The organism is Azohydromonas caseinilytica (assembly GCF_012927045.1).
GTDB lineage: Bacteria > Pseudomonadota > Gammaproteobacteria > Burkholderiales > Burkholderiaceae_C > Azohydromonas > Azohydromonas caseinilytica.
In genome coordinates this window covers 56,969-168,005 of sequence record NZ_JABBFW010000010.1, presented here as the reverse complement: position 1 = coordinate 168,005, position 111,037 = coordinate 56,969, and the positions used below count along the sequence as shown (strand labels likewise).

Below are 111,037 nucleotides of genomic sequence, written 5' to 3'. Positions count from 1 at the left end.
CCGGCGTACACGTCGTTGGCGCCCAGCACGTCGGCAAACAGCACGGCGTCGAAGCAGCCGCGCTCCAGCAGCCGGGCCAGCTCCAGCCAGTGCCCGGCCTGGGCGTAGCGCTGCGAGCCGTCGCGTTCATGCCGCCACAGCCCGGGCGCCTGGTGCGAGGCCGCGTTCATCTGGAAAGCGGTGAAGCGGATGCGGCGCGCCATGGTCGTCATCGGCGTAGGCCGCGGTGACGCGGATCGATGGCGCAACGCGGACAGACCGGGGTGCGGTCGGACATCGGGTACTGCCGGGGAAGACTGCGAAAGGAGGTCGTGAAGGGCTGTTGGGCGACTCTAGGCAGGTCGCAAGGACCCGGCAAGGAAGGATTTGTTCGAGCCATAGACGCTTACGGCATGGCTCATGCCGGCTGCTCTCCGCGCTTGAAGGGGTTGCGCTCGCGCAACTCGTCCACGTAGTCCTGCATTCCGGTGCCCTCGCGCGCCAGGAAGTCGGCCACCGCACCGGCGAAGCGCGGGTCGGCCAGCCAGTGGGCGGATTGCGTGCGCACCGGCAGCAGGCCGCGCGCCATCTTGTGCTCGCCCTGCGCGCCACCCTCGAAGGCCAGGTAGCCGTTGGCGATGCACCAGCGCAGCGGCTGGTAGTAACAGGCGTCGAAATGCAGGCAGGGTACGAACTCCACGCTGCCCCAGTAGCGGCCGTAGGCGCGGCGGCGCTCCGGATCGAGCGCGACCAGCGAGGCCGCCACGGGGGCGCCGTCGCGCCGCGCCACGAACATCAGCCAGTGGCGCGTCATGGTGCGGGCCATCTCATGGAAGAACGCGCGCTCCAGGTAGGGCATGGAGCCGTGCGCCTGGTAAGTCAGCGTGTAGCAGCGGTAGAAGAAATCCCACAGCGCCTCGCTGATGGCGGCGCCCTCGTGCACGGTGAACTGCACGCCGGCCTCGGCCACGCGGCGCTGCTCCTGCACGATTTTCTTGCGCTTGTCGCGGTGCAGGCTCTGCAGGAAGGCTTCGAAGCTGGGCCAAGGTGCCTCGGCCGGCTGCGTCCAGTGGAACTGCACGCTCTCGCGCAGCATCCAGCCCGCACGCTCCAGCGCCGCGGCATCCTGCCCGTCCATGAACAGCAGGTGCGCCGAGGACAGCTTCTGCTGCCGCGCCAGCGCCACGATCGCTTGCGCCAGCAGCGCGCGCACCGCGTCGTCCCGCGCCAGCAGCCGCGTGCCCGGCACGGGCGTGAAGGGCACGGCGCCCAGCAGCTTCGGGTAATAACGCAGGCCATGGCGGCGGTAAGCATCGGCCCAGGCCCAGTCGAAGACGTATTCGCCGTAGGAATGGCTCTTCAAATAGAGAGCGCAGCCGCCGGCGAGCTCGCCATCCCCGGTTTCCACGGTCATGAAGCAGGGCGCCCAGCCGGTGCCGCGCACGGCGGAGCCGGAGCGGTGCAGCGCCAGCAGGTAGGCCGACTGCAGGAACGGCGTGGGCGCGGCCTGCCGGGCCAGCAGCGCGTCCCAGGCGGCGGCGTCGAGCTGCTCGGGGTCCTCGATCAGGCGGATCGCCAGGCCGTCCGGGGCCGGACGGGCGGAAAGGTGGATCGGATTGCGGTCGCGGTGGGAAGCCATGGCCGGATTCAACCGCAGGGCCGGCCATCGTGCCGACGGCCGTGCCAGTGTCCCGACGAAACCCGCGCGGGCCGGCAGCGGCCGGGCCGTTACAGCGCGACCGCGACGCTGGCCGCTCCGGCCAGCACCAGGCTGGCACCCCAGACGGCGTCGAGGTCGATCCAGCTGCGCGCCAACGCCTTCAGGCCCAGCCACCGGTACACCGCCCAGGCCGCCACCAGGCCGGTGGCGAACATGGCGCCGGTGTGGACGGCGGCGACGCCGGCCACGGCCAGCCCTGCCGCAGGCAGGCCGGCGGACGCCGCCGGCATGCACAGGCCCAGTGCGAAGGGCAGCAGCATCAGCCCGGCGCCATGCGCGGTGGCCATCAGGAAGGACCACAGCACCAGCTGCGTCGGCCGCACGCGGGCCAGGAAGCGCGGGTGGCGGCGGTCGATCAGGCGCCAGGCGCCGTAGGCCACCACCAGCAGGCCGGCGCCGATGCGGATCTCCCGCTGCCAGGCCAGCAGGGTGCCCAGCGCGACAAAGGGCAGCAGCACCACGGCCATGGCCAGCAGGTGCCCGGCCGCCAGCGGCAGCAGCGTGCCCGGCAGCGCCGCGGCGCGGCGCGCCATCAGGCCGTTGGCCACCGCCAGCGGCCAGCCCATGCCCGGATTGAGCCCGTGCCAGGCGCCCAGCGCCGCGACTGTCAACCACAGCGCGGTGCTTTCGGGGCTGTTCAAGCGTTCGGGTAGCAGAAGGAATCCGTCGAGCAGTCGCCGCCTTCGAGCCGGATCTGGTGCGCGCCGTAGTCGGGGCCGAAATCGACGAAGAAGCGCTCATCCAAGGTAAGACCGCCGTCGGCGCCCGCGTGGCCCATCACCATCGCGCCGGGCACGCCGCCGGCGTAGAACTGGGTGTCCCAGCGGCTGTAGAGCCCGTTGGTGAAATAGACGCGCCGGCCGTCGCGGCTGACCTCGACCATCTGCGGCGCACCGGCGAAGCGGCGGCCACTGGGGTGGGGCGTGGAGCGGCCCAGGCCGCCGACGCGCACGCTGCCGGCGAGCCTGGGGTTCATCGGATCGGTGACGTCGTACTGGCGCAGCTCGCCCGTGCCCCAGCAGGCGACGTAGAGAAAGCGGTCGTCCAGCGACAGGTCGATGTCGCTGACCAGCGGCGGCGCGGCGCCAAAGCCCTGCAACAGCGGCGGCAGCCCGGCCGGGTCGGCCGGCTCCGGCGGGATGGTGGCCGTCTTGCGGGCATGGAAGCGGCCGTCTTCGCGCCACCAGGTCCAGATCGAGGCTTCCAGGTTGGTGGTGTCTATGACCACGCCGACGAAGCCGTACTCGCGCGCCGGGTCGTGCGCCGGGCGCACTTCCAGCGGCATCTGGTGCTGGGCGCCGAGGTCGATGGTCTGGGTGTGCCGGCGCCCGCGCAGATCCCAGAAGTGCAGCCGGTGGCCGTAGCGGTTGGCGAGCAGGTCCTGGGCCACCAGGCCGTTCTCGAACTGCGGCGGCAGGCCCCACTCGGAACTCACCATCCAGTCGCGCGGCAGGTTCCACCAGAAGTCGTAGTGCAGCTGCTGCGGGCCGCGCTCGATCTCCCAGCGCCCGCGCAATTCGAAACTCTCGCAGTCGAGGATGAAGATGCCTGGCGGGCCCTCGGTGCCGTCGGCGCCGGCGCCGCCCAGGGTGCTGATGTAGACGCCCTCGGGCCCGCAATGCACCGTGTGCGGCCGCGAGTAGCCCGTCTTCCTGAACACCTCCTCGGGCTCGATCACCTTGGCGATGGTGGGCCGGCGCGGGTCGGGCTGGGTGTCGATGATGTAGAGGCGCGAGGAGCGGATGCCCGGGACGACCAAGTAGCGCCGCTGCAGGAAGGCATGGCCCGACAGCGGCGACAGCGCCGAGGAGCAGGCGTTCCAGCCGAAGTGGTGGAACTCGTCGCCCGTGTAGGGCATGTCCAGCCGGTACAGCAGGCTGCCGTAGCCGGCGGAGTCCGGATCGACGTCGATCACGGCGATGGCGTCGGGCCGGCTGGCATCGGGCGAGAGCAGCGCGGTGTAGGCAATGCGCTCGCGGGGCGCCTCCATCGCCAGCCGGGGCGAGGGGTGGAAGGTCGGATCGGGGCGCAGCGTTTCGAGCATGGCGGACCTCCTGGCTGTCTGGCCGGAAAGGCCATATTCCGCCGCCGCGCTGCGCTGTCAATCCGCGCCGGAACGCACCAGCTCATGCGCGCACCGTGCTTGCGCAAGTCAGCCCCGCGCGCTGCGCCGGGTGAATGCTTTTCCGGGCCTCAAAGACGGCGGCCGGCGCTGCGAAGCGCCGGCCGCCGTGCCTGGGGTCACTCTTATTGATCAGTCGCGCGCCGCTGCCAGCGTCTTGTTCAGCCGCAGTGCCAGCAGTGTGCAAATCGTGCCGGAGAGCAGGTAGAAGCTGACCGCGAGCAGCCCGAAGCGGTTGGACAGGCCCAGTGCCACCAGCGGCGCGAAGGCGGCGCCGATGAGCCAGGCCACATCGGAGGTCAGCGCCGCGCCGGTGTAGCGGAAGTGGGGCAGGAAATTGGAAGTGACCGAGCCTGACGACTGCCCGTAGGACAGGCCCAGCAGCACGAAGCCCATCAGCACGAAGGCCGCCTGGCCCACGACGCCGCCGTCCAGCAGCCAGGGCACGGTGAAGCCGAAGACGCCGATGAGCGCGGCCAGGATGCCCAGCGTGCTGCGCCGGCCGATGCGGTTGGCGATCAGGCCCGAGAGCGGCATCGCGACGCCGGCCAGCAGCGCGCCCACGATCTGCACCTGCAGGAAGTCGCCGATGGACTCCTGCGTGCGCAGCATGATCCAGGACAGCGGGAACACCGTGACGATGTGGAACAGCGCGAAGCTCGCCAGCGCGGCGAAGGCGCCGATGAAGATGTTGGTGCCCTGGCCCTGGCCGGTGCCCACCAGGTCGCGCACGCGGCTGGGCTCCAGCTCATGCGCCTGCAGCGCGCTCTCGTACTCGTGCGTCACCACCAGGCGCAGCCGCGCGAAGGTGGCCACCACGTTGATGGCGAAGGCCACGTAGAAGGGGAAGCGCCAGCCCCATTCCACGAAATCCTCCTGGGACAGGTTGTTCCAGAGGTAGGCGAAGAGGCTGGCGGCGATCAGGAAGCCCAGCGGCGCGCCCAGCTGCCCCAGCATCGCGTACCAGCCGCGGCGGTTGGCCGGCGCGTTGATGGCCAGCAGCGAGGGCAGCCCGTCCCAGGTGGCGCCCAGCGCAATGCCCTGGATGATGCGGAACAGCGTCAGCAGCACCACCGCCGCGAAGCCCAGCCGCTCGAAGTCGGGCAGGAAGGCCATGCCCGCGGTGGCGGTGCCCAGCAGCAGCATGGCGGTCATGAGCTTGGCGCTGCGCCCGAAGCGGCGCTGGATGGCCATGCCCAGCAGCGTGCCCAGCGGGCGCACCACGAAGGCCAGCGCAAACACCGTGAAGGCGTAGAGCGTGCCCACCAGCCGGTTCTCGGCGAAGGGAAAGTACACCGACGGGAAGGCCAGCACGCAGGCCAGGCCGAACACGAAGAAGTCGAAGTACTCCGACGCTCGCCCCACCACCACCCCGACGGCGATGTCGCCCGGCGCCACGCCGGACTCGTCAGGGACCGCGTTGCCGGGCTTGCCGCTGAAGCCTTGCGGCGGGAGCGGCGGTTGCTGGGGCCGCAACAGCGGATTCATGGATGGGCTGGAAGGATGTGACATGGCGCAAGGAGTGATGACCGTGCTGGGACAATATGTCCAATCGTTGACTCACATCAAGCAGGCTACATTCCCGCGCGTTGCGCGCATGCCTTCGCGCCGCCTGCCTGGAAGTTCCGAATGAGCACCCAACGTTCCCACCGTACCCCCTGGTTGCGCGCCGCGCTGCCGCTGCTAACCCTGATGCTGGCCGGCTGCGACATGGTGGTGATGAACCCCTCGGGCGACATTGCCGCGCAGCAAGCCGATCTGGTGCGCACCGCCACGTACCTGATGCTGCTGATCATCGTGCCGGTGATCCTGCTGACACTGCTGTTCGCGTGGCGCTACCGCGCCTCCAACACCGACGCGCCCTACACGCCCGACTGGGACCACTCCACCCGGCTGGAGCTGGTGATCTGGGGCGCGCCGCTGCTGATCATCATCGCGCTGGGAGCCGTGACCTGGATCAGCACCCACAAGCTCGACCCGTTCCGCCCGCTGGAGCGCATCGACGCGCAGCGCCCGCTGCCCGCCGATGTCAAGCCGCTGGTGGTGCAAGTGGTGGCGCTGGACTGGAAGTGGCTGTTCCTCTACCCGGAAGAAGGCATTGCCACCGTCAACGAGCTGGCCGCGCCGGTGGACCGCCCGATCCGCTTCCACATCACCGCCTCCACGGTGATGAACACCTTCTACGTGCCGGCGCTGGCCGGGATGATCTACGCCATGCCGGGCATGGAAAGCCAGCTGCATGCCGTGATCAACAAGCCCGGCGAGTACCAAGGCCTGTCGGCCAACTACAGCGGCGACGGCTTCTCGCACATGCGCTTCAAGTTCCACGGCCTGTCGGACGCGGACTTCCAGGCCTGGGTGCAGCGCAACCGCACCGAGGGCCAGGGCCAGGCGCTCAGCCGCGAGGCCTACCTGAAGCTGGAGCAGCCCAGCGAGCGCGAGCCGGTGCGCCGCTTCGCGCAGGTCGATCCCAAGCTGTTCGAGGCCATCGTCGGCCGCTGCGTGGACAGCTCCAAGATGTGCATGCACCAGATGATGGCCATCGACGCCGCCGGCGGCGGCGGCAAGGGCGGCATCGACGGTCTGACCAGCCGCTCGTGGCGCGGCACCGAGCGCACCACCGTGGCGGCGCTGTGCACGCCCAACAACATTTACGGCGATGCCGATGATTCGCGTGCGGCCGTCGTGCAGCGCTGACGCGGCGCGCAACCGGACGCAGACGCTTCCAGTTTTTCCGGGAAGACCCAGATGACTCCTGATCCACGAGAACCCGCCGGGCTGCTCCTAGGCCGCCTGGGCTGGGATGACATTCCGCTCCACGAGCCCATCCTGCTCGCCACCTTCGGCGCCGTCGCCCTCGGCGGTTTGGCCTTGCTGTTGCTGCTCTCGCGCTACCGGCTGTGGGGCCCGCTGTGGCGCGACTGGATCACCAGCATCGACCACAAGAAGATCGGGATCATGTACATGATCCTGGGCCTGATCATGCTGCTGCGCGGCTTCGCCGACGCGCTGATGATGCGCACGCACCAGGCGCTGTCGTTCGGCGAGAACATGGGCTACCTGCCGCCGCACCACTATGACCAGGTGTTCACGGCGCACGGTGTGATCATGATCTTCTTCGTGGCCATGCCGCTGGTCACGGGCTTCATGAACTACGTGGTGCCGCTGCAGATCGGCGCGCGCGACGTGGCCTTTCCGTTCCTGAACAACTTCAGCTTCTGGATGACCGCCGGCGGCGCGGTGCTGATCATGATCTCGCTGTTCGTGGGCGAGTTCGCGCGCACGGGCTGGCTGGCCTATCCGCCGCTGTCGGGCCTGGAGGGCAGTCCAGGCGTCGGGGTGGACTACTACATCTGGGCCTTGCAGGTGGCCGGGGTGGGGACCACCTTGTCGGGCATCAACCTGGTCGCCACCATCGTGAAGATGCGCGCGCCGGGCATGTCGCTGATGAAGATGCCCATCTTCACCTGGACCTCGCTGTGCACCAACGTGCTGATCGTGGTGGCCTTCCCGGTGCTCACCGCGACGCTGGTGCTGCTGGGCCTGGACCGCTACGCCGGCACCAACTTCTTCACGAACGATCTGGGCGGCAACCCCATGATGTACGTGAACCTGATCTGGATCTGGGGCCACCCCGAGGTCTACATCCTGGTGCTGCCGGCGTTCGGCATCTTCTCCGAGGTGACCGCCACTTTCTGCCGCAAGAAGCTCTTCGGCTACGCCTCGATGGTGTACGCCACGGTCGTGATCACGGTGCTGTCGTACCTGGTGTGGCTGCACCACTTCTTCACGATGGGCTCGGGCGCCAGCGTGAACTCGTTCTTCGGCATCACCACGATGATCATCTCGATCCCCACCGGGGCGAAGATCTTCAACTGGCTGTTCACGATGTACCGTGGCCGCATCAAGTTCGAGCTGCCGATGCTGTGGACCGTGGCTTTCATGGTCACCTTCGTGATCGGCGGCATGACGGGCGTGCTGCTGGCGGTGCCGCCGGCGGACTTCGTGCTGCACAACAGCCTGTTCCTGATCGCGCACTTCCACAACGTCATCATCGGCGGCGTGCTGTTCGGCCTGTTTGCCGCCATCAACTACTGGTTCCCGAAGATGACGGGCTACAAGCTCGATCCGTACTGGGGCAAGTGGTCGTTCTGGCTGTGGGCCATCGGTTTCTGGGTGGCGTTCATCCCGCCCTATATCCTGGGCCTGATGGGCGTGACGCGGCGCATGAGCCATTTCGACGATCCGTCGCAGCAGCCCTGGTTCATGATCTCGGCCTTCGGCACGCTGATGATCGCCGGGGGTATCGGTGCCTTCCTGCTGCAGCTGGTGATGACCTACGTCAAGCGCGAGCAGCTGCGCGACGTCACGGGCGACCCCTGGGACGCCCGCACGCTGGAGTGGTCCACCTCCTCGCCGCCGCCGGCCTACAACTTCGCCTTCACGCCGGTGGTGCATGACCAGGATGCCTGGTACGACATGAAGCAGCGCGGCTTCCGCCGCCCGGTGGACGGGTTCAAGCCCATCCACATGCCGGCCAACACCGGCGCGGGCTTCGTGATCTCGATGCTGGCCACGGCGCTGGGCTTCGCGCTGATCTGGCACATGTGGCTGTTCGTGGGCGTGTTCTTCGTCGCCACCGTGGTGGCCACGATCGTGCACACCTTCAACTACAAGCGCGATTTCTACATTCCCGCCGACGAAGTGACCCGCACCGAGGAGGGCCGCACGCGCGCCCTGAAGGCGGCCAGCGCGACGGCCTGAGGCACGGGACCCAGAACAACCATGCAAAGCCACACTTCCACGCTGGCACCGCCGCATGGCGGCGGTGCGCCCACCGCGGTCGGCACCGACCAGGCGCCGCGCTTCTACGACGACGGCACCCACCATCCGGAGCAGGGCACCCTGCTCGGCTTCTGGATGTACCTGATGAGCGACAGCCTCATCTTCGCGGTGCTGTTCATCGTCTACGCGGTCCAGGGGCGCGCCTACGCCGCCGGCCCCTCCGGGGCCGACCTGTTCGACCTGCCGCTGGTGGCGGTGAACACGGCGCTGCTGCTGCTGTCCTCCATCACCTACGGCTTCGCGATGATCTCGATGCAGCACCAGCGCAAGGCCGGGGTGCTGAAGTGGCTGGCCATCACGGGGCTGCTGGGCCTGGGCTTCCTGGGCATCGAGCTCTACGAGTTCCAGCACCTCATCCATGAAGGGGCCGGGCCGCAGCGCAGCGCCTTCCTGTCCTCCTTCTTCACGCTGGTGGGCACGCACGGGCTGCACGTCACCTTCGGCACCATCTGGCTGGTGACGCTGATGGTGCAGGTCAGCAAGCACGGCCTCATCGCCGAGAACCGCCGCCGCCTCATCTGCCTGTCCATGTTCTGGCACTTCCTGGACGTGATCTGGATCGGCGTCTTCACCTTCGTTTACCTGATGGGAGTGCTGCCGTGAGCCAAGCCCACACCCAACCGCACGACGACCTGGGCCACGACCACGTGCACGACCATGGCCATGACAACCATGGCGACGACTACCACGCCACGGTGCAGGACTACGTCAAGGGCTTCGTGCTCGCGGCCATCCTCACCGCCATCCCGTTCTGGCTGGTGATGGGCAAGGTCATCGAATCCTCGACCACCACCTCGCTGGTGATCCTGGGCTTCGCCGCGGTGCAGATCGTGGTGCACATGGTCTATTTCCTGCACCTGAACTCGAAGTCCCAGGGCGGCTGGAACATGCTGTCGCTGATCTTCACGGCGGTGCTGCTGATCATCATGCTGATCGGTTCGATCTGGGTGATGTTCCACCTGAACACCAACCTGATGGACATGCCGAGGCACGAGACCACGCAGAACCCCTGACGTGGCGCAGGCCGACATCGACCTCTCTCCTCGTGGGCCGCGCGGACGCGGCGCCCTGGCGGCGCTGCTGTCCGGCGCGGCCCTGCTGTTTGCGCTGTTCCTGGCGCTGGGCCTGTGGCAGGTGCAGCGCCTGGGCTGGAAGCAGGAGCTCATCGCCCGCGTCGAGCAGCGCCTGCAGGCCGCGCCGGTGCCCGCGCCGGAGCCGGCCGCCTGGCCGACGCTGGAGCGCGGCACCGACGAGTACCGCCGCGTGGTGGCGCGCGGCCGCTTCGCCCACGAGCTGGAGACGCTGGTCCAGGCCAGCACCGAGCTGGGCACCGGCTACTGGGTGCTGACGCCGCTGCTCACCGACGGCGGCTTCTGGCTGCTGGTCAACCGCGGCTTCGTGCCACTGGAGCGCCGCGCGCGCGAGGCGCGCGGCGACGAGCCGCAGGGCGTGCAGGAGGTCAGCGGCCTGCTGCGCATCACCGAGCCCAAGGGCAGCCTGCTGCAGGGCAACGACCCGGCGGCCGGGCGCTGGTACTCGCGCGACGTCGCCGCCATTGCCGCCGCGCGCGGGCTGGGCGGCGGGCAGCGGCCGGGCCCGGTGGCGCCGTACTTCATCGACGCCGCCGCGGCCGATGCGGCGTCTCCCGCCGCCTCCCGCAGTCCCGCCCGGGCCGAGCCTGTCGAGGCCCCGCCGCCCGGCCGCACGGCCAGTCCGGCGCGGACGGCCGAGGTCTGGCCGCGGCCGGGGCTGACCGTGGTGCGCTTCACCAACAACCACCTGTCCTACGCGCTGACCTGGTTCGCGCTGGCCGCCATGGTGGCCGCCGCCACCGTCTACGTGCTGCGCGACGAGCGGCGGCTGCGCGCACGGGTCCGGGCCGGCGCGGCTTCGCTCCATGGCGGCGACTGAGGCGGACGCGCTGCCGGCTGCGGCCGACGCGCGCCAGCCCGAGCACCTGGCCGGGCGCAAGAACCTGGTGCAGCTGGTGCAGCTGCGCTGGCTGGCCGTGGGCGGCCAGCTGCTCACCATCCTGACCGTGCGCTACGTGCTGGGCATCCGGCTGCCGCTGGCCGAGATGCTGGCGCTGCTGGGCGCATTGGCGCTGTTCAACGTGGTGTGCGCGGTGCGCGGGCGCACCGCGCGCGGCGTGAGCGACGCCGAGCTCTTCGCCGGGCTGCTGGTGGACGTCACGGTGCTGTCGGGCCAGCTGTTCTACAGCGGCGGCATCACCAATCCCTTCATCTTCCTGTTCCTGCTGCAGGTGGTGGTGGCGGCGGTGCTGCTGGGCCCGCGCCCGAGCTGGGCCATGGTCGCGCTCACCAGCGGCTGCTTCATCGCGCTGACGCAATGGCACCGCCCGCTGGATCTGCCCGGCCTGGCGCAGACGCAGTCGGTGCACTACCTGGGCGGGCTGCTGCTGTGCTTCGCGCTGGTGGCCTCGCTGCTGGTGCTGTTCATCGGCCGCATCGGGCGCAACCTGCGCCAGCGCGACGAGCGCCTGGCCAACCTGCGCCAGCGCGCGGCGGAGGAGGAGCACATCGTGCGCATCGGGCTGCTGGCCTCCGGCGCCGCGCACGAGCTGGGCACGCCGCTGGCGACGCTGTCGGTGATCCTGGGCGACTGGTCGCGCATGGCGGTGTTCGCGGCGGAGCCCGAGCTGCGCGAGGAGATCGACGAGATGCAGATCCAGCTGCAGCGCTGCAAGAGCATCGTCAGCGGCATCCTGATGGCCGCCGGCGAGGCGCGCGGCGAGGCGCCGGTCGAAACCACGCTGCACGCCTTCCTGGACGAGCTGGTGGCGCAGTGGCTGCGCACCCGCCCGGCGCCGGGGCTGCGCTACCGGCGCGACGAGCTGCCGGACCTGCCCATCGTTTCCGACACCGCGCTCAAGCAGATGATCGGCAACGTGCTGGACAACGCGCTGGAGGCCGCGCCCGATGCCGAGCCCACGCTGCGGGTGGAGGCCGAGGACGACGAGCTGGTGCTGCGCGTGCAGGACCGGGGCCCGGGTTTCGCGCCGGAGATGCTGGCGCAGCTGGGCAAGCCCTACCAGTCCAGCAAGGGCCGCCCCGGCGGCGGCCTGGGGCTGTTTCTCTCCATCAACGTCGCGCGCACGCTGGGCGGGCGGCTGCAGGCGCGCAACCGAGACGGCGGCGGTGCCGAGGTCATCATCCGGCTGCCGCTCGCCGCGCTGACCTTGCAGGAACAATCCACCTATGGAGACTGAACGCCAGCTGCTCATCGTCGAGGACGATGCCACCTTCGCCCGCACCCTGTGCCGATCCTTCGAACGCCGCGGCTACCAGGTGCAGCGCGCGGCCAGCCTGGCCGATGTGCAGAAGCTTTTGGAGGGCTGGCGCCCGGGCTACGCGGTGGTCGATCTGAAGCTGTCCGGTGGCGCGTCGGGCCTGGCCTGTGTGCAGTTCCTGCACGAGCACGACCCGGAGCTGGTGATCGTGGTGCTCACCGGCTTCGCCAGCATCGCCACCGCCGTGGAGGCCATCAAGCTCGGCGCGCGCCACTACCTGGCCAAGCCCGCCAACACCGACGACATCGAGGCCGCCTTCGGCCGCGCCCAGGGCAATGCTGAGGTGGAGCTCACCGCCCGCGCCACCTCGCTCAAGACGCTGGAGTGGGAGCGCATCCACGAGACGCTGGCCGACACCGGCTTCAACATCTCCGAGACCGCGCGCCGCCTGGGCCTGCACCGGCGCACGCTTTCGCGCAAGCTGGAGAAGCAGCGGGTCAAGTAGCGCCGCGGGCGGCCCCGGTGAGCCGCCGGGTCGCGGGCCGGCGCCTCGGTGGCGCAGCACAATCCCCGGGCGGGACCAGCCCGGGGCTTGGTTCCGCCTCTTCAGCTCCGTCACCACGAAAGGACTTCTCATGCCGCTGTACCGCCTGGGCGACAAGGCCCCCCAAGTCGATCCGACCGCCTACGTGGCGCCCGACGCCACGCTGGTGGGCGACGTGCGGCTGGGGCCGCAGGCCAGCGTCTGGTTCCAGGCCGTGGCGCGCGGCGACAACGAGCCCATCCGCATCGGCGCGCAGTCCAACGTGCAGGAGGGCGCCGTGCTGCATGCCGACCCGGGCTACCCGCTGACCATCGGCGAGCGCGTGACGGTGGGCCACCAGGCCATGGTGCATGGCTGCACCATCGGCGAGGGCTCGCTCATCGGCATCCAGGCCGTGGTGCTCAATGGCGCCAGGATCGGCAAGCACTGCCTGGTGGGCGCCGGCGCCATCGTCACCGAAGGCAAGGAGTTTCCGGACCGCTGCCTGATCCTGGGCGCGCCGGCCCGCGTGGTGCGCCATCTCGGCGACGAGGACGTGGAGCGCCTGGAGCGCGCCGCCGCCGGCTACGTCGAGCGCGCCGGCCTGTTCGCCACGCAGCTGGAGCGCGTGGGCTGAGCCCACTCCTTGCTCGTTAGTAAAGGTATTCCGTTCGTCCTGATGCTTCGATACCTCAGCACAGGGCGCGCCCTGCGGGCGCGTCGAAGGATGAACGGCCCCTGCTGTGCGGTCGCTGTCCGAGCCTTGCGGATTCGCCCTTCGATACCTCAGGGCGAACGGGTTCTTGGGCTCAGGAAGTTTGTGAACTGCGTATCAGCTGAAGCTTGCTATGTGCACCTTCGCCCTTTTCATGGCTGAGCACCTGGCGCGCAGCGTGCGCGGCCTGCCCGGCGCGCCGCCGGGTGCCGGGCTTGCCCGCTGAAACTTCACCCGTTCACTGAAAAAGCCGAAGGAGCAAGACCATGGCCGATCTGTTCGACAACCCGATGGGCCTGATGGGCTTCGAGTTCGTGGAGTTCGCCTCGCCCACGCCGGGCCTGCTGGAGCCGCTGTTCGAGAAGCTGGGCTTCACGCTGGTGGCGCGGCACCGTTCCAAGGACGTGCTGCTGTACCGCCAGGGCGACATCAACTTCATCGTCAACAACGAGCCGCACAGCATCGCCTCGTACTTCGCCGCCGAGCATGGCCCTTCCGCCTGCGGCCTGGCGTTTCGCGTGCGCGACTCGCACAAGGCCTATGCCCGCGCGCTGGAGCTGGGCGCCCAGCCCGTCGAAATTCCCACCGGCCCGATGGAGCTGCGGCTGCCGGCGATCAAGGGCATCGGCGGCGCGCCGCTGTACCTGATCGACCGCTTCGAGGACGGCAAGAGCATCTACGACATCGACTTCGAGTTCCTGCCCGGCGTGGAGCGCCGCCCCGCGGGCCATGGCTTCAAGCTCATCGACCACCTCACGCACAACGTCTACCGCGGGCGCATGGCGTACTGGGCCGGCTTCTACGAGAAGCTCTTCAACTTCCGCGAGATCCGCTACTTCGACATCCAGGGCGAGTACACGGGGCTGACCTCCAAGGCCATGACGGCGCCGGACGGGCTCATCCGCATCCCGCTCAACGAGGAATCCAAGCAAGGGTCGGGACAGATCGAGGAGTTCCTGATGGCCTTCAACGGCGAGGGCATCCAGCACGTGGCGCTCTTGACCGACGACATCTTCCGCAGCGTGGACGCGCTGCAGCTGGCGGGCATCCCGGTGATGACGGCGCCCAACGACGTGTACTACGAGATGCTGCAGGAGCGGCTACCGGGCCACGGCGAGGACGTCAATGAGCTGAAGGCGCGCGGCATCCTGCTCGACGGCAGCACGCAGGGCGGGCAAAAGCGGCTGCTGCTGCAGATCTTTTCGCAGGCGCTGTTCGGGCCGGTGTTCTTTGAGTTCATCCAGCGCAAGGGCGACGAGGGCTTCGGCGAGGGCAATTTCAAGGCGCTGTTCGAGTCGATGGAGCGGGATCAGATCCGGCGTGGGGTGCTGGCCGCGCAAGAGTGAGGCACCCGGCCGGGCTGACGCAGGTCAGCCGGCCCGGGGTGGCCTGCCGCTAAGGTGGCATGCCTCGGGCGGCGGGAATCCCTGTTGCCCGCGAGTGGGCTCACTTCGCCATGCCGCGCTTCCATAACTCCGCTCTGGCGGGCTACGTCGTCGCTGTCGTGGTCGTGCTGGCGCTGGCCATCACGAGCTGGGACTTCACGCAGCGCACCCGCGATGCGCAGGCTTTCGTCAGCCATACCCACGAGGTGTTGGCCAACGTGGCGGCGGCCGAGGCCGCGCTGTGGCGGGCTGAGGCGGCGCAGCGGGCCTTTCTCGTCACCACCGCCAAGCCGTTCCTGGAGGAGCGCGAGCAGGCACTGGAGCTGGTGCGCCGGCATGTGGGCATGCTGGAAGTGCTCACCGCGGACAACCCCGTGCAGCAGCGTCGCATCGCCGAGCTGCGGCCGCTGTTGCAGCAGCGCATCGCGGTGTTCCAGCACACGGAGGATCTGGCCGAGTTCGGCGGCACGCTCGACCGGCCGCAGCGTCTGGAGGCCGGGCTGGAGGTGATCGCCCGCATCCGCCCCGTGTTCACCGCGCTGGTCAGCGAGGAGCACCGGCTGCTGGCGCTGCGCGAGGTCGCGGAGCGCGACCGCCTGCAGGAGGCACGGCGCGTGTTCGCCTTGATGGTGCTGGCCATCCTGGCCTCGGTGCCGCTGGTGGGGTGGCAGCTGCGGCGCGAGCTGCAGGCGCGCACCCGTGCCGAGGCCGAGGCGGCCCAGGAGCGGCGCTACAGCGAGCTGCACGCGCGGGCGCTGATGCTCTACATCAGCGCCCAGGACCAGGGCACGGCGGTGGACGGCACGCTGGAGCTGCTGGCCGCGCAACCGATGTTCCGCGCCGCGGCGCTGTTCACGCGCACGCACGGCTGGCAGGTGCTGGCGTCGCGCGGCATGCCGCCGGACGTGGCGGCCGTGACGCTCGGCGAGGAAGGGCCGGCCGGCGTGGCCGCGCGCGAGGCGCGCCTGGTGAGCGTGGCCGCGGACGACCCGGCCCTGGCCCCCGTGGCCGACTGGCTGGCCCGGCAGGGCCAGGGCCTGCTGCTGTGCCCGGTGGTGTGCCGCGCCCGCACGCTGGGCCTGCTGGCCCTGGTCCCGGCCGAGCCGATGTCGCAGCGCGAACGCGATTTCGTCGAGCAGCTCGGCGCGCAATGGGGCATTGCCCTGTTCAACCTGCGCCAGTACCGCGAGCTCGGCGAGCTCGCCGCGCGCCTGCGCGAACAGGGGCATGAGCTGCGGCAGGCCAACGAGGCCCTGAAGGCGGCGGATCGCAGCAAGAGCGAGTTCCTGGCCAACATGTCGCACGAGCTGCGCACGCCGCTCAACGCCGTCATCGGCTTCGCCGAGGTGCTGGGCGACGGTCTCCTCGGCGATCTCAGCGACGAGCAGCGCGAGGTCGTGGGCGAGATCTCCACCAGCGGCAAGCACCTGCTGGCGCTGATCAACGAGGTGCTGGACATCGCCAAGATCGAGGCCGGCCAGATGCAGCTGGAGCTGGAGCCCTTGCGGCCGGCCGAGCTCGCCACCAGCGGCATGTCGATGCTGCGCGAGCGCGCGTTGCGGCAGGGGGTGCAACTGCACACCGAGGTGGCGCCGGAGCTGGACATGCTGCTGGCGGACCCGCGCAAGGCCCGGCAGATCGTGTTCAACCTGCTGTCCAACGCCGTGAAGTTCACCCCCGCGGGCGGGCTGGTGCGGCTGCGCCTGTGGCGCGTGCCCCGAGAACGCCTGGCGCAGGCCCAGGCCGACGAGCACACCCGCGTCATCGCGCCGGTGCCGCTGGATCACGAGCAATACCTGGAGATTGCCGTGAGCGACAGCGGCATCGGCATCGCGCCGGAGAACCTGCCGCAACTGTTCCAGCCCTTCATGCAGATCGACTCGGCGCTGGGCCGCCAGTACGCGGGCACCGGACTGGGCCTGTCGATGGTGCTGAGCCTCTCGCAGTTGCACGGCGGCGGGCTGCAGGTGCACAGCCGCCCGCAGGAAGGCTCCACCTTCACCGTGTGGCTGCCCTGGCGCCCGGTCGGGCCCGAGACGGCCACCCAGCCACCGGCGGCGCAGGGGCCGCCCAGCGTCTGAGCGCGATCCGGCCGGGCACGGGCCCGCGAACTGCTGCACGGGCCGTGGCAGGGCGGCGGGAGCCAGACTGCATCGCTCCGTGATACTGAACTGCGAGCCACCTGCGGCCACTGCACCCATGACCGAGACCCCTTCCGCCGTGCTGATCGTTGACGACACGGCCGCCAACCGGCGGCTGTACGAGGTGTCGCTGCGCGGCATGAGCGTGGAGACGGTGCCGGCCGGTAGTGCCGAGGAGGCGCTGGCGCGTTGCGCCGAGCGCGAGTTCGCGCTGATCCTGCTCGACGTGCACCTGGGCGCCACCAGCGGCTTCGACCTGGCGCGGCAGCTGCGCGAGGCGACGCCGCCGGTGCTCACGCCCATCGTGTTCGTGTCGGCGGTCTACACGCACGATGCCGACATCTTCAAGGGCTACCAGCTGGGGGCGGTGGACTACATCCTCTCGCCCGTGGTGCCGCAGATCCTGCGCGCCAAGGTGCGGGTCTTCGTCGACCTGCACCGCCTGCACCGCCAGGCGCGCGCCCAGGCCCGGGCCGTGGAACAGGCCTACGCCGAGCTGCACGAGGCGCACCGTGACCTGGAGCGCTTCAGCTTCTCGGTGTCGCACGACCTGCGCACGCCGCTGGGCCACATCCTCGGTTTCGGCCAGCTGCTGCAGCAGCGCTGCGGCCCGGTGCTGGACGAGCAGGGCCAGGCATGGCTGCGCCAGCTCCTGGACGCCGGCCGCAACATGACGGTGCTGATCGACGACATGCTGCTGCTGGCGCGGCTGTCGCACGAGGAGCTGCACCTGGCCGACGTGGACGTCTCGGCCCTGGCCGCGGAGCTGGCGGCCTCGCTGGCGGCGGGGCAGCCGCAGCGGCGCGTGCGCTGGGACATCGCGCCGGGGCTGCGCGCTCGCTGCGACGCGCGGCTGCTGCGGCTGGCGCTGTCCAACCTACTGTCCAACGCGCTCAAGTACAGCGCGCTGCAGCCCGAGGCCGTGATCGGGCTGCACCAGGTGGACGCCGTGCCCACCTTCCGCGTCAGCGACAACGGCGCGGGCTTCGACGTGGTGGCGGCGGGCGAGCGGCTGTTCCAGCCCTTCCAGCGCTTCCACGGCCAGCAGTTCGAAGGCAGCGGCGTGGGGCTGTCGGTGGTGCAGCAGGTGGTGCACAAGCATGGCGGCCGGCTGTGGGCCGAGTCGGCGCCGGGGCAGGGCGCGCGCTTCTTCTTCACGCTGCCGGTGCGTGCGGAAGGCGAAGGGGCCCGCCCGTGAGCCGCGTGCTCATCGTCGAGGACAACCCGCAGAACCTGAAGCTGGCGCGGCTGGTGCTGGCCAAGGCCGGCTTCGAGGTGCTGGAGGCCACCGACGGCGAGCAGGGCGTGCGCATGGCGCGCGAGCAGCGGCCGGACCTGGTGCTGATGGACGTGCAGATGCCCGGCCTGGACGGCCTGCAGGCCATCGAGCTGCTGCGCGCGGACCCGGCCACCGCGGCGCTGAAGATCGTGGTGCTGAGCGCGCTGGCCATGAAGGGCGACCGCGAGCGCATCCTGTGCAGCGGCTGCGACGCCTACGTCGCCAAGCCCTTCGACTACAAGGAGCTGGTGGCCACCGTCAGCCGCGTGCTGGCGGGCTGAGCTGCGTGGCTCAAGACGCCGGCGTCACGGCCATGCATGGCGCCTCAGTCGCGCGGCGCGTCTTCCGCGGTCGTGTCCGCATCGGCCGGCCATGGGTCTGAGCGTCGCGACGCCGCCTGCGCCTGCCGCGCCTGCAGCAGCTCGGCTTCGAGCTGCTTGCGCGCGGTGACGTCGGTGCGCAGGGCCAGGTAGCGCTGCGGCTCGCCGGCATCGCCGGGGAAGGGCAGCATGGTCGTGTCCAGCCAGTGCAGGCTGCCGTCCTTGGCCCGGTAGCGCAGCTCGCCCTTCCACACGCCGCCCGAGCGCAGCGTGTGCCTCATCGCCTGGTGGAAGCCGGCGGAATGGGCGCCGGCGTCGAGCGTGCGCAGGTTCTGCCCGATGAGCTCGGCCGGGGCGTACTGCGACAGCGCGCAGAAGCGCTGGTTGACGCGCAGCACCGTGCCGTCGAGGTCCGACAGGTCCATGGCCACGTGCTCGTCGAGGGCGTGCTCCAGGGCCTCGCGCTTCTCCAGCGAGCGCTGCAGCGTCCGCGCCAGCCGCCACTGCTCGCGCTCCAGGCGCGCGTTGCGCCAGCCGGCCCCGGCCACCAGCAGCACCAGCGCGACGGCGATGGCGCCGTGCTGCATCGCCTCGGCGCGCCACACGGCCAGCACCGGCTCCGCGGGCAGGCCCACCAGCGCCACCACCGGGTAGCGCGCGTCGCGCACGAAGCTGTAGAGGCGCTCGACGCCGTCCACCGGCGACGGCGCGGTAAAGACGCCACCCGCCCGCGCGAACGGCACCTTCCCCGCGAAGGCGGAGTGCAGGCTGGCGCCCACGGCGTCCTCCACGTGGGGCCGGCGTGCCAGCAGCATGGCTTCGGGGTTGAGCAGCTCCAGCACCGCGCCCGAGGGTAGGCGCAGGCGGTTGAGCTGCCCCGTGAGCGCGTCCAGGCGCAGTGTCACGGTCGCCACGCCGGCGAAGCCGCCGTCGGGCGCCTGCAGCCGGCGCGACACGGGCAGCACCCACGCGCCGCCCAGGCGCGGCGCCCGAAAGGGCGCGCCCACGCGCAGCATGTCGGCGCTCGCGTCGCGCTGCGTCTCGAAGAAGTCCAGGCCCCGCGCCGACACCGGTTCGCCCGGGGCGCCGGACCCTGCGCTCAGCGGGCCCTCCGCCCCGTAGACGGCGATGCCGTGCAGCGCGGGCTGTGCGCGGGCCCGCGCCCGCAGCGCGTCGCGCAGGGTGGCCGGGGTGAGGACGGCGCCCGTTTCTGCGGGAACGGGCTCCCGGGGCAGCAGGTCCATGACCAGCTCGGCCTGGCGGATCGCCTCCAGGCTCTGCTGCAGCGCCGCCGTGGCCAGGTGCGCGCCCTCGCTTTCCAGCCGGGCCAAGGCCGCGTCGCGCGCCTGCCATTCGAGCGCCACGGTGGCGCCCAGCAGCACCACGCAGGCCAGCGCGGCGGCGGCGTAGGGACGGGCAGCCTTCCAGAAGGACAGGGGCTGGGCGGACACGCGGTCAGGATGAAGCGGCATCGAAAACGCCCGGGCGCAGACGGCCCGGGTGAGTCACCAGGCCCTGTCTACTCGGCTGGCGACAGCGCTTCTGGAGCTGTCAAGACCGCTGCCTCGTGAATAAGTCACGACTGGCGGGCCTGGCGCCCGCCTTCAATGCACCCGTGCAGTCCCGGGTAAGTCCTGACAAAACTTTGCCGTAGCTTGCCTACATTGCTTGCATACAAGGTTGAGCACAAGGCTGTGCCGCTTGTCGCTGGAGAAACTCATGCCCCGTTTCCTTCGCTCCCTGTTCGGCCAGGTCGTCCTGGCGCTGCTCGTCGGCGTGTTGCTGGGCCTGCTGGTGCCCGACATCGCCCTGAAGCTCAAACCGCTGGGTGACGGCTTCATCAAGCTCATCAAGATGGTCATCCCGCTGCTGGTGTTCTGCGTGGTGGTGCACGGCATCGCCGGCGCGGGCGACCTCAAGCGCGTGGGCCGCGTCGGCGTGAAGGCGCTGGTCTATTTCGAGGTGGTCACCACCATCGCGCTGGCGCTGGGCCTGGTGCTGGCCTTCGTGTTCCAGCCCGGCGTGGGCATGAACGTGGACCCGAAGGCGCTGGATGCTTCCGCGCTGAGCGGTTACGCCGAGAACGCCAGCAAGCTGGAGAGCGGCGGCACGGTCGAGTTCCTGATGAAGCTGATCCCCGGCACGGTGGTGGGCGCCTTCGCCACGGGTGACGTGCTGCAGGTGCTGCTGTTCGCGGTGCTGTTCGGCTGCGCGCTGTCGATGCTGGGCCCGCGCGGCGCGGTGGTGGCGGAGTTCGTGGACGCGCTCTCGCACGTGCTGTTCAAGATCATGGGCATCCTGATCCGCCTGGCGCCGCTGGGCGTGCTGGGCGCCATCGCCTTCACGGTGGGCAAGTACGGCATCGGCTCGCTCAAGCAGCTCGGCATGCTGGTGGCGCTGTTCTACATGGCGGTGATCCTGTTCGTGGTCGGCATCCTGGGCGGCATCCTGCGCCTGGCCGGCTTCAACATCTTCAAGCTGCTGCGCTACCTGCGCGAGGAGCTGGCCGTGGTGCTGGCCACCACCTCCAGCGACAGCGTGCTGCCGCAGATCATGGCCAAGCTGCGCCGCATGGGCGTGCGCGACTCGACGGTGGGCCTGGTCATTCCCACCGGCTACTCCTTCAACCTGGACGCCTTCTCGATCTACATCACGCTGGCGGCGGTGTTCATCGCGCAGGCCACCAACACGCCCATAGGCATGGCGGACCTGCTGACGATCCTGGCCATCTCGCTGGTCACTTCCAAGGGCGCGCATGGCGTGCCGGGCTCGGCCATCGTGGTGCTGGCGGCCACGCTGCACGCGGTGCCGGCGATTCCCGCCATCGGGCTGGTGCTGGTGCTGTCGGTGGACTGGTTCATGGGCATCGCGCGTGCCCTGGGCAACCTCATCGGCAACTGCGTGGCCACGGTGGTCGTGGCGGCCTGGGAGGGCGACATCGACCGCGAGCGCGCCCATGCCGTGCTCGACGGCCGCGCACCGGTCGAGGAGGACCTGGGCGATGTCGAGGAGGTGCCGCAACCGGCCGCCGCGCCGACGCTGGCCCGCACCGGCGGCGCCCATGCCTGAGCATGCGGGCCCGGTGGGGGCCCGGACACGAACCGATACAGTCACCTCCATGCCCAGCCAGACCGAGATTGCCCAACGCGTCGTCGAATCCATCCTGGCCCAGCGCCTGCAGCCGGGCGAACGCCTGGGCGAGCAGGAGCTGGCGGACCTGTTCGGCGTGAGCCGCACCCTGGTGCGCGAGGCGCTGATGCAGTTGCAGGCGCGCGGCTTCGTCGAGGTGCGCAGCCGCAAGGGCTGGTACGTGGTGGAGCCCTCGACCGAGGAGGCGCGCGACGCCTTCGCGGCGCGGCGCGCGGTGGAGTCGGGGCTGCTGGCGCAGGCGGGCCAGCGCTTCGGCAGCGAGGGCCGGCCGCTGCAGTCGGCGGTGAAGCGCCTGCGCCAGCACCTGGCGCAGGAGCGCGCCGCCATCGAGCAGTCCGACCCGGCCACGCGCGCCTTCATGCTGGCGGACTTCCATGTCTGCCTGGCCGAATGCCTGGGCCACCGGGTGCTGGCCGACATGCTGCGCGACCTCACGGCGCGCACCACGCTGGTGGCGACGCTCTACCAGTCCACTCACGATGCGGAGGAGTCCTGCGAGGACCATGCGCGCATCGTCGAGGCCATCGAGCAGGGCAACTTCGAAGGGGCCACCGCGCTGATGCTGGCGCACATCGGCAACGTGGAGGACGCGCTGGGCCAGTCCACCGCCACGGCCGACGCCCGGGAGCGGCTGCGCGCCTCGCTGGCGCCGCTGGCGCCGCCGCGGGCGGCCTGACGATCAGGCCCGGCGCCGCCGCGCCGCGGCACCGACCAGGCCCAATCCGCACAGCAGCAGCGCGCCGGAGCCGGGCTCCGGCACCGGGGACTGCAGTGGGAACTGCGCCATGCGCAGGCGCGATCCGAAGCCCGGCAGATCGACGGTTTCGCCCCGCACGAACACGTCGAAGTCCAGGAAGCCGGAGTTGGCCTCGGCCGTGTCGTTGGTGAAGGCGAAGCGCATGCGCTGGCTCACGGCCTGCCGCAGCCCGGTGTCGGGATTCACGCCCGCGGACAGCCGGTAGCTCTCGACCCGGAACGGTGCCGAGGTGAAGCGGGCCTCCACGCGGGCCTCGGCGAACTCCTGGAACGTGGCGGGTCCGGTGAGCGTCCTGGCAGCGGCCACCTGCGCGTTGCCGAAGAACTGCAGCGCCGTGTAGGGCGTGAGCTCGAAGTGCAGGCGCTCGTCGCTGCTGGCGATGGCCATGCCGGTGAACAGCCGGGTCCGCGGCGTGTCGGCGTCGTTGCGCAGCGAGCCCTTGGTCACCAGGGTGAAGCGCGAGGCGGGTGTGCCGAAGCGGCCGCTCATGCGCGTCGTGGCGCTGGCGCCGGGAATATCGGCGCGGGCGGTCAGAGGCTTGAACGCCGTATGGCCGTTGCCCGCCAACTCGTCGGCATAGAGATTGAGGTCGCCCGTCTCCTCGGACGCCACCGCCCATGACGAGGAAATGTTTCCGATGAATTGGGGCCGCGTGGTGAAAAGCACGCCCGGCGCCATGCCGTCGTCGGGCCGCAAATCCACCAGCCGGAAACCGAAATTCCCCACGCGCGCGGTGGCGGATATGTCGGCCATGGCTGTTCCAGGCAGCGCCAATACCAAGGCGGCTGCGGTCGTGCTCAGTAATGTCTGCATGGCCACACTCCTGACAAATCGAGACGTATCAGCTGGCCGGGCTGCCGACGGCGCACCGGCGTCGTACCGCGACACCCACCGTCAGGCCCAGGCCACACAGCATGAGCAGCGGCGTGCCGGGCTCGGGAACGGGCAGGAAGGACTGGCCCTCGGTATTGAATTCTCCCGTCAGACGGATATTCGCCATGGCGTTGCCCAGGTTGGAAAAGGACAGCGTGGCCGCTGAAACCTCGCTTCGGGTATCGACCTGGCCGGGCAACAAATTGATGCCCAGGGTGGTGAAATCGAGCCCCAAGCCGCTGGCCATGTCGGTCAGCGCCAGGCTCGCGCCAATGATGCTGTCCTCGACCCGCTTGCCGCGCCGTCCCAGCGTCTGCTGCGCCGACACGGCCAGCACCCCGGTCCACACCACCTGGGTCGCCGGCGTCAGGCTCATTTCGAAGCGGAATGCCGGCGAGCTGAAGGTGTAGAAATAGCCGGCGAACAACGGGTCGGTCCGGGAGTGCCGGGCCTGGGCCCGCAGGAAGGTGTTGAAGCCGTGGTCCGTCACCGATCCGTACAGGCCGACGTCTATCCCGGTCTGGGACATTTGCAGATGGCGGAATATGGGACTGGACGGGTCGTACAAGCCGCGCTTCTGAATGGTTTCCCCGGTCATCCGGTTATCGCGCCCCTGGGCCGGCCCTTCGCGCACGACATTGAGCGTGGTGTAGTTCCGGCTGGAAAAAGACAGGGCGGGATCGATGCCGTCCGAGGGGTCCAGATCGATGAGGCTGTAGCCGAATTCGGACAGCCGGGCGCTCACCGACACATCCGCCCATGCCGCCGGGCCTGACGCCAGTGCCAGAGCCGCAGCCACCATGCCCGCCAGCCTGAAATGCATGACACTCTCCAGTAAATGCCGATGTCCATGGGTGGGCTGCAGTTTACGCCGGGCTTATTAAATTGCTTGAGAATTCAATTCCCCAATTCCGGGCGGAGGGGGGAAATAATTGGCTATGGTTGTTTCGTGGGTCATACAGTATTTTGTCAGTAAGGTATTTGGGGCGTGATGGCGCGCATATTTCAATATATTGGCCATTCATCGCCTTTGGACTCGGTTGCGGTGTGAGGCGTGGGCGCGCACGGCCCGGGACCGCGGCGGGCCGGTCGCGGCGGACATGCGCTAATGCGGGCCCATGAGCGCTCCCATCGACGAAGACATCACCTTCCGCAAGCTGGCCGTGCTGCTGGCCTTCATGGAGACCGGCAACCTGGCGCGTGCCGCGGAGCGGCTGCAGACCAGCAGCGTGAGCGTGCACCGCGCGCTGCATTCGCTGGAGGCGGGGCTGCGCTGCACGCTGTTCCGGCACGAGGGCCGCAACCTGCTGCCCACGCCGGCCGCGCGCGTGCTGGCCGAGACGGCGCAGGAGGTGCTGCGCCGCATGGGCGAGGGCATCCGCGCCACGCGCGAGGCCGCGGGCTACGGCTCGGACCGCATCCGCATCGGCTCGCTGTTCTCGCTCACCAGCCGCACGGTGCCGACCATGGTGGTTGCGCTCAAGCAGCGCCGCCCCGAATTGCAGACCGAGCTGGTGCTGGGCTCCAACGTGGACCTGCTGCAGAAGCTGCGCGAGGGCGCCATCGACGCGGCGCTGATGGGCCAGCCCGACCACGCTCCGGACCTGGAGATGGAGCCGCTGTTCGAGGACGACATCTTCTTCGCCGCGCCGGTGGGCTCGCGCTACGCCGACATGCCGGCGGTGGACCTGGGCGCCTGCGCCGAGGAGCGCTTCGTCAGCCTCAGCGAGGGCTTCGTCACCTTCACCGGCTTCGTCGAGGCTTTTCGCATTGCCGGCTACACGCCCAACGTGGTCATGAAGACCGGCGACATCTTCTCGCTCATGAACCTGGTGCACGGCGGCGTGGGCTACACGCTGCTGCCCGGACGCGTGCGGCGCGCGCTGCCCGCTGGCGTGCAGCTGGTGCCGCTGCAGGAGCGCTACCGCATCCGCCAGACCATCGCGCTGCACTTCCTGCGCACCCGCGAGCGCGACCCCAACCTGCTGGCGCTGCTGGCCGTGTGCCGCGCCGGCAAGGCCGACCTGAGCTGAGCGCGGTCGGCCGCGCGCCGCACTGTTTCCCGATCGTTACGGCCGGCGTAACGATCGCGCCGGCAGCTTCATTGATTGTGCGGGGTGTGGCTCGTACCTTTGTCGACACAAGAGCCCAGCGGCACAGCCGCGACCAACCGGAGACAAAGCTTATGAACCTGCACTGGCTGTCCATCGCCCCGCTGGGCGCGATGTTCGTGGTGGCCACCGCGCTGCCGATCAACATGGGCGTGCTCGCCTTCGTCGGGGCCTTCCTGGTCGGCACGCTGGTGGCCGGCCTGAACGCCAAGGCCATCCTGGGCGGCTTCCCGGCCGACCTGTTCCTGACGCTGGCCGGCATCACCTACCTGTTCGCCCTGGCGCAGAACAACGGCACCATCGACTGGCTGGTGGGCCTGGCGGTGCGCGCGGTGCGCGGGCGCCTGGCCGCCATCCCGTGGATCATGTTCCTCATCGCCGCGGGCCTGACGGCGGTGGGTGCGGTCAGCCCGGCGGCGGTGGCGATCATCGCCCCCATCGCCCTGGGCTTTGCCGCCCGGCACGGCATCAATCCGCTGATGATGGGCCTCATGGTCATTCACGGCGCGCAGGCCGGCGGCTTCTCGCCCATCAGCATCTATGGCGGCATCACCAACAAGATCGTGGCCAAGGCCGGCCTGCCGCTGAGCGAGATGGCCACCATGCTGGCGAGCTTCGGCATCAACTTCGCCGTGGCGCTGGGCCTGTTCCTGCTCATGGGCGGCCCGAAGCTGATGCGCAAGCAACCAGCACAGTTCACCAACTCGCTGCTGGACCAGATTCCGCAAGTGACGCACGCCCAGTCCGGCGCGCAGGTCTTCGGCGACGCCGAAGCCGAGGCTGTCACCGAGGTGCAGCGCGTCGCGCAGGGCGACTCCACATTGATCAAGGAGGACGGCACGCCCCAGGCCACCGGCGCGCGCATCTACCAGGTCATCACCGCGCTGGGCCTGGTGGCGCTGGCGGTGCTGACGCTGGTCTACAAGCTCGACATCGGCTTCGTCTCCATCAGCATCGGCCTGCTGCTGAGCCTGCTGCAGCCCAACCTGCAGAAAGCGGCGCTGGGGCAGGTGTCGTGGCCCGAGATCATGCTGATCGTGGGCGTGAGCACCTACGTGGCCGTGATGGAGAAGATGGGCACCATCGCCTGGGTCGGCGACAGCGTGGCGGCATTCAGCTCGCCGCTGATGGCCGCGCTGCTGCTGTGCGTGGTGGGCGCGGTGATCTCCGCCTTCGCTTCCTCCACCGCGGTGCTGGGCTCGCTCATTCCGCTGGCGGTGCCCTTCCTGCAGGGCGACGGCGGCGTCGGGGCCATCGGCTTCATCGCCGCCATGGCGGTGTCCTCGACCATCGTGGACGTCAGCCCCTTCTCCACCAACGGCGCGCTGGTGCTGGCCAACGCCAAGGGGGTGGACCGTGACGCCTTCTTCCGCAAGCTGCTGGTCTACGGCGCCGCCGTCACCGTGATCGCGCCGGTCGTCGTGTGGCTGCTCTTCGTGGTGCTGTGACCGCCGCGCGCCGCTCCTTTCCACTCCTCAACCCAGGCTCATGCCGATGACCACCACCTCATGGACCACCCGGGCGGACAACCGGGCCGCGCGCCTGGCGCGCGCCGCCCAGGCCCTCGGCCCGCGGCTGCGCGGCAAGCTCGCCGTCACCGACGCCATCACCGGGCTGCTCGAAGCCGTGATCGAGCCCCGCGACCGCGTCTGCCTCGAAGGCAACAACCAGAAGCAGGCCGACTTCCTGGCCCAGGCGCTGGTGCAGCTGGACCCGGCGCGCGTGCACGGCCTGCACATGGTGCAGTCGGTGCTGGCGCTGCCCGAGCACCTGGACGTGTTCGAGAACGGCATCGCCGCCAAGCTGGACTTCAGCTTCTCCGGCCCGCAAGGGGCGCGGCTGGCCAAGCTCGTCTCGGCCGGGCGCATCGAGATCGGCGCGATCCACACCTACCTGGAGCTGTTCTCGCGCTACTTCGTGGACCTCACGCCCAAGGTGGCGCTGGTGGCGGCGCAGGCGGCCGACGCGCAGGGCAATCTCTACACCGGGCCCAACACCGAGGACACGCCCGCCATCGTCGAGGCCACGGCCTTCTCGGGCGGCATCGTCATCGCGCAGGTCAATGAGCTGGTGGACGGTGCCACCACCACGCTGCCGCGCATCGACATCCCGGCCGACTGGGTCAGCTTCGTGGTCAAGGCGCCGCGGCCCAACTTCATCGAGCCGCTGTTCACGCGCGACCCGGCGCAGATCAGCGAGATCCAGGTGCTGATGGCGATGATGGCCCTCAAGGGCATCTATGCCGAGTACGGCGTGCAGCGCCTCAACCACGGCATCGGCTTCGACACCGCGGCCATCGAGCTGCTGCTGCCCACCTACGGCGAGGCGCTGGGGCTCAAGGGCAAGATCTGCAAGCACTGGGCCTTGAATCCGCACCCGGCGCTGATCCCGGCCATCGAGGCCGGCTGGGTGGAGTCGATCCACTCCTTCGGTTCCGAGCTGGGCATGGAGGACTACATCCGTGCCCGCTCCGACGTGTTCTTCACCGGGCCCGATGGCTCGCTCAGAAGCAACCGTGCCTTCTGCCAGGCCGCGGGCCACTACGCCTGCGACCTGTTCATTGGCTCCACGCTGCAGATCGACCTGGACGGCAACAGCTCCACCGCCACGCTGGGCCGCATTGCCGGCTTCGGCGGCGCGCCCAACATGGGCGCCGATGCGCGCGGGCGCCGGCACGTGAGCCCGGCCTGGCTACGCGCCGGGCGCGAGGCCCGCGCCGGCCGCGGCGGCGCCGCCGGCACGCCGCGCGGCCAGAAGCTGGTCGTGCAGATGGTCGAAACTTTCAGAGAGCACATGCAGCCCGCCTTCGTCGAGACGCTCGATGCCTGGCAGCTGGCGGAGCAGGCGGGCATGGAGCTGCCGCCGATCATGATCTACGGCGAGGACGTGACCCACATCCTCACCGAGGAGGGCATCGCCAACTTGCTCTTGTGCCGCAGCGACGAGGAGCGGGCGCAGGCCATCCGCGGCGTGGCGGGCTACACCGCCGTCGGCCTGGGCCGCGACAAGCGCATGGTGGAGAACCTGCGCGACCGCGGCGTGATCCGCCGCCCGCAGGACCTGGGCATCGACCCGCGCGACGCCACCCGCAACCTGCTCGCCGCGCGCTCCATGCGCGACCTGGTGCGCGCCTCGGGCGGCCTCTACCAGCCGCCGAAGCGCTTCCGCAACTGGTGAACCGGAGGACCGATTCATGAGCCTTCACGCAGGCATCGAAAGCCTGGATTTCAGCTACCAGGGCCAGCGCATTGCCGGCCCATTCGCGCCGGTGCTGGTCGGCGTCGTCGGTTCCGGCAACCTGGAGGTGATGCTCGAACCCGCCGGCGGCGACGCGTGCAGCGTGCACGTCGAAACCTCCGCGCGCGGCTTCGGCCCGATCTGGCAGGCCGTGCTCGACGATTTCCACGCCCGCCACCCGCTGGCCGGGGTGCGCATCTCCATCAACGACATGGGCGCGACGCCCGCGGTGGTGAGCCTGCGGCTCGACCAGGCCGTGGCCGAGCTGCCCCAGGGGAGTCAACCATGATCAGTTACGCCGAATGCCCGGCGCGCGAGCGCCTGGCGCGTCTGTTCGACGCAGGCAGCTTTCACGAGTGGCTGCCGCCGGCCGAGCGGGTGAGCAGCCCGCACCTGGCGCAGCTGGGCGTGCCCAAGTCCTTCGACGACGGCGTGGCGGTGGGCCGTGCGCGGCTGGACGGCCGGCCGGTGTTCGTCGCGGCGCAGGAGGGCGGCTTCATGGGCGGCGGCGTGGGCGAGGTGCATGGCGCCAAGCTGGTCGGCATGCTGCGGCGCGCGCTGCGCGACCGGCCCGACGCGGTGCTGCTGCTGGCCGATTCCGGCGGCGTGCGGCTGCACGAGGCCAATGCCGGTCTGATCGCGGTGTCGGAGGTGATGCGCGCCGTGCTGGACGTGCGCGCCGCCGGCATCCCGGTGATCGTGCTCATCGGCAGCGCCAACGGCTGCTTCGGCGGCATGGGCATCGTGGCGCGCTGCACCGACTTCGTGGTGATGAGCGACGTGGGCCGCCTGGCGATGTCGGGGCCGGAAGTGATCGAGGCCTCGCACGGCGTGGAGGAGTTCGATGCCCGCGACCGCGCCCTGGTGTGGCGCACCACCGGCGGCAAGCACCGCTGGCTCAGCGGCGACTGCGACCTGCTGGTGGAGGACGACGTGGCCGCCTTCCGCGCCGCCGCCCTCGCCGCGCTGGACCAGCGCCGGCCGATGACGCTGGAGGCGCTGGAAGCCGAGCATGCGTTGCTGAGCGAGCGTTTGAACCGGCTGCCCGAAGGGCTGGACGGGGACGAGGAAGCCATCACACTGTGGCGGAGCCTTGGCATTGCCGAGCCGGCGCGCGTGCCGGATCTGGACGTGGATGGCGTGCGCGCGCTGCGCGCGGCCTGAAGGAGGAACACCCATGGACTGGAACACGCTGGCGACGCGCCTGTTCGGCGAGGGCCACGGCATCGCCGCCGAAGGCGACTTCCTACAGGGCACGGTGAGCTTCGACGGCACGCCGCTGACGGTGGTGGGCACCACGAACCACGCGCCCATCGGCGTCAAGGTGGCGCTGGCCCAGGCGCGCGTGGTGCTGGACACGATGGCGCAGCACCCGGGGCGGCCGATCCTCTTGTTGATTGACACGCAGGGCCAGCAGCTGCGCCGGCGCGACGAGCTGCTGGGCATCAACCGCGCCATGGCGCATCTGGGCATGTGCATCGACCAGGCGCGCCGGCGCGGGCACCGCGTCATCGGGCTGGTGTATGACCAGGCGCTGTCGGGCGGCTTCATCACCTCGGGGCTGATCGCCGACGCCTGCTACGCGCTGCCGGAAGCCGAGATCCGCGTCATGCGCATCCCGGCCATGGCGCGCGTGACCAAGCTGGCGCCGGAGCTGCTGGAAGCGCTGTCCCAATCGAACCCGGTGTTCGCGCCGGGCGTGGCGAACTACGTGGCCATGGGCGGCGTGCGCGCGCTGTGGGAGGGTGACCTGGCCGCCGCGCTGCGCGAGGCGCTGGCGCACACGCCCACCGAGGACCGGCGCGCCCTGGACGGCGCCGAGCGCGGCGGCCGGCGCCTGGCGGCGCCGGTGGCGCAGCGGGTGCTGGACGCGGCCTGAAGGAGTGAGCATGCCGCCGCTGCGACGTCATCAATTGGCCTACCTGTCAGCCTCGGGCTGGCGCGAGGTGCTGGAAGCCGAGGGCATTGACTTCCAAGGCGCCAGCCGCGAAGCGCCAAGCCTGTCAGCTTCCCCTCGCCCGGGAAGCGGGAGAGGGGCAGGGGTGAGAGCGGCGGAGCGGGAGAGGGGAGCGTGGCGCCTTGGCGTTCAGGAACCGCAGGACGAGCAGGCTGTTTCCTGCTTTCTTCATTGGGCGGAGCACAAGCTGCCCCTGGTCGTCACCCGCCAGCCGCTGCCGGCCGACGGCGCCGACCCGCTCATCACCCTGGGCCTGTCGGCCCCGCCCGCCTGGGGCCGGCGCCTGCTGAGCCTGCAGGTGCCGCCGCAGGCCATCGGCTGGTTCGGCGAGTTCCCCGAACTGGCAGAGACGCTGGCGCAGTTGCCGCGCAGCGCCCGGCCCGTGCTGCAGGTGCTGGCGGACGGCCTGGCGGCGCAGGGCCTGCGTGCCCACGCCTACGGCAGCAGCGGCTGGCAGCGAATCACGGGACAGCGTTACCTGCACGCGCGCTCCGACCTGGATCTGTGGCTGCCGGTGGACGGCGCGGACGTGGCCGACGCCGCCGTCGCGCTGCTGCAGCGCCATGTGCCGGCGCACCTGCGCATCGATGGCGAGTTGGTCTTCCCCGACGGCGCCGCCGTGGCCTGGCGCGAGTGGGACGCCTGGCGCGCCGGGCGCAGCCGGGCGGTGCTGGTGAAGCGGCTGCACGGCGTGTCCATGGAGCAGGCGCTGCCCGGGGTGTCGGCGCCGCTGCCATGGGCGTGCGCGGCATGAGCGCGGCCACGCTGCGCGCCGCCATCGCGGCCCCGGCGCCGGCGTGGGGGCTGTCCGCTGCCCAGATCGGCCGCGCCGCCACGCTGGCGCTGCACGACGAGCTGGCGCTGGCGCCCAAGCCGGGGCTGGTCTCCTTCGTGGACAGCGGCAGCCACGACGACATGGACGCGCACACCTTCATGCGCAGCCTGTTTTCGTTGCGCCGCTATTTCGTGCGCATGGCCGAGCTGGGCGCGGCGCAGGTGCCCTTCGCCGAGCTGGAGCGCAGCGGCATCGCCGCCGAGGCGCGCATGCTGGCTGCCACCGGCGGCATCAACACGCACCGGGGCGCGATCTTCGTGCTGGGCCTGCTGTGCGCTGCCACCGGCGCGGCGCAGGCGCTGGACGGCCGCCGCGATGCCGATGCGGTGCGCGAGCATCTGCGCCGGCATTGGGGCGGGGCGCTGGACGCGCGCAGCCAGCGCGCGCCCACGCTGCCCGGCGGCATCGCCGCGCGCCGGCACGGGCTGCGCAGCGCCTCGCAGGAGGCGGCGCTGGGTTTCCCGGTGCTGTTCGAGACGGCGCTGCCGGCCTGGGACGACGCGCGGCGGCGCGGGCTGAGCGCGCAGCAGGTGCGGCTGGACTGCTTTTTCTCGATCCTGGCCGTGCTGGACGACAGCAACCTGGCGCACCGCGGCGGGCTGGAAGGGCTGCACTTCGCGCGCCGGGCGGCGCGGGCGTTCATCGAACAGGGCGGCGCCGGGCAGCCGGGAGCGCCGGCGGCGGCGTGGTCCCTGCATCGCGACTTCGTCGCGCGGCACCTGTCGCCCGGCGGCTGTGCCGACCTGCTGGCCGCGGCCTGCTTCCTGCGGCGGGTGGCGCGGGAGCCTTGACATGAGGTTCGCGCTGGTCTTTGCCGGCCAGGGCATGCAGCACGCCGGCATGCTGCCCTGGCTGGCGCGCGGCGACGGCGTGCGCGCGGTGGAGCAGCAGCTGGGCGAGGACTGGCGCGAGCGCCTGGCCGACCCGGCCTGGGCCGGCCGCAACGCGAACGCGCAGGTGCTGCTCACTGGCCTGGGCCTCGCGGCCTGGACGCAGCTCGCACCGCTGCTGCCGCCGCCCGCGATGGTGGCCGGCTACAGCGTGGGCGAGATGGCGGCCTTCTGCGCGGCGGGGGTATACGACGTCCCCACGGCATTGAGCTTGGCTCAGCAGCGCGCGGCCTGCATGGACGCCGCCGCCGCGCGCGAGGCCACCGGTCTGCTGGGCGTCACCGGCCTGGCGCCCGCGGGGGTGGCGGCGCTGTGCGCGCGCTTCGACCTGGAGGTGGCGATCCGCAACGGCTACGACAGCGTGGTGCTGGGCGGCCGGCGCTCCGCGCTGGAGGCTGCTTTGCAGGACGCGGAGCGGCAGGGCGCGCGCTGCACGCCGCTGAACGTGGCCCTGGCGTCGCACACGCGCTGGATGCGCGAGGCGGCCGAGGCTTTCGAACGGGCGCTGGCGCCGGTGGCGCTGTCCCGCCCGCGCGTACCGCTGCTGAGCAACGCGCTGGGGCGGGTGCGCGATGCGGCGCAGGCGCGCCAGGCGCTGGTCGAGCAGATCGCCCGCACGGTGCAGTGGGAAGACTGCATGGAGGCCCTCGCCGCGCAGCGCGTGGACGCGGTGCTGGAAATCGGCCCGGGCCAGGCGCTGGCCAAGATGTGGCAGCAGCGCTGCCCGGACATCCCGGCGCGCTCGGCGGACGAGTTCCGCAGCGCGGCGGCGGTGGCGAAATGGGTGCTGGCCCAGGGCGACTGAGCAACCGCCCGGCCGGCAGCGGGCGTGCCGGGCCTCAAGCGCCGAAACGGTCCGGCCGGCCCATGTTCCAGTGGCCACCGCGGTGGGGGCGCAGGCCGACCAGCACCGGGGCTTGCGGCAGCCTGGTCCTCGTGTCCCCGGGCTGATCGTGACGAAATACATAGTTCTCTAAACGTACTGAGCAAGTTTTCGTTGTTCCATCTCAAGCCGGGCCCGGAAATGTCGAAGCCGGCATTCCGGCTACTGAATCAACCAACCCCATGCCTGTCGCAGGCTGGGGCTGCCCCGCGACATGATCGACTTCCGCAACTTGAACATCGGTACCCGCCTGGCGCTCAGCTTCGCGGGCATCGTCTCCCTGATCGCGCTGCTGGCTGTAACGGCCTTCATGCAGCTGTCCTCGGCGCGGCATGACACGCAGGAGCTGACCGGGGCACAGTCCGAGCGGCTGCGCCTGGCCACCGAGTGGCGCGAGAACATCCTGGTCAACTCGCAGCGCACGCTGGCCATCGTCTACAGCGCCGACAAGAGCCTGACGGCACGCTTCGCCGACGAGATGAAGGCGCTCACAGCGCGGACCACCGAAATCCAGAAGCGCTACACCGAGATCGAAACCGAGGCCCAGGCCGTGGCGCTGATGGAGCAGATGGGCCAGGTGCGCAAGCAGTACCTGCAGCAGCGCGAAGCGTTGGTCAACAACCCGCCGCAGGACCCGGCGGCGCTGGAGCGGGCCACCGCGGAGTTCAAGGCGACCGTGCAGGCCTACATCGCGGCGGCGACGCGGCTGTTCGAGCATGAGCAGTCGCGCAGCACCGCCATGGGCGCGGCGATGACGGCCGAACTGGGCGCGATCCAGTTCAAGCTCGTCGCCACAGCTGTCACCTGCGCGGTGCTGGCCGCCGTGCTGGGCTGGCTGCTGGCGCGCGGCATCGTGCGGCCGCTGGCGGCGGCGCAGGCCTCGGCCGAGCGCATCGCCGGCGGCGACCTCAGCGTGCAGGTGGAAGCGGGCCGGCAGGATGAGGTCGGGCGGCTGCTGCAGGCCATCGCGCGCATGCAGGACGCGCTGCGCCACCTGGTGGGCGACATCCGCGCCTCGGTGGAGAACATCGGCGTGGCCAGCGCCGAGGTGGCCGCAGGCAACCAGGACCTGAGCGCCCGCACCGAGCAGGCCTCGGCCAGCCTGCAGCAGACCGCCGCCTCGGTCGAGCAGATCTCCAGCACCATCCGCCAGAGCTCGGACTCCGCCACCGAGGCCGACCGGCTGGCGCGCCAGGCCTCCGCGGTGGCCGGCGAAGGCGGCCAGGCGGTGCTGCGCGTGGTCTCGACCATGGACGCCATCAGCCAGAGCTCGCAGCGCATCGGCGACATCGTGGGCGTGATCGACGGCATCGCCTTCCAGACCAACATCCTGGCGCTCAATGCGGCAGTGGAAGCGGCCCGTGCCGGCGAGCAGGGCCGCGGCTTCGCCGTGGTGGCCGGCGAGGTGCGGGCGCTGGCGCAGCGCAGCGCCTCGGCGGCCAAGGAGATCAAGGACCTGATCGCCGACAGCCTGCGGCGCGTCGAGGCCGGTGCGCAGGAGGCGCGCGCGGCCGGGCGCACCATCGAGGGCGTGGTCGGGCGCGTGCAGGACGTGTCGGGCATCGTCAGCCGCATCACCGCCGCGGCCAACGAGCAGGCCCGGGGCATTGACGAGGTCAACCTGGCCGTGTCGCAGCTCGACACCGTGACGCAGCAGAACGCGGCGCTGGTGGAGGAGTCCGCCGCCGCGGCGGCCAGCCTCAAGGACCAGACGCAGCACCTGACGCGCTCCGTGCAGCGCTTCCGCCTGGCCTGAGGCCGGGGCGGCTGCACTATGCTGGGCGCCCCGTGCCGCCCGAGCGCGTCGCCGCGTGCAGCCTGCCATGTCCCTGACCCAGCCGAGCTTCTGCGTCTCCCGGGCTGATACCGGCCTGATGGCCCGGCTCATGGCGCAGGTGGACTGGGCCGCCACGCCGCTGGGCCCGCGCGCGGCCTGGCCGCGCGAGCTGGCCTGCATGGTCGACGTGATGCTGCGCTCGCGCCAGCCCATGGCGCTGGCCTGGGGCCCGCGGCGCATCTTTCTCTACAACGACGCCCACATTCCGCTGTGCGCTGGCCGCCATCCGGCCGCGCTGGGCGCGCCGCTGCACCGGGTGTGGGGGCCCGCCTGGCCGGCGCTGGCGCCCAGCGTCGAGGCGGCCTGGCGCGGCGAGGCGCAGTGGCACGAGGACGTTCCCATCGAGCCGGCCGGTGGTGAGGGCACCGGCCCGCGTTGGCTCAGCTTCTCGACCACGCCGCTGCAGGACGACACCGGCGCCGTTGCCGGGGTGCTGTTCACGGTGATGGACACCACCGTCCGGATGCGGCGCGCGCGGGAGCATGCGCTCGAGCGGCAGCAACTGCTGGAAACCTTCCGGCATGCGCCGGGCTTCATGGCGGTGCTGCGCGGGCCCGCGCATGTGCTGGAGTTCGTCAACGAGACGCAGATGCGCCTGTTCCTGCGCGACGAGTCCATCGTCGGCCTGCCGGTGCGCGAGGCCTTCCCGGAGCTCGAAGGCCAGGGCCTGGTCGAGCTGCTGGACCAGGTCTACCGCAGCGGTGAGCGCCATGTTGCGCACAACATGCCCGTGGCGCTGAAGGCGGCCGAGGACGCGCCGGCGCTGCAGCTGCGGCTGGACTTCGTGATCGCGCCGATCCGCGACGCCGCCGGCGCAGTGACGGGCCTGTTCTGCACGGGGCACGACGTCACCGAGATCCTGGACGCGCAGCATGTGCTGGTGCAGGCCGAGGAGCAGCTGCGGCTGGCCACCGACGCGGCGGAGGTGGGCTTCTGGGACGTCGATCCGTCCAGCGGCGCCGTGCAGTGGCCGTCGCGCGTGCGGGCGATGTTCGGCATCCCGGCGCAGGCGCCGGTGACCATGGCCGACTTCTACGCCGGCCTGCACCCCGAGGACCGCGAGCGCGTGCGCGAGGCCTTCGAGGCCGCCTGTGATCCCGCGCGGCGGCTGCTCTACGACGAGGAGTTCCGCACCGTCGGGCGCGACGACGGCGTCGTGCGCTGGGTGGCGGCCAAGGGGCGGGCGCTGTTCTCGCGCCGCGGGCGCTGCACCCGGGTGCTGGGCACGGCCATCGACATCACCGGGCGCAAGCAGCTGGAGCAGGCGCTGCTGGACTCGCGCGGCCAGCTGCAGCGCATCCTGGAGAGCATCACCGACGGTCTGGCCGTGTTCGACCGGCAGTGGCGCTACGTCTATCTCAACGAGCGCGGGGCCCGCATGCTGGGCGTGCGCGCCGCCGAGGTGGCGGGCCGCTGCCTGTGGGCGCAGTTCCCGCAGGCCCGCGCCACGCGCTTCGGCCAGGAGTTCCTGCGCGCCGTGGACACGGGCGAGCCGGCGCACTTCGAGGCCTTCTATGCCGAGCCGCTGAACCGGTGGCTGGAGTGCCATGGCTATCCCTGGGCCGACGGGCTGTCGGTGTTCTTCCGTGACGTGACGGACCGGCACCGGGCCGAGGCGGCGCTGCGGGCCAGCGAGTACCGGCTGCGCCGCGTCTTCGAGCTCAACCCCATCGGCCTGGTCACCGGCGACGCGCGCGGACGGCTGCACGACGCCAACGATGCCTTCCTGCGCATCGTCGGCTGCACGCGCGATGACCTGCTCGGCGGCCGCGTGCGCTGGGACACGCTCACGCCGCCGGAGCACCTGGAGGCCGACCGGCGCGCCATCGAGGAGGTGGCGCGCCACGGCGTCTCCTCGGTGTACGAGAAGGAATACCAGCGCGCCGACGGCAGCCGCGTGCGGGTCATGCTGGCGGTGTGCAGTTTCGACGAGGTCGAGGAGCTGCTGGCCTTCGTGATCGACATCACCGAACGCAAGCAGGCCGAGGAGGCGCTGCGCCAGCTCGATCGCCGCAAGGACGAGTTCCTGGCCATGCTGGCGCACGAGCTGCGCAACCCGCTGGCGCCGCTGCGCAACGCGGCGCAGCTGCTGGCCGTGCCGGCGCTGCGCGCCGACCAGCTGCGCTGGGTGCAGCGCCTCATCGAGCGCCAGGTCGGGCACATGGCGCGGCTGCTGGACGACCTGCTGGACCTGGCGCGCATCACGCAGGGCAAGCTGCGGCTGATGAAGGAGCCGGTGTCGCTGGGCGCCATCGTGGAATCGGCGGTGGAGGCGGCGCGGCCGCTGATCGACCAGAAGCGGCACACGCTCGTGATCGAGCTGGACGCGGCCGCGCAGGGCGAGCTGGTGCTGCAGGCCGACCCGGTGCGGCTGTCGCAGGTGCTCTCCAATTTGCTGACCAATGCCGCCAAGTACACCGACGCGGGCGGGCGCGTCGAGCTTACGGCGCGTCAGCAGGGTGCCGAGCTGGAGCTGTGCGTGCGCGACAACGGCATCGGGCTGCCGCCGCAGGCGCGCACACGCATTTTCGAGATGTTCGGCCAGCTCGAATCCGGCGCGGGCCGGGCCGATGGCGGCCTGGGCATCGGGCTGGCGCTGGTGCGCGGCATCGTCGAGCTGCACGGCGGACAGGTGAGCGTGGACAGCGCCGGCGCGGGGCGGGGCACCTGCTTCACGGTGCGGCTGCCGCTGGCCGAGACGCCGGCGCCGGCGCAGCCCGAGCCGCTGGCCGAGGCCCCGCGCACCGGGCTCAAGGTGCTGGTGGCCGACGACAACGAGGACGCGGCGCAGACCCTGGGGCTGCTGCTCTCGTTCCGCGGCTGCGAGACGCAGGTGGCCACTTCCGGACGGGCAGCGCTGGAGACGGCGGCGCAGTGGCGGCCGCAGGTGGCGGTGCTGGACATCGGCATGCCCGACCTGGACGGCCACGCCGTGGCGCGCGCGCTGCGCGAGCGCCCCGGTGGCGAAACGCTGCTGCTGATCGCGCTCACCGGCTGGGGCCAGGACGCGGACCGCCGCAAGTCCGAGGTGGCGGGCTTCGACCACCATCTCACCAAGCCGGTGGACATCAACGAGCTGCTGGCGCTGATGGCGGTGCGACAGGCCGGGTAAGGCAGGCCTTGCGGGCGCGGTTCGGACGTCCCGCCGCCGGCCGGGGTGACCGGGGCATGGGCCGTCGTTGAGAAATCAATCAAGCCCATGCGGTTGCATGAGCGCCGGTGCGTTGTTGTCCCTGTCCCACTACTGCGCAGAGGGACAGTGTCCGTGGGCCTGGAGAGGAGTACCCTGTACAAGTTCGGCGCCGTGCGCGTACGGACAAGGCGGATGCGGCCCCTAGACCCGGCGCTTCCTTCGATCGACCCGTTCGATCCCACCTCTGCGGTCCGCCGGACCGGGAAGGGCAAGCGCATGGAACCGTTCGGCGAATCGGCGCTCGAGCGCGAAGGCGCCCGGGCCGCGGCCCATGGGGCGGACTGGCGAGCCAACCCCTTCCTGCAGCGCAACAACATGCCTCAGGCCAGCGGCGAGTCGCTGGCCGACTGGTCGCGCCGGCATGATGCCTGGCAAAGAGGTTTCGAAGGCTACTTCCAGCATGCCGCGGACCCCGCGCGGCGGGGCAGGTAGTCCATGGCCGCCCGTTCACCCACGGCGCCTGCGCTGCTCGTGCACGGTGCTGCCGCAACGAGGACCAGGAGTTCCTGACATGAAAAAACCCGTCCACCCGCCGCCCTCGTCGCGGCACCAGGTCCTGCTCGACGGCTTGCCGGTGACGGCCAAGCTGCTCCATCAAAGACAGGCCAGCGACATTCCCGAGGGCTATGTCGAGGACTACCTGGCGCTGGACTGGCTCGAATGGCACGGCGGCACGCTGCGCCTGACGATCACCGGGCAGAACATCTGCCGGTATGCCGCCTCGCGTCACGCCGGCGACGCGCGGGGCTGAGCAAATCTTCCCGCCAGCCGCAAGCGTTGCTTACACAGGCGGCATCGGCTGCGCGGCATGCCTGGGCCGGGCGCGCTGCACGAGGCGGCCAGGCCTGATCCGCTCATGAGGCGTCCGCCGGCGTGGTCAGCAACTGGCTGGTGCGCTGCACGTCGCGCTCGAAGGCGGCAATGGAGTGTTCGGAAATCGGTGCATGCAGCAGCACCGTGCGCGCCATCTCCGCGTAACGCTCGAAGGTTTCCGACAGCTCTGCCCGGGCTTGCGCGGGCATCACCTGCAGCAGCGCGGTGATCAGGGCGTCGAGCGCCACCAGGCTGCCCTTGAGCTCACAGATCTTTTCGGTGGCTTCCTGCAAGTCCTTCATCGTCGCTCCTCAAAGTGAAAAGCCGCGACCCCGGGGCCGCGGCTCGCTCGCCGGTGGAGGCCGCGCCGTACGGGCGCGCCGCCATCAGGCCGGGCGAATGTTCGACGCCTGCGGGCCCTTCTGGCCCTGCGTCACTTCGAACTGCACGCGCTGGCTCTGGCCGAGCGCGCGAAAACCGCTGCCGCTCTGAATCCGGCTGAAATGGGCGAACAGGTCCTTGCCGTCGCCATCAGGCGTGATGAAGCCGAAGCCCTTGCCGTCGTCGAACCACTTCGCGGTGCCGGTCTGTGTCGTCATGTCGAATCTCTCCAGGTTTCGTGCGCCACACACGCGGCACAGGCAGAGAAGTCAAGAAAATCGTCGAGAGACTCGACCGGACCGGCCGGCGGTGCCGACGGCAAACAGAGCAGACCTGGTGGAGACGGTCTTGGGAACCTGTGTCCACACCATAACACCATGGCGCATGGACTCATGCGGACCGAGCCCTTGCCGGTGAGGCCGGCGCACCGGCGCCGCCATGCCGCCCCGGAGAAGGCAATTGGCTGCGCGCTCAACCGGGCTGCGCGCTTGCGCCGGCCGGGAAGCGCGACGGCGGTAGGGGGCAATGCCAGGGCGGCAAAGACCTGGCACGAGAGCTGCTACATTAATGTGCTGGCCCGCGTGATGCGGCCCACTCCTGAAAGCCTGTACGTGACCGACGCAGGCTTGCTCGTCCCTTCTCTTCGGTCTCGAACCGGACGCCGCCCTTGTGGGCTGCCGTCTATCCTGGTCCTGCGCAAGGGCCGATGACCTGGCCTCGTGCTGTACGCAAGGCTCCACCGCTGCCGGTGGGCGCGTGCGCAGGGCCTATTGAAAGTTTTTCCATAGACACCTTCACCACTGTCGGCAAATACCGTGTCTCGCCGCTGACCAAGCAGCGCCACGACGGCCGCTACACGGCTTCCGTCTCGATCCGCAGCGGTCGGGGCAGCGCCACGCACGACCGCGTGCTGCGCCTGACACCCGTCTTCGACACCGCCCAGGCGGCCCTTCACCACGCCACCTCCGAGGGACTGGCCTGGGTGGATGACCGCACAACCTCCCTCCAGAAAGCGTGATGCCATGGCCAAGGAAGAGCTCATTTCCATGAACGGAGTCGTGCGCGAGGTGCTGCCCGATTCGCGCTTTCGCGTGTCGCTGGAGAACGGGCATGAGCTCGTCGCCTACACGGCCGGGCGCATGAAGAAGCACCACATCCGCATCCTGGCCGGCGACAACGTCTCGCTGGAGCTCTCGCCCTACGACCTCAGCAAGGGCCGCATCACCTTCCGCCACCTGGAGCGCCGCGGCCCGCCGCCGCCGGCTCGCAACAACCGAGGGCCCGCCCGATGAGCAAGGACACCGACCAGGCCACCGTCGTGCAGGGCGACGGCCTGCGCTACAAGCGCAAAGCCGCGGGCTCGCCCTTCGGTTCGGGCTGCGCCACGGGCCTGCACCAGGCCTCAATGTCCTGCTTCAAGTGCGGCACGCACCGGCCCCGCAGCGAGCTGCAGACCAAGCGGCTGCTGGGCAAGAACCAGCAAGTGTGCGCCGGGGGCTGCACACCGCGCTGAGAGGGGCGCCGGCCCAACGGGCCCGGCATGGGCCGCGCCGGTCCGGGCCGCCCTGGCAGGGCTAGCTGAACCGGGCCGGCCGCTTCTCCAGCCGCGCGCGGATGCCTTCGCTCTTGTCGGCGGTGGCGAACAGCAGCTGGAAGGACTTGCGCTCGAACTGCAGTCCCTGCTCCAGCGGCAGGTTCATGCCTTCGATCACCGCCTCCTTGATGAACCGCAGCGCCTGCTGAGGGCCCGCGGCCAGCTTCGCAGCCAGCGCCAGCGCGTGCGCCTCCACCTCCGCATCGGGCAGCACCTCGCTGGCCAGGCCCATGGCCAGGGCCTCGCCGGCGCTGACGGCTTCGCCCGAAAGCAGCAGCCGCATGGCGCGGAACTTCCCGACCGCGCGCGCGAGGCGCTGCGTGGCGCCGCCGCCGGGCATGAGCCCGATCAGCACCTCGGGCTGGCCGAAGCGCGCGCCCTGGCCGGCGACGAGGATGTCGGCGTGCATCGCCAGCTCGCAGCCGCCGCCCAGCGCATGGCCGCGCACGGCGGCGATCACCGGCTTGCGGCAGCGCGAGATCGCCCCCCACAGCCGGTCCATGTGGCGGCCCACGATCTCCATGGGCATGGCGTCCACGTACTCGTGGAGGTCCGCGCCGGCGCAGAAGGCGCGCTCCCCGCCGGCCAGCACGATCACCTTCACGCCCTCGTCCACCTCCAGCGCCTCGAAGGCCGCGGCCAGCGCGCGGCGCAGCGCCAGGTTCAGCGCATTGAGCACGGCCGGGCGGTGCAGGCGCAGCAGCGCGACGCCGGGCGCGGGACGCTCCTGCAGCAGGATGTCGTCGGCCGCCATGGCTCAGCCCTGCCCGAAGCGCGGCGGGCGCTTCTCGAAGAAGGCGGCCACGGCCTCGGCATGGTCGGCCGTGTGGTGCGCCAGGCCCTGGAAGCGGCCGGCGGCATCCAGCGCCTCGTCCAGCGTGCCGGTGCGCGCCTGCAGCAGCAGCTGCTTGGTCCAGCGCAGCGCCTGCGGCGCGTTGGCGGCGATGCGGTTGGCCAACGCCATGGCCTCGTCCAGCAGTGCTTCCGGCGCCACCACCTTCGACACCAGCCCGATGCGCAGCGCCTCCTCGGCGTCGATGGCGTCGCCCGTCAGCGCCAGCTCCGCGGCCTTGGAGGCCCCGACCACGCGCGGCAGCAGCCAGCAGCCGCCGTCGCCCGGCACGATGCCGACCTTGACGAAGCTCTCGGCGAAGCGCGCCGCGGTCGAGGCGATGCGGATGTCGCACATGCAGGCCAGGTCGTTGCCGGCGCCGATGGCCGCTCCGTTGACCGCCGCAATGACGGGCAACTGCAGCCGCTGGAAGGCGCGCGGGATGCGCTGGATGCCGTTGCGGTAGTTCTGCGCGATCTGCTCCGGGCTGCCGGCGAACATGCCGCTGCGGTCGCGCATCTTGGCCACGTCGCCGCCGGAGCAGAAGGCGCTGCCGGCGCCGGTGAGCACGGCGGCGCGCAGGCTGAGATCGGCATTGAGCTGTTCGAACAGGCTCTCGAAGGCCGCGTACATCGCCTCGCCGTCGAGGGCATTGCGCGTGGCGGGGCGATTCAGGGTCAGCAGCGCCACGGCGCCGCGCCGCTCGAAGAGGATGGGTTGATCGTCTTGCATGATGAACAGGTCTGAGCCCCGGCGCGGCGGTGGCCGGCCGGTCGATGGGTGGAGGCGCCGTCCCGCAGGGTCAGCGCGCCGCAGCAGGGCGCCGCGGCGGATGCGATGGTGGCACCAATCCCGGCCTTACAGCCCCAGCACGCGCTCGGCGTTGCCGTGCATGACCTTCTCCATCACGGTGTCGGCGTAGCCCAGCTCGGACCACTCGCGCAGGATGCGCTCGTAGGGGAGGCTGGGGTAGTCGCTGCCGAACATGATCTTGTCCTGCAGCCGGCCGCGGATGTCCACCTTCAGGCTGCCGGGGAAGTGCTTGGGCGCCCAGCCCGACATCTCCCAGTACACGTTGCCCTTGTGCAGCGCCACGGCGGTGGTCTCCTCGACCCAGGGCCAGCCGGGATGGGCCATGATGATCTTGAGATGGGGGAAGTCGGCTGCGAGGTCATCGATCGCGCCCGGGTGCGCATGGCGGATGCGCGCGCCGTTGCCGCCGGGCATGCCCGCGCCCATGCCGGTGGTGCCCACGTCGATCATCACCGCCGCGCCCAGCGCATCGATCTCCTCGAACAGCGGGTAGAAGCGCCGGTCGTTGACGGCGAAGTGCTGCATGATCGGGTGGAAGTGGAAGCCGATGAAGCCCAGCTCCCGCACGGCCTTGCGCACCTGCCGGATCGCGATCTCTCCCTTGGCCGGCTCCACCGCGCCCCAGCACTGCAGGATGCGATCCGGGTGCCGCTGCCACATGCCGTGCACGTACTCGTTGCTGCAGGGTGGCGTGGCGACGGTGGTCTCCAGGTCCAGCGCCACCAGGCAGGCCTGCACGCCGGCGCCTTCGAACTCCCTGATGACCTCGTCCTCGCTCTTGGCAACCCAGTCGCGCTTCCAGTAGCGCGCCAGCTCGGCCGGGTAGGGGCCCTGGGCGTCGATCCAGGTCTGGGTACCGGGGTAGCAGTGCAGGTCGATGATGCGCATGGGTGTCTCCGTGATGTCTGTGTTTGGGGATGCCGGCGCAACCAGTGCGCCAGCTTCATGAGCGATGTCTTGCAGAATCAAGCGGCTTGGGCGGCGCCGGCCTCCCGCGCCACCTTGACAGCCACCATCTCCCCCAGCGCCTTCTTCGACACCTTGCCGAAGGTGGACACCGGAAAGTCGGGCAGCAGTTCCAGCCGCTCGGGCAGCTTGAACTTGGCGATCTCGTGGGTAAGCAGGAAGCTGACCAGCTCGGCCAGGCTGAGCGAGGCGCCGCGCTTGGGAATCACGCAGGCGCACATCCTTTCGCCCAGCGCGGCATCGGGCATGGGCACGCAGGCCACGTTCTGCACCGCCGGGTGCATGAGGATCAGGTTCTCCACTTCCTCGGCGCTGATCTTCTCGCCGCCGCGGTTGATGAGGTCCTTCTTGCGCCCTTCGACGATGTAGTTGCCACTGGCATGCTTGCGCATCAGGTCGCCGGAGCGATAGAAGCCGTCGGCCGTGAACTGGCGCGCGTTGTACTCGGGCACGCCCCAGTAGCCGCGCAGCGTGTAGGGGCCGCGGCAGGCCAGCTCGCCCACTTCGCCGTCGGGCACCTCGCGCCCCTCGTCGTCGATGAGTTTCACCTCGTCGTCCGGGCACACCGGCCGGCCGCAGGTTTCCAGCAGCACCTCCTCGGGATCGCCGCGGCGCACGAACATCAGCACGCCCTCGCTCATGCCGAAGTTCTCCTGCACGAAGGCCTTTTGGAACAGCTGCCGTGTCCTCAATCTCACCTCGGGCTGCATGCGCTGCCCGCCGCTCTGGATCTGCTGCACGGAGCTCAAATCGAAGTCGCCGATGGCCGGATCGTTGATGAGCCGGACCAGCAGCGCCGGCACCACTTTCAGATGCGTCACGCCGTGCTTCTGCATCAGCGCGAACATCTCCGCCGGCCGCGTGTTGGCATGCAGCACCACGGTGGCGCCCTTGAACATGAAGCCCTGGATGCCCGGGCAGGCCAGCGGCAGGTTGTGCGCGATGGGCAGCACCAGCAGCAGCACCGATTCGGCGTCCACGCCCGCCACGTCGGCGGCGACCTTGGAGTTGTAGGCGTAGTCGTTGTTGGTGCGCGGAATCAGCTTCGGGATGCCGGTGGTGCCGCCCGAGAGCTGGAAGATGCACGGGTCGCAGGGATCGATGTCCAGCGCGCGCAGCGCCTGCCTGTCGCGCGTGGCCGGCCGCTCGATCAAGTCGGTCAACGAATGCTCGCCCGGACCGGGTTGGCCGAGTACCAGCCGCAATTGCAGGCAGGGGTTGGCTGCCTGCACGCGGTCGATCACCGGGCCAAACCGGAAATCGCCCACGGCTTCCGGGTACACGCAGCAGCGCGCCTGGGCCAGTTGCGTGAACTGGCTGATCTCGGCGAAGCGGTGCGTCACCAGCGCGGCGATGGGAATGGCGCCGATCTTCTGCAGCGCGAAGTACAGGATCACGAACTCCGCCACGTTGGGCAGCGTGGGCACCACGCGGTCGCGCGGCTGCAGGCCCAGGTCCAGCAGGTTGAGCGCCAGGTTGTCGCTCAGGGCGTCCACGTCCGCGTAGCTGTAGCGGCGCTCGCCGTCGATGAGCGCGGTGCGCGGCGCGTACTTCTCGAAGACGGCGGCGAACTCCTGCGCCAGCGAGCGGTCCTGCCAGTAGCCGCGCTCGCGGTAGCGCTGCGCCAGCTCGGCCGGGAACGGCACGAATCCTTCGATCATGGCAGCCTCCCGCTTCAGGTCGAGCTGGTGAAGCCGCCGTCGATGACGACCACCTCGCCGGTGACGAAGCGGTTCGCGGTCAGCAGGTTCAGCATGGTCTCGGCCACGTCGTCGGCGGTGACGCAGCGGCGCAGCGGCGTGAGCTTGGCGCGCTTGCCCATGAGCTCGTCGTACTTGTCGCCCAGCATGCGCTGCATCCAGTCGCCTTCCATCCAGCCCGGCGCGACGGCGTTGACGCGAATGTCGGGCCCCAGGTTCCAGGCCAGCGTCTTGGTGAGGTTGACCACCGCCGCCTTGCTCGCCGCATAGGGCAGCGGCTGCGGGCCCGGGCGCAGGCCGACGATGCTGGCGGTGTTGACGACGGCCGGCTCGGTGCCCTTCCTCAGCAGCGGCACCGCGGCGCGCGTGACCTGGAAGGTGCCGCGCACGTTGACGGCGAAGGTGCGGTCCCACTCCGCCATGTCCAGGCTCTCCAGGTCCTTGACCTTCCAGGCCGCGGTGGTGCCGGCGTTGTTGACCAGCGCATCCAGCCTGCCGAAAGCCTCGCCGACCTGCTGCATCGTGGTACGCACCGCCGCGTCGTCGCTGACGTCGCACTGCAGCAGCAGCGTGCGGGCGCCCAGCTTCTCGGCTTCGGCGGCCGTGGCCTGCGCCGCCTTGGCACTGGAGCCGTAGACGATGCCCACGTCGAAGCCCGCGCGCGCCAGGGCCAGCACCGCGCTGCGGCCGATGCCCGTGGCGCCGCCGGTGACCAGCGCCTTCTTCCTGTCCGTCTTCATGTCTTGTCTCCTCGGTGGTGGACGGGTCCACTCTAGGCATCGGGGGGTGCTTCAGAAGATGGCAAGATCGGCCGCCTGATAACGCCATGGCATCCCCATGCAGACCCCATGAAGATCGAGCAGTTGCTGGGCATGGTGACCATCGTCGAGCAGGGCAGCCTGCGCGCGGCGGCGCGGCATCTGGGGCTGGACCAGCCGGCGCTGACCAAGAGCATCCGCGCGCTGGAGCGCGAGCTGGGCGTGGTGCTGTTCGAGCGCGACCCGCGCGGCATGGTGCTCACCGCCTCAGGGCGGCTGCTCTACCAGCGCGCCAGCTTGGTGGTCAACGAGCTGCGCCGCGCCCGGGATGAACTGCAGCAGGCGGCGGGTGGCGGCGAGGGAACGTTGACGGCGGGCTTGTCGATCATGCCGCACGTGGGCCTGCTGCCTCACGTGCTGCCGGAGTTCAAGCGCCGCTACCCGCTTGTGAAACTGAAGCTGATCGAGGGGCTGTTTCCGGACCTGGAAGGTCGCTTGCGCAACGGGGCGCTGGATTTCTTCATCGGCGCCTCGCCGCGCCAGCCGCCGGCGCCGGGGCTGGTGTCCACGCTGCTGTTCGAGAACACGCGCGTGGTGGTGGGTCGCAAGGGGCATCCGCTGGCGCGGGCCGGCTCACTGGCCGAACTACAGGATGCGGAATGGGCCACGCCCTCGCTGGACTACAACGCCGAGGAGGACCTCAACGGCGTCTTCGCCAGCCACGGGCTGCAGCCGCCGCGCGTGATGCTGCAGGCGGCCTCGGCCCTGTCGCTGATGGTGGCGCTGTCCAGCACGGATCTGCTGGCTTTCCTGCCGCGGCAATGGAGCGAGTTCGCGCTGGCGCGCGAGGCGCTGCAGGCCATCCCCATCCGCGAGCGCATCCCGGCGCCGGCCATCGTGATGATCCGCCGCCCGGACCTGCCGCTGATGCCGGCGGCGGAGTATTTCAGCGACCTGCTGCTGCGCTTCGCGCCACGGGATGAGCAGCGCTGAGATCGGCCGGGTCAGAGTGCCTCGATGCGCGGCCCCTCAGCGGGGCCGAACCAGGCTTTCCTGAACGCACCGCGCGTGGCCTGCTCGGCCTTGTTGTCGCCCTTGGCCCGATAGACCTGCGCCAGTCCCGCCAGCGCCCAGCCGTTGTTGCGTACGCGGCCCAGCGAGTCACGCAGCATCTGCTCGGCCTCGTCGAGCTTGCCCTGGCGCAGCAGCACCGCGCCCAGCGACTGGCGCACCGGGTAGTACCAGTACGCGGGCTCCATGTACTGCAGCTTGTCCTCGATGGCGATGGCCTGCCGGTAGGCCCGGGCGGCGCCGTCCAGGTCGCCCTGCGCATCGGCGAGCCGCCCGGCCGCCACGTGGCGCGCGGTCTCGATCACGGCCTTGGCCGGCACGCCCCAGGCTTCGAAGGGAGCGAAATCGGCGCTGCCCGCCAGCTTGTCGAGGGCCTCGATCTCGCGCTGCGCCGCAGCCGGGTCTCGCTGCCCGGCCAGGGCCACGGCCCGCGCGTAGTGGTAGTGCGCCTTGACCAGCGCCAGGTCGTCGGGCGGCGCCGGCAGTTGCAGGATCGCCGCCGGATCGGCGAACTGGGCATGCGTGGTATAGGGCGCCGCCTTGATCGGCTGCAGCGCCGGGATGGCGCGGGCCGCGTCGGTGGGAATGGCCGCGTCGAGCTTGCGCGCGGCGTCCAGCGCGGTGCTGCCGTCGCCGCCCATCTGCGCCGACACCATCACGAAGTGGATGTTGTGGGGGTAGTAGGCGCCGCGGTACATCGGGTCCGAGGACGAGGCCTTGAAGTAGCGCTCGTCGGCCTCGATGGCACGCTGGTTCACTTCCAGCGAGTCCCGGTACAGGCCCACGCGATAGTAGATGTGCGAGGGCATATGCACGATGTGCCCGGCTGCCGGCATCAGCACCCCCAGCTTCCTCGCGTACGGCAGCGCCCGCTCGGGCCGCGTCGAAGCCTCCACCGCGTGGATGTAGAGGTGGATCGCATGTGGGTGCGAGGGGTTGCGCGCCAGCACGGTCTCCAGCGTGCGCACGATGTCGGCGCCGCGGCCCTTGGGCCGGGTGCCGCCGGCTTCCCAGTAGTCCCAGGGCTGCGTGTCCATGGCGGCCTCGGCGTAGAGCGCCTGCACCGTGTCCTCCTTGGGATAGCGCGTCGCCACGGCCTTCATGGCGTCGGCGTAGGCGGCATCCAGCGCCCCGCGCTCGGCCTTGGGATCGGCCGAGTAGCGCCGCTGCAGGGCCTCGATCAGCGCGCGGTCGCGGGCCGGGGCCCGGCCCTTCAGGGCGACGGCGCGCTCCAGCGCGGCCAGGGCCGGCGCCACGGCCTGGGGCCCCATCGGCGCGTTGATGTTCGGGCCGAGCACCAGTGCCTCGCCCCAATGGCACATCGCGCAATCCGGGTCGAGCTGCTGCGCGGCCTGGAATGCGCGCTGCGCCTCGGCATGGTTGAAGGCGACCATCCAGCGCAGCCCCTGGTCGAAATAGGCCTGCGCCGTGGGGCTCTTCGTGCCGACCTTCAGGCTGAGCTTGCCCAGGGCGTCGTAGAGCGGCACCTGACCACCGGCGGCCTCCATCGGCTGGGCCTGGAAGGGCTTGAACTCCGTCTTGGCCGGGGGCTGCGCCTGCGCCAGCAGCACGGCCGCGAGCATGGGCGAGCCCATTTTCGCCACCGGTCCGCAGGCCGCGCCGGCCGCGTCGAGCAGGGGGTCGAAGGCCGGATTGGGCGCGGCGCCCACGCCGGCACGCTCGGGAATGAGCGCCGCCGACCCGATGAGTGCGGTGGACGCCACGAGCGTGAGGGCGCTGTGGCGGTGGGACATCCAGGGCTTGGCCATGATGCACCTCCTTCAGAGCCAGGACGGCGGACACGGAGGGCGTCCGGGGCCTGGACCACGGCAAGGGGCCGCCATGGTGCCGGAAGCCGTGCCTCTTGGGCACGACAACCGCGGTGTCGAGATGCCATTGCCTGGGCAAAGTATGCAGGCCGCGGCCGCGCCTCAAGCCCTCTCCAGCGCCACTGCGATCCCCTGGCCCACGCCGATGCACATCGTGCACAGCGCGTAGCGCCCGCCGCGGCGGCGCAGCTCCAGCGCCGCGGTGAGCGCCAGCCGCGCGCCGCTCATGCCCAGCGGGTGGCCGTAGGCGATGGCCCCGCCGTTCGGGTTGACGTGCTCGCCGTCGTCGGGCAACCCCAGCTCGCGCAGCACCGCCAGCGCCTGCGCGGCGAAGGCCTCGTTGAGTTCGACCACGTCGAAGTCCGTGATGCGCAGCCCCGTCTGCGCCAGCAGCTTGCGCACCGCCGGCACCGGGCCGATGCCCATCAGCCGCGGCTCCACACCCGCGGTGGCGACGCCGATGACGCGCGCCAGCGGTTTGAAGCCTTCGCGCGCGACGGCCGCCTCGCCGGCCAGCAGCAGCGCCGCCGCCCCGTCGTTCACGCCCGAGGCGTTGCCGGCCGTGACGCTGCCGCCGGGGCGAAACGCGGGCTTCAACGCGGCCAGCGTGTCCAGCGTCGTTTCCGGGCGCGGGTGCTCGTCCTGCGTGACGAGCCGGGTGTCGCCCCGGCGACCGGGTACGGGCACCTCGGTGAGCTCCGCGCGCAGCACGCCCTCGCGCAGGGCGCGCGCCGCGCGCTGCTGGCTGCGCAGCGCGAAAGCGTCCTGGTCGGCGCGGTTGATGCCGAAACGCTGGGCCACGTTCTCCGCCGTCTCGCCCATGGCGTCGGTGCCGTGCAGCGCGTGCATGCGCGGGTTCACGAAGCGCCAGCCGATGGTGCTGTCGTGGATTTCAGCGTGGCGCGAGAAGGCGCCGGTGGCCTTGGGCAGCACGAAGGGCGCGCGGCTCATGCCCTCCACGCCACCGGCGATGGCCAGCTCCAGCTGGCCCAACGCGATGCCGCGCGCGGCCGAGGCGATGGCCTCCAGGCCCGAGCCGCAGAGGCGGTTCACCGTCGCGCCCGCAACTGTCACCGGCAGCCCGGCCAGCAGCGTGCACATGCGTGCCACGTTGCGGTTGTCCTCGCCGGCCTGGTTGACGTTGCCGTAATAGACCTCATCCAGGCGCTCCCAATCGAGCTTCGGATGCCGCGCCATCAGCGCCTGGAGAGGCAGTGCGCCCAGGTCATCGGTGCGCACGCCGGCGAGCGCGCCGCCGTAGCGGCCGATGGGCGTGCGCAGGCCGTCGCACAGGAAGGCGTGTGGCATGTTGAACCTCATTGGGCCTGCAGGCCGAGCTCGGCCACGATGCGCTTCATGGTCCCGCGCTGGGCCTGGAAGAAGTCGCGGGCCTCGGCCACGCTGCCCGGGTGCGGGTAGATGCCCATCTCGGCCAGCCGCGCCACCAGGTCGGGCGCCTGCAGCACCTTGTTGACATCGCGGTTCACCTGCTCTGCGATGGCCGGCGGCAAACCCGCGGGCGCCAGGATCGAGAACCAGCCGATGGCCTCGAACCCGGGGTAGGTCTCGGCCACGGTGGGAACGTCCTCGAAGCCGGGCAGGCGCTTGTCGGAGGTGACGGCCAGCGCGCGCAGCCTGCCGGACTTGATGTGCGGCAGCAGCCCGGGCACACCGTCGGCGGTGAGCAGCGCGTCGCCCGAGAGTACGGCGGTGACCGCGGCCGGCGGCGACGGGTAAGGCACGAAGAAGAGCTGCATCTGCCCGGCGCGGCTGGCCATCTCGCCGGCCAGGTGCGGCAGCGAGTTGGGCTGCGGCGCGGCGAAGTTCACCTTGCCGGGACGGGCCTTGGCGTACCTGGCGAAATCCGCAAGGGTCTTGAACTCGCTGCTCGCGGGCGTGACCAGCAGCAGCGGGCTGGTGCCGACGGTGGCGACGGGCGTGAGGTCCTTGTCGGGGCTGAACTGCGGGTTCTTGTAGATGAGCGGCGTGATGGTTGCCATGGCCGCCGGCACGAAACCCAGCGTGTAGCCGTCGCCGGGCGAGCGCGCCAGCGCCGACATGCCGGGAATGCCGCCAGCGCCGGGCTTGTTGTCCACGATCAGGCTCTGCTTCCACAGCGCGCCCAGCCGCTCGGCCACCAGCCGCGCCACCACGTCCGGCGCCGCGCCCGGGCCCACCGGCACGATCAGGCGCACGGGCTTGCTGGGATAGGTGCCCTGGGCGGCGGCCGGCAGCGCGCACGCGGCCAGCGTGCAGGTCAGGGCCAGGCCGGCAAGGGCGCGGCGGCGCAGGGTGTTCATGCGTTGTCTCCTTGGTCGGGGCCGCCTCGTCGGACGGTCCGGCGGACTCTAGGGGAGCGCCTGCCGGCCCGGCAGATGGCGGCGGCGCCGCAGTGATGCCTCTGGCTCATCTCCCGGGCAAACCCTCGGCAACGGCGGCCGCGCGACAAGACCCGCCGGCAAGCTCAACGCCGGTTGCACCGAGTTTGGTTTCGCCAAACAGGACTTGGTTCAAGATTGCATGCTGAATTGCATACAATCGCGCTCAGCGTGTGCCGAGTCTTGCGTTCTGCCTTCGGGGTTGGGGCGCATGACCATTGGCACTCCTGCGTCCGTCGCCGCGGCGCCCGTACCCATGCCAGCCCGCTGGGCACAGGTCGCGACATCCGCACCTCACAGAGCCCGCTGTGGTGAGGCGCATGGCTCACATGAATTCATTGAGCATGCCTTCACACAACGTTCAGCACTTCGACCCGGCCAACCTCACCACCGAGCAGGCTGCGGTGTGCGAGCCCATCCAGCAATACTTCCTGGGCCACGCCAGGGACGACGCCTCGTTCATGCGCCAGGCCTTCCTGCCGACGGCGCACATCGAATCGATGCGCGACGGCGTCTTCACCTCCTGGCCGCTGGAGCTGTATTGCGAGCGCTTCAAGGGCGCGCCGGCCACCGACGAGGCGTCGCGGCGCCGCAGCATTGACTGGGTCGATGTCCGGGGCAGCGCCGCCTGCGCCAAGGTCACGCTGGTGCACGGCGCCACCACCTTCACGGACTACTTCGTGCTGCTGAACACCGCGCAGGGCTGGAAGATCGCCAACAAGGCGTTCCAAGGACAGCCCACCTGAGCGGTTCATTCGGCTTCTTGCTCGACGCTGAAACGTTCCCTCGCCATGCCCGCACAGGCGGGCATCCACGCTGGCCAGGATGCCGCCCGGAATCCGTGGACACCCGCCTCCGCGGATGTGAAGAGGTCGTTTCAGCGAAAGAACGAATTGGAACCAGGCCGCGATGGGCGCGCTTGGAGCGGGCGCGTGGGATGGGACTGAAGACGAAAAACGCCTTCCGGTTGATGTGCATCAAGGTGTAAATTAAGCTTTCTAAGCTTCACGATGGGATCGCCCATGCCGATGAGGCCGCATCCACGTCGGCATGAAGCCGGTGCCAGCCGCCTCGATTTTTCAAGACAGGCAGGGCATTCGGCGGCTGCAGACCTCGCAGTACTTAGGTTTCTGGTCCATGCATCAACTGTCCAATCTCAAGCTCGGCACCAAGCTCGGCGCGGCGTTCCTGTCCATCGTGGCCCTGGCCGTGGTCCTGGGCTGTTTTTCACTGCTGCAGCTCAATCGGGTCAATGCCAGCACCGAGGAGATCGCGGCGCACCGCCTGCCCAGCATCAAGGTCGTTGCCGATCTCAACCTGACCATGAACGAGTTCCGCCGCTCGGAAATGGTCCACTACCTCGTCGAGGACGAGGCGGGCAAGGCGCGACAGGAGCAGTTCCTGGCCGCGCACCGGCAGCGGCTGGAAGCGCAGCTGCGCAGCTATGAAGCGCTTGCGCATTCTTCCGAGGAACGCCAGGCGCTGGAGAAGTTCCAGCGCGGCGTGGCGAGCTACTGGCCCATCAGCGAACGCATGCTGGCTCTCTCCCGTGCCGGCCAGGAAGGCAAGGCGGAACTGCACCGGCACCTCAGCGGCGAGTCCTTCAAGGCCTTCAACCAGGTCCGCGACGACCTGGCGCGGCTGACCGAGATCAACAGCCAGGGGGCCGACCTGGCCCGCACCGAGGCGCGCGGCACCTATGAAAGCTCGCGCGGCTGGGTCATCGGGTTGCTGGCGGCGTCGGTGGCCGTGGCCTTGGCCCTGGCGACCTGGATGACGCGGCTGGTCACGCGCCCGCTGAAGCAGGCCATCGGTGCGGCGGAGCGCATCGCCGATGGGGACCTTTCGGTGGAGCTGAAGGCCCAAGGGCGCGACGAGACGGCGCAGCTGCTGCAGGCCCTGGGGCACATGCGCCAGCGCCTGGTGTCGATCGTCCAGGGCGTGCGCGAGAGCGCCGAAAGCGTGGCCACGGCCAGCGCGCAGATCGCGCAGGGCAACGGCGAGCTGTCCGGGCGTACCGAGTCGCAGGCCAGCGCGCTGCAGGAAACCGCCGCCTCCATGGAGCAGCTGGGCTCGGCGGCACGGCTCAATGCCGACCACGCCGGCCAGGCCAACGAGCTGGCGCTGGCGGCGTCCACGGTGGCGCGGCAGGGCGGCGACGCGGTGGCGATGGTCGTGGACACGATGCGGGGCATCAGCGACAGCGCCGGCCGCATCGCCGAAATCATCGGCACCATCGATGGCATCGCGTTCCAGACCAACATCCTGGCGCTCAATGCCGCGGTGGAAGCCGCGCGCGCGGGCGAGCAGGGCCGGGGCTTTGCCGTGGTGGCCGGCGAGGTGCGCATCCTGGCGCAGCGCAGCGCCGAGGCGGCCAAGGAGATCAAGGCGCTCATCGGCACCAGCCTGGAGCGCGTGGACGAGGGCTCCAGCCTGGTCGATCAGGCGGGCGCGACGATGGCCCAGGTGGTGGCTTCGATCCGCCGCGTCACCGACATCATGAGCGAGATCAGCACCGCAAGCCGTGAGCAGAGCGCAGGCGTGTCCCAGGTGGGCGAGGCCGTCGCGCAGATGGACCAGGCCACGCAGCAGAACGCCGCGCTGGTGGAAGAAAGCGCGGCCGCGGCGGCAAGCCTGCGCCAGCAGGCCGAGCAGCTGGTGCAGGCCATGGCCGTGTTCCGCCTGGGCCGCGCCGGCGCCGCGGTGGCCTGAGGTCGCGCCAGCGCTTTGGCGCCTGGGTCAGGATGCCGGGCGGCGTGGGCCTGTCGCGGCCGCTGATGGCCCTGCCGTTTGCCGTGTCCCGTGCCTTGGGCTACACATGGTGCCTCGTCACCGGGGCACACCGCGCGGCTTGCGCGGCGGTGGCCCGCCCTCCGAGTCCTGTTCAACGCGCCAGCCGCTCCTGAACCATGACCGCCTACCGGCACGCCATCGGCGTCACCACCTACCGTTTCGATGACCTCGCCACGCTCATGGCCCGGGCTTCGCCCGAGCGCTCGGGCGACCAGCTCGCCGGCGTGGCGGCCGGCTCGGCGCAGGAGCGGGTCGCGGCGCAGCGTGCGCTGGCCGAGGTGCCGCTACAGCGCTTCCTGCACGAGGCCTTGGTGCCGTACGAGGACGACGAGGTCACGCGGCTGATCCTCGACAGCCACGATGCGGCGGCTTTCGAGCCGGTGGCTTCGCTCACTGTGGGCGGCTTCCGCGACTGGCTGCTGTCCGACGCGGCCGACAGCGCCGCGCTGGCGGCTCTGGCTCCGGGCATCACGCCGGAGATGGCGGCGGCGGTGTCCAAGCTCATGCGCAACCAGGATCTGATCCTGGCGGCCCGCAAGTGCCATGTGCGCACACGCTTTCGCGGCACCATCGGCTTGCCGGGGCGGCTGTCCACCCGGCTGCAGCCCAACCACCCCACCGACGATGCCGCCGGCATCGCCGCCAGCGTGCTCGACGGGCTGCTCTACGGCAGCGGCGACGCCGTCATCGGCATCAATCCGGCCACGGACAACGTGCCGCAGGTGATGCGCCTGCTGGAGATGCTGGACGCCGTGATCTCGCGCCACGGCATCCCGACGCAGTCCTGCGTGCTGACCCATGTCACCAACACGCTGCAGGCCATCGAGCGCGGCGCGCCGGTGGACCTGGTGTTCCAGTCCATCGGCGGCACCGAGGGCACCAACAGCAGTTTCGGCATCAACCTGGCGCTGCTGGCCGAGGCCCGGGCGGCGGCACTGTCGCTCGAGCGCGGCCATGTGTTCGACGACGACGGCCAGCGCGGGCGCAACGTCATGTACTTCGAGACCGGGCAGGGCAGCGCACTGTCGGCCAACGCGCACCATGGCTGCGACCAGCAGACCATCGAGGCCCGCGCCTACGCGGTGGCGCGCCGCTTCTCGCCGCTGCTCGTCAACAGCGTGGTGGGCTTCATCGGGCCCGAGTACCTGTACGACGGCAAGCAGATCGTGCGCGCCGGCCTGGAGGACCACTTCTGCGCCAAGCTGCTGGGCCTGCCCATGGGCTGCGACATCTGCTACACCAACCACGCCGAGGCCGACCAGAACGACATGGACGTGCTGCTGACGCTGCTGGGCGTGGCCGGCTGCAGCTTCATCATGGGCATCCCGGGCTCGGATGACGTGATGCTCAACTACCAGACCACCTCGTTCCACGACGCGCTGTATGCGCGCCGCGTGCTGGGGTTGCGGCCGGCGCCGGAGTTCGAGCAGTGGCTGGAGCGCATGGGCCTGTTCCAGCCGGGCCTGGCCCGTCCGGCGGAGATGCTGCCCGCACCCTTTGCCGCGCTGCTGGGAGCCGCCCCATGAGCCGCCCCATCGTCACCGAGAACCCCTGGCAGGCGCTGCGCCGCCTCACGCCGGCGCGCATCGCGCTGGGCCGCAGCGGCATCAGCCAGCCCACGGCCCCGCACCTGGACTTCCAGATGGCCCATGCGCAGGCGCGCGACGCGGTGCACCGCGCGCTCGACACGCCGGGCGTGATCGCCGCGCTGCAGGAGCTGGGCCTGGCCGCGCTGCCGGCGCGCAGCGCCGCGGGCGAGCGCCGGGTCTACCTGCAGCGGCCCGACCTGGGGCGGCGCCTCGGCGCGGAGTCGGCGCAGGCCTTGCGCCAGGCGGCGTCGGGCGGATGCGACCTGGTTTTTGTCGTGGCCGACGGCTTGTCGGCCCTGGCCATCGAGCGCCAGGCGGTGCCTTTCTTGCGCGCGCTGCTGGAGCTGCTGCGGCAGGACGACTCGCCGTGGCGGCTGGGGCCGGCGGTGGTGGTCGAGCAGGGCCGCGTGGCCATCGGCGACGAGGTGGGCGAGCTGTTGCGGGCGCGGATGGTGCTGGTGCTCATCGGCGAGCGCCCGGGGCTGAGCTCGCCCGACAGCCTGGGCCTGTACTTCACCTGGGCGCCCCGGCCGGGCCGCAGCGATGCCCAGCGCAACTGCATCTCCAACGTGCGGCCCGAGGGCCTGGCGCCGGCCGAGGCCGCATCGCGGGCGGCCTGGCTGCTGCGGGCAGCACGCAGCCGGCAGCTGACCGGCGTGGCGCTCAAGGACGAGAGCGCGCCGCTTGATGCCGTGCCGGGCAGCAGCCGGAATTTCTTGTTGCCGGAGTGATACGGGTCTCAGGGAACATCGGACACTCCTTCCTCGTTCGCCCTGAGCTTGTCGAAGGGCAGGCGCTCGAATGTCGCAGCAGGGGCTTCGACGAGCTCAGCCCGAACGGGAGTCGTGAGTCCGCGGACTTCGTAGGCTCCGAATGATTACGCGGCCAGCCGCAGCACCGGCGCGCGCGTGGACGCCAGCCGCTCCACCAGGCCGGCGCCCAGCGTTGGCGCGTCGAAAGCCACCATCTCGTCAGCCAAGGCCCGGGCCCGCGCCCTGAAGCCCGGCTGCGTCAGCACCTGTTGCACGGCCTGCAGCAGCGCGCGCGGCTTGGGCCGGCCGGTGCGCAGGTTGATGCCGGCGCCGCTCCACGCCACGCGCGCGGCGATCTCCGGCTTCTCCTCGCTGCCGCCGGCCACGACCAGCGGCAGGCCATGCGCCAGCGCCTGCTGCACGCCGCCGTAGCCGCCGTTGCTCACCACCGCGGACAGCAGCGGCAGCAGCGCGGGGTAGGGGATGAACGGCGCCAGCCGGGCGTTGGCGGGCAGCTCGCCGCCCAGGGCCGCTGCCGCGTCGGCGGACGCCGCGGTGGCGACCACGAGCAGTTCCTCCTGCGCCAGCGCGCGCAGTGCCGGCACGATCAGCTCGCGCACGTCGGTGGCCAGCGTGCCCTGTGTCACCAGCACGACGGGCACGCCGGCGCCGTGCATCGCCTCCACATCGGTCCACCAGGCGGGCAGTGCCTGCGCCTGCGGCGCGGCGCGCGGCCACAGCGGCCCGATGAAGTGCACCTGCGGCGGCAGGTCGGCGCGCGGGTACTCGAAGCCTGGCACCGTGGGCTGCAGGTAGAGCTGGGGTGAAAGGACCTCGAAGTACGTTCCTTCGCTTGCGGGCAGCCCCGCTGCGGCCCGGGCACGCCGCCAGGCGCGGTTGGTGCCGGCGAACAGGCCGCGCAGGATCAGGGCATTGAGGAAGCGGTTGCGCGAGCGGTCGCGCTCGTCGCGCGCCGGCGGCAGCGCCGAGCCGAAGGGCGCGGTGTCCAGGCTCGGCACGCCCAGTGCGCTGACGCCCAGGCCGGCCCAGGGCACGCCGTGCTTCTCGTGCAGCAGTGCCGCGCCGAGCTGCGCCTGGTCGGCCAGCAGCACGTCGGGCGCGAAGGCCTCGCAGGCCTCCTCCAGCTCGCGCAGCTGGCGCGGCGCCGGGGCGATGAACAGGGCGTCGAGCTGCGCCTTGATGCGCCCCAGGCCGCGCCGGCTGCGCAGCGCCGGGAAAGCGGCCTCGACATCGGCATCGTCCCAGTCGGTGTCGCCCAGGGGCCGGAAGGCCGCGCCGGCGGCCTCCACCAGCGGAGCGAACTTGCGTCCCGCCAGCCAGGCCACCCGGTGGCCCCGGTCCGCCAGGGCCCGCACCAGCGCGGCCATGGGCCGCACATGGCCGGTCATCGGGACGGTGGCAACGAGCACGCGGGCCATGGCGGCACAGTCTGCCAGCCGTCAGCGCGCGGCGTGAACGGCTGGCATGCCCCTGCCGCCGCCCCGGCACGCCGCCTGCTGCAGACTCCCCTCGCCATGCTGCTGCCCAAGTTCGTGCACCTGCTTGCCTTCCTGGCCGGATTCGCGGCCATGGAAGTCGTGGCCTGGGCCATGCACCGCTGGGTGATGCACGGCCCGCTGTGGTGCTGGCACCGCTCGCACCATGAGCCGGGCGGCGGCTCCCGCTTCGAGCGCAACGACCTGTTCGGCCTGGTGTTCGCGGCGCTGGCCATCGCCCTGTTCTGGATCGGCACCGACGTGCAATGGCGCGCGCTGTGGTGGATGGCACTGGGCATCACCGCCTACGGCCTGCTCTACGTGCTGGTGCACGACGGGCTGGTGCACCGCCGCATCCCGTTCCCGTTCAAGGCCCGGCGCGGCTACCTGCTGCGCCTGGTGCGCGCCCACCTGCTGCACCACCGCAGCCGCGAGCGCGACGGGGCGGTGGCGTTCGGCTTCCTGTGGGCGCCCGATCCCGAGCGGCTGGAGGCGCAATGGCACGCGCAGCGCCGGCGCTGACGCCCGCGCGCCAGCGGCGTGTGGGACTGGCCCTGGCGGCGGCGATCATCGGCGGCTGGCTGGCACTGCATGTCTGGGGTGTGTTCCCGCACCGCTGGAGCGCGATCGACGTGCTGCGCGCGCCGCTGCTGATCGCGCTGCAGGCCTGGCTGTCCACGGGGCTGTTCATCGTCGCGCACGACGCGATCCACGGCTCGCTGGCGCCGCACCGGCCCCGGCTCAATGCCGCCGTCGGGCAGCTGTGCGTGGGGCTGTACGCGGGTTTTCGCTTCGCGCGGCTGGCGGCCTCGCACCAGCGCCACCACGAGGCGCCCGGCACGGCGGACGACCCGGACTTCCACGCCGCCGACCCGCGCGCCTTCACCCCGTGGCTGCGCGCCTTCTTCCTGCGGCACTTCGGCTGGATCGAGTTCGCCACCGTCACCGCCGTGCTGGCGCTGTACCTGGCGCTGGGCGCGCGGGCCTCGAACCTGATCGCGTTCTGGGGGCTGCCGGCGATCCTGTCCGCGCTGCAGCTCTTCACCGTGGGCACCTGGCTGCCGCACCGCCAGGGCGCCGATGCCTTCGCCGACCGCCACCGCACGCGCTCGCTGCGCTGGCCCTGGCTGCTGTCGCTGCTGGCCTGCTACCACTTCGGGCGCCACCACGAGCACCACCTGTGGCCGCAGGTGCCGTGGTGGCGGCTGCCCGCGGTGGACGCGGCCGGGGCCCGGCATTGACCGTGGCACGGTGGCTCCGGCACCGTGGCGTGCCGGCCGCGCGCACGTCCTAGACTGCTCTCATCCCTTCAGCGGTCCGGAGGCGTCCATGTCGCACGAATCGGACTCGGCCGAGGCGCAACTGGCCGGGATGTTCGCGATCCCCGGTGTCGGGATGGCGCAGACCGATCCCGTCACGCGCCGCTTCCTGCGCGTCAATGCCGCGCTGTGCGCCATCGCCGGCTACAGCGAGGCCGAGCTGCTGGCCATGACGGTGGACCAGCTCAACCACCCCGAGGACCGCGAGCTCGACCGCCGCACCTTCGAAAGCCTGTTCCGCGGCGAAACCGGCTACCAGGTGGAAAAGCGCTACCTGCGCAAGGACGGCGCCGTGGTGTGGGTGCGCGCCAGCGGCAACGTGCTGCGCGACGCCCGGGGCCGCCCGGTGCGCGCCTTCGCCGTGATCGAGGACATCGGCCAGCGCAAGCGCGGCGAGGAACAGCTGCGCCAGAGCGAGGCGCGGCTGGCGCTGATCTTCGAGCGTGCGCTGGTGGGACTGTCCGAGATCGCCGCGGACGGCCGCTTCCTGCGCGCCAACCCGGAGCTGGGCCGCATCGTGGGCCGCGACCCGGGAGAGCTGCTGCGCATCGGCATCTGCGACGTGACGCATCCGCAGGACGTGCCGCCCAGCCTGGCCGCCGCGGAGCAGGTGCTGGCCCATGGCGGCAGCGCCACGCTGGAGAAGCGCTACCTGCGCCCGGACGGCTCGGTGGTGGTGGCCCAGAGCAGCCTCACGCGGCTGGACCCGCTCGACGGCGAGGCGCCGCGGCTGCTGGCCGTGACGGTGGACCTCACTGCGCTGCGCGAGAGCGAGGCGCGGCTGCGTGTCATCACCGACAACATGCCCGCGCTCATCGGCTACCACGACCGCCAGCAGCGCTACGTCTGGGTCAACGAGGAGTTCAGTCGCTTCTTCGGCGTGCCGCGCGAAGCCCTGCTGGGCAAGACCATGCGCCAGTGGCTGCAGCCCCATGTCTACGAGCGGCTGCACCCGGGCGTGGAGGCGGCGCTGCGCGGCGCGCGCGTGCGCTTCGAGGACAAGGAGCCCGACAAGTACGGCCCCGGGCTGCACAGCTGGACCGAGGAGAACTACATCCCCAACCTCGCGCCCGACGGCAGCGTGCAGGGCTTCTTCGTGCTGGCGCTGGACATCACCGCGCGCAAGCGCGCCGAGGAGGCGCTGCGCGCCAGCGAGGCGCGCATCCGCGCCATCGCCAACCTCGTGCCCGACCTGCTGTGGAGCAACGACCCGCATGGCCGGGCCGACTGGTTCAACCGCCGCTGGTGCGACTACACCGGGCAGCGCGAGAGCGAGGCGCTGGGCGACGGCTGGACGGCCGTGGTGCACCCGGACGACCGGTTCACGGCCGTGGCGCGCTGGCGCCAGGCGCTGCGGCAGCAGCAGCCGCTGGACAACGAGCTGCGCCTGCGCAGCCGCGACGGGCCTTACCGCTGGCACCTGGTGCGCGCCGAGCCGCAGCTCGACGAGGACGGGCGCGTCGTGCGCTGGTTCGGCTCGGCCACCGACATCCAGGCGCATCGCAGCGCGCGCGAGCTGCTGGAGCAGCAGGTCAGGGAGCGCACGCGCGAGCTGCGCGCGCTGCTGGCGCGCGTGGAGCATGTGCAGGACGAGGAGCGCCGGCGCATCGCGCGCGAGCTGCACGACTCGCTGGGCCAGTACCTCACCTCGCTGGGGCTGGCCGTGGGCGCGCTGACCCAGCAGCCGCTGGAGCCGGCGGCGCGCGAGCGGCTGGGCACGCTCAACGGCCTGCTGCAGCAGGTGGACCGCGAGCTCGACCGCATCGTCTTCACGCTGCGGCCCACGGCACTGGAGGACTGCGGCCTGGGCGACGGCGTGGCGGCCTACGTGGGCACCTGGTCGGAGCTGTCGGGCACGCCGGTGGACCTGGTGCTGCATGGCCTGGACGGCCAGCGCCTGCCCACGCCGGTGGAGACGGCCGTGTTCCGCGTGATCCAGGAGGCGCTGAACAACGTCACCAAGCACGCCGGCGCCACGCGCGTGAGCGTGAGCCTCAAGCGCAGCCGGCGCCAGCTGCTGGCCAGCATCGAGGACGACGGCGTGGGCTTCGAGCAGGAGAGCGACGGCAGCCACGCCGCGCCGGGCCGCGCCAGCTGGGGCGTCCTGGGCATGAAGGAGCGCATCGAGGCGCTGGGCGGGCATTTCGTCCTGGAGTCGCAGCCGGGCGTGGGCACCACGGTGCTGCTGCGCGTGCCGCTGGACGGTGCGGTCGCGTCTTCCGGTTGAGCCACCAACGGCCCACGCGCGCCATGGGTGACGGCGCAACCCGGGTGCCCCGGCGCGTCATGGGGGCGCCGCTACACTGGTTCGCATGGATTCCGCGGGCAGCTTGTTCACCATTGCATTGCTCATCGCCCTCAGCGCCTTCTTCTCCGTCGCGGAGCTGTCGATGGCCTCGGCCCGGCGGCTGCGCCTGCGGCAGCTGGCGGAGGAGGGCGATGTGCGCGCCGAGCGCGTGCTGCAGGTGCAGTCGCAACCGGGCAGCTACTTCACCGTGGTGCAGATCGGCCAGAACATGGTCGCCATCCTCGGCGGCGTGGTGGGCGAGGATGCGCTGAGCCCCTACGCCGTGGCGCTGCTGGAGCAGGTGCTGCCCGCGCGCAGCGCCGAGCTGGCGGGCTTCCTGCTGTCCTTCTCCATCGTCACATCGCTGTTCATCCTCTTCGCCGACCTGCTGCCCAAGCGCCTGGCGCTGACGCAGCCCGAGCGGCTGGCGATGCGGCTGCTCACGCCCATGCGTTGGTGGATGCGGCTGCTGGCGCCGGTGGTGTGGCTGTTCAACGGCCTGGCCGACGCGCTGATGCGGCTGCTGGGCCTGCCGCAGCAGCGCGACGAGCGCATCACCTCGGCCGACATCCTGGCGCTGACCGAGGCCGGCGCCGAGGCCGGCGTGCTGCACGTGCAGGAGCAGGAGGTGATCGAGAACATCTTCGAGCTGGAGACGCGCACCGTCGAGAGCGCGATGACCACGCGCGACCGCATCGTCTACCTGCTGCAGGACGAGGCCGAGGAGATCATCCGCGCCCGCATCGCCGCGCAGCCGCATTCCACATACCTGGTCTGCGACGGGCACATCGACCAGGTCGTGGGCTATGTCGATGCGGCCGACCTGTTCGCGCGCGTGCTGCGCAAGGAGCCCATCGCGCTGCACGGCGAGGCCGCCAAGGGGCTGCTCAAGAAGGTGCTGATGGTGCCCGACCGGCTGACGCTGTCGGAGGTGCTAACCCAGTTCCGGCAGGCGCACGAGGACTTCGCCGTCATCGTCAACGAGTACAGCCTGGTGGTGGGCGTGATCACGCTCAACGACGTGATGAGCACCGTCATGGGCAGCATGGTGCTCACCGGCGACGAGGAGCAGATCGTGCGCCGCGAGGACGGTTCGTGGCTGATGGACGGGCTCACGCCCATCGGCGACGTGCTGCGCGCGCTGCACCTGGACCCGGCCGAGCTGCCGCAGCGCGGCCAGTACGACACGCTGGCGGGCTTCCTGATGGTGCGGTTGCGCCGCATCCCGCGCCGCACCGACCGCGCCGACTGGAACGGCTACCGCTTCGAGGTCATCGACGTGGACAGCACCCGCATCGACCAGGTGCTGGTCACGGCGCTGGGCGACGACGTGGTGCTGCCGGGCTAGAAGCTGAACAGCGACAGCCCCACGCCCAGGCTGGTCTGTCGGTGGTTGTAGTCCAGCAGCGTCTCGCCATAGCCGGTGAAGAGCTGCACGTACCAGCGCAGCCCCTCGGGGTGGTCGCGCCACACCGGGTGGGTCCAGTCCAGCTGCAGCGATCCGCGGCTGAGGTCGCGCAGGTGCGTGCGCCAGGCCAGCTGCATGGTGGACGAGCCCGGAAACCAGCTGGCCGTCAGCTCCGCGTTGCCGATGTAGCGGGTGAGGTCCGGGTTGTCGTCATCGCCGGACTCGCGCAGGCGCCGGTTCAGGCGCAGCTGCAGGCCGAAGTCGCCGCGCTCGGCGGCGGTGCCGAAGTAGACGCGGTTCCAGCTGCGCGACAGCGCGCCGTTCTGGCCGTTGGACTGGTGGGCCAGGCCCAGCTGCACCATGCGCCAGCGCCAGCTCCCGGGCAGCTCGCCCAGGCCCTGCGGCACCGGCACCACGTAGATCGCCTCGGGCTCGTGGTCGGTGCTGCGGAACGGCGAGGAGTCCTCGCGATTCCACAGCTGCCACAGCGAGCGCTGCGTGTAGGCGAGCCACAGGTCCGCATCGGGCAGCAGCAACCCCTCCGCCACCTTGGCGCGCAGCGAGATGCGCAGCTTCGCTTCGGTGGAGCGGTCGCTGTCCCGGGCCGGCACCGCGCCGCGCGTGGGGCTGGAGGGCGCCCGGTTCAGCCCGGACGTTCGGTGCAGCGGCAGGAAGAAGTTGGGCAGGTACGTCCGCACGACGAAGGTGCCGCGCTTGTCGGCGGGCGTGAGCTCCCAGAACTGCGACATCGCCTCGGTGAGGGCCAGGCCCTGGCCGGACCGCCCCGGCGTTACCGCATCCCGCTCCACCGCCGGCGCGGCAGCCTGCGTGGGTACGGGCACCGGGGCGGTGGCGGCCGGAGCGGCCAGCGCCTCGTTGCGTGCCGCGGCCTGGCGGAACAGCCGGTCATAGCAGGCCAGGCGTTGCGCGTCGTCCTCCAGTGCGGCGCAGTCGGCGGCTGAAGCGGATGACAGGGTAGGAAGAAGGACGAGTGAAGCGGCGGCCAGCAGGTCGCGGTGACGGGGCAGGGGCATGAGGGCGTTGCTCGCGCGGCGGTTGCCGTGGGGCCGGCATCATCCCCCGGGGATGCGCCGCTTCGCGATGGGCGATTCCTCCCAGCGCCGCAGCAGGTCGGCCGGGCTGTCGTAGATCGCCTCGGCCCGGCCCAGCGCCGCGTCGTCCCACCAGCCGCCGCAGCGCAGCGCCAGCGTGTCCACACCGGCCTTGGCGGCGGCCTCGATGTCGTAGGGGGTGTCGCCGATCATGATGGCCTCCACCGGCTGCACCCCGGCGCGCTCCAGCGCCGCCTGCACGATGTCGGGGTCGGGCTTGGAGTGGTCGGCGTCGTCGGAGGTGGTGGCTTCCTCGATCAGGTCCTCCACGCCGGCCCGCCGCAGCAGCGCCTGCAGCTCGGCGCCCTTGGCCGAGGTGGCAATCACGACCTTGATTTCCTCGTCGCGCAGCCGCTGCACCAGCGCGCGTGCGCCCGGCGTGGGTTTCACATCGGGCAGGTACCGGTTGAGGAAGACGTCGCGGCGCTCGTCGCTCAACTGCTTTCCCTGCGGCGACTCGTGGTCGATCTGCACCAGCTCGGCCAGCACCTTGTCGCCGCCCTTGCCGATGAGCGCGCGCACCTGCTCGAAGGTGGGCGGCAGGCCATGGCGCTGGAACACATCGACCCAGGACTGCGCATGCGCGTCGTTGCTGTCCAGCAGCGTGCCGTCGATGTCGAGCAGGACGGCCTCGGTGGGGGCAAGTTCCTTCATGGAGGTGGGGCTGCGAAGGGTGGCGATGCCGGGGCGCAGCAACCGCAGGGCCCGGCGCGGCTGGCGCGTGTGTCGGCCCAGTGACCCCGGGCGCGGGCTCGGGCGCCTGGATCAACGGCAAGCGTGCTGAACGCTTCCCTCGGTCGACGCCTGAGCCGGCAGTGAAAGATTTCCGTTCGCCCTGGCTTGTCAGGCTTCATACCGATTCCACTTTGGTCGTGAAATGATCCGTTCGTACTGAGGTAGCGAAGTACGAATCCGACGGGCCGCGATGGCGGCACCACGGTAGGGGCCGTTCATCCTTCGATACCTCAGGACGAACGGGATTACTTCACTCAGAGGCCAGAAGTGGAATCAGTCCGAACGGCTTCCTCTCGATGCCAGCGAAGCGCCGCGATCAAGTCAGCCTGAAGCGCTGCACCGAGTGCGACAGGGCGGCGGCCTGGTCGCGCAGGCTGGTGGCTGCGGCGGCGGACTGCTCCACCAGCGCCGCGTTCTGCTGCGTGACGCGGTCGAGCTGGGCCACGGCCTCGTTGACCTCGCCGATGCCCCGGGTCTGCTCGACGGCGGCCGTGGTGATCTCGCTGACGATGCTCGACACCTGCCGGACGCTGGTGACCACGCCCTCGATGGTGCGGCCCGCCTCCTGCGCCTCGCGCGCGCCCGTGGCGATGCGCTCGACGCTCTGCGCGATCAGGTCCTTGATCTCCTTGGCCGCCGAGGCGCTGCGCTGCGCCAGCGCCCGCACCTCGCTGGCCACCACGGCGAAGCCGCGGCCCTGCTCGCCGGCACGGGCCGCTTCCACCGCCGCATTGAGCGCCAGGATGTTGGTCTGGAAGGCGATGCCGTCGATCACGCCCACGATGTCGCCGATGCGCTGCGAGCTCTGGCTGATGGCGTCCATGGTCGAGACCACGCGCAGCACCGCCTGGCCGCCGTTGCCGGCCACCTCGGACGCCGAGCGCGCGAAGCGATCGGCCTCGGCGGCGGACTCCGAGCTCCGGCGCATGGTGCTGCTGATCTCCTCCACGGAGCTGGCGGTCTGCTGCAGGCTGGCCGAGGCCTGCTCGGTGCGGGCGCTGAGGTCCTGGTTGCCGGCGGCCACCTCGGCGCTGGCCACGCCGATGCTCTCCACCGAGGCGCGGATGTCGCCCACCAGCCGGCGCAGCGCGTCCTGCATGGCGCCGATGGCGCGCAGCAGCTGCCCGACCTCATCCTGGCTGCCCGAGGGCACGTCCACGCTGAGGTCGCCGCCGGCGATGCGGTTGGCCGAGGCCCGCGCCAGCGACAGCGGCCGCACGATGCTGCGCGCCATCAGCCAGCCCAGGATGCAGGCCATGACGGCGCAGGCCACCGCCGCCACGACCAGGCTGATCTTGGTGCTGGAGAGCTGGTTCGCGACCTCGTGGCCCGCGGCCGCGCTGCGAGCCTGCTCGTACTTGAAGAGCTCGGTCGAGGCCTCGATGTAGGCCTGCGTGGCCGTCCGGAACTCCTGCGTGAGCTTGGCCACGGCCGCCGGGTCGTCCGAGCCGTTCTTGGCCTTGAACAGCTCCTCGCGCGCCTTGAGGTAGCCGGAGCGGATCTTGGCCAGCCTCTCCATGATCGCCAGTGCCTCGGGCGCCGTCTCGATCTCGCCGAAGCGCTTCTGGATTTCCGTGGTGCGGGCCACGATCTTCTTGATGTCCTCGGCAAAGTGGCCCGCCAGCGTCTTGTCGGCGCTGTAGCCGATGGCCAGCGTGCGCTGCGAGTTCACGAGGATGTTGTCGCGCCACTCGGTGGCCAGCTCCAGCCGCTCGCGCTGCAGCCCGGTGAGCTCCTCGGCCTTGCCCTGTGCCGAGCTCAGCTCGATGAACGCCGTGAGGGCCAGCAAGGCGATCAGGGCCACGCTCCCGGCGAAGCTCAGGGCCAGCCGGGTACCGATACTCAAGTTGCGCAGTGTTTTCATGTCGTCAGACCGGTGAATTGAAAACAGCGGTTTGGGAGGGCATTGCCCCAAGGAGACTGCTCGCACCCCGGGGCACTGCGTCGTGCCTGCCGCGCGCCGGAAAGTCGGCGTCCGGCGAGACCTTCGCCGCCGCATTCATTTCCTGATGCGGCTCTGGCTCATTCCGGCCGATGCATCCCGAGGTTGACCGGCCAGGTGCTTCAGCGGGGCGGCGCCCCGCTACAACTTCATCAGAGTGGGCAAAACCATTCGTGAAAACACCGGTGGTTCCGGGTTTGGGGAAATGTCGTCGCTGAATTCCATGTTTGTTTGTCCGGCCGGGAACCGTTCATTGGGAAATGACCGCAACCTGGATTCGGCTGCGCCGATGCCTCGTTAAGTCGCCCTGCTGCAAAACCCGGGAAAACCCATATATGGATTCCCAGGTGGCACGCCTTCCAAAAATCCTGTCGGCCGGCCAGCCGCGAAGGCTTGTGCCAGGGACATATTCCTTGCCGTGGCCCGTGGGCTCATGCCGGCCACCGTCGCTCCCGCGCCGCCGGCCTGAAGCGGGGCTTAAGCCGGCGCGGCGGCGCGCCGTGGGCGTCGGCAGCGCACCCGCCGCGCCCGTTGGAGGCTGACGGGCCGGTGCCGTGCAGCGGCGTGGCATCGCGGCCACGCCGCGGCGGAGCGATCGCCCGGTTGGCCGGCGCAAGGAGTTCACCATGACCCATCCCCTTCCTGATCCTCGGTTGGCCCGGGCGCGCCGGGTCCTGTGCATGGCGGCGCTGGCCGCGCTGACGGCCTGTGCCACCGCGCCTGCACCGCGGGTCGTCTACATGAACCCGCCACCGCCGGTGGCGGAGGAGGTGCCGCCCGCGCCGGCCGTGGGCTGGCACTGGGTGCCCGGCCATTGGTACTGGGCCGACGGGCGCTGGCGCTGGGCGGCCGGCCATTACGTGCAGGCGGTGGTGCCGGCCATGCCGGCGCCGGTCTACGAACCGGTCCCGCCCGCGCCGGCGCCCAGCTACGTGTGGGTGCGCGGGCACTGGCGTTGGTCGGGCTCGGGCTGGGTCTGGACGCGGGGCGCCTGGGTGCTGCGCTGAGCCGGCACGGTGGCCCGTGCGCCGCCGCGCGCACCGGGTAACGGGGCGCGGGAGGCCTGCGGAAGGGTGAGGAGTTGACGGGAAGAGCAGGGAGTTTCGGCTGCCGGCCCTGTGATATTCGGGATTTGAATTGGCCGGGCGTTTGGTTCGGGGCTCTATTCCCAAGGCTCCCTGCAACGATCTTCATCCATGTTGAATAGGCCTTGATCGGCGGGTGTGGAGCGCCCGCCGGCCCTGCGGACCGGGCAGGCATCTCGTGGGTCACTGCAGCCTGATTTCGCCGTCAAACTTGACATTCAGTCCCAGGGCCGGAATCTCCAGCGTCATGGTGGCTGGAAAAGACTCATTGCCCGTGATGGCGTTGGCGGCAGCGGCTTTCGCGACCGCATGCTCTATTTCGCGCTGCGAGCTGACGCCGACCATCTTGAGAAATTTCCGGATGCTGATGTTGAAAGTCTCTTCGTCCATGGCTTTTCTCCGGGTTTGAGGCGTCGTACCGGCCGCAAAGGCGGGCGCGCCCGCGTTCAAGCATAGGCAGCGCTGAGCTGTCGATTTCCCTTCCGGGAATAGCGAGTGAGGCGGGTGGCGTGAGGGACGTTGGCGGTTGGCCGGTAGCGCTGCGGCACACTGCAACGCCCCGCATCACACGCCCCGTCCCGATGACCGACCTTGCCCGCTCCTGGCTGAGCCACAGCGAGCCCGTGGCCGCCGCGCGCGCCGCCGGCCGGCCGCTGGTGGCACTGGAATCCACCATCGTCGCCCACGGCATGCCTTACCCCGACAACGTGCGCACGGCGCGCGAGGTGGAGCAACTGATCCGCGACCTGGGCGCCGAGCCCGCCACCATCGCGCTCATCGACGGGCGCATCCGCATCGGGCTCTCCGGCGAGGAGCTGGAGCGGCTGGGACAGAGCGGGCAGGCGCACAAGGTCAGCCGCCGCGACCTGCCGGCCGTGCTGGCCCGCGGCGAGATGGGCGCCACCACGGTGTCGGCCACCATGATCTGCGCCGCGCTGGCGGGCATCGAGGTGTTCGTCACCGGTGGCATCGGCGGCGTACACCGCGAGGCGCAGCAGACCTTCGACATCTCCGCCGACCTGCAGGAGCTGGCCCGCACCTCCGTGGCGGTGGTGTGCGCCGGCGCCAAGTCGATCCTGGACATCGGCCTGACGCTGGAATACCTCGAAACCCACGGCGTGCCGGTGCTCAGCTGCGAGCAGGACAACTTCGCTGCCTTCTACACGCGCGACAGCGGCTTCCGTGCCGACTACCGGATCGACGACGCGGACGCGCAGGCGCGGCTGATCCGCACCAAGTGGGACCTGGGCTTGGCCGGCGGCGTGGTGCTGAGCGTGCCGGTGCCGCAGGCGGCGGAGATGCCGCGCGGGGAGATCGACGCGCTCATCGGCCAGGCGCTGGAGGAGGCGCGCTGGCAGGGCATCAGCGGCAAGGCCATGACGCCCTTCCTGCTGGCCCGCATCAAGGCGCTGACGGGCGGACGCAGCCTGGCCGCCAACATCGCGCTGGTGAAGCACAACGCCGAGGTCGGCGCGCGGCTGGCGCTGGCACTGGCGCGCACGGAGCACGGGCCGCGGAGTTGAAGCGGCGCAGCGGTGTTCAGCCGGGCGGCCGGCGCTTCTCGTCTTCAGGCGGCGGCTTGCGGCTGTCGCCCCACGCGTCCTTGTCCCAGGGGTCGCGCAACGCCAGGACGGCGATGAGGATCGCCAGCCCCATGATCAGCCAGTACATCGGATCGCTGCTGTCCATGGGGCTCGGCCTGCGTGGGCTGAGTGGAAGTGGAGCGGGCGGCGTGGCCGGGCTCAGACCGGCGGGCGCCACACGGACAGGTCGGCCAAGTGCACCTTGCGGGGCAGCACCGCCTCGTTGCTGAAGGCGTCGGCGATGCGCAGCCGGTCGGGCGCGGCCAAGACGCGGGCGGGCCACGCGGCGGGAAGCGCCAGCGCGGCGGCAAGCAGGTGGCGGCGGTGGGCCATGGCGAAGCGTGTGCAGTGCAAGGAAAAAGGAGATTGCGGCAACCATAGGCCCCGAATCTCCCGCCGTGAACGACGCGATGCGCACAAGCACATGCGGCGCGTGCATGTGCCCGGGAGCACCAGGCCGGCCACGCTGGACCCGCGGCAGCGCAGCTCGATATCCGAAATCGTCATTTGCCAGGCCTGACGGCGCGCGGCTACGGTGTCGCAACGGCGGTCCGGCCTCGCGCCGCGCGACGGCGCCGGCCACCGCCATGGCGTGCAGGTTGAGCCCACAACCGCAGCCCCATCCCAAGCCTTCAGGGGAGGACTGATGAACGATGAACCAAAACCTGGCTTGGCCGTGAACCGCGGGCGCCGCGCCGCGCTCGCCCTGGGCACGGCCGCGCTGGCGGCGCCGGCCTTGGTGCGCGCGGCCGGCCGCCCGGTGCTGCATGCCGGTGACCAGAAGGGCGGGCTGCGCGCCCTGCTGGAGAGCGCCGATGCGCTGAAGGACCTGCCCTACGAGATCCAGTGGACCGAGTTCCCCGCCGCCGCGCCGCTGGCCGAGGCGCTCAATGCCGAGGCGGTGGACTCCGGGCCCATCGGCGACGCGCCGCTGATCTTCGCCCTGGCCCAGGGCGTGCGCATCAAGGCCTTTGCCGCCAACCGCAGCGACGCCTACGGCACGGCAGTGATCGTGCGCGGCGATTCCCCCATCCGCGACGCGGCCGGCCTCAAGGGCCGCAGCGTCGCCACCAACCGCGGCTCCATCGGCCACTACGTGACGTTGCGCACCCTGGCTGCCGCGGGCCTGAAGCCTTCGGACGTGCAGTTCCGCTTCCTCACGCCGCCCGATGCCAAGCTGGCGCTGGTGTCGGGGGCCGTGGATGCCTGGGCCACCTGGGAGCCGTACACGGCGGTGGCGGAGTCGGTGGACGGGCTGCGCGTGCTCTCCAACGGCCGCGGGCTGTGGTCGGGCCTGAGCTACATCGCCGCCACCGACACGGCGCTGCGCGACAAGCGTGAGCTGCTGGCGGACTTCAGCCAGCGCGTGCAGCGCGCGCAGGCGTGGGCCAACGGCCACATGGGTGAATACGCGCAGGTGCAGGCGCGGATCATCGGCATCCCCGTGCCGGCCGCGCGGCTGGCCTTCGAGCGGCGCCAGACCCGCTACGTGCCCATCGACGCCGCCGTGATCGCCGAGCAGCAGAAGGCGGCCGATTTCTACCTGCAGGCCGGGCTGCTGCCCAAGCGGCTCGATGTCGAGGGCACCTTCACCCGCCTTTGACCCGCTCGGCCCCGACACCTTGAGCGCGGCGTCCGGCCTCCGTGGCGGGGCGCGCCGCCTGTCACTCCTTCCTCACTCCAGCCATGAGCCAGCAACGCAAGAGCCATCACGCCATCGACCCGATGTTCACCTGTCGCTGGTCGCCGCGCGCCTTTGACGGCGAGCCCATCGACGAGCCCACGCTGATGCGCTTCTTCGAGGCCGCGCGTTGGGCGCCGTCGAGCTTCAACGCGCAACCCTGGCGCTTCCTCTACGGCCGGCGCGACACGCCCGCCTGGCAGCCGCTGCATGACGCGCTCCACGAGTTCAACCGCGGCTGGGCGCACCGCGCCGCGGTGCTGGTGGCGGTGCTGTCGAAGACGCGCTGGGTGCCGCCGGGCAAGACCCAGCCGCAGCCCATTGCCTCGCATTCTTTCGACACCGGCGCCGCCTGGGCCAGCCTGGCCTTCCAGGCCACCTTGCTGGGCTGGCATGCCCACGCCATGGGCGGCTTCGACCGTGACCAGTTGCGCCAGGCGCTGGGCATTCCGAAGGACTACGCCATCGAGACGGTGGTGGCCATCGGCTGGCGCACCGACAAGGAGGTGCTGCCCGAAGCGCTGCAGGAGCGCGAGGTGATGAGCCAGCGCCTGCCGCTGGAACACATCGTGGCGGAAGGGCGTTTCAGGTTCGGCGACGCGGTGGCGCCGGGCGCGAGCCCGGCCGCCGTGCCCGCCAAGGTGCCGGCCTGAAGCCCGCGGCCCGCGCCGCTCAGCGCCTGACGGCCTCGCTGGTCGCCGCCTCGCCCCGGGGCGGGTTGCCCTTGGCGGCCTCGCCGCGGGGGGCGTCACCCTTGGCCACTTCGCCCTTGGCGGCTTCGCCCTGACGGCGTACCCACGAGGTGGCGTAGGCCGGCGAGCGGAAGGCCAGCACCGGGTCGGGCGAGGGCTGCACGCCGTCGCTGAGCACCAGCGGGTCGAAGTTGATGGCTTCGCAGCCGCTGCCGCCGGCGCGCTGGATCTGCAGCGTGCCGACGCTCACCTCGGTGCGGCCGGCGGGCCAGGCCTGCGTCGGGTCGGTGAGCGGGTCGCCGTCCTGGCCCAGCGTCAGCACCATGTCCCACTCCACCGGGCCCTTGCGCAGCCGCTCGGCCAGGGCCGGGGCGAGGAAGTCGGCGGGCGCGGTCTTGAGCTGTTCCTCGCTGAGCTCCTGCTCGCCGTCGCGCGGCACAAAGCGCCACTTGACCCAGCGCGCCTGGTCCTGCGCGTTGACGAAGCGAAAGGCATGCAGGCCGTGGTAGCTGGCATTGGCGAAGCTGGGCGGCGGGCGGTGCTGCGCCATCCAGGCCGCCAGCGGCTTGTTGTCGGTATAGCGCTCGGCCACGGCCTTCTGCCGCGCCGGGTCGGGCTTGCCGGTGGCCGGGTCGGGCCGGTCGGCGTCCAGCCGGGCAAAGAAGGATTCGGGCGTGGCGGAGGAGAACACCGGCACGTTGAGCATGGCCATCTGGTGCAGCGCGCCGCCGGGCAGCTGGAACTGCAGCGCCAGCCCGCGCGGGCTGCGTGCCGTGTCCGGCGCCGTGGCCCGGCCGCCGGCCAGCGAGAAGCGCGCCTGCACCGGCACGGGCTGGCCGTTGAACAACGGGCTGCGGCTGTAGCGCGCCGCCTGCGGCGTGGCCGTGAAGCGCCCTTCCGCGCACAAGCCCTTGGTGTGGTTGCGGCGCCGGCCGGTGTTGGGGCCGAACACGGCTTCCATGCTGTCCACCACGGCCTGCGGCGTGGTGGCCGGGGCGGCGTCCGCGGCGTGCGCCGCGCCGACACCGGCCAAGCTCAGGCCCAGCAGGGCCAAAGGCCGCACGGCGCGCAGGGCGGGGCGGCGCAACGGGAATGGGATCGGCAAGTTCGGCATGGGGCGGCTCCGTGGAGGCGAAAGGCGCTACGGTAGCGCGGCTGGGTGAGCGGCCCGTCGGCGGGAAGCCTGACGATTGGCACGGGCAGTGCCGGCATGGCCGGCCGCCTCATTCTCGAATTCGTCTTTCTCACTGGGATGACCCTGTCACACCCGCGCAGGCACGTGTCCACGAACTTCGGGCTGTATCCCGGACCGCGCAGAACCCGCCCCCGTCTACGCGGGGGCAGGCTCTGCGCGGGCATGACGAAAAAGCATTTCAGCTTCGGCCAAGAGATCGAATCAATGCAGCCGCCCGCCACGCACCGGGCGCACCGGCTCGGCGTCCATGCGTGCCAGCAGCCGGTCCAGGCCGTCGCCCTCCATGGCGGACACACGCACCAGTCCGGAAGGCACGTCGTTGCCTCGGCACACCAGCATCGCGTCGCTCCAGGGCGCATCGTCGGGACGGCGCCGGGCGCGCAGCCAGCCGCCGCGGTCGAGCAGGAACTCGGTGCCGGCCAGGGCCTGCGGCTGCACGCCGGCCACCAGCGCGTAGGCCTGCCAGGCGGCTTCGGACACGGCCACGCAGCCCTCCTGCGTCCGCGCCGTGGGTGAGAGCGCGATGGTCTGGAAGCGCGGGTCCTCGCGCGGCGCGGGCTGCTCCGGGCCCAGGGCCACGATGCGCAGGCGCTGGCCCCGCAGCGCGTGCAGCGGGCGGGCCGGGCCGCCGTCGCACTGCACGGCCATCGACGGCGCGGCCAGCGGCAATTGCCACTCGCCGGCGCGGGCCAGCTGCTGGCCGGCGGCATGGAGCTGCAGCCAGCCCACGAGCTGCCACACGGCCGCGTCGGGCAGCTCGGCCGGCAGCGCCGGCATGGTGTGGCGCCCCTGCGCATCGCTCACGCCGTGGCGGATGTGCCAGAACAGCTCGCCATCGCTGCGCCGCCACAGCAGGCTGCGGTTGAAGGTGGGCGGCCAGAGCGGGCCCTCGGCCGCGCGCGGGCCGTCGCCGTCACCGTTTTCACCGTGGCAGGCCAGGCAGTGCCGGGCGTAGAGGCGGCCGCCGTGCAGCGGTGCGCTGTCCGCCATGCTCTCGGGCAGGCGATGGAAGCTGGTCGGCGCCGCCGGCGCCCACAGCAGCGCCGAGGACGGCCACTGCCAGGCTGCCCCGCTGAAGCCCGCCGCCACCAGGCCCAGCATCAGCGCCGCGCCGCGGTGTGCGCGCAACGGCCAGCGCAGCAGCGCCGTCGGCAACAGCGACAGCACGGCGAGGCCCAGCAGCAGGAGCACCGTGCCGACCTGGCGCGCGTGGCTCGGGTCCAGCGTGAGCATCACCTCCGAAACGCGCACGCCGAAAGGCCAGGCGGGCTGGCCGTGGACTTCGGGCGCGAGGCCCAGCGCGTGCAGGACGCGCAGCAGGCCCTGCTCCAGGGTCGTGATGAGGGACAGCAGGGTGTCCAGGCCAGGGCCGCGCCACCAACCGTTTTGCATGGGGATCATTGGTCATGCCGGCACACGTGCAGGCGCCTGCCGGTCAAGAAAGAAGCTGTCGTTGTGGAGCGCTCGCACGTCATGGGGTAGGCCATGAAAGAAACGTCGTCATGCCTGCGCAGGCGGGCATCCACGATCGCAGGGATGCTGCCGGGGTCTGCATCGCGTGACGCCAGCTTTTTTCGGGTGGCGGGTCCGTGCGCGTGGATGCCCGCCTGCGCGGGCATGACGACGTAGTGGCTGGCGGCCTGCGTACCGGCTTGGTGCGAGCAATCCTGCGTTGAGGTCAACCGGGATGGCGCTATGCACGGTCCCGGTTCGGTGCGCCCCTTACCAACTCCCATCCAACCCCAGATGCCGCAGCGCCTCGTGCCGCAGCCGCGCCAGCGCCTCGTCGCCGCGGTGCCGGGGGTAGGGCAGATCGACTTGCAGCTCGGCCAGCACGCGCGCCGGGCGCGGGCCCATGACCAGCACGCGCTGCGCCATGAACAGCGCCTCCTCCACGTCGTGCGTGACCATCAGCACGCTCAGGCCTGCGCGCTGCCACAGCGCCACCAGCTCGGTCTGCATCGCCAGCCGCGTGAGCGAGTCCAGCTTGCCCAGCGGCTCGTCCAGGATCAGCAGCGCCGGGTCGTTGACCAGCGCCCGCGCCAGCGCCGCGCGCTGCGCCATGCCGCCGGAGAGTTGATGGGGATAGCCCTGCGCGAACTCCGACAGGCCCACCAGCGCCAGCGCCTCGTCCACGCGGTGCCGCCTGGCGGCCAGCTCGCCGCGCGCCTGCAGGCCCAGCGCGACGTTGTCCCACACCGTGCGCCAGGGATAGAGCGTCGGGTCCTGGAACACCACCACCCGCGACGGATCGGGGCGGCGGATGGACCGGCCGTCGTGCGTGATGCTGCCGGTGCCGGCCTGCTCCAGCCCGGCGACCAGCCGCAGCAGCGTGCTCTTGCCGCAGCCGCTGGGCCCCAGCAGCGCCACGAACTCGCCGGGGCGGATGTCGATGTGCACGTCCTGCAGCACCGGCAGCGGCCCTTGCGGGCGCTCGAAGGCATGGCTCACGCCGCGTATGGCGATGTGGGCGCCGGCGGCCCGGGCCGGCGCGGCGGCGTGGCGTTCCAGCGTGGCGCTCACCATTTCAGCGTCCCCTTCTGCCAGGCCAGCGCGCGGTCGCGCACGGCAAACAAGGCGCTGATCAGCCCCGAGAACAGCGCCGCCATCACGAACAGCGCCGCGAACATGTTGGTGTAGGCGGCCCAGCCCTGCGCCCAGGTGAGATACCAGCCCAGTCCCGCCTTCACGCCCATCATCTCGGCGGCGACCAGCACGGAAAAGCTCGCGCCCAGGCCCATGAACAGGCCCACGAACACCTGCGGCAGCGCGGCCGGCACGGCCACGCGCCAGATCAAGAACCATTCGCTGGCGCCCAGCGTGCGCGCCACGTCGTAGAACTGGCGATTGACGCCCGCCACGCCCGACCAGGTCAGCACCGTCACCGGGAAGCCCGTGGCCAGCGCGATCAGGAAGGCCGCGGCCGACCAGCTCGACGGCGCCAGGAAGAAGGCGATCGGCAGCAGCGCCGTGGAGGGAATGGGGCCGAGGAAGCGCAGCACCGGGTGGACCCAGTAGCCCGCGTTGCGCGACCAGCCGATGGCCACGCCGGTGACGAAGCCCGCCAGCGTGCCCGCGGCCACGCCCGCGGACAGCAGCAGCAGCGAGTGCGCCGCGCACTCGACCAGGCGCTCGTGGTCGCCACCGTAGACCTCGATCAGCGACTGCGGCGGCGCGAAGAAGGGCGCCGGCAGCCAGGCGAGCTTGGCCGTCAGCAGCTCCCACAGCGCCAGCAGCAGCGGCAGCGCCACCAGCCAGGGGCCGAGGTGGCGCAGCCGGGCCTCGACGCGCGCCAGCCGGGCCTGCGTACCCGCCAGCGCCGGCAGCGTGGCGGCCACCAGCAGCATCAGCGCCGCCACCAGCAGCGCGGCCACGCCCAGCTCCGTGGTGTAGGCCCACTCGCTGAAGCCCAGCTCCACGTTGGGCAGGCGCCAGGTCAGCAGGCCGAAGGCGGCCCAGGCCAGCGCCGACAGCGCGCCGGTCCACCACACCGGCAGCGGCCGGCGCGGCGGGGCGCGGCGCGCCAGCGCCGGAGAGAGATCGGAAAACAGGCTGCTCATCGCATGTCCCTCAGGCCAGCACGTCGCTCACGACATGCGCGGCGAACTTGGCCGGGTCGGTGCCGGGCTTGAACACGCCGATCGACTTGAAGTCGCGGGCGTAGAACTCGATCTGCTGGCGCAGCGCCACGCCCGACGGGTGGTGGTTGTGCATGAGCGTGCCCAGCACGGCGCGCAGGTCGGCCTCGGGCACGGGCGAGAATCTGGAGAAGATGCGCGCGCTCTCGTTGGGGTTGCTGGCCACCCAGTCGCTGGCCTCGACGATGGCGCGCGTGAGCGCCGCCGCGGTGGCCTTGTCGCCGCGCACCAGCGAGCCGCGCACGCCCAGCACGCAGCAGGTCTTGTCGGCGTACTCGCCGGAGAGGTTGGTTGCCAGCTCGACAAGGTCCTGGTTGCGCTTCTGGATCAGGTAGAGGTTGGGGTCGCCGTCGGCGATGGCCTGGATCTCGCCCTTTTCCACGGCCAGCCCCAGCAGGTCGGCCGGGTACTGGCGCCACTGCACGTCCTTGTTGGGGTCGATGCCGTGCTTGGTGAGCAGGATGGCGAAGAAATTCTTGCCCGGGCTGGCGAGGTCGCTCACGCCGATGGTCTTGCCCTTGAGCTTCTGCAGGTCGGTGACGCCGGCCGTGCGCGAGCCGGCCATGCGCGTGCAGCCGCCGTGCGAGGCGCCGGTGATCTTGACGTCGAAGCCCTGCTCCAGCGCCTTGAGCCAGCGGTGCACCATGCCCACCCCGGCGTCGGCCTTGCCGTTGGCGATGGACTCCAGCAGCGCGTCGGTGGAGCCGCTGAAATTGGTCAGCTCCACCTTCACGCCGTGCTTCTTGAAGAAGCCCATCTGGTCCGCCACCGGCACTGGGGCCAGGCAGATGGCGTTGGCGTTCCAAGCCAGCGTCAGCGGCTTGCCCGTCTGCGCCACGGCGATGCGGTGCGCGCCCAGGCCCGCGCCGGCCGCGACCACGGCAGCCGCGCCGGCACCGCCGAGCAACTGGCGGCGGGTCAGCGGGGGGAAGTCGGGTGCGGCGGGTGCGGTAGGCGGGGTCATCGGTCCTCCTCGTGGTTGCATGGCAGACGGGCATTGCAACGGCTGGACTTCATTTCCGCAAATAATGTTTGAACGCATTCATATGCACGACGCATGAATGCGAAGGCTGCCTACGGCCAGGACGCAGTGCGTGGGCGGCGCATGACTTCCTTCGGCGGTAGGGATTAATGCTTGCCGCAGGGGAGGCGCGGATGTAGAAGCAACGAGCCGCCTTCCTGCAAGGAGGAGCCCATGCGCAGACGCATCTACTGGCTCTTGCCGGATCTGCCCAGTGCCAGGCGCACGATGGACGACCTGTTGCTTGCGCGCATTCCGGAGCAGTACATCCACTTCATGGCGCGCGAGGACATCGACCTCACCGGCCTGCATCCCGCCAACCTGCTGCAGACCTCCGACGTCGTGCGCTCGGCGCAGTCGGGCCTGGTGATCGGCGGGGCCGTGGGCGTGGTGGCCGGGCTGGTGCTGGCCATTTTCCCGGTGGTGGCGCAGACGCCGCAGATCGGGCTGATCGCTGTGCTGGCGGTGGTGGGGGCGCTGGTGGGCGCGTGGTCGTCGAGCATGATCGGCGCTTCCACGCCCAGCGAGCGGCTCAAGCGCTTCGCGGGTGCCATCGAGCAGGGGCAGATCCTGCTGATGACCGACGTGCCGCGCTCGCGCGTCGAGGAGATCGAGGCCTTGCTGCAGAAGTCCCATCCCGAGGCGCACCTGGAAGGCGTGGAGCCGGACATCCCGGCCTTCCCCTGAACGCATTGAAGGGAGTTCGCCATGGAACTGCTTCGGCTGCATGCACATGACTGGCACGGCCGCAAGCCCGACTGGGCCGCGGCGGCGGTGGCGGGGTTCCTCGCCGGCGCGGTGCTGATGGTGCTCGAAGGCGTGTGGACGCTGCTGATGGACAACGGCGATCCCTGGCTGACCGCGCGCATGCTCGCGGCCATGGTGCTGGGCTCCGGCGTGCTGGATCGCAGCGGCTTCAGCGTCGGCGTGGTGGTGCTCGCGCTCTTCATCCACTACCTGCTGGGCATCGTGTTCGGCTTGGCGCTGGCCGTGCTGGTGACGGAGTTCCACAGCGAGCACAGCCCGGGAAAGATCGAAACCATCGGCGCCGTCTTCGGCGTGCTGCTGTACCTGCTCAACTTCCACCTGATGTCGCTGGCCTTTCCGTGGTTCGCGCAGATGCGCGGCTGGTCCACGCTGATGGCTCACCTGGTGTTCGGCATCTCGGCTGCGCTGCTGTACTGGAAGTTCCGCCGGGAGCCCGCGCAGGTAGAGACAGGATTGAGCGCTTGATGCGGGTGAGCTGATTCGATCCGAGCCACGCCGGGCGGCGGGGGCCGCTCGGGAGCCGTGGCCTGGAAGGGAGGTCGGCATGTGGATGGCTGTGGCGCTGGTGGCGATCGTCGTCGCCGTGGTGTGGTTCCACGCCGCCAGCCCGTGGTGGATCACGCCGCTGGCGTCCAACTGGTCGCACATGGACCACACGCTGGCGATCACGCTGCTGGTCACGGGCGTGTTCTTCGTCGGGCTGCACTTGTTGCTGGCCTGGATGCTGGTGCGCTACCGGCACCGGCCGGGCCGGCGCGCGCACTACCAGCCTGAAAACCACCGCCTGGAGCGCTGGCTGATCGGCGGCACGGCGCTGGGCATCGTGGCCTTGCTGGCGCCGGGGCTGTACGTCTATGCCGAGTACGTGCGTCCGCCGCGGGACGCGCTGGTGGTCGAGGTGCTGGGCCAGCAGTGGCAATGGCGCTACCGCTTCCCGGGCCAGGGCGGCGAGCTGGGCCGCAGCGACGCCCGGCTCGTGGACGGGCGCAATCCCTTCGGCCTCGACGAGCGCGACGCCGCCGCGCTGGACGACGTGCTGGTGGAGGGCAACGAGCTGCACCTGCCGCTGAACCGGCCGGTCAAGCTGCTGATGCGCTCCATCGACGCGCTGCACGACTTCTACGTGCCGCCGCTGCGCGCGCGCATGAACATGGTGCCGGGCATGGTGACGAGCTTCTGGTTCACGCCCACGCAGCCCGGCCGCTTCGAGGTGCTGTGCGCGCAGCTGTGCGGGCTGGGCCACGCCGCCATGCGCGGCTACCTGGTGGTGGAGGACGAGGCCGCGTTCCAGGCTTGGCTCAAGGGCAAGCCCAGCTTCGCCGCGGCGCGCGCGCCGGCCACGCCCGGCCCGGGCGGCGCGGACACGCCGGTGCAGCGCGGGCAGCAGCTGGCGCTGTCCATGGGCTGCGCCGCCTGTCACAGCGTGGACGGCAGCCCCGGCGCCGGACCGAGCTGGAAGGGCCTGTACGGCCGCAGCGAAACCCTCAGCGACGGCAGCCATGTGATTGCCGACGCGGCCTACCTGGAGCGCTCGATGCGCGATCCGCAGGCCCAGGTGGTGCAGGGCTACGCGCCGATCATGCCCAAGACGCCGCTGAGCGACGAGCAGGTGGCGCAGCTGCTGGCCTACATCCAGAGCATCGGCGCGCAGCCGCGCTGACAACGCCGACGAGGAACGCCCCAAGGGAAGGACCGTTTCCATGGACCACGCCGCACATGCCGAGCACGGCTACGCGCAGAGCTTCTGGACGCGCTACGTCTGGAGCCAGGACCACAAGGTCATCGCCATCCAGTACGGCGGCACCGCCATCGTGGTGGGGCTGGTGGGGCTGGTGCTCTCCAACCTGATGCGGCTGCAACTGGCCTTTCCGGGCAGCGCACTGGGCACGGACGCAGCGCACTACCAGCAGTTCATCACCATGCACGGGATGATCATGGTGATCTACCTGCTCACGGCGCTGTTCCTGGGCGGCTTCGGCAACTACCTGATCCCGTTGATGGTCGGGGCGCGCGACATGGTGTTCCCCTTCCTCAACATGCTGAGCTTCTGGGTCTACCTGCTGTCGGTGCTGGTGCTGCTGGCGAGCTTCTTCGTCACGGGCGGCCCCACCGGCGCCGGCTGGACGCTGTACCCGCCGCAGGCCATCCTGCAGGGCACGCCGGGGCAGGAGGGCGGCATCGTGCTGATGCTGGTGTCGCTGCTGATCTTCATCGTGGCCGCCACCATGGGCGGCCTCAACTACGTCACCACGGTGCTGCAGGCGCGCACGCGCGGCATGACGCTGCTGCGCATGCCGCTGACGGTGTGGGGCATCTTCGTGGCCACCATCCTGGCGCTGCTGGCCTTCCCGGCGCTGTTCGTCAGCGGCGTGATGATGCTGCTGGACAAGACGCTGCACACCAGCTTCTTCATGCCCGCGCTGGTGTCCATGGGCCAGCCCACCGGCTACCGCGGCGGCAGCCCGCTGCTGTTCCAGCACCTGTTCTGGTTCTTCGGCCACCCGGAGGTCTACATCGTCGCGCTGCCGGCTTTCGGCATCGTCTCCGACCTCATCAGCGTGCACGCGCGCAAGAGCATCTTCGGCTACCGCACCATGGTGTGGGCCATCCTGGCCATCGGGCTGCTGAGCTTCGTGGTGTGGGCGCACCACATGTTCATCAGCGGCATGAACCCGTACTTCGGCTTCTTCTTCGCCATCAGCACGCTCATCATCGCCGTGCCCACCGCCATCAAGGTCTACAACTGGCTGCTCACGCTGTGGCGCGGCGACATCCACTTCACGGTGCCGATGCTGTTCGCGCTGGCCTTCATCAGCACCTTCCTCATCGGCGGGCTCACCGGGCTGTTCCTGGGCAACGTCACGGTCGACATCCCGCTGTCCAACACCTACTTCGTGGTGGCGCACTTCCACATGGTGATGGGCGTGGCGCCGCTGCTGGTGGTGTTCGGGGGCATCTACCACTGGTATCCCAAGATCACCGGCCGCCTGCTCGACGACCGGCTGGGACGGCTGCACTTCTGGATCACGTTCCTGGGCACCTACGCCATCTTCTTCCCCATGCATTACCTGGGCGTGCTGGGCATGCCGCGGCGCTACAACAGCTTCGAGGGCTATGCCTTCATCCCGCCGTCGGCGCACCTGCTCAACGAGTTCATCACGGTGGCGGCGCTGGTGGTGGCGCTGGGGCAGCTGCTGTTCCTCTACAACCTGGCCTGGAGCCTGAGCCACGGCCGCGTGGCCGGCTCCAATCCCTGGCGTGCCGCCTCGCTGGAATGGCAGACGCCGCAGACGCCCCCCGTGCACGGCAACTGGGGCGAGGCGCTGCCGGTGGTGCACCGCTGGGCCTATGCCTACAGCGTCCCGGGCGCCAAGGAGGATTTCATCGCCCAGGACGCCCCGGCCGAGCTGGGCGGCGACCATGAGCCCGAATACACCGGGCCGCAGCCGCAGGCCACGCCCGGGACGCCCGGACCCGCGGGCACGGCCGGCTCCTCGGAGGCGACGGCATGAGTGCGGCGTTGTCGTGGTCCGTCCCGCCCGCCGCGCCGGCGCGCGCGGCGGCCGTGGGCGTGGCGCTGTGGGCCTTCATCGCGGTGGCCGGCACGCTGTTCGCACTGTGCATCCTGGCCTACGTGATGCGCATGGGCAGCGACGACTGGGCCGACCTGGCGTTGCCGTGGCAACTGGGGCTGAGCACGGGGTTGCTGCTGGCGGGCAGCATCGCGCTGCAGGCCGCCGCCGGGGCGGCCCGCGCCGGCGCCTTTCTTCCGGCGCGGCGTGAGCTGCTCATCGGTGGCGCCTGCGCGCTGGCCTTCGTCGTGGTCCAGGCCTGGGCCTGGCAGGCGCTGCTGGCGCTGCAGGTCAGGCCCGCGGGCAACCCGGCCGCGAGCTTCTTCTACCTGCTCACGGCGCTGCACGCGCTGCATGTGCTGGGCGGCCTGGTGGGCTGGACGCTGACGCTGCACGGGCTGGCGCGGCAGCCCTGGCGCGCGGCGCTGTGCGCGCGCTACTGGCACTTCCTGCTGCTGGCCTGGCTGGTGCTGCTGGCCACCTTCGCCGGCCTCACGCCGCCGGTGGTGCGCTTCATCTGCGGTTTCTGAATCGAGGAGCCCTCGTCATGCAAGCTGACCTGCATCCACCGCCGACCCGGGCCGTGGCCAGCGGCTGGCGCGGATTCATGAACGATTGGGCGTCCGACCGCGAAGCCTTCCCCGTGCCCTGGGGCAAGGCGATGATGTGGATCTTCCTGCTCAGCGACACCTTCGTCTTCGGCTGCTTCCTTACCAGCTACATGACGGTGCGCGTCTCGACCACCGTGCCGTGGCCGAACCCGAGCGAGGTGTTCTCGCTGAACATCGGCGGGGTGGACGTGCCGCTGATCCTCATCGCGATCATGACCTTCGTGCTCATCAGCAGCAGCGGCACCATGGCCATGGCGGTGAGCATGGCGATGCGGCGCGAGCGCCAGCGCGCGGCCGTGCTGATGATCGCCACGGCGGCGCTGGGCGCGACCTTCGTGGGCATGCAGGCCTTCGAGTGGAGCAAGCTGATCCACGAGGGCGTGCGGCCCTGGGGCAACCCGATGGGCGCCGAGCAGTTCGGCTCCAGCTTCTTCATGATCACCGGTTTCCACGGCCTGCACGTGTCGGCCGGGGTGGTGTATTTGCTGGTGGTGGCCTGGCGCGTGCAGCGCGGGCACTACGAGCGCAACGGCGGCAACTATCAGATCGTCGAGATTGCCGGCCTGTACTGGCACTTCGTCGATCTGGTGTGGGTGTTCATCTTCGCCTTCTTCTACCTGTGGTGAGGCCGCGCATGGATGCTGGCAAGACTCAAGAGCATGGGCAGGGCCATCCCGTCGGCCTGTACCTCAAGGTGTGGGCGCTGCTGTTCGTGCTCAGCACGCTGTCGTACCTGGTGGACTATTTCCACGTCCAGGGCCCGCTGCGCTGGAGCCTGATCGTCATCTTCATGCTGCTCAAGGCCGGGCTGATCGTGGCGGTGTTCATGCACATGGCCTGGGAGCGGCTGGCGCTGGTGTGCGCGATCCTGCTGCCCCCGCTGGCGCTGCTGGTGCTGGTGGCCCTGATGGCCATCGAGGCCGGGCACACGCTGGCGATCCGGCAGCTGTTCTTCCGTTGAGGAGGCTGCGCCTTACTTCTTCGTCCGCCGCCCGGAGCGCGCCGTGGTTCCCTGCGCGTCCGTCCCCATCCCGCGCCCCAGCGCCGCCCCGAAGTGCTCGATGGCGCGCTGCAGGTTGCCCTGCGAGGTCGGGCTGACCAGCCACACGTCCAGGGCGAGTGAGAAATCGCGCAGCGTCATCACGTCCAGGGCTTCGGCATGGCGGCTGGCCTGCAGCGCGGGGCGGGACACGAAGCCCAGGCCCAGGCCGGCGGCCACCAGGCCGAGCTGCAGCTCGCTGCCATGGGTTTCCAGGCTCAGCTGGAAGGGCAGGCCCTGCTCGGACAGCGCGCGCTGCAGCGCGGCGCGAAAGCCACAGCCGTCCGGATTGAGAATCCAGCCCGCGTCGAACACGTCCTTGAGCCGCACGCTGGTCCTGGCGAAGCGGCCCTTGGCCGCCACGACCAGCACCTCGGTGGAGGCCAGCCGTTGCGCGCTCAGCGTGTCGGGCCACAGCTTCGAGGGCGGCATGAACACCGCCGCGGCATCGAGCCGGCCCTGCTGGACGGCCTCCACCAGCCGCGCGCTCCAGTCGGTCGCCACCTGCAGCTGCACCTCGGGAAAGCGGGTCCTCATGTCCTGCAGCAGCTCCACCAGGCTGGAGGCGCCCATGGAGTGCGTCAGCCCCAGGCGCAGCCGGCCAGTGGGCATGGCGTCGGTGGTGACCAGGTCGCGCAGCGCGTCGATCTCGCGCAGCGCGGCGCGGGTTTGCGCATGCACGCGCAGGCCCAGCGTCGAAGGCTTGGGGGGCTTGATGCTGCGGTCCAGCAGCTGCACGCCCAGCGACTCTTCCAGGTTCTGGATGCGGCGCGTGGTGGCGGGCTGGGTCAGGCCGAGTTCGCGCGCGGCCAGGCTGATCGAGCCGTGGCGCACCACGGCGTCGAAGGCGCGCAGGTCTTCCGTCTTCATCGAGGCGTTCTGGGAGCGGGACTGGGGCGGAACTGTATCGCCTGCCTCCGGCGTCCCGATCCCGACCCCGCGCCAGGCGGAAGGCCCGCGCGCGGCGTCGTTCACGCCGCGGCCAGCACCTTGAAGCCGTGCGTACCGTCGCGGCCGAGCTGCGCCACCAACCCGAACTCCCAGTCCAGGTAGGCCTGCATCGCCTCGCGCGGGGCGTCGGTGCCCTCGTAGGGCCGGCGGTAGCGGTCGATGCGCGGGCTCGCCAGCCGCTGCCCGCCGGTCTCCAGCGGCCGGCCCTCGGTAGCCCAGGCGGCATTGCCGCCCTCCAGCACCGCCACGGGCAGATCGGTGACACGGGCCAGGTCAGCCGCGGCGAAGCGCGCCAGCGCGCTGCTGCCGCAGGTCAGCACGATGCGCTCCGGCGCCGGCAGTTGCGCCAGCACCTGGGGCAGTTGCGCGCGCAGCACCCACCACGCGCCCGGGATATGGCCCTTGACGTGATTGGCGCTGGTGGTGACGTTGAGCAGCAGCGTGCCGCCGTGGGCGAGCTGGTCGGCCAGCTTGGCCGGCGTCACCGCGTCCACCGCCGGGAAGGGCGCGTGCGGCGGCTGCCAGGCGTCGGTCTCGGTGAAATGCGCCGGCTCGGCATCGATGAGCCAGGCCACCTCCCAGCCCATCTGTGCCAGCCAGTGCGCCGTCATCGCGGCGCGCACGCCGTCGGTTTCGGCGCCGCCGTCCACCAGCACGATGCGCGCGCCGCGCACGGCGGCGAACACGTCGGTCTCCTGCACCAGCTGCCCGCCCGGCGCGCTGCCGAAGCCGGGCAGGTGGCCGGCGGCGTACTCCTGCGGCGTGCGCACGTCCCAACGGTACAGCGTGCGGCTGGCGTCGCGTTCCCAGGTCGCCAGGCCGGCCCGGGTCAGGCGCAGCGCCCCGGCGCGGTCGGCCAGCGCCTGCGCGGCGGTCTGGGCGGCGCGGCGGTGTGTTTCGCTGGCCGGGCCGAAGCTGCGCTGCGCGCCGTGGTCCAGCTCGAAGCCCGCCAAGGTCCAGCCGATGGTGCCGTTGCGCAGCGCCGCCACGGGGTTGGGGATGCCGGCGTTGACCAGGCTCTGCGTGCCGATGAGGCTGCGCGTGCGCCCGGCGCAATTCACGATGACGCGCGTCTTCGGATCGGGGGCCAGGTCGCGCACGCGCAGCGCCAGCTCTGCGCCGGGCACGCTGATGCCGCCGGGGATGCTCATGGTCTGGTACTCGTCAAAGCGGCGCGCGTCCAGCACCACCACGTCGGCCTTGGCGTCCAGCAGCGCCTTGACCTCCTGGGCCGGCAGCGAGGGCGTGCCGCGCTCGTGCTCGACCAGTTCGCCGAAGGCTTTACTCGGCACGTTCACGTCGCGGAACAGCTCGCCGCCAGCGTCGCGCCAGCCCTGCAGGCCGCCGTCGAGCAGGTGCACCCCGGTGTAGCCCAGCGCCTGCAGCCGCCGCGCCGCGGGCTCGGCCAGGCCCTCGCCGTCTTCGTAGACGGCGATGGTCACGTCGTGGCGCGGCAGCCGCCACGGCGCCTCCAGCTCGATGCGGCCGGCCGAGAGCAGCACCGCGAACAGCGGGTGCTCCTGCGCGAAAGGGTCCTCTTCGCGCACGTCGATGAGCGCGATCTCGCGCCTGAACAGCAGCGCGGTGCGCACGTCCGATGCGCTCAGGCGCGGCAGGTCGGGGGACACGGACATCAGGTGGTCTCCTTGGAGCGGTCCCAGAGGTTGGGGACCCAGGTATTGGAATAGCCGGACACGAAGGGTTTTCTGGTGCCGTCCGGGGCATAGACCCAGCGGTGCACGGCACCGATGTTGGCACCGTAGACGTGGATCGAAATGGAGCTGCGATCGTCGAAGGCGTTGCTCACCTGGTGGATGTCGCCCAGCGTGGGCGACACGGCTTCGACGTCGCCCGGGCGCAGGCGCTGTGCCGGCCCCGTGGGCACCAGGCACCCTGCCGCGTCATAGGCGAAGTTCTGCGCGACTTCCTCGCCGCGCAGCATGCCGATGAGGCCCCACACGGTGTGGTCGTGCACCGGCGTGCGCTGGCCCGGGCCCCACACGAAGCTCACCACCGAGAAGCGCTCCAGCGGGTCGGCGTGCAGCAGGTACTGGCGGTAATGCTGGGGATGGGGCTGGGCCAGCTCGTCGGGCAGCCAGTCGTCGCGCGCCACCAGGCGGGCCAGGTGGGCCCGCACGGCGGCCAGGCGTTGGGCTTCGGCGGCGTCGCGCTCCACTTCGCGCGTGACCGCGACAACGAAGTCGCGCAGGGGCGAGGTGCTCATGGCAGGTTTCCTGAAGGTTCGATTCGGGAACGGGGCGCTCAGGCCTGCGCCGCCGGCCGCAGCGCGGCGCGGCCCGCGGCGACCAGGGCGCTGTCCTCCTGGGGGGTGTGGACGCGGCCGCACAGCACGTCGCGGTGGTAGCGCTGCAGCGGGTTGGCGCGGTCCAGGCCGTGGTTGCCGGACTGGCGCAGCGCCAGCTCGACCACGGCGATGGCATTGCGCGTGACGGCGACCTTGAGCAGCCCGCTGTCCGCGGCCGACCAGGGCCGGCCGGCGTCCGCCGCGGCGGTGGCGGCGTCGAGCTGGGCCTGGCTGGCGACCAGCAGCAGCTCGATCTCGCCCATCGCCTCCTGCGCGCGCGGCAGGCTCGCCAGCGGCGCCCCCAGGCTGGAGGGCACGCGCCGGCGCAGGAAGTCCAGCAGCCAGTCGCGCGCATTGCGCGCCACGGCGTCGTAGAGCGTGGCCAGCAGCACGCTCATCCAGGCCTGCTGCTCCGGGTCGGGCCGCGTGAGCCAGTCCTCGGGCGCGCAGAGGTCCACGGCATGGTCCAGCGGGATGGGCACGTCGTCGAGCAGCACCTCGTCGCTGGCCGTGGCGCGCATGCCCAGGTGGTTCCAGCTGCGTTTCACCTGCAGGCCCGGCGCGTCGGCCGGCACCAGGAACTGGCCGGCACGCGGCGTGGGCTCGTCGGTGCGGCCCCACACCACCAGCCAGCGCAGGCCGTCGATGCCGGTGGTGTAGAGCTTGTGGCCGGAGAGGCGCCAGCCGTCGGCGGTGCGCCGCGCCACGGTGCCGGGCAGGCCGCCGCGCGCGGGCGAGCCCAGCTCGGGCTCCACGCGCAGCTGGTTGCCCAGCGCACCTTCGCGCACGGCACTGCGCAGCACGCGCTCGCGCAGCGCCGCGGGCCAGCGGCAATCGGGCTGGCCCAGCAGCCGCGTGAGCAGCAGCTGCATCACCAGCACCAGCGCCGTGGCCGGCTCGCCGCGCGCCACGGCCGCGATCAACTCGCGCGCCTCGGCGAGACGGCCGCCGGCGCCGCCGAACTCGCGCGGCACCACCAGCCCCAGCAGGCCGTGGCGGCGCAGCAGCTCGAAGTTGGCATGCGGGAAGTGGCCGCCGGCATCGAACTCGGCCGCCGTGGCGGCCAGGCTGCGCGTGATGTGCGCCAGCAGCTGGGCATCGGGCCGGCCCGGGCGGCCCACTGGCATAGCCGCGCCGCCGGGCGAGGTGGGGGCGGCGGATGCGGCAGTGGCGCGCGCCGGCGCCGGGGTGTCGAGGCTCATGCGAAATCCCTGCGAGGTCTGATGCGGCAGCCAGCGTAGGAGCGGCCGGCGGGCCGGGTCAAACATGCATTTCAAGCATGAATATGGGAATTGATTATTTGCCCGTGCCGGCCACGGCGCTCTACGGTGCGCAACCGTTCCACCACCTCCACATCCCAGGAAGGAGCTTCCAGATGAGCGTCGAGATCATCGGCATGATCACCACCCAGCTGCAGTCCGAGACGCTGCGCCCGCAGGGGTCGGTGATCGACCGCGACCACGTGCGCCGCTTCGCCCAGGCCCACGAGGCCGCGGGCTTCGACCGCATCCTGGTGCCGCAGCATTCCACCGGCCCGGACGCCAGCCAGGTCATCGCCTACGCCTCCACCGTCACCGAGCGCGTCAACTTCCTGCTGGCGCACCGCCCGGGTTTCATTGCGCCGGCCTTTGCGGCGCGGCAGCTGGCCACGCTGGAAAACTTCACCGGCGGGCGGCTGGCGGTGCACATCATCTCCGGCGGCTCGGACGAGGAGCAGCGCCGCGACGGCGACTTCCTGGACCACGACCAGCGTTACGCGCGCACCGACGAGTACCTGGAGGTGCTGCGCCGCACCTGGACGTCCGAGGCGCCCTTCGACCACGAGGGCGCGCACTACCGCTACGAGAAGGCCTTTTCCGAAGTCAAGCCGCTGCAGAAGCCGCACCTCCCCATCTACTTCGGCGGCGCCAGCGAGGCGGCGCTGCGCGTGGCCGGCAAGCATGCCGACGCCTACGCGCTGTGGGGCGAGTCGCTGGAGCAGACGCGCGAGCTGACGCAGCGCGTGCGCGCTGAGGCCGCCCAGCACGGACGCGGCGTGCGCTTCTCGGTGTCGTTCCGGCCGATCCTGGCCGAGACCGAGGCGAAGGCCTGGGCGAAGGCCGAGCACATCCTGGCCGAGACGCGGCGCCTGCGCGTGGAGGCCGGCTGGTCGCGTGGCGGCCCGCAGCAGAGCGAGGGCGCGCGCCGGCTGCTGGCCGCGGCCGAGCGCGGCGACGTGGTGGACGAGCGGCTGTGGACCGCGATCGCGCGCGAGACCGGCGCGCGCTCCAACAGCACCGCGCTGGTGGGCACGCCGGAGCAGGTGGCGCAGGCGCTGCTGAAGTACGTGGACCTGGGCGTGGGCACGCTGCTGATCCGCGGCTTCGACCCGCTCGACGACGCCGTGGACTACGGCCGCGAGCTGATCCCGCGCGTGCGCGCGCTGGTGGCGCAGCGGGAGGCGCGGCAGGGGGCCCAGGAGGCGGTGGCAGCCTGACCGGACGCCCGCACCCGTCCGGATTCCGTCCGACCGTCCGGATTCCGGACGCCCGATGCGCCGTCCGCCGGACGGCGCCGGAGGCTGCCGGCCTCCGTGCAAACCCGAAACGACTTCAATCAAATCAACGACTTGCATCGTCCTGAGGCCGGGCTGGCCCGCCGTGGCACAGCCCTCGCGACTGAAAGACCCGAGCGCGGCAAAGCGTTCAGGCGGAGGCAGCGGCGCTGTCCTCCGAATCAGCCAACTCAGGAGACCCTCAGATGCAAACGCAGTCCCAGGTCCAGGTGATGGGGATCGATGCCGGCGGCACGATGACCGACACCTTCTTCGTGAGAGCCGACGGCCGCTTCGTGGTCGGCAAGGCGCAGAGCAACCCGCAGGACGAGTCCCTCGCGATCCTGAACTCCTCGCGCGACGCGCTGGCGCACTGGCAGCGCGACGTGGACGAGGTCTATCCCGAGCTGCTGACCTGCGTGTACTCGGGCACGGCCATGCTCAACCGCGTGGTGCAGCGCAAGGGCCTGGAGGTGGGCCTCATCGTCAACCGCGGCTTCGAACATGTGCACTCCATGGGCCGCGCGGTGCAGAGCTACCTCGGCTACGCGCTGGAGGAGCGCATCCACCTCAACACCCACCGCTACGACGAGCCGCTGGTGCCGCTGTCGCGCACGCGCGGCGTGACCGAGCGCACCGACGTGCAGGGCGAGATTGTGATTCCGCTGCGCGAGGACGAGGTGCGCCAGGCCACGCGCGAGCTGGTCGCGCAGGGCGCCAAGGCCATCGTCATCTGCCTGCTGCAGTCGCACAAGAACGGCAAGAGCGAGCAGCGCGCCCGCGACGTCTGCCGCGAGGAATTGAGCCGGCTGGGCAAGGACATCCCGGTGTTCGCCTCGGTGGACTACTACCCGCAGCGCAAGGAAAGCCACCGCATGAACACCACGGTGCTGGAGGCCTACGCCGCGGAGCCCTCGCGCCAGACGCTGAAGAAGGTCAGCGACCGCTTCCGCGAGCATGGCGCCAAGTTCGACCTGCGCGTGATGGCCACGCATGGCGGGACCATCAGCTGGAAGGCCAAGGAGCTGGCGCGCACCATCGTGTCCGGGCCCATCGGCGGCGTGATCGGCTCCAAGCTGCTGGGCGAGGTGCTGGGTTACGAGAACGTCGCCTGCTCGGACATCGGCGGCACCTCCTTCGACATGGCGCTGATCACCAAGGGCAACTTCGCCATCGCCGCCGACCCCGACATGGCGCGCCTGGTGCTGTCGCTGCCGCTGGTGACCATGGACTCGGTGGGCGCCGGCGCCGGCAGCTTCGTGCGGCTGGACCCGTACAGCGGCGCCATCAAGCTCGGCCCCGACAGCGCCGGCTACCGCGTGGGCACCTGCTGGCCGGAAAGCGGCCTGGACACGGTGACGGTCTCCGACTGCCACGTGGTGCTGGGCTACCTCAACCCCGAGAACTTCCTGGGCGGCGCCATCAAGCTCGACGTGCAGCGCGCGCGCGACCACATCAAGGCGCAGATCGCCGACCCGCTGGGCCTGTCGGTGGAGGACGCCGCGGCCGGCGTGATCGAGCTGCTGGACCTGCAGCTGCGCGAGTACCTGCGCTCCAACGTCAGCGCCAAGGGCTACAACCCGACCGAGTTCGTGTGCTTCTCCTACGGCGGCGCGGGACCGGTGCACACCTACGGCTACACCGAAGGGCTGGGCTTCAAGGACGTGATCGTGCCGGCCTGGGCCGCGGGCTTCTCGGCCTTTGGTTGCGCCTGCGCCGATTTCGAGTACCGCTACGACCGCAGCGTGGACCTGGCGCTGCCGCAGTCGGCGTCGGATGAGGACAAGGCCGGCGCCGCCGCCACCATCCAGACGGCCTGGTCGGAGCTGGCGGCCAAGGTGATCGAGGAGTTCCGCATCAACGGCTTCAAGGCCGAGGACGTGATCCTGCGCCCGGGCTACCGCATGCAGTACATGGGGCAGCTCAACGACCTGGAGATCGACTCGCCCATCACGGCCGCAGCCACCGCCGAGGACTGGGACCGCATCGCCGAGGCCTTCGAGACCACCTACGGCCGCGTCTACGCCAGCGCCGCGCGCTCGCCGGAGCTGGGTTTCTCGGTCACGGGCGCGATCATGCGCGGCATGGTCGTCACGCAAAAACCCGTGCTGCCCGAGGACCCGGAGGGCGGCGCGAAACCGCCGAAGGAAGCGCACCTGGGCACGCGGCCGCTGTACCGCCACAAGACCTGGCACGAGGCCGTGATCTGGAAGATGGAAGCGCTCAAGCCGGGCAACACCATCGTGGGGCCGGCCATCATCGAATCCGACGCCACCACCTTCGTCGTGCCCAAGGGCTTCAGCACCACGCTGGACAAGCACCGCCTCTTCCACCTCAAGGAAGTCCAGTAATCAAGCCGGAAGGAGACGAGCCATGAACATGATGACTGCCAAGGAAGTGGGTTTTGCGGACCTGCTCAAGAACGGCCAGACGCTGAAGGAATTCCGCGACGGCATCCTGGAGCGCACCGCCAGCACCGGCCATTACAACGGCCTGCAGCGGCTGGAGCTGCGCGAGAAGGACCCGATCCGCTACGAGAAGCTGTTCTCCAAGCTGCGCGGCGGCCTGGTGCATGCGCGCGAGACGGCCAAGAAGATCGCGGCCAGCCCGATCGTGGAGCAGGAAGGCGAGCTGTGCTTCACGCTCTACAACGCCGCGGGCGACTGCGTGCTGACCTCGACGGGGATCATCATCCACGTCGGCACGATGGGCGCGGCGATCAAGTACATGATCGAGAACGGCTGGGAGCAGAACCCGGGCATCCAGCCCGGCGACATGTTCACCAACAACGACTGCGCCATCGGCAACGTGCACCCCTGCGACATCGCCACCATCGTGCCGATCTTCGCGGAAGGCAAGCTCATCGGCTGGGTCGGCGGCGTCACGCACGTGATCGATACCGGCGCGGTGACGCCGGGTTCGATGTCCACCGGCCAGACGCAGCGCTTCGGCGATGGTTACATGATCACCTGCCGCAAGACCGGCGTGAACGACACGCCGCTGCGCGACTGGCTGCATGAGAGCCAGCGCTCGGTGCGCACGCCGAAATACTGGATATTGGACGAGCGCACCCGCATCGCCGGCTGCCACATGATCCGCGACCTGATCGAGGAGGTCGTGGCCGAGGAGGGCCTGGAGGCCTACGAGAAGTTCGCCTACGAGGTGATCGAGGAAGGCCGGCGCGGGCTGCAGACGCGCCTCAAGGCCATGACGCTGCCGGGCACCTACCGCAAGGTCGCCTTCGTGGACGTGCCCTATGCGCACGAGGACGTGCAGACCTCCAACGCCTTCGCCAAGCTCGATTCGATCATGCACTCGCCGTGCGAGATGACGATCCGATCCGACGGCAGCTGGCGGCTGGACTTCGAGGGTGCCAACCGCTGGGGCTGGCACACCTTCAACGCGCACCAGGTCGCGTTCACCAGCGGCATCTGGGTGATGATGTGCCAGACGCTGGTGCCCACGCAGCGCATCAACGACGGCGCCTACTACGGCACCGAGTTCCACTTGCCCAAGGGCGCCTGGTGCAACCCCGATGACCGCCGCACCGGCCATGCCTACGCCTGGCACTTCCTGGTCTCGGGCTGGAGCGCCTTGTGGCGCGGCTTGTCACAGGCCTACTTCAGCCGCGGCTACCTGGAGGAGGTCAACGCCGGCAACGCCAACACCTCCAACTGGCTGCAGGGCGGGGGCATCAACCAGGACGGCGACATCCACGCCGTCAACAGCTTCGAGGCCAGCTCCTGCGGCACCGGCGCCTGCGCCGTCAAGGACGGCCTGAACCATGCCGCCGCGATCTGGAACCCCGAAGGCGACATGGGCGACATCGAGATCTGGGAGATGGCCGAGCCGCTGCTCTACCTGGGCCGCAACGTCAAGGCCAACTCCGGCGGCTATGGCAAGTACCGCGGCGGCTGCGGCTTCGAGACGCTGCGCATGGTCTGGAAGGCGCAGGACTGGACCATGTTCTTCATGGGCAATGGCTACATGAACAGCGACTGGGGCCTGATGGGCGGCTACCCGGCCGCCACCGGCTACCGCTTCGAGGCGCACAAGACGGGCCTGAAGGAGCGCATCGCGCTGGGCGACAGCCTGCCGCTGGGCGGCGACACGCACCCGGACCTCCCCGACTACGAGAACCACCTCAATGCCGGCGCGGTGGTCAAGCGCGACCAGCAGTGCATGACCACCGAGGATTGCTACGACAACTACGACCTCTACCTCAACTACCTGCGCGGCGGCCCCGGCTTTGGCGACCCGCTGGACCGCGAGGTCGAGGCCATCGAGAAGGACCTCAACAACGCGCTGCTGCTGCCCGAGTACGCGCGCAAGGTCTACGGCGCGGTGGCGACCAAGGACGCCAACGGCGTGTGGACGGTGGACGCCAAGCAGACCGCGCTGCAGCGCCTGGAGATCCGGCGCCAGCGCCTGGAGCGCTCGGTGCCCACGCGCGAGTGGATGAAGGAGGAGCGCGAACGCATCCTGACCAAGAGCGCTTCGCCGCAGGTGCAGCACATGTTCGCCACCAGCTTCGGGCTGTCTCAGAAGTTCGAGCAGCAGTTCCGCGGCTTCTGGAACCTGCCCGCCGAGTGGACGCTGACCGAGGCGGAGCTGAGCGTGCCCAGCTACGGCGCCAAGTACCGCATGGACCTCTCGAAGATGCCCGACGTGCGCACCGTCGTGCTGGTCGAGGAATGAACCCGAACACGCAAGGAGACCACGATGTCCACCTACACCCGTGAGCAGATCAAGAACCTCGTCGACGGCAAGCTCGACTGGGACACCACGCTGCGCATGCTGTCCATGCCCAAGGACGGCGAGCGCTTCAAGCTGTACCTGGCCTCGCTGCAGGAGAAGCTGGGCTGGAGCGACCGCATCGTGCTCCCGCTGGGCCCGCACCTCCACATCGTGCAGCAGGCCCGGACCAGCAAGTGGGTCACGCAGTGCGACTGCGGCCACGTGTTCTGCGGCTGGAAGGAGAACTGGAAGCTGCACGCCAACGTGTACGTGCGCGACAACGAGGAAGCCATGGCCGAGGTCTATCCGAAGCTGATGGCGCCCGACACGCGCTGGCAGGTGTACCGCGAGTACTACTGCCCGCAGTGCGCCGCGCTGCACGACGTGGAGGCGCCCACGCCGTGGTACCCGGTGATCCACGACTTCGAGCCCGACATCGACGCCTTCTACAAGGAGTGGGTGAAGCTGCCGCTGCCCGAGCGCGTCGATTGATGCCCCTCATTGCTCGCCAGTGATGTATTCCGTTCGTCCTGAGGTATCGAAGGATGAACGGCCCCAGCCGGGGTGCAGCCATTGCAGCCTGACGGATTCGCACTTCGATACCTCAGTGCGAACGGTTCATTTCATGACCATGAAGAAACTGGAATGACTCGTCAGCGGCGATAGCCGCCGCGCGCCCTCCCACGGCCGGAAACCGCGGGAGGGCGTGCTAATTTCCGGGGTCGCAGGCCGGGTCACACGGCCGCGTGGAGACAACGATGACATCGGAGCCTGGGGAGATGTTTTCGAATCCCGTCAATGAAGCCGAGGTCAAGGCCGCCTGGGAATCCTTCCTGAATGGCGACGGCCGGCCGCTGGAGACGCTGCGCTCGCTGGTGGACGCCTCCTGGCAGCGCTGCCTGCAGGCGCAGGTCGATCCGCACGCGCGCAGCGGGCCGCAGCCCGTGTCCGAGACTGATCTTTTCCTGCTGTGCGAGCGCCAGCGCGAGATGCTGGAGGCCAGCGCCCCGGTGATGGCCTGCGCGCGCGACTTCCTGTCCGAGACCGGCACGCTGATGGCGCTGGCCGACACCAGCGGCACCATCCTCGCCACCGAGGGCGACATGCGCGCCATCGGCTCGGCCGAGACCATTCACCTCATGCCCGGCGCGAGCTGGAGCGAGGACTTGTGCGGCACCAACGCCATCGGCACCGCGCTGGCGGTGGGGCAACCGGTGCAGATCCACAGCGCCGAGCATTTCTGCGAGGGCATCAAGCGCTGGACCTGCTCGGCCACCGTGCTGCGCCATCCGCTGGATGGCGAGATCGTGGGCGTGCTGGACGTCTCCGGCCTGTCGCCGACCTACAGCCGCCAGACGCTGGCGCTGGTGGTGACGGCGGCCAGCCGCATCGAGAACCGCCTGGCTGCCAGCGAGATGGAGCGCCGCTACCGGCTGCTGGACCATGCCGTGGCCCGGCTGGCGCAGTCCGGGCAGGACGGCGTGGTGCTGTTCGACCGGCTGGGCTGCCCGATCAAGGCGAACGAGCATGCGGCCGACGCCATCGCCGCCGCCGGCGGCGAGCTGGACCTGGCCCGCGCGCGGCGCCTGCCGGCGCTGGCGGCGCGGCGCACGGGCCGCGGCAAGCCCGTGGGGCTGCCGGACTGGATGCGGCCGGAGTGGATCGAGCCGCTGGTCGTCCAGGGCGAGCCCGTGGGCACGCTGCTGGTGGTGCCGGCCTCGGCGCGCGCCCGCGTGCCGGTGCAGCGTGCGGCAGCCGTGGCGCCGTCCACCGGGGCCGCGCCGGCGCCGGTGGCCGACGGTTTCACCACGCTTGTGACGGGCGATGAAGGGCTGCAAGCCGTGATCGCCAAGGCGCGCCAGCTTTCGCGTTCGCGCGCGCCGGTGCTGCTGCACGGCGAGACCGGCGTGGGCAAGGAGGAATTCGCGCGCGGCATCCATGGCGCGGGCTCGGGCGCCTACGTGGCGCTGAACTGCGGCGGCCTCTCGCGCGAACTGCTGGCCAGCGAACTGTTCGGCTATGCCGAGGGCGCCTTCACCGGCGCACGCAAGGGCGGCATGGTCGGCAAGATCGAGGCGGCCAACGGCGGCACGCTGTTCCTGGACGAGATCGGCGAGATGCCGTTGGACATGCAGCCCAACCTGCTGCGCGTGCTGGAGCAGGGCGAGCTGTACCGGCTGGGCGAGAACACGCCGCGCAAGGTGCGCTTTCGGCTGATCGCGGCCACGCACCGCGACCTGCGCCAGGAGATCGCCGCCGGCCGCTTCCGCATGGACCTGTACTACCGCATCGCGGTGACCAGCCTGCGCATCCCGCCGCTGCGCGAGCGGCGCGGCGACATCGCGCTGCTGGCGCGGCATTTCCTGCAGCGCTTCCGTGCCGAGCAGGGGCTGGAGCCGGGCTCGATGTCGGAAGAGGTGCTGCAGGCGCTGCAGGCCTATCCGTGGCCGGGCAACGTGCGCGAGCTGCGCAACATCATCGAAGGCGCGGTGCTGCTGTCCGAGGGGCCGCTGCTGACGCTGGACGTGCTGCCGCGCGAGTTCATGGAAGCGGTGCAGCCGGCCTCGGCGCTACCGGTGGCGGGCGTGGCGCCGGGCGGTGTGTGCAGCATCGCCGAGGGCGAGGAGACGCTGATCCGCCGCGCCATCGAGGCCAGCGGCGGCAACCTGACGCTGGCCGCCAAGCAGCTGGGCATCGCCAAGAGCACGCTGTACGTGAAGCTGCAGCGCTATGGGTTGTCGCGGGCGGGGGTGGGCAAGTAAGCGGCAAACAAGGTAAACAAAATCCCCCAAGTCATTTTTCTCGATGAAAGCCTTGGGGGATATTGGGCTGCAATATTGGGCTGCGGGACGGGAATTTCTACTCGTCGCTGAAAATCTGCTGCGCCACGTTGTCAACCACCACCGGGCTTTCAAAGTAGGTGATGCTTGGTTCGGTGCCGTACTTTTCCTTGACGAATGAGCGCCAGGCCGGCGTATACACCGCTTCCGCCTCGGCCTTCGAATTCCAGAAGTAAACGCCGCCTGCGGTCAAGCCGTCTTCGGAGAGCAGGTAGGTTTTTCGAAGCAGGCCCGGGACGCCTTGGTATTTTGGCGCGGTGCTCAGGAATATGCGGCGGGCTTCCTCGCGCGTGATGGGCTTTGGCAGAGTGAAAGTCGTCAATGCGGTGATCATGCAAGCCTCCTGTCGTGGCGAGTGGTTGATGGTGCTCAACGAACAAATTCAGCATTCCGACCAAAACCGTCCTTTGTAATGGGTTGGGGGTTTGGCCGGGGAATGCTGCGCTCAAACTCTAGCTTCACCGAGCGGCCTTGCCAAACCGTTCACGTAAGAATGCCCGGGCTCCGCCAGGCCGCGATGCGAATCAGGACTTGTCCATGCATGCCCCGGAAAGAAATCAGTGGTCTTTCGGAACAGGTCAAGACATGGGAAGTGTCGAAGGAACAATTTTTAGGACGGGGCTGCATGGTGCGGGCAGGCGGCTTCCGCTGCCCCGCACCTGGAGCGCAGCCCGGTCATTCGGCCAAATTCAATCCAATCCCTTCTCCTCCACCGGCACCCCCATCCCGATCGCCATCCGATTCCACGCATTGATCTGCGCAATCGTCCAACTCAACTCCACGATTTCCTGGTCGGTGAAATGCGGTTTGAGTTTCTCGAAATCCGCGCCGCGGTCGCCGTGGTGTGGGTCGGTGAGGCGCGTCATCACCTCGGCCCAGTGCAGCGCAGCGCGCTCGCGCTCGCTGTAGAAGTGAACTTCGCGCCAGGTGGAGAGGTTGTTGATGCGCTGCCAGCGCTCGCCGTGCTCGCGCAGGCTGCGGGTGTGCATGTCCACGCAGAAGGCGCAGCCGTTGAGCTGCGACACGCGGCTCTGGACCAGCTCGATCAATACCGGCCCCAGCGTTGAATTGGCGGTGGTCGCGTTGACGGCGGCCATCGCCTGGTAGGCCTTGGGGGCGAGGCGGGTCCAGGGCAGTCGGGGCTGGTGCATGGTGCTTCCTTGGTCAAAAAAGTTGGGATGCACCTTCAAGACGAAACCGGCGGCGCGACCGTGACAGCTTTTTCGCGCTGCCACGCGGCCTCGATGCGCGCCAGCTTGTCCGGGTTGCGCTGGGCGTGGATGCGCAGGATGCGCTCGCCGTCGCTCTCGATGGCCTGCACCGACTCCAGCCGCCCGGCAATGAAGCGCAGCAGCCCCCATTCGCCATTGACCCGCGCCAGCGCCCACTGCACCTCGGCGCCATGGCGCAGGTGCGTCGCCAAGTAGAGCTGCGCGATGCGCCGCCCGCCCGCCAGCACCTTGCCGAAGCTGGGCACCTTGCCGCCGCCGTCGCCGATGAGCTCGGCGTCCTCCGCCAGGAAGCCCTGCAGCGCCGCGAAGTCGCCGCGCGAGGAGGCCTCGATGAAACCCTGCAGCAGCCGCCGCTGCGTCTCGGCCGGCACTGCGTGCCGCTTGCGCGCGTCGCGCAGCTGCGCCTTGGCGCGGCTCACGATCTGCCGGCACGCCTCCTCGCTCTTGCCCAGCACGCGCGCCACCTCGGCGTAGTCGGCATCGAAGACCTCGCGCAGCAGGAAGGCGGCGCGCGCTTCCGGCCCCAGCCGCTCCAGCATTGTCAGGAAGGCCACTGACAGGTCGTCGGCCTGCTCCAGCAACTGCTCGGGCGTGACCGGCGAGTCCTCCACCAGCGGCTCGGGCAGCCAGAAGCCCACGTACTGCTCGCGCTGCGCCTTGGCCGCGCGCAGCCGGTCGATGGCCAGCCGGGTGGTGACCGTGACCAGCCACGCCTCGGTGCTGTCCAGCCCTTCAGGTGCGCCCTCGTGCCAGCGCAGCCAGGCGTCCTGTACCACCTCCTCGGCCTCGGCTCGGGAGCCGAGCATGCGGTAGGCGATGCCGTGCAGGCGGGGGCGCAGGCGGGAGAAGTCGGTGGAGTCCATGGCAGCCAGACGTTTCACGCTGCCATGTTGTGACAGGCTTCGGGCCCGCCCAGGCCGGGCTCAGGCCTTCTTGATGAACTCCGACTTCAGCTGCATCGGGCCGAAGCCCTCGATCCTGCAGTCGATGTCGTGGTCGCCCTCTATGAGGCGGATGTTCTTGACCTTGGTGCCCACCTTGATGACCGAAGAGGAGCCCTTGACCTTCAGGTCCTTGATGAGCGTCACGCTGTCGCCGTCCTGCAGCGGGTTGCCGTGCGCGTCCTTCCAGACGCGCTGTTCTTCCTGTGCCGGCGCGGCGTCGCGGCTCCACTCATGGGCGCACTCGGGACACACCAGCAGCGCGCCGTCCTCGTAGCTGTATTCGGAATGGCACTTCGGGCACGGGGGCAGGCTGCTCATGGGTTCGTGTCTTCGAGGGTGTCGGGGTCCGCGCCGCCGGGTTGCCAGGCGATGCCGTGCTGCTTGAGGTAGTCACGGATCAGCTGGCGCACCACCTGCGAGGGCGTCTTGTCCTGTTGCGCGCACAGCTGTTCGAGCGCGCGCTTCTTGGCCGGATCGATGAGCACGGTCAGCCGGGCGGTCTTCTGTTCCATGGCGTCGTCCAGGATTTCACATTGGCATTGAATGTTAATCATATTATCATATAATTAACATATTTCTATGCGAGCCGCCGGTGAAAGGTGCATCGGCCCGGCCGCGACGCTGCCTGCGGAGCGGGTGTTCCGGTGCTGCGTTTCGGGAGCCGGACCGGTGGGCCAGGCGGGAACCGATGCCCATTCACTACTCCAGGCGGCTGACGGGACGACGGCGCAGTGCCGGGGCGAACCGTCAGCTGGGTGTGGTGCTGGCCTTCGTGGCCGGCGCCGCGAATGCCGGCGGCTTTCTCGCCGTGCACCAGTACACCTCGCACATGACCGGCATCGTGTCGGCCATGGCCGACCACTTGGCGCTGGGCGAGTTGCGGGAGTACCTGGCCGGTTTCGGCGCGCTGCTGTCCTTCATCGCCGGATCGGCCTGCACGGCGATCCTCGTGAACCTCGCGCGCCGCCGGCGCATGCACAGCGAGTACGCCCTGCCGCTGGTGCTGGAGGCGGTGCTGTTGCTGGGCTTCGGGGTGCTGGGAGAGCGGCTGTCCGGGGTCACCGGCCTGTTCGTGCCGTTCACGGTGATGTGGCTGAGCTTCATCATGGGACTGCAGAACGCCCTGGTGACCAAGCTCTCGCGCGCCGAGATCCGCACCACGCACGTCACGGGCCTGGTGACGGACGTGGGCATCGAGCTGGGCAAGCTGCTGTACTGGAATTCGCCCGGGCTGGCCGGGCAGCCGAAGGTGCAGGCCAACCGCGCCCGGCTGCAGATCCTGCTGGCGCTGGCGGCGGCCTTCTTCGTCGGCGGCGTGTGCGGTGCGCTGGGCTTCAAGCTGGTCGGCTACGCCGCCACGGTGCCTCTGGCGTTCGTGCTGATCGTGCTGGCCAGCGTGCCGGCCATCGACGACCTGAGCCGGCTGGGCTGGAGTTTCAAGGCCAGGGCCTGAGCGGGCGGACCCGAGGCCCGCGCACCCGGCGCCGGCTTCAGCCCCGCACTTCGCGCATCACCCGCCGCATCGCCTCCAGCGAGCGCGTCACGTCCTCGTCCGTCGTGGCCCAGGAGCTGACGCTGATGCGCATGGCGGTGTGGCCCTGCCACACGGTGATGCCGGCCCAGCAGGTGCCTTCAGCCTGGATCGCGGCCACGACGCGGCGGGTGGCGTCGGCGTCGCCGAAGCGCACCAGCACCTGGTTCAGCACCACGTCGTTGAGGATTTCGGCGCCGGCCTCGCGCAACTCGCGCGCGAAGCGCCGCGCATGCGCGCAGCACTGCTCCACCAGCGCCGCCACGCCGCGGCGCCCCAGCGTGTGCAGCGCTGCCCACACGTCCACGCCCCGCGCGCGGCGCGACAGCTCGGGCGTGTAGTCGCTCGGATTGCGCTGCGGGCCTTCCTGGGGCAGGTAGTCGGCCGTCACGGCCATGGCCGCGCGCAGCGCCGCGCCCTCGCGCACGAAGGCGATGCCGCTGTCATAGGGCACGTTGAGCCACTTGTGCGCGTCGGTGGCCCAGGAGTCGGCGTGCTCGGTGCCCGCAGTCAATGTCCGCAGCGAATCGCTGGCGCGCGCCCAGAGGCCGAAGGCGCCGTCCACGTGCACCCAGGCGCCTTGTGCGTGGGCGGCGGCGATGAGCTCGGCGACGGGATCGAAGGCGCCGGTGTTCACGTTGCCGGCCTGCAGGCAGACGATGGCCGGGCCGTCCAGGCGCGGCAGCGCGTCGGGCAGCACCCGGCCCTGGCCGTCCACCGGCATGCGCAGCACGCGCTTGCGCCCGAAGCCGAGCAGGCCCAGGCCCTTGAGCACCGTGGGATGCACCTCCTCGCTCAGCACCACCGTGACCGGCGGGGCGCCGATGAGGCCGTCGGCCTCCACGTCCCAGCCGGCGCGCGCCAGCACCGCGTGGCGCGCGGCGGCCAGGGCCGAAAAGTTCGCCATGGTCGCGCCGGTGGCGAAGGCGGCGGCCGAGCCGGCCGGGAGTTGCAGCACCTCCAGCAGCCAGCCCAGCGCCACCTGCTCCAGCGTGGCCGTGGCCGGCGCGGGGCCGAAGTGCGCCGAGTTCTGGTCCCAGGCGGTCGCGAGCCAGTTGCTGGCAAGGGTGACGGGCAGGGAGCCGCCGGTGACGAAGCCGAAGTAGCGCCCCGAGGCCGTCGCCGTCGTGGCCGGCGAGCCCAGCTCATCCAGCAGGCGCAGCGTGGCCTCGGCGGGTTGGGGCTCTTCGGGCAGCGGGATGGCAAGACCAGCCAGCGCCGCGATGGCCTCGCCGGTGGGTGCGACGCGCCGCGTGGGCAGCTGGTCCAGGTAGGCGGTGGCGCGATGTGCGGCCTGTTCGAGCAGTTGTTTCACCGTTGCCTCTTCGATCAGTTGGCTTGGAATGCCGCAGTTCCCCTGCGTGACGGCGCAGTGTGCCTGCGGTGCCACAGGGGCCATGAATCGACTTCTCGTAGGCGACAGGACTATGGCGAGCAGCGCACCATCACCTTTGGACTGCTGCACGGGCGCATGGTCGCCCTGGTCTGGACTCCCCGCGGCGCGGCGCGCCGCATCATTTCCATGAGGTACGCCAATGAGCGCGAAGTCGCCCGCCACCGAACCCTCCTGGGTGGACCCCGATGACGCCCCCGAGTTGACCGACGAGATGCTGGCGAAGGCCACGTTCAAGATCGGTGACCGGGTGGTGTCGCGTGAGGAGTACGCGGCCGCCTTCAAAACAGCATCGAAGGCCGCGACGAAGATGGGACGGCCGAAGCTGGAGCGCCCCAAGCGGCCCGTCACCGTCCGCTACGACGCCGACGTGATCGATGCCTTCAAGGCCACCGGCCCGGGCTGGCAGACGCGCATGAACGACGCCCTGCGCGAGTGGCTGCGCACGCATGGGCAGGGCTGACTTCAGCTTCGATCGTCCGTCATGCCGCCGCTCACCGTGCGGCGCCCAGCCGAGCTCAAGGCCCGACCGGCTGCAGCCACGTCATTAACGACGGGCCCGCAGGCCCGTCACCTCACATCAATCACCCCATCCGAAATGGCAACTCCCGCAGCGGCTTCCCCGTCAGCGAGGCAATCGCATTGGCAAACGCCGGCGCCAGCGGCGGCAGCCCGGGCTCGCCCATGCCGGTCGGCGGCTCGGCGCTGGGGACGGTGTGCACCTCGAGGCGCGGCATCGAAGTGATGCGCGCCACTTGGTACTCGTGGAAGTTGTGCTGCTGCACTTCGCCGTCCTTGAGCGTGATGGCGTTGCCGGGCAGGCAGGTGCTCAGGCCCATCAGCGCCGCGCCCTGCACCTGCGCTTCCACGCTGCGCGGGTTCACCACCAGGTTGCAGTGCACGCCGGCCGTCACGCGGTGCAGCACGGGCTGGCCCTCCTGCACCGAGGCTTCCACCACGTAGGCCACCACCGAGCTGAAGGACTCGTGCACCGCCACGCCCCAGGCATGGCCCGCGGGCAGCTTCACCTTGCCGTAGCCGCTCTTGTCCACCGCGAGCTGCAGCGCGGCACGGTGGCGCTGGTGCTGCGCACCCATGAGCTTCAGCCGGTAGGCCACCGGGTCCTGCTGCGTGCGGCGGGCAATCTCGTCGACCAGCGTCTCCATCACGAAGGCCGTGTGCGTGGAGCCCACGCTGCGCCACCACAGCACCGGCACGTTCACCTTCGGGTGGTGCACGGTCAGGCGTATCGGTAGCTCGTAGGGCTCGCGCATGCCTTCCACCGTGGTGGCGTCGATGCCGTCCTTCACCATCATCGGCTCGAAGGGCGAGCCGGCCGTGATCGACTGGCCGACGATGACATGGTCCCAGCCCAGCACGCGGCCCTGCGCGTCAAAGCCCACGCGCGCGGTGTGCAGGTGCATGGGGCGGTAGTAGCCGCCCTGGATGTCGTCCTCGCGGCTCCACAGCGTGCGGATCGGCGCCTTCAGCCCGGCCGCCTGCGCCGCCTTGAGCACCTGGCAGGCCTCGGCCACGTAGTCGCTGGTCGGGATGGCGCGGCGCCCGAAGCCGCCGCCGGCCATCTGCACGTGCACCTTCACGTTCTGCGGCGGCACGCCCAGCGCCTTGCTGGCGGCCAGGCCGTCCAGCCCGGGCATCTGCGAGCCCACCCACAGCTCGGCCTGGCCGTCCTGCAGCCGCACGGTGCAGTTCAGCGGCTCCATCGGCGCGTGCGCGAGGTACGGAAACTGGAACTCGGCCTCGATCAGCTGCGGCGCGTTCGCCAGCGCGCTCACGTCGGCGTCGTACTTGCGCGGGCCGGGCTGCTTCGCCAGCGCCCGGTACTGCTCCAGCTGCCGCGCGCTGTCCACCTTCTCGACGCCGCTGCTGTCCCAGCGCAGCTTCAGCGCCTCGCGGCCGAGCTTGGCCGGCCAGTAGCCGTCGGCGATCACCGCCACGCCCTCGCCGCCGCGGTCCACCGGCACGCGCAGCACGGCCTTGACGCCCTTGACGGCGCGGGCGGCCGTGTCGTCCAGCTCGGCCAGCTTGGCGCCGAACACCGGCGGATGCGCCACCACGGCGGTCAGCATGCCGGGCAGGCGCACGTCGATGCCGTAGTCCTGCCGGCCGCTGCTCTTGGCCTCGGCATCGAGCCGCCCCGTGGCCCGGCCGATGAGCCGGAACTGCTTCGGGTCCTTCAGCGCCACCTTCTCGGGCACGGGCTGCGCCATCGCGGCCTCGGCCAGCTCGCCGTAGGTCAGGCGCTTGCCGCCGGGGCCGATCACCACGCCGGCCTGCGTGCGCAGCGCCGCGGGGCTCACTTTCCAGCGCTCGGCCGCCGCCGCCACCAGCATGGCGCGGGCGCGCGCGCCCAGCTCGCGGTACTGCGGGTAGCTGTGCTTGAGCGCGGTGGAGCCGCCGGTGAGGTGCATGCCGAACACCGGATCGGCATAGGCCGGGTCGTTGCTGCCGTGCCTGCTCCGCACCTTGCTCCAGTCCGCGTCCAGCTCCTCGGCCAGGATCATGGGCAGCCCGGTCTGCACGCCCTGGCCGAAATCGAGCCGGTTGATGGTGACCGTGACGATGCCGTCGCTGCCGATCTTCACGAAGGCCGAGGGCTGCTGCGTCGGCTTGAGGCCGGCGGCGGGCGCCGGGTCGTCGGCGGCGCCGGCCGCCAACGGGAACGCGCCCAGCGCGAAGCCGCCCGCCGCGGCCAGTTTCAGAAAGCTGCGCCGGGCCAGGCCCGATGCCGCCTCATCGGCTGGCGCCTGGGCGGCGAGCATCGCCTGCAGGGCCTTGGGGAGCTCAGGGGTAGTTTCGAAATGCATGGTCGCTGCTCCTTCGGGCTCAGGCCAGCGCCTGGGCGGCGTCGGTGATGGCGGCGCGGATGCGCGCATAGGTGCCGCAGCGGCAGATGTTGCCCGCCATCGCGGCGTCGATCTCGCCCTGGCTGGGCACCTTGCCCTTGGGCAGCGATTTCAGGAAGGCGGTGGCCGACATGATCTGGCCGCTCTGGCAGTAGCCGCATTGGGCCACGTCATGCTTCACCCAGGCGGCGTGCACGGCCTGGCCGACCTTGTCGTGGCCGTCGGTGACGGACTCGATGGTGGCGATCTGCTTGCCGGCCGCTGCCGAGACGGGCGTGACGCAGGCGCGGATGGCCTGCCCGTCCATGTGCACGGTGCAGGCGCCGCATTGCGCCATGCCGCAGCCGAACTTGGTGCCGGTCAGGCCCAGCGTGTCGCGCAGGGCCCAGAGGATGGGCGTGCCGGGATCGACATCGAGCGCCTGCTCGCGGCCGTTGACGTGGAGTGTGGTCATCGCAGCTCAGGGGTTGGAGGTGGAGGAGGTCCCGCCAGCCCGCGTGGGGCGGGCCGCCGGAAAGAGGGCGTCAGGCCGCCGCGGCCAGCGCCTCGGGAATGGTGGAAATGGAGGAGGGTTGCGGCGCCTGCTGCTCCTTGGCCTCGCGCACCGACAGGCTCGCCGGCAGCGTCACGCCGTTCTTCACCGCCAGCAGCTCGGCCATGATGCTCACCGCGATCTCCGGCGGCGTGCGGCTGCCGATGTAGAGGCCCACCGGCCCGCGCAGCCGCTGCAGTTGCGCCGGCGACAAACCGAAATGCTCGGCCAGGCGCGCGCGGCGCGCCGCGTCGTTGCGCCGGCTGCCGATGGCGCCGACGTAGAAGGCGGGACTGCGCAGCGCCTCCAGCAGCGCCAGGTCATCGAGCTTGGGATCGTGCGTGAGCGCCACCACTGCGCTGCGCGCGTCGGGATGGAACTCCGCCACGGCGTCGTCGGGCATGCCGCGCACCAGCCGCGCCCCGGCCACGCCCCAGTGGCCGGCGTACTCGGCGCGCGGGTCGCACACGGTGACGGTGAAGCCGCTGAACAGCGCCATGGTGGCCAGGCATTCGGCCAGCGCGCCGGCGCCGATGAGCAGCAGCCGGTAGGCCGGGCCGAAGGTGTTGACCACCTCGTCCGTCGTGGCATGTGCCTCGGCCGTGTCGGTGGGCGCCTGCGTGACCTGGCCGTCGCGCAGGCGCACGCTGCGCCGCATCAGCCGGCCGGCGTCCAGCGCCTGTACCAGCGCGAGCAGCTGCGCGGGGTCGGGGTCCGGTTCGAGCAGCAGCTCCAGCGTGCCGCCGCAGGGCAGGCCAAAGCGATGGGCCTCGTCCGCGCTGACGCCGTAGGTCAGCAGCCGCGGTTTGCCTTCGGGCAAGGCGCCGGCGTGCACGTGGCGGTGGACCAGGTCGTCCTCGATGCAGCCGCCCGACACCGAGCCCACCACCGCGCCGTCCTCGCGCAGCGCCATCACCGAGCCCACCGGGCGCGGCGACGATCCCCATGTCCGCACCACCGTCACCAGCATCGCGCGCCGGCCTTGCGCGCGCCACTCGCCGAGCGTGCGCAGCACCATCACGTCCACGTGTTCCATGTCACCCCGCCTCGCAACGCGCAGCGGCCGTCGATGGCCTGATCCTGCGCTCTTCAACGGCGCGAGTGTCCGCGCGCGCCCGCATCTTCCGTTAGCCCGATGCTGCGAGTTGCTTGCCTGATTCTCCGGGTTGGCCCCGCCGGGCGGGCCGCCGTTGGATAGCATCGCGTGCTCAATGCCAGGGGCCGCGACCATGAACGACACGCTCGACACCGCCGTACCGGCCGGGATCTCCACCGCGCTGGAGGCGCGGCGCTTCGAGGAGGCGCGCGCCGGCCTGGCGCAGAGCATCGAGCGCTGGACCGACGGCATCCAGGTGCACCAGTCGCCGGCGCTGCCCAGCCTGTCGATGTACCGCAGCCACGACCCGGTCGGCCCGATCTGCGGGCTGTACCAGCCCAGCGTGGGGCTGATCGTGCAGGGCCGCAAGCGCGTGCTGCTGGGCAGCGACGTCTTCGTCTACGACCCCAGCACCTTCCTGGTCACGGCGCTGAACGTCCCGACGGTGACGCACATCCTGGACGCCAGCCCTGAAAAGCCTTTCATGTCGCTGCTGATGACGCTGGACCCGCACGAGATCAACCGGCTGGTGCTGGAAGGCCAGCTGCCGCCCGCGCGCGGCCAGGCCAACGAACGGGCCATGACCACCGGCAGCGTGCACTGGCCGCTGCTGCGGGCCTTCCAGCGCCTGGTGGACCTGCTGGACGTGCCGGACAGCATCCCGGTGCTGGCGCCGCTGGTGCAGCGCGAGATCCTGTACTGGCTGCTCGTCAGCGACCAGGGCGCGAGGCTGCGCCAGATCGGTGCCGCCGGCGGCCCCGGGCACCAGATCGCCCGCGCCATCGAGCTGCTGAAGACGCATTTCACCGAGACGCTGCGCATCGAGGACCTGGCCACCGAGGCGCGCATGAGCCTTTCGACCTTCCACCACCATTTCAAGCAGCTCACGGCCATGAGCCCCTTGCAGTACCGCAAGCGCCTGCAGCTCAACGAGGCGCGGCGCCTGATGTTCTCCGAGCACCTTGACGCCGCGACGGCCGCCTACCGTGTCGGCTACGAAAGCGCTTCCCAGTTCAGCCGGGAGTACAGCCGCGAGTTCGGCGCGCCGCCCGTGCGCGACATGCTCCAGCTGCGCAGGGCGGCCCTGCAGACGGCCGCGGCCGGGCGCTCGGGCGCGGTGGCCTGATGCGCCCCAGGACGAGCCGCGGCAGAGGCGTGGATGGTTGACATCGCAGCCGAGCGCTTCGGCATCGGCGTGTTTCCCGGGCTGCACGCCCACCATCCCGCCGCCCGCAACTCGTCGCGCGCCATGCGGATGGTGATCGACGCGATCCGCTGCAAGCCCTGGCGCCATCGCCTCACTTCAGCGCCCGCTGCGCCAGCGCGATGGCCGCCACCGCCAGGCAGGCGACGGCCAGCCCGGCCAGCAGATCGCCGGCGGCGGCGCGCAGCGCGGCGGCGTGCAGCGATGCGTGCGCAACCGCCGGTGCCTGCAGCGTTTCCTGCGCCGCGGCGGTGCCGTGGTGCAGCTGCAGCACGGTCAGCCCCGCGCCCAGCGCGTTGACGATCTCGCGCACGATGCTCTTGAAAGCGTAGGCGTGCGCGAAGTCCTCGGTGGGCATGTCCACGAAGGTCATCAACGCCACCTGCAGCAGCGCCAGCACCGGCATCGCGCCCTGCAGCAGCACGGCTGCCAGCACCGCGCCCGATGCGCCGCCCGCGCGCGCGGCCCAGGCCATCAGCGCGAAGGACAGCGCCAGCCCCAGGTAGCCCAGCGCGATGTAGCGGCGCTTGCGCATCACCCGCGGCAGCGACAGGTGGAACACCACCACCGCGATCAGCGTCACCGCGCCGCCCAGCGACAGCAGCGCGCCCGCCCCGGGCAGGCCATAGCCCAGGCCTTCCGCCAGCAGGGCCGGCACAGCGTAGTTCCAGGCGCCGCTCACCAGGTAGAAGGCGCCATAGAAGGCGAGGCCGACCAGGTAGCGGCGGCTGGCGAGCCGGCGCGGGTCCAGCCAGGGATCGGGGTGCCGGCTGAAGCGCCGCAGCACCACCAGCCCCAGCCCCAGCCCCGCCGCGGCAATGCCGGCCAGCAGCGGCAGCTGCGCCGCGCTCAGGTAGCGCAGCTGCTCCAGCGCGTGCAGCAGCAGCAGCGCGCCCGCGGCGAAGGCGGCGACGCCGGGCCAGTCCAGCCGGCCCACGGGGCGCGGCGGCAGCGGCTCCTCGCGCGGGTACAGCCGCAGCACCAGCGGCAGCAGCAGCGCCGCGAGGCCGGCCTGCAGCAGGAACAGCAGCGGCCAGCCGTGGTGCGCCACCAGCACGCCCGTGAGCCAGGGCGCCAGCGCCACCAGCGCGAAGTTGGCCAGTCCGAAGCCCCAGAACAGCGACAGCCGCTCCCGCGGCTGCGAGGTGTACTGCGCCAGGATGCGCGCCGCCGCGAACAGCCCGCCGCCGCCCAGGCCCTGCACCGCGCGCGCCAGCACCAGCGCGGGCAATGACGTCGCCGCGGCGCAGCCCAGCGCCCCGGCGATGAACAGCGCCAGCCCGGCCAGCGTGAAGCGCCGGTAGCTCACCCGCCCGGCGAGTTGCACCAGCACCAGGTTCGCCACCACCGCCGCCGCGGCGTAGGCCGTGAAGGCCCACAGGAAGTCCTGGGGCACGGCGCCCAGGCCCGACTGCACCTGCGTGCCCGCCATGGCGATCAGGATCGTGCTGATGATGTCCATCGACGCCACCAGCCCCAGCACCGCGCCGAAGGCATAGACGCGCAGCGCGCTGAAATGCGGATAGGCGCTGAGCAGAGGCGTGCGCGCGGGAAGGGTCGAAGCGAGCGAAGGGCGGGCTAGGGACATCCCGGAATGCTGGATTGTTTCTGCTGTTGGATAAAGAGCCTGTCTTGAATGGTGTGTCCGAATCTTTGGACAATGCGCTGATGAACTGGAACGACTGGTACGCGTTCACGGCCGTGGCCCGCAGCGGCAGCTTCACCCGGGCCGCGGAGCAGCTGGGCTGGCCCAAGTCGTCGGTGAGCCATGCGGTGGCACGGCTGGAGCAGGCGCTGGGCCAGCGGCTGATCGAGCGCAGCACGCGGCGCCTGATGCTCACGGAGCAGGGCCAGCGGCTGCTGGCGCAGCTGGCGCCGCTGTTCGAACGGCTGGACGCGGTCGCGGGCGAGGCCGGCAATGCGCGCGACGAGCCGCGCGGCGTGCTGCGCATCGCCACGCCCTACGAGTTCGGCGCGTTGCAACTGGGCGAGGTGGTCAACGACGTGCTGACGCGCCACCCGGGCCTGCGCATCGAGCTGGAGGTGCGCGTGCCGGATGGTGACGACATGGGCGCGGGCTTCGACGTGGTGTTCTTCACCAGCGCGGATGCGCTGCCCGACTCGCAGCGCGTGGTGCGCCGTGTCTACAGCGTGGCGCGTGGCGTCTATGCCGCGCCCGCTGTCGTGCACCGGCATGGCCTGCCGCGCACCGTGGCGGAGCTGCAGGCCTGGCCCTGCCTGTCCACGCCGGGCGAGGCCTGGTGGCGCTTCCAGGGCCCGGACGGCCGCACCCAGGAAATCCAGCCCCAGGGACCGCTGCGCACCAACAACGCCGCGCTGCGCCTGCAGGCGGCGCTGGCCGGGCATGGCGCCGCGATGCTGGCCGCCTCCTACTGCCGGCGCGAGGTCGAGGCCGGTGCGCTGGTGCCGCTGCTGCCGGAGCATGCGCCGCACCCGCTCAAGGTCTACGCCCAGCTGCCCGGTCGCGGCCTGGTGCCGGCGCGCACGCGCGTGTTTATGGAGGCGGTGGATCGGTTCCTGGCGGACTGAATGCGTTTGCGGCGGGCCTGCCCGCCAGGCACGGCAGGCCGGTCCAGGGCTCCCGCCCTTCGGAACGCCTTTTGCTGTCAATCACCACGCCGGTCGGGCTGCCGCAGACAAGCACGAAGGGGTTCCGATGCAACAGGCCTGACCGGGCCCTTCACCACCGGCCGGGTCGTGCGCCTGGCCGCCCATTCCCACGGCAGCGGCCGTGGTGGCGCCCGCTGCCGTGGGCAAGCCCCGAACCGCCTGGAAGGCAACGCTGATGGAGAAGCCGCTTGCGCATCCCCGCGAGGAGGAGCGGCTGGCCGCCCTGGCGCGGCTGGCCGTCCTGGACACCGGCGCCGAGGACAGCTACGACCGCCTGACGCTGCTGGCCTCGCAGGTGTGCGACGCGCCGATGGCACTGATCAGCCTGGTCGATGCCCGGCGGCTATGGTTCAAGTCGCGCATCGGGCTGGACGCCTGCGAGATCGGGCGCGACGAGGGCTTTTGCAGCTTCGCCATCCACAAGCCCGATGAGGTGATGGTCGTGCCCGACATGAGCCTGGACCCGCGCTTCGCGGACCACCCGCTGGTGGCGGGGCCGCCGCACATCCGCTTCTATGCCGGGGCGCCCCTCGTGCTGGCCAGCGGGCTGCCCGTGGGCACGCTGTGCGTCAACGACATGCGCCCGCGCACGCTGGAGCCCTGGCAGCTGCAGTCGCTGCGCGTGCTGGCCAAGCGTGTGACAAAACTCCTGGAAAAAGACGAGCCCGCGGCGAAGGGCGGGCACGAGAATTGATGCAGGGCGTGCCACGACAAACACAAGGGCGGCCGGCAGCGCCGAGGGGGTACGCGTGACAAGAACAAGTGTCGAGATCCGTCGCAACAGCC

Annotated in this window: 106 protein-coding genes (2 of these 106 cut by a window edge); 62 read left to right on the top strand and 44 right to left on the bottom strand. The window is 70.7% G+C overall.

The genetic code is table 11. The annotated features are described in order from the left end of the window. The 5 genes from HHL10_RS16130 to HHL10_RS16110 all read right to left on the bottom strand — a co-directional run. Positions 1-203 carry the 5' end (the start) of an LLM class flavin-dependent oxidoreductase gene (locus HHL10_RS16130; protein ID WP_169161412.1) on the bottom strand. It extends 1,219 nt beyond the left edge of the window, so the window shows 203 of its 1,422 coding nt (coding positions 1-203); its start codon is at positions 201-203; the stop codon falls past the left edge of the window. A 194-nt stretch (positions 204-397) separates the two neighbouring features. Continuing rightward, positions 398-1,618, bottom strand: coding sequence for a GNAT family N-acetyltransferase (locus tag HHL10_RS16125; RefSeq protein ID WP_169161411.1), 1,221 nt, complete (start codon positions 1,616-1,618; stop codon positions 398-400). 89 nt (positions 1,619-1,707) lie between these two features. Further along, entirely contained in the window at positions 1,708-2,340 is a 633-nt protein-coding gene (locus HHL10_RS16120) for a hypothetical protein (RefSeq protein WP_235971537.1), read from the bottom strand. Then, a complete protein-coding gene (locus HHL10_RS16115; protein ID WP_169161410.1) occupies positions 2,337-3,743 on the bottom strand; it encodes a selenium-binding protein SBP56-related protein in 1,407 nt (468 codons plus the stop codon). The genes HHL10_RS16120 and HHL10_RS16115 overlap by 4 nt, the downstream gene beginning before the upstream one ends. A gap of 210 nt (positions 3,744-3,953) precedes the next feature. Next, positions 3,954-5,309 (bottom strand): MFS transporter, encoded by a 1,356-nt coding sequence (locus tag HHL10_RS16110; RefSeq protein WP_169161409.1) that lies wholly within the window; start codon positions 5,307-5,309, stop codon positions 3,954-3,956. 141 nt (positions 5,310-5,450) lie between these two features. Between HHL10_RS16110 and cyoA the strand changes: the two genes are divergently transcribed. The 12 genes from cyoA (at position 5,451) to HHL10_RS16050 (ending at position 18,240) form a co-directional block, all read left to right on the top strand. Continuing rightward, positions 5,451-6,518 (top strand): ubiquinol oxidase subunit II, encoded by a 1,068-nt coding sequence (gene cyoA, locus HHL10_RS16105; protein WP_169161408.1) that lies wholly within the window; start codon positions 5,451-5,453, stop codon positions 6,516-6,518. A gap of 51 nt (positions 6,519-6,569) precedes the next feature. Further along, on the top strand, positions 6,570-8,585 hold the full coding sequence (gene cyoB / locus HHL10_RS16100; RefSeq protein WP_169161407.1) for a cytochrome o ubiquinol oxidase subunit I: 2,016 nt from the start codon (positions 6,570-6,572) through the stop codon (positions 8,583-8,585). Positions 8,586-8,606: 21 nt separating this feature from the next. After that, on the top strand, positions 8,607-9,269 hold the full coding sequence (gene cyoC, locus HHL10_RS16095; RefSeq protein ID WP_169161406.1) for a cytochrome o ubiquinol oxidase subunit III: 663 nt from the start codon (positions 8,607-8,609) through the stop codon (positions 9,267-9,269). Continuing rightward, positions 9,266-9,679 carry a cytochrome o ubiquinol oxidase subunit IV gene (gene cyoD / locus HHL10_RS16090; protein ID WP_169161405.1) on the top strand — a complete coding sequence of 138 codons (414 nt, stop codon included), beginning with the start codon at positions 9,266-9,268 and terminating at the stop codon, positions 9,677-9,679. The genes cyoC and cyoD overlap by 4 nt, the downstream gene beginning before the upstream one ends. 1 nt (position 9,680) lies before the next feature. Next, positions 9,681-10,577: an SURF1 family protein gene (locus tag HHL10_RS16085; protein ID WP_310734608.1), complete on the top strand. Its 897-nt coding sequence runs from the start codon at positions 9,681-9,683 to the stop codon at positions 10,575-10,577. After that, positions 10,564-11,895, top strand: a complete 1,332-nt coding sequence (locus HHL10_RS16080) for an ATP-binding protein (RefSeq protein WP_169161404.1) — start codon at positions 10,564-10,566, stop codon at positions 11,893-11,895. The genes HHL10_RS16085 and HHL10_RS16080 overlap by 14 nt, the downstream gene beginning before the upstream one ends. Continuing rightward, positions 11,885-12,421, top strand: coding sequence for a response regulator transcription factor (locus HHL10_RS16075; RefSeq protein ID WP_169161403.1), 537 nt, complete (start codon positions 11,885-11,887; stop codon positions 12,419-12,421). The genes HHL10_RS16080 and HHL10_RS16075 overlap by 11 nt, the downstream gene beginning before the upstream one ends. 130 nt (positions 12,422-12,551) lie before the next feature. After that, positions 12,552-13,076: a gamma carbonic anhydrase family protein gene (locus tag HHL10_RS16070; protein ID WP_169161402.1), complete on the top strand. Its 525-nt coding sequence runs from the start codon at positions 12,552-12,554 to the stop codon at positions 13,074-13,076. A gap of 344 nt (positions 13,077-13,420) precedes the next feature. Continuing rightward, positions 13,421-14,500, top strand: coding sequence for a 4-hydroxyphenylpyruvate dioxygenase (gene hppD, locus HHL10_RS16065; RefSeq protein ID WP_169161401.1), 1,080 nt, complete (start codon positions 13,421-13,423; stop codon positions 14,498-14,500). Between the two features lie 110 nt (positions 14,501-14,610). Then, the gene (locus HHL10_RS16060; RefSeq protein WP_169161400.1) at positions 14,611-16,620 is read left to right on the top strand and encodes a sensor histidine kinase; all 2,010 of its coding nucleotides are present in this window, start codon (positions 14,611-14,613) and stop codon (positions 16,618-16,620) included. Positions 16,621-16,738: 118 nt separating this feature from the next. Next, positions 16,739-17,878: a sensor histidine kinase gene (locus tag HHL10_RS16055; protein WP_169161399.1), complete on the top strand. Its 1,140-nt coding sequence runs from the start codon at positions 16,739-16,741 to the stop codon at positions 17,876-17,878. Beyond that, positions 17,875-18,240, top strand: a complete 366-nt coding sequence (locus tag HHL10_RS16050) for a response regulator (protein WP_169161398.1) — start codon at positions 17,875-17,877, stop codon at positions 18,238-18,240. The genes HHL10_RS16055 and HHL10_RS16050 overlap by 4 nt, the downstream gene beginning before the upstream one ends. A 44-nt stretch (positions 18,241-18,284) precedes the next feature. Here HHL10_RS16050 and HHL10_RS16045 read toward each other — a convergent pair whose 3' ends face one another. Continuing rightward, entirely contained in the window at positions 18,285-19,751 is a 1,467-nt protein-coding gene (locus tag HHL10_RS16045; protein WP_169161397.1) for a PAS domain S-box protein, read from the bottom strand. A 247-nt stretch (positions 19,752-19,998) separates the two neighbouring features. Here HHL10_RS16045 and HHL10_RS16040 point away from each other — a divergent pair, with 247 nt between their 5' ends. Beyond that, positions 19,999-21,348, top strand: a complete 1,350-nt coding sequence (locus tag HHL10_RS16040; RefSeq protein ID WP_169161396.1) for a C4-dicarboxylate transporter DctA — start codon at positions 19,999-20,001, stop codon at positions 21,346-21,348. A gap of 49 nt (positions 21,349-21,397) precedes the next feature. Continuing rightward, entirely contained in the window at positions 21,398-22,105 is a 708-nt protein-coding gene (locus HHL10_RS16035) for a GntR family transcriptional regulator (protein ID WP_169161395.1), read from the top strand. Positions 22,106-22,108: 3 nt separating this feature from the next. Here the strand turns inward: HHL10_RS16035 and HHL10_RS16030 are convergent, their stop codons facing one another. Both HHL10_RS16030 and HHL10_RS16025 read right to left on the bottom strand, forming a co-directional pair. After that, a complete protein-coding gene (locus HHL10_RS16030; protein ID WP_205833065.1) occupies positions 22,109-22,939 on the bottom strand; it encodes a PEP-CTERM sorting domain-containing protein in 831 nt (276 codons plus the stop codon). 88 nt (positions 22,940-23,027) lie between these two features. Next, entirely contained in the window at positions 23,028-23,882 is an 855-nt protein-coding gene (locus HHL10_RS16025) for a PEP-CTERM sorting domain-containing protein (RefSeq protein WP_169161394.1), read from the bottom strand. 295 nt (positions 23,883-24,177) lie between these two features. Here HHL10_RS16025 and HHL10_RS16020 point away from each other — a divergent pair, with 295 nt between their 5' ends. From HHL10_RS16020 to HHL10_RS15960, 13 genes are all read left to right on the top strand, one after another. Beyond that, positions 24,178-25,092 (top strand): LysR substrate-binding domain-containing protein, encoded by a 915-nt coding sequence (locus HHL10_RS16020; RefSeq protein WP_169161393.1) that lies wholly within the window; start codon positions 24,178-24,180, stop codon positions 25,090-25,092. Between the two features lie 152 nt (positions 25,093-25,244). After that, positions 25,245-26,618: an SLC13 family permease gene (locus HHL10_RS16015; protein ID WP_169161392.1), complete on the top strand. Its 1,374-nt coding sequence runs from the start codon at positions 25,245-25,247 to the stop codon at positions 26,616-26,618. A gap of 46 nt (positions 26,619-26,664) precedes the next feature. Beyond that, positions 26,665-28,347: a malonate decarboxylase subunit alpha gene (gene mdcA, locus HHL10_RS16010; protein ID WP_169161391.1), complete on the top strand. Its 1,683-nt coding sequence runs from the start codon at positions 26,665-26,667 to the stop codon at positions 28,345-28,347. A gap of 16 nt (positions 28,348-28,363) precedes the next feature. Then, a complete protein-coding gene (gene mdcC, locus HHL10_RS16005; RefSeq protein WP_169161390.1) occupies positions 28,364-28,696 on the top strand; it encodes a malonate decarboxylase acyl carrier protein in 333 nt (110 codons plus the stop codon). Continuing rightward, positions 28,693-29,571, top strand: coding sequence for a biotin-independent malonate decarboxylase subunit beta (locus HHL10_RS16000; RefSeq protein ID WP_169161389.1), 879 nt, complete (start codon positions 28,693-28,695; stop codon positions 29,569-29,571). Before mdcC ends, HHL10_RS16000 begins: the two co-directional genes overlap by 4 nt. 13 nt (positions 29,572-29,584) lie before the next feature. Further along, complete coding sequence (locus tag HHL10_RS15995) at positions 29,585-30,286, top strand: biotin-independent malonate decarboxylase subunit gamma (protein WP_169161388.1); 702 nt, start codon at positions 29,585-29,587, stop codon at positions 30,284-30,286. 10 nt (positions 30,287-30,296) lie between these two features. Continuing rightward, positions 30,297-31,118, top strand: a complete 822-nt coding sequence (mdcG, locus tag HHL10_RS15990) for a malonate decarboxylase holo-[acyl-carrier-protein] synthase (RefSeq protein ID WP_169161387.1) — start codon at positions 30,297-30,299, stop codon at positions 31,116-31,118. Further along, positions 31,115-31,990: a triphosphoribosyl-dephospho-CoA synthase gene (locus HHL10_RS15985; RefSeq protein ID WP_169161386.1), complete on the top strand. Its 876-nt coding sequence runs from the start codon at positions 31,115-31,117 to the stop codon at positions 31,988-31,990. The genes mdcG and HHL10_RS15985 overlap by 4 nt, the downstream gene beginning before the upstream one ends. 1 nt (position 31,991) lies before the next feature. Next, positions 31,992-32,894 carry an ACP S-malonyltransferase gene (locus tag HHL10_RS15980; RefSeq protein ID WP_169161385.1) on the top strand — a complete coding sequence of 301 codons (903 nt, stop codon included), beginning with the start codon at positions 31,992-31,994 and terminating at the stop codon, positions 32,892-32,894. A 310-nt stretch (positions 32,895-33,204) separates the two neighbouring features. Further along, positions 33,205-34,728, top strand: coding sequence for a methyl-accepting chemotaxis protein (locus tag HHL10_RS15975; RefSeq protein WP_235971535.1), 1,524 nt, complete (start codon positions 33,205-33,207; stop codon positions 34,726-34,728). A gap of 67 nt (positions 34,729-34,795) precedes the next feature. Continuing rightward, positions 34,796-37,921 (top strand): PAS domain S-box protein, encoded by a 3,126-nt coding sequence (locus HHL10_RS15970; protein WP_169161383.1) that lies wholly within the window; start codon positions 34,796-34,798, stop codon positions 37,919-37,921. 297 nt (positions 37,922-38,218) lie between these two features. Continuing rightward, positions 38,219-38,434, top strand: coding sequence for a CrpP-related protein (locus HHL10_RS15965; protein WP_169161382.1), 216 nt, complete (start codon positions 38,219-38,221; stop codon positions 38,432-38,434). 79 nt (positions 38,435-38,513) lie between these two features. After that, entirely contained in the window at positions 38,514-38,753 is a 240-nt protein-coding gene (locus HHL10_RS15960) for a hypothetical protein (RefSeq protein WP_169161381.1), read from the top strand. 103 nt (positions 38,754-38,856) lie between these two features. Here the strand turns inward: HHL10_RS15960 and HHL10_RS15955 are convergent, their stop codons facing one another. Beyond that, a complete protein-coding gene (locus HHL10_RS15955; RefSeq protein ID WP_169161380.1) occupies positions 38,857-39,117 on the bottom strand; it encodes a hypothetical protein in 261 nt (86 codons plus the stop codon). A gap of 84 nt (positions 39,118-39,201) precedes the next feature. After that, entirely contained in the window at positions 39,202-39,414 is a 213-nt protein-coding gene (locus HHL10_RS15950) for a cold-shock protein (RefSeq protein ID WP_169161379.1), read from the bottom strand. Between the two features lie 488 nt (positions 39,415-39,902). Here HHL10_RS15950 and HHL10_RS31190 point away from each other — a divergent pair, with 488 nt between their 5' ends. From HHL10_RS31190 to HHL10_RS15935, 3 genes are read left to right on the top strand one after another with little or no spacing between them, the layout of a single operon-like run. Next, a complete protein-coding gene (locus HHL10_RS31190) occupies positions 39,903-40,214 on the top strand; it encodes a hypothetical protein (RefSeq protein WP_310734607.1) in 312 nt (103 codons plus the stop codon). Positions 40,215-40,218: 4 nt separating this feature from the next. Further along, positions 40,219-40,488, top strand: a complete 270-nt coding sequence (infA, locus tag HHL10_RS15940; protein ID WP_169161378.1) for a translation initiation factor IF-1 — start codon at positions 40,219-40,221, stop codon at positions 40,486-40,488. After that, positions 40,485-40,709, top strand: coding sequence for a hypothetical protein (locus tag HHL10_RS15935; protein ID WP_169161377.1), 225 nt, complete (start codon positions 40,485-40,487; stop codon positions 40,707-40,709). Before infA ends, HHL10_RS15935 begins: the two co-directional genes overlap by 4 nt. 61 nt (positions 40,710-40,770) lie before the next feature. Here HHL10_RS15935 and HHL10_RS15930 read toward each other — a convergent pair whose 3' ends face one another. From HHL10_RS15930 to HHL10_RS15910, 5 genes are all read right to left on the bottom strand, one after another. Further along, positions 40,771-41,544, bottom strand: a complete 774-nt coding sequence (locus HHL10_RS15930; protein WP_169161376.1) for an enoyl-CoA hydratase-related protein — start codon at positions 41,542-41,544, stop codon at positions 40,771-40,773. Between the two features lie 3 nt (positions 41,545-41,547). Next, a complete protein-coding gene (locus tag HHL10_RS15925; protein ID WP_169161375.1) occupies positions 41,548-42,354 on the bottom strand; it encodes a crotonase/enoyl-CoA hydratase family protein in 807 nt (268 codons plus the stop codon). 126 nt (positions 42,355-42,480) lie between these two features. Then, complete coding sequence (locus tag HHL10_RS15920) at positions 42,481-43,323, bottom strand: amidohydrolase family protein (RefSeq protein ID WP_169161374.1); 843 nt, start codon at positions 43,321-43,323, stop codon at positions 42,481-42,483. Positions 43,324-43,400: 77 nt separating this feature from the next. Next, on the bottom strand, positions 43,401-45,062 hold the full coding sequence (locus tag HHL10_RS15915) for a (2,3-dihydroxybenzoyl)adenylate synthase (protein ID WP_169161373.1): 1,662 nt from the start codon (positions 45,060-45,062) through the stop codon (positions 43,401-43,403). 14 nt (positions 45,063-45,076) lie between these two features. Then, a complete protein-coding gene (locus HHL10_RS15910) occupies positions 45,077-45,841 on the bottom strand; it encodes an SDR family NAD(P)-dependent oxidoreductase (protein WP_169161372.1) in 765 nt (254 codons plus the stop codon). Between the two features lie 108 nt (positions 45,842-45,949). Here HHL10_RS15910 and HHL10_RS15905 point away from each other — a divergent pair, with 108 nt between their 5' ends. Beyond that, entirely contained in the window at positions 45,950-46,852 is a 903-nt protein-coding gene (locus HHL10_RS15905; protein WP_169161371.1) for a LysR substrate-binding domain-containing protein, read from the top strand. Between the two features lie 11 nt (positions 46,853-46,863). Here the strand turns inward: HHL10_RS15905 and HHL10_RS15900 are convergent, their stop codons facing one another. From HHL10_RS15900 to HHL10_RS15890, 3 genes are all read right to left on the bottom strand, one after another. Continuing rightward, entirely contained in the window at positions 46,864-48,699 is a 1,836-nt protein-coding gene (locus HHL10_RS15900) for a tetratricopeptide repeat protein (protein WP_169161370.1), read from the bottom strand. 162 nt (positions 48,700-48,861) lie between these two features. Continuing rightward, on the bottom strand, positions 48,862-50,067 hold the full coding sequence (gene pcaF / locus HHL10_RS15895; protein WP_169161369.1) for a 3-oxoadipyl-CoA thiolase: 1,206 nt from the start codon (positions 50,065-50,067) through the stop codon (positions 48,862-48,864). Between the two features lie 8 nt (positions 50,068-50,075). Continuing rightward, a complete protein-coding gene (locus HHL10_RS15890; RefSeq protein WP_169161368.1) occupies positions 50,076-51,059 on the bottom strand; it encodes a Bug family tripartite tricarboxylate transporter substrate binding protein in 984 nt (327 codons plus the stop codon). Between the two features lie 422 nt (positions 51,060-51,481). Between HHL10_RS15890 and HHL10_RS15885 the strand changes: the two genes are divergently transcribed. From HHL10_RS15885 to eutC, 4 genes are all read left to right on the top strand, one after another. Continuing rightward, positions 51,482-51,883: a nuclear transport factor 2 family protein gene (locus HHL10_RS15885; RefSeq protein WP_169161367.1), complete on the top strand. Its 402-nt coding sequence runs from the start codon at positions 51,482-51,484 to the stop codon at positions 51,881-51,883. Between the two features lie 391 nt (positions 51,884-52,274). Then, positions 52,275-53,849, top strand: a complete 1,575-nt coding sequence (locus HHL10_RS15880; RefSeq protein WP_205833064.1) for a methyl-accepting chemotaxis protein — start codon at positions 52,275-52,277, stop codon at positions 53,847-53,849. 197 nt (positions 53,850-54,046) lie between these two features. After that, the gene (locus HHL10_RS15875) at positions 54,047-55,456 is read left to right on the top strand and encodes an ethanolamine ammonia-lyase subunit EutB (RefSeq protein ID WP_169161365.1); all 1,410 of its coding nucleotides are present in this window, start codon (positions 54,047-54,049) and stop codon (positions 55,454-55,456) included. Next, on the top strand, positions 55,453-56,250 hold the full coding sequence (gene eutC, locus HHL10_RS15870) for an ethanolamine ammonia-lyase subunit EutC (protein WP_169161364.1): 798 nt from the start codon (positions 55,453-55,455) through the stop codon (positions 56,248-56,250). The genes HHL10_RS15875 and eutC overlap by 4 nt, the downstream gene beginning before the upstream one ends. Before the next feature lie 146 nt (positions 56,251-56,396). Here eutC and HHL10_RS15865 read toward each other — a convergent pair whose 3' ends face one another. Next, positions 56,397-57,710, bottom strand: coding sequence for a glycosyltransferase (locus HHL10_RS15865; RefSeq protein WP_169161363.1), 1,314 nt, complete (start codon positions 57,708-57,710; stop codon positions 56,397-56,399). A gap of 96 nt (positions 57,711-57,806) precedes the next feature. Between HHL10_RS15865 and HHL10_RS15860 the strand changes: the two genes are divergently transcribed. The 4 genes from HHL10_RS15860 to paeA all read left to right on the top strand — a co-directional run bounded on the left by HHL10_RS15860 (position 57,807) and on the right by paeA (position 62,721). Further along, entirely contained in the window at positions 57,807-58,289 is a 483-nt protein-coding gene (locus HHL10_RS15860) for a sterol desaturase family protein (protein WP_169161362.1), read from the top strand. Continuing rightward, complete coding sequence (locus tag HHL10_RS15855) at positions 58,265-59,008, top strand: fatty acid desaturase (RefSeq protein WP_169161361.1); 744 nt, start codon at positions 58,265-58,267, stop codon at positions 59,006-59,008. The genes HHL10_RS15860 and HHL10_RS15855 overlap by 25 nt, the downstream gene beginning before the upstream one ends. Before the next feature lie 88 nt (positions 59,009-59,096). Continuing rightward, complete coding sequence (locus HHL10_RS15850; protein WP_169161360.1) at positions 59,097-61,313, top strand: PAS domain-containing sensor histidine kinase; 2,217 nt, start codon at positions 59,097-59,099, stop codon at positions 61,311-61,313. Between the two features lie 85 nt (positions 61,314-61,398). Then, positions 61,399-62,721: a polyamine export protein PaeA gene (gene paeA / locus HHL10_RS15845; RefSeq protein ID WP_169161359.1), complete on the top strand. Its 1,323-nt coding sequence runs from the start codon at positions 61,399-61,401 to the stop codon at positions 62,719-62,721. On the opposite strand, the gene HHL10_RS15840 is transcribed toward paeA, so the two are convergent. The 3 genes from HHL10_RS15840 to HHL10_RS15830 all read right to left on the bottom strand — a co-directional run bounded on the left by HHL10_RS15840 (position 62,718) and on the right by HHL10_RS15830 (position 66,474). Next, a complete protein-coding gene (locus HHL10_RS15840) occupies positions 62,718-63,815 on the bottom strand; it encodes a phospholipase A (RefSeq protein ID WP_169161358.1) in 1,098 nt (365 codons plus the stop codon). The two genes, paeA and HHL10_RS15840, sit on opposite strands and share 4 nt — an antisense overlap. 39 nt (positions 63,816-63,854) lie before the next feature. Further along, positions 63,855-64,547, bottom strand: coding sequence for an HAD family hydrolase (locus tag HHL10_RS15835; protein WP_169161357.1), 693 nt, complete (start codon positions 64,545-64,547; stop codon positions 63,855-63,857). A gap of 397 nt (positions 64,548-64,944) precedes the next feature. Further along, positions 64,945-66,474 (bottom strand): methyl-accepting chemotaxis protein, encoded by a 1,530-nt coding sequence (locus HHL10_RS15830; RefSeq protein ID WP_205833063.1) that lies wholly within the window; start codon positions 66,472-66,474, stop codon positions 64,945-64,947. A gap of 722 nt (positions 66,475-67,196) precedes the next feature. Here HHL10_RS15830 and HHL10_RS15825 point away from each other — a divergent pair. After that, entirely contained in the window at positions 67,197-67,577 is a 381-nt protein-coding gene (locus tag HHL10_RS15825) for a YXWGXW repeat-containing protein (protein WP_169161355.1), read from the top strand. A gap of 261 nt (positions 67,578-67,838) precedes the next feature. Here the strand turns inward: HHL10_RS15825 and HHL10_RS15820 are convergent, their stop codons facing one another. Then, a complete protein-coding gene (locus tag HHL10_RS15820) occupies positions 67,839-68,045 on the bottom strand; it encodes a DUF6494 family protein (protein ID WP_169161354.1) in 207 nt (68 codons plus the stop codon). Between the two features lie 191 nt (positions 68,046-68,236). On the opposite strand from HHL10_RS15820, the gene HHL10_RS15815 reads away from it, so the two are divergent. Then, positions 68,237-69,178 (top strand): pseudouridine-5'-phosphate glycosidase, encoded by a 942-nt coding sequence (locus HHL10_RS15815; protein ID WP_169161353.1) that lies wholly within the window; start codon positions 68,237-68,239, stop codon positions 69,176-69,178. Between the two features lie 16 nt (positions 69,179-69,194). On the opposite strand, the gene HHL10_RS15810 is transcribed toward HHL10_RS15815, so the two are convergent. Both HHL10_RS15810 and HHL10_RS15805 read right to left on the bottom strand, forming a co-directional pair. Next, positions 69,195-69,344 carry a hypothetical protein gene (locus HHL10_RS15810; protein WP_169161352.1) on the bottom strand — a complete coding sequence of 50 codons (150 nt, stop codon included), beginning with the start codon at positions 69,342-69,344 and terminating at the stop codon, positions 69,195-69,197. A 53-nt stretch (positions 69,345-69,397) separates the two neighbouring features. Next, on the bottom strand, positions 69,398-69,571 hold the full coding sequence (locus tag HHL10_RS15805; RefSeq protein WP_169161351.1) for a hypothetical protein: 174 nt from the start codon (positions 69,569-69,571) through the stop codon (positions 69,398-69,400). 313 nt (positions 69,572-69,884) lie between these two features. On the opposite strand from HHL10_RS15805, the gene HHL10_RS15800 reads away from it, so the two are divergent. Next, positions 69,885-70,841, top strand: a complete 957-nt coding sequence (locus tag HHL10_RS15800; RefSeq protein ID WP_169161350.1) for an ABC transporter substrate-binding protein — start codon at positions 69,885-69,887, stop codon at positions 70,839-70,841. Between the two features lie 83 nt (positions 70,842-70,924). Next, positions 70,925-71,572 carry a nitroreductase family protein gene (locus HHL10_RS15795; protein ID WP_169161349.1) on the top strand — a complete coding sequence of 216 codons (648 nt, stop codon included), beginning with the start codon at positions 70,925-70,927 and terminating at the stop codon, positions 71,570-71,572. Positions 71,573-71,591: 19 nt separating this feature from the next. Here the strand turns inward: HHL10_RS15795 and HHL10_RS15790 are convergent, their stop codons facing one another. The 5 genes from HHL10_RS15790 to HHL10_RS15770 all read right to left on the bottom strand — a co-directional run bounded on the left by HHL10_RS15790 (position 71,592) and on the right by HHL10_RS15770 (position 77,408). Beyond that, positions 71,592-72,725, bottom strand: coding sequence for a catalase family peroxidase (locus tag HHL10_RS15790; RefSeq protein WP_169161348.1), 1,134 nt, complete (start codon positions 72,723-72,725; stop codon positions 71,592-71,594). Positions 72,726-73,007: 282 nt separating this feature from the next. Continuing rightward, the gene (locus HHL10_RS15785; RefSeq protein ID WP_169161347.1) at positions 73,008-74,198 is read right to left on the bottom strand and encodes a c-type cytochrome; all 1,191 of its coding nucleotides are present in this window, start codon (positions 74,196-74,198) and stop codon (positions 73,008-73,010) included. 330 nt (positions 74,199-74,528) lie between these two features. Continuing rightward, positions 74,529-75,332 (bottom strand): ABC transporter ATP-binding protein, encoded by an 804-nt coding sequence (locus tag HHL10_RS15780; protein ID WP_169161346.1) that lies wholly within the window; start codon positions 75,330-75,332, stop codon positions 74,529-74,531. Further along, positions 75,326-76,366 (bottom strand): ABC transporter permease, encoded by a 1,041-nt coding sequence (locus HHL10_RS15775; protein ID WP_169161345.1) that lies wholly within the window; start codon positions 76,364-76,366, stop codon positions 75,326-75,328. The genes HHL10_RS15780 and HHL10_RS15775 overlap by 7 nt, the downstream gene beginning before the upstream one ends. A gap of 10 nt (positions 76,367-76,376) precedes the next feature. Further along, complete coding sequence (locus HHL10_RS15770) at positions 76,377-77,408, bottom strand: ABC transporter substrate-binding protein (protein WP_169161344.1); 1,032 nt, start codon at positions 77,406-77,408, stop codon at positions 76,377-76,379. 231 nt (positions 77,409-77,639) lie between these two features. On the opposite strand from HHL10_RS15770, the gene HHL10_RS15765 reads away from it, so the two are divergent. From HHL10_RS15765 to HHL10_RS15735, 7 genes are all read left to right on the top strand, one after another. Continuing rightward, positions 77,640-78,152 carry a DUF1269 domain-containing protein gene (locus HHL10_RS15765; protein ID WP_169161343.1) on the top strand — a complete coding sequence of 171 codons (513 nt, stop codon included), beginning with the start codon at positions 77,640-77,642 and terminating at the stop codon, positions 78,150-78,152. 21 nt (positions 78,153-78,173) lie between these two features. Next, the gene (locus HHL10_RS15760) at positions 78,174-78,698 is read left to right on the top strand and encodes a hypothetical protein (RefSeq protein ID WP_169161342.1); all 525 of its coding nucleotides are present in this window, start codon (positions 78,174-78,176) and stop codon (positions 78,696-78,698) included. Between the two features lie 79 nt (positions 78,699-78,777). Then, complete coding sequence (locus HHL10_RS15755) at positions 78,778-79,893, top strand: cytochrome c oxidase subunit II (RefSeq protein ID WP_169161341.1); 1,116 nt, start codon at positions 78,778-78,780, stop codon at positions 79,891-79,893. Positions 79,894-79,933: 40 nt separating this feature from the next. Next, positions 79,934-81,745 (top strand): cytochrome c oxidase subunit I, encoded by a 1,812-nt coding sequence (locus HHL10_RS15750; protein WP_169161340.1) that lies wholly within the window; start codon positions 79,934-79,936, stop codon positions 81,743-81,745. After that, positions 81,742-82,335, top strand: coding sequence for a cytochrome c oxidase subunit 3 family protein (locus tag HHL10_RS15745; protein WP_169161339.1), 594 nt, complete (start codon positions 81,742-81,744; stop codon positions 82,333-82,335). Before HHL10_RS15750 ends, HHL10_RS15745 begins: the two co-directional genes overlap by 4 nt. A 17-nt stretch (positions 82,336-82,352) precedes the next feature. Continuing rightward, positions 82,353-83,042 (top strand): heme-copper oxidase subunit III family protein, encoded by a 690-nt coding sequence (locus tag HHL10_RS15740; protein ID WP_169161338.1) that lies wholly within the window; start codon positions 82,353-82,355, stop codon positions 83,040-83,042. A gap of 8 nt (positions 83,043-83,050) precedes the next feature. Further along, positions 83,051-83,377 (top strand): cytochrome C oxidase subunit IV family protein, encoded by a 327-nt coding sequence (locus HHL10_RS15735; protein ID WP_169161337.1) that lies wholly within the window; start codon positions 83,051-83,053, stop codon positions 83,375-83,377. A gap of 12 nt (positions 83,378-83,389) precedes the next feature. On the opposite strand, the gene HHL10_RS15730 is transcribed toward HHL10_RS15735, so the two are convergent. From HHL10_RS15730 to HHL10_RS15715, 4 genes are all read right to left on the bottom strand, one after another. Beyond that, complete coding sequence (locus HHL10_RS15730) at positions 83,390-84,325, bottom strand: LysR family transcriptional regulator (RefSeq protein WP_169161336.1); 936 nt, start codon at positions 84,323-84,325, stop codon at positions 83,390-83,392. Positions 84,326-84,426: 101 nt separating this feature from the next. Beyond that, positions 84,427-86,040: a rhodanese homology domain-containing protein gene (locus HHL10_RS15725; protein ID WP_169161335.1), complete on the bottom strand. Its 1,614-nt coding sequence runs from the start codon at positions 86,038-86,040 to the stop codon at positions 84,427-84,429. After that, complete coding sequence (locus HHL10_RS15720; protein ID WP_169161334.1) at positions 86,040-86,630, bottom strand: cysteine dioxygenase family protein; 591 nt, start codon at positions 86,628-86,630, stop codon at positions 86,040-86,042. Before HHL10_RS15720 ends, HHL10_RS15725 begins: the two co-directional genes overlap by 1 nt. A gap of 38 nt (positions 86,631-86,668) precedes the next feature. Then, on the bottom strand, positions 86,669-87,913 hold the full coding sequence (locus HHL10_RS15715; RefSeq protein ID WP_375138957.1) for an acyl-CoA dehydrogenase family protein: 1,245 nt from the start codon (positions 87,911-87,913) through the stop codon (positions 86,669-86,671). Positions 87,914-88,086: 173 nt separating this feature from the next. Between HHL10_RS15715 and HHL10_RS15710 the strand changes: the two genes are divergently transcribed. From HHL10_RS15710 to HHL10_RS15690, 5 genes are all read left to right on the top strand, one after another. Continuing rightward, a complete protein-coding gene (locus tag HHL10_RS15710; protein ID WP_169161424.1) occupies positions 88,087-89,187 on the top strand; it encodes an LLM class flavin-dependent oxidoreductase in 1,101 nt (366 codons plus the stop codon). Positions 89,188-89,450: 263 nt separating this feature from the next. After that, a complete protein-coding gene (locus tag HHL10_RS15705) occupies positions 89,451-91,595 on the top strand; it encodes a hydantoinase/oxoprolinase family protein (RefSeq protein ID WP_169161333.1) in 2,145 nt (714 codons plus the stop codon). A gap of 22 nt (positions 91,596-91,617) precedes the next feature. Further along, on the top strand, positions 91,618-93,942 hold the full coding sequence (locus HHL10_RS15700) for a hydantoinase B/oxoprolinase family protein (protein ID WP_169161332.1): 2,325 nt from the start codon (positions 91,618-91,620) through the stop codon (positions 93,940-93,942). 24 nt (positions 93,943-93,966) lie between these two features. After that, positions 93,967-94,473: an acetone carboxylase subunit gamma gene (locus HHL10_RS15695; RefSeq protein WP_169161331.1), complete on the top strand. Its 507-nt coding sequence runs from the start codon at positions 93,967-93,969 to the stop codon at positions 94,471-94,473. Positions 94,474-94,760: 287 nt separating this feature from the next. Further along, a complete protein-coding gene (locus HHL10_RS15690; protein WP_235971532.1) occupies positions 94,761-96,743 on the top strand; it encodes a sigma-54-dependent Fis family transcriptional regulator in 1,983 nt (660 codons plus the stop codon). A gap of 97 nt (positions 96,744-96,840) precedes the next feature. Here HHL10_RS15690 and HHL10_RS15685 read toward each other — a convergent pair whose 3' ends face one another. The 5 genes from HHL10_RS15685 to HHL10_RS15665 form a co-directional block, all read right to left on the bottom strand. Continuing rightward, positions 96,841-97,155 (bottom strand): monooxygenase, encoded by a 315-nt coding sequence (locus HHL10_RS15685; RefSeq protein WP_169161329.1) that lies wholly within the window; start codon positions 97,153-97,155, stop codon positions 96,841-96,843. Positions 97,156-97,510: 355 nt separating this feature from the next. After that, positions 97,511-97,972, bottom strand: a complete 462-nt coding sequence (locus HHL10_RS15680; RefSeq protein WP_169161328.1) for a carboxymuconolactone decarboxylase family protein — start codon at positions 97,970-97,972, stop codon at positions 97,511-97,513. 35 nt (positions 97,973-98,007) lie between these two features. After that, positions 98,008-98,916 carry an RNA polymerase sigma-70 factor gene (locus HHL10_RS15675; protein WP_169161423.1) on the bottom strand — a complete coding sequence of 303 codons (909 nt, stop codon included), beginning with the start codon at positions 98,914-98,916 and terminating at the stop codon, positions 98,008-98,010. Between the two features lie 60 nt (positions 98,917-98,976). Then, positions 98,977-99,315, bottom strand: coding sequence for a zinc ribbon domain-containing protein YjdM (locus HHL10_RS15670; RefSeq protein WP_169161327.1), 339 nt, complete (start codon positions 99,313-99,315; stop codon positions 98,977-98,979). Next, positions 99,312-99,509, bottom strand: coding sequence for a ribbon-helix-helix protein (locus HHL10_RS15665; protein WP_169161326.1), 198 nt, complete (start codon positions 99,507-99,509; stop codon positions 99,312-99,314). The genes HHL10_RS15670 and HHL10_RS15665 overlap by 4 nt, the downstream gene beginning before the upstream one ends. A 176-nt stretch (positions 99,510-99,685) precedes the next feature. Between HHL10_RS15665 and HHL10_RS15660 the strand changes: the two genes are divergently transcribed. After that, complete coding sequence (locus tag HHL10_RS15660) at positions 99,686-100,450, top strand: YoaK family protein (protein ID WP_169161325.1); 765 nt, start codon at positions 99,686-99,688, stop codon at positions 100,448-100,450. Between the two features lie 37 nt (positions 100,451-100,487). Here HHL10_RS15660 and HHL10_RS15655 read toward each other — a convergent pair whose 3' ends face one another. After that, the gene (locus HHL10_RS15655) at positions 100,488-101,927 is read right to left on the bottom strand and encodes an aminotransferase class V-fold PLP-dependent enzyme (protein WP_169161324.1); all 1,440 of its coding nucleotides are present in this window, start codon (positions 101,925-101,927) and stop codon (positions 100,488-100,490) included. Between HHL10_RS15655 and HHL10_RS31360 the strand changes: the two genes are divergently transcribed. Both HHL10_RS31360 and HHL10_RS15645 read left to right on the top strand, forming a co-directional pair. Further along, positions 101,814-102,113: a BrnT family toxin gene (locus HHL10_RS31360; protein WP_169161323.1), complete on the top strand. Its 300-nt coding sequence runs from the start codon at positions 101,814-101,816 to the stop codon at positions 102,111-102,113. The two genes, HHL10_RS15655 and HHL10_RS31360, sit on opposite strands and share 114 nt — an antisense overlap. Beyond that, positions 102,064-102,384 carry a BrnA antitoxin family protein gene (locus tag HHL10_RS15645; RefSeq protein WP_169161322.1) on the top strand — a complete coding sequence of 107 codons (321 nt, stop codon included), beginning with the start codon at positions 102,064-102,066 and terminating at the stop codon, positions 102,382-102,384. The genes HHL10_RS31360 and HHL10_RS15645 overlap by 50 nt, the downstream gene beginning before the upstream one ends. 121 nt (positions 102,385-102,505) lie before the next feature. Here HHL10_RS15645 and HHL10_RS15640 read toward each other — a convergent pair whose 3' ends face one another. From HHL10_RS15640 to HHL10_RS15630, 3 genes are all read right to left on the bottom strand, one after another. Then, positions 102,506-104,749, bottom strand: coding sequence for a xanthine dehydrogenase family protein molybdopterin-binding subunit (locus HHL10_RS15640; protein ID WP_169161321.1), 2,244 nt, complete (start codon positions 104,747-104,749; stop codon positions 102,506-102,508). Between the two features lie 19 nt (positions 104,750-104,768). After that, positions 104,769-105,242, bottom strand: coding sequence for a (2Fe-2S)-binding protein (locus HHL10_RS15635; RefSeq protein WP_169161320.1), 474 nt, complete (start codon positions 105,240-105,242; stop codon positions 104,769-104,771). A 70-nt stretch (positions 105,243-105,312) separates the two neighbouring features. Then, the gene (locus HHL10_RS15630; RefSeq protein ID WP_169161319.1) at positions 105,313-106,356 is read right to left on the bottom strand and encodes an XdhC family protein; all 1,044 of its coding nucleotides are present in this window, start codon (positions 106,354-106,356) and stop codon (positions 105,313-105,315) included. Between the two features lie 193 nt (positions 106,357-106,549). Between HHL10_RS15630 and HHL10_RS15625 the strand changes: the two genes are divergently transcribed. Continuing rightward, positions 106,550-107,542 (top strand): AraC family transcriptional regulator, encoded by a 993-nt coding sequence (locus HHL10_RS15625; protein ID WP_169161318.1) that lies wholly within the window; start codon positions 106,550-106,552, stop codon positions 107,540-107,542. A gap of 172 nt (positions 107,543-107,714) precedes the next feature. Here HHL10_RS15625 and HHL10_RS15620 read toward each other — a convergent pair whose 3' ends face one another. Continuing rightward, the gene (locus HHL10_RS15620) at positions 107,715-109,208 is read right to left on the bottom strand and encodes an MFS transporter (RefSeq protein ID WP_169161317.1); all 1,494 of its coding nucleotides are present in this window, start codon (positions 109,206-109,208) and stop codon (positions 107,715-107,717) included. 80 nt (positions 109,209-109,288) lie between these two features. Between HHL10_RS15620 and HHL10_RS15615 the strand changes: the two genes are divergently transcribed. The 3 genes from HHL10_RS15615 to HHL10_RS15605 form a co-directional block, all read left to right on the top strand. Then, complete coding sequence (locus tag HHL10_RS15615) at positions 109,289-110,170, top strand: LysR family transcriptional regulator (RefSeq protein WP_169161316.1); 882 nt, start codon at positions 109,289-109,291, stop codon at positions 110,168-110,170. Between the two features lie 256 nt (positions 110,171-110,426). Continuing rightward, positions 110,427-110,945: a GAF domain-containing protein gene (locus tag HHL10_RS15610; protein WP_169161315.1), complete on the top strand. Its 519-nt coding sequence runs from the start codon at positions 110,427-110,429 to the stop codon at positions 110,943-110,945. A gap of 55 nt (positions 110,946-111,000) precedes the next feature. After that, positions 111,001-111,037, top strand: partial view of a hypothetical protein gene (locus tag HHL10_RS15605; protein ID WP_169161314.1) — the beginning only. The gene runs 953 nt beyond the window's last position; the window shows 37 of its 990 coding nt (coding positions 1-37); its start codon is at positions 111,001-111,003; the stop codon falls past the right edge of the window.

Coding starts and splice junctions, on each gene's coding strand:
- HHL10_RS15670 (WP_169161327.1), bottom strand. CDS start 99,315: ATGAGCAGCCTGCCCCCGTGCCCGAAGTGCCATTCCGAATACAGCTAC.
- HHL10_RS16020 (WP_169161393.1), top strand. CDS start 24,178: ATGAGCGCTCCCATCGACGAAGACATCACCTTCCGCAAGCTGGCCGTG.
- HHL10_RS15890 (WP_169161368.1), bottom strand. CDS start 51,059: ATGAACACCCTGCGCCGCCGCGCCCTTGCCGGCCTGGCCCTGACCTGC.
- HHL10_RS15855 (WP_169161361.1), top strand. CDS start 58,265: ATGGCACGCGCAGCGCCGGCGCTGACGCCCGCGCGCCAGCGGCGTGTG.
- HHL10_RS15620 (WP_169161317.1), bottom strand. CDS start 109,208: ATGTCCCTAGCCCGCCCTTCGCTCGCTTCGACCCTTCCCGCGCGCACG.
- HHL10_RS15765 (WP_169161343.1), top strand. CDS start 77,640: ATGCGCAGACGCATCTACTGGCTCTTGCCGGATCTGCCCAGTGCCAGG.
- HHL10_RS15930 (WP_169161376.1), bottom strand. CDS start 41,544: ATGGCGGCCGACGACATCCTGCTGCAGGAGCGTCCCGCGCCCGGCGTC.
- HHL10_RS15745 (WP_169161339.1), top strand. CDS start 81,742: ATGAGTGCGGCGTTGTCGTGGTCCGTCCCGCCCGCCGCGCCGGCGCGC.
- HHL10_RS15715 (WP_375138957.1), bottom strand. CDS start 87,913: ATGAGCCTCGACACCCCGGCGCCGGCGCGCGCCACTGCCGCATCCGCC.
- HHL10_RS15825 (WP_169161355.1), top strand. CDS start 67,197: ATGACCCATCCCCTTCCTGATCCTCGGTTGGCCCGGGCGCGCCGGGTC.
- HHL10_RS16030 (WP_205833065.1), bottom strand. CDS start 22,939: ATGGCCGACATATCCGCCACCGCGCGCGTGGGGAATTTCGGTTTCCGG.
- HHL10_RS16000 (WP_169161389.1), top strand. CDS start 28,693: ATGATCAGTTACGCCGAATGCCCGGCGCGCGAGCGCCTGGCGCGTCTG.
- HHL10_RS15955 (WP_169161380.1), bottom strand. CDS start 39,117: ATGAAGGACTTGCAGGAAGCCACCGAAAAGATCTGTGAGCTCAAGGGC.
- HHL10_RS16040 (WP_169161396.1), top strand. CDS start 19,999: ATGCCCCGTTTCCTTCGCTCCCTGTTCGGCCAGGTCGTCCTGGCGCTG.
- HHL10_RS15860 (WP_169161362.1), top strand. CDS start 57,807: ATGCTGCTGCCCAAGTTCGTGCACCTGCTTGCCTTCCTGGCCGGATTC.
- HHL10_RS15800 (WP_169161350.1), top strand. CDS start 69,885: ATGAACGATGAACCAAAACCTGGCTTGGCCGTGAACCGCGGGCGCCGC.
- HHL10_RS15995 (WP_169161388.1), top strand. CDS start 29,585: ATGGACTGGAACACGCTGGCGACGCGCCTGTTCGGCGAGGGCCACGGC.
- HHL10_RS15705 (WP_169161333.1), top strand. CDS start 89,451: ATGCAAACGCAGTCCCAGGTCCAGGTGATGGGGATCGATGCCGGCGGC.
- HHL10_RS15655 (WP_169161324.1), bottom strand. CDS start 101,927: ATGGCCCCTGTGGCACCGCAGGCACACTGCGCCGTCACGCAGGGGAAC.
- HHL10_RS16110 (WP_169161409.1), bottom strand. CDS start 5,309: ATGAATCCGCTGTTGCGGCCCCAGCAACCGCCGCTCCCGCCGCAAGGC.
- HHL10_RS15675 (WP_169161423.1), bottom strand. CDS start 98,916: ATGGACTCCACCGACTTCTCCCGCCTGCGCCCCCGCCTGCACGGCATC.
- HHL10_RS15760 (WP_169161342.1), top strand. CDS start 78,174: ATGGAACTGCTTCGGCTGCATGCACATGACTGGCACGGCCGCAAGCCC.
- mdcC (WP_169161390.1), top strand. CDS start 28,364: ATGAGCCTTCACGCAGGCATCGAAAGCCTGGATTTCAGCTACCAGGGC.
- HHL10_RS15970 (WP_169161383.1), top strand. CDS start 34,796: ATGTCCCTGACCCAGCCGAGCTTCTGCGTCTCCCGGGCTGATACCGGC.
- HHL10_RS16060 (WP_169161400.1), top strand. CDS start 14,611: ATGCCGCGCTTCCATAACTCCGCTCTGGCGGGCTACGTCGTCGCTGTC.
- HHL10_RS15610 (WP_169161315.1), top strand. CDS start 110,427: ATGGAGAAGCCGCTTGCGCATCCCCGCGAGGAGGAGCGGCTGGCCGCC.
- HHL10_RS15880 (WP_205833064.1), top strand. CDS start 52,275: ATGCATCAACTGTCCAATCTCAAGCTCGGCACCAAGCTCGGCGCGGCG.
- mdcG (WP_169161387.1), top strand. CDS start 30,297: ATGCCGCCGCTGCGACGTCATCAATTGGCCTACCTGTCAGCCTCGGGC.
- HHL10_RS15725 (WP_169161335.1), bottom strand. CDS start 86,040: ATGTCCGTGTCCCCCGACCTGCCGCGCCTGAGCGCATCGGACGTGCGC.
- HHL10_RS15640 (WP_169161321.1), bottom strand. CDS start 104,749: ATGCATTTCGAAACTACCCCTGAGCTCCCCAAGGCCCTGCAGGCGATG.
- HHL10_RS15780 (WP_169161346.1), bottom strand. CDS start 75,332: ATGGTGAGCGCCACGCTGGAACGCCACGCCGCCGCGCCGGCCCGGGCC.
- HHL10_RS15885 (WP_169161367.1), top strand. CDS start 51,482: ATGCCTTCACACAACGTTCAGCACTTCGACCCGGCCAACCTCACCACC.
- HHL10_RS16115 (WP_169161410.1), bottom strand. CDS start 3,743: ATGCTCGAAACGCTGCGCCCCGATCCGACCTTCCACCCCTCGCCCCGG.
- HHL10_RS16070 (WP_169161402.1), top strand. CDS start 12,552: ATGCCGCTGTACCGCCTGGGCGACAAGGCCCCCCAAGTCGATCCGACC.
- HHL10_RS15805 (WP_169161351.1), bottom strand. CDS start 69,571: ATGGCCCACCGCCGCCACCTGCTTGCCGCCGCGCTGGCGCTTCCCGCC.
- HHL10_RS15985 (WP_169161386.1), top strand. CDS start 31,115: ATGAGCGCGGCCACGCTGCGCGCCGCCATCGCGGCCCCGGCGCCGGCG.
- HHL10_RS15915 (WP_169161373.1), bottom strand. CDS start 45,062: ATGATCGAAGGATTCGTGCCGTTCCCGGCCGAGCTGGCGCAGCGCTAC.
- HHL10_RS15680 (WP_169161328.1), bottom strand. CDS start 97,972: ATGCACCAGCCCCGACTGCCCTGGACCCGCCTCGCCCCCAAGGCCTAC.
- HHL10_RS15785 (WP_169161347.1), bottom strand. CDS start 74,198: ATGCAAAACGGTTGGTGGCGCGGCCCTGGCCTGGACACCCTGCTGTCC.
- HHL10_RS15960 (WP_169161381.1), top strand. CDS start 38,514: ATGAAAAAACCCGTCCACCCGCCGCCCTCGTCGCGGCACCAGGTCCTG.
- mdcA (WP_169161391.1), top strand. CDS start 26,665: ATGACCACCACCTCATGGACCACCCGGGCGGACAACCGGGCCGCGCGC.
- HHL10_RS15615 (WP_169161316.1), top strand. CDS start 109,289: ATGAACTGGAACGACTGGTACGCGTTCACGGCCGTGGCCCGCAGCGGC.
- HHL10_RS16075 (WP_169161403.1), top strand. CDS start 11,885: ATGGAGACTGAACGCCAGCTGCTCATCGTCGAGGACGATGCCACCTTC.
- eutC (WP_169161364.1), top strand. CDS start 55,453: ATGAGCCGCCCCATCGTCACCGAGAACCCCTGGCAGGCGCTGCGCCGC.
- HHL10_RS15685 (WP_169161329.1), bottom strand. CDS start 97,155: ATGATCACCGCATTGACGACTTTCACTCTGCCAAAGCCCATCACGCGC.
- cyoC (WP_169161406.1), top strand. CDS start 8,607: ATGCAAAGCCACACTTCCACGCTGGCACCGCCGCATGGCGGCGGTGCG.
- HHL10_RS15925 (WP_169161375.1), bottom strand. CDS start 42,354: ATGCAAGACGATCAACCCATCCTCTTCGAGCGGCGCGGCGCCGTGGCG.
- HHL10_RS15840 (WP_169161358.1), bottom strand. CDS start 63,815: ATGCCCCTGCCCCGTCACCGCGACCTGCTGGCCGCCGCTTCACTCGTC.
- HHL10_RS15660 (WP_169161325.1), top strand. CDS start 99,686: ATGCCCATTCACTACTCCAGGCGGCTGACGGGACGACGGCGCAGTGCC.
- HHL10_RS15730 (WP_169161336.1), bottom strand. CDS start 84,325: ATGAAGACGGAAGACCTGCGCGCCTTCGACGCCGTGGTGCGCCACGGC.
- HHL10_RS15850 (WP_169161360.1), top strand. CDS start 59,097: ATGTCGCACGAATCGGACTCGGCCGAGGCGCAACTGGCCGGGATGTTC.
- HHL10_RS16015 (WP_169161392.1), top strand. CDS start 25,245: ATGAACCTGCACTGGCTGTCCATCGCCCCGCTGGGCGCGATGTTCGTG.
- HHL10_RS15875 (WP_169161365.1), top strand. CDS start 54,047: ATGACCGCCTACCGGCACGCCATCGGCGTCACCACCTACCGTTTCGAT.
- cyoA (WP_169161408.1), top strand. CDS start 5,451: ATGAGCACCCAACGTTCCCACCGTACCCCCTGGTTGCGCGCCGCGCTG.
- pcaF (WP_169161369.1), bottom strand. CDS start 50,067: ATGCCACACGCCTTCCTGTGCGACGGCCTGCGCACGCCCATCGGCCGC.
- HHL10_RS15900 (WP_169161370.1), bottom strand. CDS start 48,699: ATGGCCAAGCCCTGGATGTCCCACCGCCACAGCGCCCTCACGCTCGTG.
- HHL10_RS15835 (WP_169161357.1), bottom strand. CDS start 64,547: ATGAAGGAACTTGCCCCCACCGAGGCCGTCCTGCTCGACATCGACGGC.
- HHL10_RS15695 (WP_169161331.1), top strand. CDS start 93,967: ATGTCCACCTACACCCGTGAGCAGATCAAGAACCTCGTCGACGGCAAG.
- HHL10_RS15630 (WP_169161319.1), bottom strand. CDS start 106,356: ATGGAACACGTGGACGTGATGGTGCTGCGCACGCTCGGCGAGTGGCGC.
- HHL10_RS15795 (WP_169161349.1), top strand. CDS start 70,925: ATGAGCCAGCAACGCAAGAGCCATCACGCCATCGACCCGATGTTCACC.
- HHL10_RS15810 (WP_169161352.1), bottom strand. CDS start 69,344: ATGGACAGCAGCGATCCGATGTACTGGCTGATCATGGGGCTGGCGATC.
- HHL10_RS16035 (WP_169161395.1), top strand. CDS start 21,398: ATGCCCAGCCAGACCGAGATTGCCCAACGCGTCGTCGAATCCATCCTG.
- HHL10_RS15665 (WP_169161326.1), bottom strand. CDS start 99,509: ATGGAACAGAAGACCGCCCGGCTGACCGTGCTCATCGATCCGGCCAAG.
- HHL10_RS15690 (WP_235971532.1), top strand. CDS start 94,761: ATGTTTTCGAATCCCGTCAATGAAGCCGAGGTCAAGGCCGCCTGGGAA.
- HHL10_RS15700 (WP_169161332.1), top strand. CDS start 91,618: ATGAACATGATGACTGCCAAGGAAGTGGGTTTTGCGGACCTGCTCAAG.
- HHL10_RS15910 (WP_169161372.1), bottom strand. CDS start 45,841: ATGAAGACGGACAGGAAGAAGGCGCTGGTCACCGGCGGCGCCACGGGC.
- HHL10_RS15815 (WP_169161353.1), top strand. CDS start 68,237: ATGACCGACCTTGCCCGCTCCTGGCTGAGCCACAGCGAGCCCGTGGCC.
- HHL10_RS16045 (WP_169161397.1), bottom strand. CDS start 19,751: ATGCCGCTTCATCCTGACCGCGTGTCCGCCCAGCCCCTGTCCTTCTGG.
- HHL10_RS15965 (WP_169161382.1), top strand. CDS start 38,219: ATGGAACCGTTCGGCGAATCGGCGCTCGAGCGCGAAGGCGCCCGGGCC.
- HHL10_RS16080 (WP_169161404.1), top strand. CDS start 10,564: ATGGCGGCGACTGAGGCGGACGCGCTGCCGGCTGCGGCCGACGCGCGC.
- HHL10_RS15740 (WP_169161338.1), top strand. CDS start 82,353: ATGCAAGCTGACCTGCATCCACCGCCGACCCGGGCCGTGGCCAGCGGC.
- HHL10_RS15625 (WP_169161318.1), top strand. CDS start 106,550: ATGAACGACACGCTCGACACCGCCGTACCGGCCGGGATCTCCACCGCG.
- HHL10_RS15775 (WP_169161345.1), bottom strand. CDS start 76,366: ATGAGCAGCCTGTTTTCCGATCTCTCTCCGGCGCTGGCGCGCCGCGCC.
- HHL10_RS15980 (WP_169161385.1), top strand. CDS start 31,992: ATGAGGTTCGCGCTGGTCTTTGCCGGCCAGGGCATGCAGCACGCCGGC.
- HHL10_RS31190 (WP_310734607.1), top strand. CDS start 39,903: ATGACCTGGCCTCGTGCTGTACGCAAGGCTCCACCGCTGCCGGTGGGC.
- hppD (WP_169161401.1), top strand. CDS start 13,421: ATGGCCGATCTGTTCGACAACCCGATGGGCCTGATGGGCTTCGAGTTC.
- HHL10_RS15905 (WP_169161371.1), top strand. CDS start 45,950: ATGAAGATCGAGCAGTTGCTGGGCATGGTGACCATCGTCGAGCAGGGC.
- HHL10_RS15750 (WP_169161340.1), top strand. CDS start 79,934: ATGGACCACGCCGCACATGCCGAGCACGGCTACGCGCAGAGCTTCTGG.
- HHL10_RS15735 (WP_169161337.1), top strand. CDS start 83,051: ATGGATGCTGGCAAGACTCAAGAGCATGGGCAGGGCCATCCCGTCGGC.
- HHL10_RS15770 (WP_169161344.1), bottom strand. CDS start 77,408: ATGACCCCGCCTACCGCACCCGCCGCACCCGACTTCCCCCCGCTGACC.
- HHL10_RS15935 (WP_169161377.1), top strand. CDS start 40,485: ATGAGCAAGGACACCGACCAGGCCACCGTCGTGCAGGGCGACGGCCTG.
- HHL10_RS16025 (WP_169161394.1), bottom strand. CDS start 23,882: ATGCATTTCAGGCTGGCGGGCATGGTGGCTGCGGCTCTGGCACTGGCG.
- HHL10_RS16125 (WP_169161411.1), bottom strand. CDS start 1,618: ATGGCTTCCCACCGCGACCGCAATCCGATCCACCTTTCCGCCCGTCCG.
- paeA (WP_169161359.1), top strand. CDS start 61,399: ATGGATTCCGCGGGCAGCTTGTTCACCATTGCATTGCTCATCGCCCTC.
- cyoB (WP_169161407.1), top strand. CDS start 6,570: ATGACTCCTGATCCACGAGAACCCGCCGGGCTGCTCCTAGGCCGCCTG.
- infA (WP_169161378.1), top strand. CDS start 40,219: ATGGCCAAGGAAGAGCTCATTTCCATGAACGGAGTCGTGCGCGAGGTG.
- HHL10_RS15635 (WP_169161320.1), bottom strand. CDS start 105,242: ATGACCACACTCCACGTCAACGGCCGCGAGCAGGCGCTCGATGTCGAT.
- HHL10_RS15865 (WP_169161363.1), bottom strand. CDS start 57,710: ATGGCCCGCGTGCTCGTTGCCACCGTCCCGATGACCGGCCATGTGCGG.
- HHL10_RS16055 (WP_169161399.1), top strand. CDS start 16,739: ATGACCGAGACCCCTTCCGCCGTGCTGATCGTTGACGACACGGCCGCC.
- HHL10_RS15920 (WP_169161374.1), bottom strand. CDS start 43,323: ATGCGCATCATCGACCTGCACTGCTACCCCGGTACCCAGACCTGGATC.
- HHL10_RS15755 (WP_169161341.1), top strand. CDS start 78,778: ATGTGGATGGCTGTGGCGCTGGTGGCGATCGTCGTCGCCGTGGTGTGG.
- HHL10_RS15790 (WP_169161348.1), bottom strand. CDS start 72,725: ATGCCGAACTTGCCGATCCCATTCCCGTTGCGCCGCCCCGCCCTGCGC.
- HHL10_RS15820 (WP_169161354.1), bottom strand. CDS start 68,045: ATGGACGAAGAGACTTTCAACATCAGCATCCGGAAATTTCTCAAGATG.
- HHL10_RS15720 (WP_169161334.1), bottom strand. CDS start 86,630: ATGAGCACCTCGCCCCTGCGCGACTTCGTTGTCGCGGTCACGCGCGAA.
- HHL10_RS15645 (WP_169161322.1), top strand. CDS start 102,064: ATGAGCGCGAAGTCGCCCGCCACCGAACCCTCCTGGGTGGACCCCGAT.
- HHL10_RS31360 (WP_169161323.1), top strand. CDS start 101,814: ATGTGCGGCCTGTTCGAGCAGTTGTTTCACCGTTGCCTCTTCGATCAG.
- HHL10_RS15710 (WP_169161424.1), top strand. CDS start 88,087: ATGAGCGTCGAGATCATCGGCATGATCACCACCCAGCTGCAGTCCGAG.
- HHL10_RS15950 (WP_169161379.1), bottom strand. CDS start 39,414: ATGACGACACAGACCGGCACCGCGAAGTGGTTCGACGACGGCAAGGGC.